This window comes from Streptomyces tagetis, from assembly GCF_018069565.1.
Classification (GTDB): domain Bacteria; phylum Actinomycetota; class Actinomycetes; order Streptomycetales; family Streptomycetaceae; genus Streptomyces; species Streptomyces tagetis.
In genome coordinates this window covers 1-112,675 of record NZ_JAGPNL010000007.1, presented here as the reverse complement: position 1 = coordinate 112,675, position 112,675 = coordinate 1, and the positions used below count along the sequence as shown (strand labels likewise).

102 protein-coding genes, 3 pseudogenes and 1 riboswitch (1 of these 106 cut by a window edge) are annotated in these 112,675 nt (G+C 74.3%); of the genes and pseudogenes, 46 read left to right on the top strand and 59 right to left on the bottom strand.

The genetic code is table 11. The features are described 5' to 3' along the window. Positions 1–153, bottom strand: the start of a protein-coding gene (locus tag J5Y05_RS23150; protein ID WP_210874984.1) for a serine/threonine-protein kinase. The gene continues 2,199 nt to the left of window position 1, outside the view; 153 of the gene's 2,352 nt are visible here — the first part of the coding sequence; it begins with the start codon at positions 151–153; the stop codon falls past the left edge of the window. 200 nt (positions 154–353) lie between these two features. After that, positions 354–1,334, bottom strand: a complete 981-nt coding sequence (locus J5Y05_RS31985) for a VOC family protein (RefSeq protein WP_247615183.1) — start codon at positions 1,332–1,334, stop codon at positions 354–356. Positions 1,335–1,468: 134 nt separating this feature from the next. Here J5Y05_RS31985 and J5Y05_RS23135 point away from each other — a divergent pair, with 134 nt between their 5' ends. The 3 genes from J5Y05_RS23135 (at position 1,469) to J5Y05_RS23125 (ending at position 3,433) form a co-directional block, all read left to right on the top strand. Beyond that, complete coding sequence (locus J5Y05_RS23135; RefSeq protein ID WP_210875205.1) at positions 1,469–2,104, top strand: TetR family transcriptional regulator; 636 nt, start codon at positions 1,469–1,471, stop codon at positions 2,102–2,104. Positions 2,105–2,280: 176 nt separating this feature from the next. Beyond that, on the top strand, positions 2,281–2,706 hold the full coding sequence (locus tag J5Y05_RS23130; RefSeq protein WP_210874983.1) for a pyridoxamine 5'-phosphate oxidase family protein: 426 nt from the start codon (positions 2,281–2,283) through the stop codon (positions 2,704–2,706). A gap of 58 nt (positions 2,707–2,764) precedes the next feature. Next, positions 2,765–3,433 (top strand): pyridoxine/pyridoxamine 5'-phosphate oxidase, encoded by a 669-nt coding sequence (locus J5Y05_RS23125; protein ID WP_210874982.1) that lies wholly within the window; start codon positions 2,765–2,767, stop codon positions 3,431–3,433. Between the two features lie 7 nt (positions 3,434–3,440). On the opposite strand, the gene J5Y05_RS23120 is transcribed toward J5Y05_RS23125, so the two are convergent. Continuing rightward, complete coding sequence (locus tag J5Y05_RS23120) at positions 3,441–4,052, bottom strand: GNAT family N-acetyltransferase (protein ID WP_210874981.1); 612 nt, start codon at positions 4,050–4,052, stop codon at positions 3,441–3,443. A 363-nt stretch (positions 4,053–4,415) separates the two neighbouring features. Between J5Y05_RS23120 and J5Y05_RS23115 the strand changes: the two genes are divergently transcribed. After that, the gene (locus J5Y05_RS23115) at positions 4,416–5,642 is read left to right on the top strand and encodes a flavin-containing monooxygenase (protein ID WP_210874980.1); all 1,227 of its coding nucleotides are present in this window, start codon (positions 4,416–4,418) and stop codon (positions 5,640–5,642) included. Between the two features lie 256 nt (positions 5,643–5,898). Here J5Y05_RS23115 and J5Y05_RS23110 read toward each other — a convergent pair whose 3' ends face one another. Then, complete coding sequence (locus J5Y05_RS23110) at positions 5,899–6,528, bottom strand: class I SAM-dependent methyltransferase (protein WP_210874979.1); 630 nt, start codon at positions 6,526–6,528, stop codon at positions 5,899–5,901. Positions 6,529–6,541: 13 nt separating this feature from the next. Between J5Y05_RS23110 and J5Y05_RS32665 the strand changes: the two are divergent. Next, positions 6,542–6,670 (top strand): annotated as a pseudogene (locus J5Y05_RS32665) (XRE family transcriptional regulator); the annotation flags it as partial. A gap of 549 nt (positions 6,671–7,219) precedes the next feature. Here J5Y05_RS32665 and J5Y05_RS23105 read toward each other — a convergent pair. The 3 genes from J5Y05_RS23105 to J5Y05_RS23095 all read right to left on the bottom strand — a co-directional run bounded on the left by J5Y05_RS23105 (position 7,220) and on the right by J5Y05_RS23095 (position 9,217). Next, the gene (locus J5Y05_RS23105; protein WP_210875204.1) at positions 7,220–7,678 is read right to left on the bottom strand and encodes an ATP-binding protein; all 459 of its coding nucleotides are present in this window, start codon (positions 7,676–7,678) and stop codon (positions 7,220–7,222) included. A gap of 511 nt (positions 7,679–8,189) precedes the next feature. Further along, complete coding sequence (locus tag J5Y05_RS23100; protein ID WP_210874978.1) at positions 8,190–8,702, bottom strand: EF-hand domain-containing protein; 513 nt, start codon at positions 8,700–8,702, stop codon at positions 8,190–8,192. A 134-nt stretch (positions 8,703–8,836) separates the two neighbouring features. Beyond that, complete coding sequence (locus J5Y05_RS23095) at positions 8,837–9,217, bottom strand: STAS domain-containing protein (protein WP_210875203.1); 381 nt, start codon at positions 9,215–9,217, stop codon at positions 8,837–8,839. 417 nt (positions 9,218–9,634) lie between these two features. Between J5Y05_RS23095 and J5Y05_RS23090 the strand changes: the two genes are divergently transcribed. Continuing rightward, the gene (locus J5Y05_RS23090) at positions 9,635–10,240 is read left to right on the top strand and encodes an RNA polymerase sigma factor (RefSeq protein WP_210874977.1); all 606 of its coding nucleotides are present in this window, start codon (positions 9,635–9,637) and stop codon (positions 10,238–10,240) included. Beyond that, complete coding sequence (locus tag J5Y05_RS23085; RefSeq protein ID WP_307854050.1) at positions 10,237–11,646, top strand: zf-HC2 domain-containing protein; 1,410 nt, start codon at positions 10,237–10,239, stop codon at positions 11,644–11,646. Before J5Y05_RS23090 ends, J5Y05_RS23085 begins: the two co-directional genes overlap by 4 nt. A gap of 55 nt (positions 11,647–11,701) precedes the next feature. Here J5Y05_RS23085 and purU read toward each other — a convergent pair whose 3' ends face one another. Together purU and J5Y05_RS23075 are read right to left on the bottom strand one after the other, a co-directional pair. Further along, the gene (purU, locus tag J5Y05_RS23080) at positions 11,702–12,583 is read right to left on the bottom strand and encodes a formyltetrahydrofolate deformylase (RefSeq protein WP_210874976.1); all 882 of its coding nucleotides are present in this window, start codon (positions 12,581–12,583) and stop codon (positions 11,702–11,704) included. An 86-nt stretch (positions 12,584–12,669) separates the two neighbouring features. After that, a complete protein-coding gene (locus tag J5Y05_RS23075) occupies positions 12,670–13,116 on the bottom strand; it encodes an SCO4402 family protein (RefSeq protein ID WP_210874975.1) in 447 nt (148 codons plus the stop codon). A 171-nt stretch (positions 13,117–13,287) separates the two neighbouring features. Between J5Y05_RS23075 and J5Y05_RS23070 the strand changes: the two genes are divergently transcribed. Beyond that, positions 13,288–14,616 (top strand): ABC transporter substrate-binding protein, encoded by a 1,329-nt coding sequence (locus tag J5Y05_RS23070; protein ID WP_210874974.1) that lies wholly within the window; start codon positions 13,288–13,290, stop codon positions 14,614–14,616. A 42-nt stretch (positions 14,617–14,658) separates the two neighbouring features. Here J5Y05_RS23070 and J5Y05_RS23065 read toward each other — a convergent pair whose 3' ends face one another. Further along, a complete protein-coding gene (locus tag J5Y05_RS23065) occupies positions 14,659–16,218 on the bottom strand; it encodes a hypothetical protein (RefSeq protein ID WP_210874973.1) in 1,560 nt (519 codons plus the stop codon). A gap of 200 nt (positions 16,219–16,418) precedes the next feature. Further along, complete coding sequence (locus tag J5Y05_RS23060) at positions 16,419–17,804, bottom strand: NsdA family TPR-like regulatory protein (RefSeq protein WP_210874972.1); 1,386 nt, start codon at positions 17,802–17,804, stop codon at positions 16,419–16,421. A 328-nt stretch (positions 17,805–18,132) separates the two neighbouring features. Here J5Y05_RS23060 and J5Y05_RS23055 point away from each other — a divergent pair, with 328 nt between their 5' ends. From J5Y05_RS23055 to J5Y05_RS23045, 3 genes are all read left to right on the top strand, one after another. After that, positions 18,133–18,786: a bifunctional DNA primase/polymerase gene (locus J5Y05_RS23055; RefSeq protein ID WP_210874971.1), complete on the top strand. Its 654-nt coding sequence runs from the start codon at positions 18,133–18,135 to the stop codon at positions 18,784–18,786. Between the two features lie 68 nt (positions 18,787–18,854). Beyond that, entirely contained in the window at positions 18,855–19,628 is a 774-nt protein-coding gene (locus tag J5Y05_RS23050; RefSeq protein ID WP_210874970.1) for an ABC transporter ATP-binding protein, read from the top strand. Then, positions 19,625–21,250, top strand: coding sequence for a transporter (locus tag J5Y05_RS23045; protein ID WP_210874969.1), 1,626 nt, complete (start codon positions 19,625–19,627; stop codon positions 21,248–21,250). The genes J5Y05_RS23050 and J5Y05_RS23045 overlap by 4 nt, the downstream gene beginning before the upstream one ends. A 529-nt stretch (positions 21,251–21,779) precedes the next feature. On the opposite strand, the gene J5Y05_RS23040 is transcribed toward J5Y05_RS23045, so the two are convergent. Together J5Y05_RS23040 and J5Y05_RS23035 are read right to left on the bottom strand one after the other, a co-directional pair. Further along, complete coding sequence (locus J5Y05_RS23040) at positions 21,780–22,658, bottom strand: alpha/beta fold hydrolase (protein WP_210874968.1); 879 nt, start codon at positions 22,656–22,658, stop codon at positions 21,780–21,782. Between the two features lie 558 nt (positions 22,659–23,216). Beyond that, positions 23,217–23,909 carry an iron-dependent transcriptional repressor DtxR gene (locus tag J5Y05_RS23035; RefSeq protein ID WP_210874967.1) on the bottom strand — a complete coding sequence of 231 codons (693 nt, stop codon included), beginning with the start codon at positions 23,907–23,909 and terminating at the stop codon, positions 23,217–23,219. Positions 23,910–24,107: 198 nt separating this feature from the next. Here J5Y05_RS23035 and J5Y05_RS23030 point away from each other — a divergent pair, with 198 nt between their 5' ends. Continuing rightward, a complete protein-coding gene (locus J5Y05_RS23030) occupies positions 24,108–24,863 on the top strand; it encodes an SIS domain-containing protein (RefSeq protein WP_210874966.1) in 756 nt (251 codons plus the stop codon). Positions 24,864–25,063: 200 nt separating this feature from the next. On the opposite strand, the gene J5Y05_RS23025 is transcribed toward J5Y05_RS23030, so the two are convergent. Next, positions 25,064–26,458, bottom strand: coding sequence for a PAS domain-containing protein (locus J5Y05_RS23025; RefSeq protein WP_210874965.1), 1,395 nt, complete (start codon positions 26,456–26,458; stop codon positions 25,064–25,066). 479 nt (positions 26,459–26,937) lie between these two features. Continuing rightward, positions 26,938–28,038 carry a citrate synthase 2 gene (locus J5Y05_RS23020; RefSeq protein ID WP_210874964.1) on the bottom strand — a complete coding sequence of 367 codons (1,101 nt, stop codon included), beginning with the start codon at positions 28,036–28,038 and terminating at the stop codon, positions 26,938–26,940. Positions 28,039–28,342: 304 nt separating this feature from the next. Between J5Y05_RS23020 and pdxH the strand changes: the two genes are divergently transcribed. Then, positions 28,343–29,029: a pyridoxamine 5'-phosphate oxidase gene (pdxH, locus tag J5Y05_RS23015; protein WP_210874963.1), complete on the top strand. Its 687-nt coding sequence runs from the start codon at positions 28,343–28,345 to the stop codon at positions 29,027–29,029. Positions 29,030–29,121: 92 nt separating this feature from the next. On the opposite strand, the gene J5Y05_RS23010 is transcribed toward pdxH, so the two are convergent. The 11 genes and pseudogenes from J5Y05_RS23010 to J5Y05_RS22960 all read right to left on the bottom strand — a co-directional run bounded on the left by J5Y05_RS23010 (position 29,122) and on the right by J5Y05_RS22960 (position 43,482). Beyond that, positions 29,122–29,754, bottom strand: a complete 633-nt coding sequence (locus J5Y05_RS23010) for a TetR/AcrR family transcriptional regulator (RefSeq protein ID WP_210874962.1) — start codon at positions 29,752–29,754, stop codon at positions 29,122–29,124. Beyond that, positions 29,742–30,473, bottom strand: a complete 732-nt coding sequence (locus J5Y05_RS23005) for an enoyl-CoA hydratase family protein (protein ID WP_210874961.1) — start codon at positions 30,471–30,473, stop codon at positions 29,742–29,744. Before J5Y05_RS23005 ends, J5Y05_RS23010 begins: the two co-directional genes overlap by 13 nt. Next, a complete protein-coding gene (locus J5Y05_RS23000; protein WP_210874960.1) occupies positions 30,470–30,712 on the bottom strand; it encodes a hypothetical protein in 243 nt (80 codons plus the stop codon). The genes J5Y05_RS23005 and J5Y05_RS23000 overlap by 4 nt, the downstream gene beginning before the upstream one ends. Positions 30,713–30,897: 185 nt before the next feature. Next, positions 30,898–32,079, bottom strand: a pseudogene (locus J5Y05_RS22995) (NsdA family TPR-like regulatory protein); the annotation flags it as partial. Further along, the gene (locus J5Y05_RS22990; RefSeq protein WP_210874958.1) at positions 32,007–33,140 is read right to left on the bottom strand and encodes an acyl-CoA dehydrogenase family protein; all 1,134 of its coding nucleotides are present in this window, start codon (positions 33,138–33,140) and stop codon (positions 32,007–32,009) included. The pseudogene J5Y05_RS22995 and the gene J5Y05_RS22990, both read right to left, overlap by 73 nt. Positions 33,141–33,194: 54 nt before the next feature. Continuing rightward, on the bottom strand, positions 33,195–35,048 hold the full coding sequence (locus tag J5Y05_RS22985; protein WP_210874957.1) for an acetyl/propionyl/methylcrotonyl-CoA carboxylase subunit alpha: 1,854 nt from the start codon (positions 35,046–35,048) through the stop codon (positions 33,195–33,197). Between the two features lie 8 nt (positions 35,049–35,056). Continuing rightward, positions 35,057–36,655: an acyl-CoA carboxylase subunit beta gene (locus J5Y05_RS22980; protein ID WP_210874956.1), complete on the bottom strand. Its 1,599-nt coding sequence runs from the start codon at positions 36,653–36,655 to the stop codon at positions 35,057–35,059. Then, positions 36,652–38,355, bottom strand: a complete 1,704-nt coding sequence (locus tag J5Y05_RS22975) for an acyclic terpene utilization AtuA family protein (protein WP_372450519.1) — start codon at positions 38,353–38,355, stop codon at positions 36,652–36,654. Before J5Y05_RS22975 ends, J5Y05_RS22980 begins: the two co-directional genes overlap by 4 nt. Before the next feature lie 44 nt (positions 38,356–38,399). Further along, positions 38,400–39,203: a TIGR03084 family metal-binding protein gene (locus J5Y05_RS22970; RefSeq protein WP_210874954.1), complete on the bottom strand. Its 804-nt coding sequence runs from the start codon at positions 39,201–39,203 to the stop codon at positions 38,400–38,402. A 185-nt stretch (positions 39,204–39,388) separates the two neighbouring features. After that, the gene (locus tag J5Y05_RS22965) at positions 39,389–40,363 is read right to left on the bottom strand and encodes an EamA family transporter (RefSeq protein ID WP_210874953.1); all 975 of its coding nucleotides are present in this window, start codon (positions 40,361–40,363) and stop codon (positions 39,389–39,391) included. A 215-nt stretch (positions 40,364–40,578) separates the two neighbouring features. After that, positions 40,579–43,482: an FAD-binding and (Fe-S)-binding domain-containing protein gene (locus J5Y05_RS22960; protein WP_210874952.1), complete on the bottom strand. Its 2,904-nt coding sequence runs from the start codon at positions 43,480–43,482 to the stop codon at positions 40,579–40,581. 121 nt (positions 43,483–43,603) lie between these two features. Here J5Y05_RS22960 and serC point away from each other — a divergent pair, with 121 nt between their 5' ends. Then, positions 43,604–44,722: a phosphoserine transaminase gene (serC, locus tag J5Y05_RS22955; RefSeq protein ID WP_210874951.1), complete on the top strand. Its 1,119-nt coding sequence runs from the start codon at positions 43,604–43,606 to the stop codon at positions 44,720–44,722. Between the two features lie 117 nt (positions 44,723–44,839). Continuing rightward, on the top strand, positions 44,840–46,072 hold the full coding sequence (locus tag J5Y05_RS22950) for an IS4 family transposase (protein WP_210874950.1): 1,233 nt from the start codon (positions 44,840–44,842) through the stop codon (positions 46,070–46,072). A 251-nt stretch (positions 46,073–46,323) separates the two neighbouring features. Here J5Y05_RS22950 and J5Y05_RS22945 read toward each other — a convergent pair whose 3' ends face one another. Next, positions 46,324–47,190 (bottom strand): AraC family transcriptional regulator, encoded by an 867-nt coding sequence (locus J5Y05_RS22945; RefSeq protein ID WP_210874949.1) that lies wholly within the window; start codon positions 47,188–47,190, stop codon positions 46,324–46,326. After that, positions 47,175–47,972: a phytanoyl-CoA dioxygenase family protein gene (locus J5Y05_RS22940; protein ID WP_210874948.1), complete on the bottom strand. Its 798-nt coding sequence runs from the start codon at positions 47,970–47,972 to the stop codon at positions 47,175–47,177. Before J5Y05_RS22940 ends, J5Y05_RS22945 begins: the two co-directional genes overlap by 16 nt. Before the next feature lie 319 nt (positions 47,973–48,291). On the opposite strand from J5Y05_RS22940, the gene J5Y05_RS22935 reads away from it, so the two are divergent. Next, positions 48,292–48,612, top strand: a complete 321-nt coding sequence (locus J5Y05_RS22935; protein WP_210874947.1) for a hypothetical protein — start codon at positions 48,292–48,294, stop codon at positions 48,610–48,612. Positions 48,613–48,823: 211 nt separating this feature from the next. Here J5Y05_RS22935 and J5Y05_RS22930 read toward each other — a convergent pair whose 3' ends face one another. The 5 genes and pseudogenes from J5Y05_RS22930 to J5Y05_RS22910 form a co-directional block, all read right to left on the bottom strand. Next, positions 48,824–49,591: a hypothetical protein gene (locus tag J5Y05_RS22930; RefSeq protein WP_210874946.1), complete on the bottom strand. Its 768-nt coding sequence runs from the start codon at positions 49,589–49,591 to the stop codon at positions 48,824–48,826. Then, the gene (locus tag J5Y05_RS22925; protein WP_210874945.1) at positions 49,588–49,842 is read right to left on the bottom strand and encodes a hypothetical protein; all 255 of its coding nucleotides are present in this window, start codon (positions 49,840–49,842) and stop codon (positions 49,588–49,590) included. The genes J5Y05_RS22930 and J5Y05_RS22925 overlap by 4 nt, the downstream gene beginning before the upstream one ends. Further along, positions 49,839–51,245: pseudogene (locus tag J5Y05_RS22920) on the bottom strand (glycoside hydrolase domain-containing protein); the annotation flags it as partial. The pseudogene J5Y05_RS22920 and the gene J5Y05_RS22925, both read right to left, overlap by 4 nt. A gap of 15 nt (positions 51,246–51,260) precedes the next feature. Beyond that, positions 51,261–51,458, bottom strand: a complete 198-nt coding sequence (locus J5Y05_RS22915; protein ID WP_247615180.1) for a DUF397 domain-containing protein — start codon at positions 51,456–51,458, stop codon at positions 51,261–51,263. Next, entirely contained in the window at positions 51,437–52,306 is an 870-nt protein-coding gene (locus tag J5Y05_RS22910; RefSeq protein ID WP_210874943.1) for a helix-turn-helix domain-containing protein, read from the bottom strand. Before J5Y05_RS22910 ends, J5Y05_RS22915 begins: the two co-directional genes overlap by 22 nt. A gap of 185 nt (positions 52,307–52,491) precedes the next feature. Between J5Y05_RS22910 and J5Y05_RS22905 the strand changes: the two genes are divergently transcribed. Continuing rightward, on the top strand, positions 52,492–52,992 hold the full coding sequence (locus J5Y05_RS22905) for an ATP-binding protein (protein ID WP_210874942.1): 501 nt from the start codon (positions 52,492–52,494) through the stop codon (positions 52,990–52,992). Between the two features lie 51 nt (positions 52,993–53,043). On the opposite strand, the gene J5Y05_RS22900 is transcribed toward J5Y05_RS22905, so the two are convergent. After that, positions 53,044–54,024, bottom strand: coding sequence for a WD40 repeat domain-containing protein (locus J5Y05_RS22900; RefSeq protein ID WP_210874941.1), 981 nt, complete (start codon positions 54,022–54,024; stop codon positions 53,044–53,046). 127 nt (positions 54,025–54,151) lie between these two features. Here J5Y05_RS22900 and J5Y05_RS22895 point away from each other — a divergent pair, with 127 nt between their 5' ends. Beyond that, the gene (locus tag J5Y05_RS22895; RefSeq protein ID WP_210874940.1) at positions 54,152–54,844 is read left to right on the top strand and encodes a GDSL-type esterase/lipase family protein; all 693 of its coding nucleotides are present in this window, start codon (positions 54,152–54,154) and stop codon (positions 54,842–54,844) included. 90 nt (positions 54,845–54,934) lie between these two features. Then, on the top strand, positions 54,935–55,927 hold the full coding sequence (locus J5Y05_RS22890; protein ID WP_210874939.1) for an aldo/keto reductase: 993 nt from the start codon (positions 54,935–54,937) through the stop codon (positions 55,925–55,927). 410 nt (positions 55,928–56,337) lie between these two features. Here the strand turns inward: J5Y05_RS22890 and thpR are convergent, their stop codons facing one another. From thpR to J5Y05_RS22875, 3 genes are all read right to left on the bottom strand, one after another. After that, positions 56,338–56,910, bottom strand: coding sequence for an RNA 2',3'-cyclic phosphodiesterase (thpR, locus tag J5Y05_RS22885; protein WP_210874938.1), 573 nt, complete (start codon positions 56,908–56,910; stop codon positions 56,338–56,340). Between the two features lie 302 nt (positions 56,911–57,212). Further along, positions 57,213–58,580 carry an MFS transporter gene (locus tag J5Y05_RS22880; RefSeq protein WP_210874937.1) on the bottom strand — a complete coding sequence of 456 codons (1,368 nt, stop codon included), beginning with the start codon at positions 58,578–58,580 and terminating at the stop codon, positions 57,213–57,215. Positions 58,581–58,604: 24 nt separating this feature from the next. Continuing rightward, the gene (locus tag J5Y05_RS22875) at positions 58,605–59,042 is read right to left on the bottom strand and encodes a MarR family winged helix-turn-helix transcriptional regulator (RefSeq protein ID WP_210874936.1); all 438 of its coding nucleotides are present in this window, start codon (positions 59,040–59,042) and stop codon (positions 58,605–58,607) included. A 156-nt stretch (positions 59,043–59,198) separates the two neighbouring features. Here J5Y05_RS22875 and J5Y05_RS22870 point away from each other — a divergent pair, with 156 nt between their 5' ends. Further along, entirely contained in the window at positions 59,199–59,381 is a 183-nt protein-coding gene (locus tag J5Y05_RS22870) for a ribbon-helix-helix protein, CopG family (protein ID WP_210874935.1), read from the top strand. A 43-nt stretch (positions 59,382–59,424) separates the two neighbouring features. Here the strand turns inward: J5Y05_RS22870 and J5Y05_RS22865 are convergent, their stop codons facing one another. Further along, positions 59,425–60,870, bottom strand: a complete 1,446-nt coding sequence (locus J5Y05_RS22865; RefSeq protein WP_210874934.1) for an NCS2 family permease — start codon at positions 60,868–60,870, stop codon at positions 59,425–59,427. A gap of 189 nt (positions 60,871–61,059) precedes the next feature. Between J5Y05_RS22865 and J5Y05_RS22860 the strand changes: the two genes are divergently transcribed. Then, positions 61,060–61,413 (top strand): DUF2530 domain-containing protein, encoded by a 354-nt coding sequence (locus J5Y05_RS22860; protein WP_210874933.1) that lies wholly within the window; start codon positions 61,060–61,062, stop codon positions 61,411–61,413. Between the two features lie 169 nt (positions 61,414–61,582). Continuing rightward, positions 61,583–63,979 (top strand): HAD-IC family P-type ATPase, encoded by a 2,397-nt coding sequence (locus J5Y05_RS22855; RefSeq protein WP_210874932.1) that lies wholly within the window; start codon positions 61,583–61,585, stop codon positions 63,977–63,979. Between the two features lie 31 nt (positions 63,980–64,010). Here J5Y05_RS22855 and J5Y05_RS22850 read toward each other — a convergent pair whose 3' ends face one another. After that, a complete protein-coding gene (locus J5Y05_RS22850; RefSeq protein ID WP_210874931.1) occupies positions 64,011–67,166 on the bottom strand; it encodes a sacsin N-terminal ATP-binding-like domain-containing protein in 3,156 nt (1,051 codons plus the stop codon). A 281-nt stretch (positions 67,167–67,447) separates the two neighbouring features. On the opposite strand from J5Y05_RS22850, the gene J5Y05_RS22845 reads away from it, so the two are divergent. Beyond that, complete coding sequence (locus tag J5Y05_RS22845) at positions 67,448–67,699, top strand: hypothetical protein (protein ID WP_307854047.1); 252 nt, start codon at positions 67,448–67,450, stop codon at positions 67,697–67,699. A 265-nt stretch (positions 67,700–67,964) separates the two neighbouring features. Here J5Y05_RS22845 and J5Y05_RS22840 read toward each other — a convergent pair whose 3' ends face one another. After that, positions 67,965–68,891: a DUF3027 domain-containing protein gene (locus J5Y05_RS22840; RefSeq protein WP_210874930.1), complete on the bottom strand. Its 927-nt coding sequence runs from the start codon at positions 68,889–68,891 to the stop codon at positions 67,965–67,967. 353 nt (positions 68,892–69,244) lie between these two features. On the opposite strand from J5Y05_RS22840, the gene J5Y05_RS22835 reads away from it, so the two are divergent. From J5Y05_RS22835 to J5Y05_RS22820, 4 genes are read left to right on the top strand one after another with little or no spacing between them, the layout of a single operon-like run. Continuing rightward, positions 69,245–70,633, top strand: coding sequence for an MFS transporter (locus J5Y05_RS22835; RefSeq protein WP_210874929.1), 1,389 nt, complete (start codon positions 69,245–69,247; stop codon positions 70,631–70,633). A 58-nt stretch (positions 70,634–70,691) separates the two neighbouring features. Beyond that, the gene (locus J5Y05_RS22830) at positions 70,692–71,180 is read left to right on the top strand and encodes a DUF2771 domain-containing protein (RefSeq protein ID WP_210874928.1); all 489 of its coding nucleotides are present in this window, start codon (positions 70,692–70,694) and stop codon (positions 71,178–71,180) included. Beyond that, entirely contained in the window at positions 71,150–71,908 is a 759-nt protein-coding gene (locus J5Y05_RS22825; protein WP_307854046.1) for a futalosine hydrolase, read from the top strand. Before J5Y05_RS22830 ends, J5Y05_RS22825 begins: the two co-directional genes overlap by 31 nt. After that, complete coding sequence (locus tag J5Y05_RS22820) at positions 71,889–72,764, top strand: 1,4-dihydroxy-6-naphtoate synthase (protein ID WP_210874927.1); 876 nt, start codon at positions 71,889–71,891, stop codon at positions 72,762–72,764. The genes J5Y05_RS22825 and J5Y05_RS22820 overlap by 20 nt, the downstream gene beginning before the upstream one ends. Before the next feature lie 34 nt (positions 72,765–72,798). On the opposite strand, the gene J5Y05_RS32315 is transcribed toward J5Y05_RS22820, so the two are convergent. Beyond that, positions 72,799–73,182: a cold-shock protein gene (locus tag J5Y05_RS32315; RefSeq protein WP_210874926.1), complete on the bottom strand. Its 384-nt coding sequence runs from the start codon at positions 73,180–73,182 to the stop codon at positions 72,799–72,801. Between the two features lie 173 nt (positions 73,183–73,355). On the opposite strand from J5Y05_RS32315, the gene J5Y05_RS22810 reads away from it, so the two are divergent. Next, positions 73,356–73,616, top strand: a complete 261-nt coding sequence (locus tag J5Y05_RS22810) for a hypothetical protein (protein WP_210874925.1) — start codon at positions 73,356–73,358, stop codon at positions 73,614–73,616. On the opposite strand, the gene J5Y05_RS22805 is transcribed toward J5Y05_RS22810, so the two are convergent. Further along, the gene (locus J5Y05_RS22805; RefSeq protein WP_210874924.1) at positions 73,583–74,227 is read right to left on the bottom strand and encodes an HAD family hydrolase; all 645 of its coding nucleotides are present in this window, start codon (positions 74,225–74,227) and stop codon (positions 73,583–73,585) included. The genes J5Y05_RS22810 and J5Y05_RS22805 overlap by 34 nt on opposite strands. Positions 74,228–74,431: 204 nt before the next feature. After that, a complete protein-coding gene (locus J5Y05_RS22800) occupies positions 74,432–75,472 on the bottom strand; it encodes a hypothetical protein (RefSeq protein WP_210874923.1) in 1,041 nt (346 codons plus the stop codon). A gap of 184 nt (positions 75,473–75,656) precedes the next feature. Here J5Y05_RS22800 and J5Y05_RS22795 point away from each other — a divergent pair, with 184 nt between their 5' ends. The 3 genes from J5Y05_RS22795 to J5Y05_RS22785 all read left to right on the top strand — a co-directional run bounded on the left by J5Y05_RS22795 (position 75,657) and on the right by J5Y05_RS22785 (position 80,372). Then, entirely contained in the window at positions 75,657–78,185 is a 2,529-nt protein-coding gene (locus tag J5Y05_RS22795; protein WP_210874922.1) for a helicase C-terminal domain-containing protein, read from the top strand. 252 nt (positions 78,186–78,437) lie between these two features. Then, positions 78,438–78,653, top strand: coding sequence for a hypothetical protein (locus J5Y05_RS22790; RefSeq protein WP_210874921.1), 216 nt, complete (start codon positions 78,438–78,440; stop codon positions 78,651–78,653). 75 nt (positions 78,654–78,728) lie between these two features. Continuing rightward, on the top strand, positions 78,729–80,372 hold the full coding sequence (locus J5Y05_RS22785) for a DNA repair helicase XPB (RefSeq protein ID WP_210874920.1): 1,644 nt from the start codon (positions 78,729–78,731) through the stop codon (positions 80,370–80,372). Between the two features lie 46 nt (positions 80,373–80,418). On the opposite strand, the gene J5Y05_RS22780 is transcribed toward J5Y05_RS22785, so the two are convergent. Then, the gene (locus J5Y05_RS22780) at positions 80,419–80,604 is read right to left on the bottom strand and encodes a hypothetical protein (RefSeq protein WP_210874919.1); all 186 of its coding nucleotides are present in this window, start codon (positions 80,602–80,604) and stop codon (positions 80,419–80,421) included. 452 nt (positions 80,605–81,056) lie between these two features. Here J5Y05_RS22780 and J5Y05_RS22775 point away from each other — a divergent pair, with 452 nt between their 5' ends. Then, on the top strand, positions 81,057–83,129 hold the full coding sequence (locus J5Y05_RS22775) for a HelD family protein (protein ID WP_372450516.1): 2,073 nt from the start codon (positions 81,057–81,059) through the stop codon (positions 83,127–83,129). Positions 83,130–83,175: 46 nt separating this feature from the next. Here the strand turns inward: J5Y05_RS22775 and J5Y05_RS22770 are convergent, their stop codons facing one another. Beyond that, positions 83,176–83,868, bottom strand: a complete 693-nt coding sequence (locus J5Y05_RS22770; RefSeq protein WP_210874917.1) for a copper homeostasis protein CutC — start codon at positions 83,866–83,868, stop codon at positions 83,176–83,178. A 171-nt stretch (positions 83,869–84,039) separates the two neighbouring features. Here J5Y05_RS22770 and J5Y05_RS22765 point away from each other — a divergent pair, with 171 nt between their 5' ends. After that, complete coding sequence (locus J5Y05_RS22765; RefSeq protein WP_210874916.1) at positions 84,040–84,699, top strand: HD domain-containing protein; 660 nt, start codon at positions 84,040–84,042, stop codon at positions 84,697–84,699. A 34-nt stretch (positions 84,700–84,733) separates the two neighbouring features. After that, positions 84,734–85,786, top strand: coding sequence for a GNAT family N-acetyltransferase (locus tag J5Y05_RS22760; protein ID WP_210875199.1), 1,053 nt, complete (start codon positions 84,734–84,736; stop codon positions 85,784–85,786). On the opposite strand, the gene J5Y05_RS22755 is transcribed toward J5Y05_RS22760, so the two are convergent. After that, positions 85,759–86,049 (bottom strand): DUF4031 domain-containing protein, encoded by a 291-nt coding sequence (locus J5Y05_RS22755; RefSeq protein ID WP_210874915.1) that lies wholly within the window; start codon positions 86,047–86,049, stop codon positions 85,759–85,761. The two genes, J5Y05_RS22760 and J5Y05_RS22755, sit on opposite strands and share 28 nt — an antisense overlap. Positions 86,050–86,057: 8 nt before the next feature. After that, on the bottom strand, positions 86,058–86,441 hold the full coding sequence (locus tag J5Y05_RS22750) for a DUF8819 family protein (protein WP_210874914.1): 384 nt from the start codon (positions 86,439–86,441) through the stop codon (positions 86,058–86,060). A gap of 56 nt (positions 86,442–86,497) precedes the next feature. Here J5Y05_RS22750 and J5Y05_RS22745 point away from each other — a divergent pair, with 56 nt between their 5' ends. The 4 genes from J5Y05_RS22745 (at position 86,498) to J5Y05_RS22730 (ending at position 90,550) form a co-directional block, all read left to right on the top strand. After that, positions 86,498–87,484 carry a MurR/RpiR family transcriptional regulator gene (locus J5Y05_RS22745; protein WP_372450515.1) on the top strand — a complete coding sequence of 329 codons (987 nt, stop codon included), beginning with the start codon at positions 86,498–86,500 and terminating at the stop codon, positions 87,482–87,484. Between the two features lie 71 nt (positions 87,485–87,555). Continuing rightward, positions 87,556–88,515: an N-acetylmuramic acid 6-phosphate etherase gene (murQ, locus tag J5Y05_RS22740; protein WP_210874912.1), complete on the top strand. Its 960-nt coding sequence runs from the start codon at positions 87,556–87,558 to the stop codon at positions 88,513–88,515. Between the two features lie 15 nt (positions 88,516–88,530). Next, complete coding sequence (locus tag J5Y05_RS22735; protein WP_210874911.1) at positions 88,531–90,033, top strand: PTS transporter subunit EIIC; 1,503 nt, start codon at positions 88,531–88,533, stop codon at positions 90,031–90,033. Then, entirely contained in the window at positions 89,981–90,550 is a 570-nt protein-coding gene (locus tag J5Y05_RS22730) for a hypothetical protein (RefSeq protein WP_210874910.1), read from the top strand. The genes J5Y05_RS22735 and J5Y05_RS22730 overlap by 53 nt, the downstream gene beginning before the upstream one ends. Before the next feature lie 24 nt (positions 90,551–90,574). Here J5Y05_RS22730 and J5Y05_RS22725 read toward each other — a convergent pair whose 3' ends face one another. The 5 genes from J5Y05_RS22725 to thrC all read right to left on the bottom strand — a co-directional run bounded on the left by J5Y05_RS22725 (position 90,575) and on the right by thrC (position 96,233). Then, on the bottom strand, positions 90,575–91,714 hold the full coding sequence (locus J5Y05_RS22725; RefSeq protein WP_210874909.1) for an NADH:flavin oxidoreductase: 1,140 nt from the start codon (positions 91,712–91,714) through the stop codon (positions 90,575–90,577). 258 nt (positions 91,715–91,972) lie between these two features. Continuing rightward, positions 91,973–93,595, bottom strand: coding sequence for a chaperonin GroEL (gene groL, locus J5Y05_RS22720; RefSeq protein WP_210874908.1), 1,623 nt, complete (start codon positions 93,593–93,595; stop codon positions 91,973–91,975). Positions 93,596–93,919: 324 nt separating this feature from the next. Continuing rightward, positions 93,920–94,123 (bottom strand): cold-shock protein, encoded by a 204-nt coding sequence (locus J5Y05_RS22715; RefSeq protein ID WP_004929928.1) that lies wholly within the window; start codon positions 94,121–94,123, stop codon positions 93,920–93,922. Between the two features lie 440 nt (positions 94,124–94,563). Next, complete coding sequence (locus J5Y05_RS22710; RefSeq protein WP_210874907.1) at positions 94,564–94,839, bottom strand: MoaD/ThiS family protein; 276 nt, start codon at positions 94,837–94,839, stop codon at positions 94,564–94,566. A gap of 95 nt (positions 94,840–94,934) precedes the next feature. After that, on the bottom strand, positions 94,935–96,233 hold the full coding sequence (thrC, locus tag J5Y05_RS22705) for a threonine synthase (protein ID WP_210874906.1): 1,299 nt from the start codon (positions 96,231–96,233) through the stop codon (positions 94,935–94,937). Positions 96,234–96,251: 18 nt separating this feature from the next. Beyond that, positions 96,252–96,399, bottom strand: a riboswitch (SAM riboswitch). A gap of 131 nt (positions 96,400–96,530) precedes the next feature. Between thrC and J5Y05_RS22700 the strand changes: the two genes are divergently transcribed. Continuing rightward, positions 96,531–97,475, top strand: coding sequence for a glucosyl-3-phosphoglycerate synthase (locus J5Y05_RS22700; protein ID WP_210874905.1), 945 nt, complete (start codon positions 96,531–96,533; stop codon positions 97,473–97,475). A gap of 21 nt (positions 97,476–97,496) precedes the next feature. On the opposite strand, the gene J5Y05_RS22695 is transcribed toward J5Y05_RS22700, so the two are convergent. Next, positions 97,497–98,282, bottom strand: coding sequence for a hypothetical protein (locus J5Y05_RS22695; RefSeq protein ID WP_210874904.1), 786 nt, complete (start codon positions 98,280–98,282; stop codon positions 97,497–97,499). A 143-nt stretch (positions 98,283–98,425) separates the two neighbouring features. Here J5Y05_RS22695 and J5Y05_RS22690 point away from each other — a divergent pair, with 143 nt between their 5' ends. Further along, on the top strand, positions 98,426–99,829 hold the full coding sequence (locus J5Y05_RS22690; protein WP_210874903.1) for an alpha,alpha-trehalose-phosphate synthase (UDP-forming): 1,404 nt from the start codon (positions 98,426–98,428) through the stop codon (positions 99,827–99,829). 98 nt (positions 99,830–99,927) lie between these two features. Here J5Y05_RS22690 and otsB read toward each other — a convergent pair whose 3' ends face one another. Genes otsB through J5Y05_RS22675 form a run of 3 tightly spaced genes read right to left on the bottom strand, consistent with a single transcriptional unit; the run spans position 99,928 to position 102,403 of the window. Then, positions 99,928–100,803 (bottom strand): trehalose-phosphatase, encoded by an 876-nt coding sequence (otsB, locus tag J5Y05_RS22685; protein ID WP_210874902.1) that lies wholly within the window; start codon positions 100,801–100,803, stop codon positions 99,928–99,930. Positions 100,804–100,838: 35 nt separating this feature from the next. Continuing rightward, positions 100,839–101,090 (bottom strand): DUF3263 domain-containing protein, encoded by a 252-nt coding sequence (locus tag J5Y05_RS22680; RefSeq protein ID WP_210874901.1) that lies wholly within the window; start codon positions 101,088–101,090, stop codon positions 100,839–100,841. Between the two features lie 47 nt (positions 101,091–101,137). Next, positions 101,138–102,403 carry an ABC transporter substrate-binding protein gene (locus J5Y05_RS22675; RefSeq protein WP_307854045.1) on the bottom strand — a complete coding sequence of 422 codons (1,266 nt, stop codon included), beginning with the start codon at positions 102,401–102,403 and terminating at the stop codon, positions 101,138–101,140. A 107-nt stretch (positions 102,404–102,510) separates the two neighbouring features. On the opposite strand from J5Y05_RS22675, the gene J5Y05_RS22670 reads away from it, so the two are divergent. From J5Y05_RS22670 to J5Y05_RS22660, 3 genes are all read left to right on the top strand, one after another. Further along, positions 102,511–103,482, top strand: coding sequence for an ROK family protein (locus tag J5Y05_RS22670; protein ID WP_210874900.1), 972 nt, complete (start codon positions 102,511–102,513; stop codon positions 103,480–103,482). Then, on the top strand, positions 103,482–104,627 hold the full coding sequence (nagA, locus tag J5Y05_RS22665; RefSeq protein WP_210874899.1) for an N-acetylglucosamine-6-phosphate deacetylase: 1,146 nt from the start codon (positions 103,482–103,484) through the stop codon (positions 104,625–104,627). The genes J5Y05_RS22670 and nagA overlap by 1 nt, the downstream gene beginning before the upstream one ends. Positions 104,628–104,767: 140 nt before the next feature. Then, entirely contained in the window at positions 104,768–105,694 is a 927-nt protein-coding gene (locus J5Y05_RS22660) for a 1-phosphofructokinase family hexose kinase (protein ID WP_210874898.1), read from the top strand. A gap of 13 nt (positions 105,695–105,707) precedes the next feature. Here the strand turns inward: J5Y05_RS22660 and J5Y05_RS22655 are convergent, their stop codons facing one another. Both J5Y05_RS22655 and cdgB read right to left on the bottom strand, forming a co-directional pair. Further along, on the bottom strand, positions 105,708–106,628 hold the full coding sequence (locus J5Y05_RS22655; protein ID WP_210874897.1) for a carbohydrate-binding protein: 921 nt from the start codon (positions 106,626–106,628) through the stop codon (positions 105,708–105,710). Positions 106,629–106,772: 144 nt separating this feature from the next. Continuing rightward, entirely contained in the window at positions 106,773–108,428 is a 1,656-nt protein-coding gene (gene cdgB / locus J5Y05_RS22650; RefSeq protein WP_210874896.1) for a diguanylate cyclase CdgB, read from the bottom strand. A gap of 302 nt (positions 108,429–108,730) precedes the next feature. On the opposite strand from cdgB, the gene J5Y05_RS22645 reads away from it, so the two are divergent. Continuing rightward, positions 108,731–109,321, top strand: coding sequence for a flavin reductase family protein (locus J5Y05_RS22645; RefSeq protein ID WP_210874895.1), 591 nt, complete (start codon positions 108,731–108,733; stop codon positions 109,319–109,321). Between the two features lie 13 nt (positions 109,322–109,334). Here J5Y05_RS22645 and arfB read toward each other — a convergent pair whose 3' ends face one another. Beyond that, complete coding sequence (gene arfB, locus J5Y05_RS22640) at positions 109,335–109,763, bottom strand: alternative ribosome rescue aminoacyl-tRNA hydrolase ArfB (RefSeq protein ID WP_210874894.1); 429 nt, start codon at positions 109,761–109,763, stop codon at positions 109,335–109,337. Between the two features lie 199 nt (positions 109,764–109,962). Between arfB and J5Y05_RS22635 the strand changes: the two genes are divergently transcribed. Together J5Y05_RS22635 and J5Y05_RS22630 are read left to right on the top strand one after the other, a co-directional pair. Beyond that, positions 109,963–110,538 carry a TerD family protein gene (locus tag J5Y05_RS22635; protein ID WP_210874893.1) on the top strand — a complete coding sequence of 192 codons (576 nt, stop codon included), beginning with the start codon at positions 109,963–109,965 and terminating at the stop codon, positions 110,536–110,538. Positions 110,539–110,721: 183 nt separating this feature from the next. Further along, positions 110,722–112,110 carry a M1 family metallopeptidase gene (locus J5Y05_RS22630; protein WP_210874892.1) on the top strand — a complete coding sequence of 463 codons (1,389 nt, stop codon included), beginning with the start codon at positions 110,722–110,724 and terminating at the stop codon, positions 112,108–112,110. Positions 112,111–112,675: the final 565 nt, after the last annotated feature.

Below are 112,675 nucleotides of genomic sequence, written 5' to 3'. Positions count from 1 at the left end.
GGCCAGCTCCGTCCGGACCGTCTTGATCGCCACGCGCCGGCCCGACGCCGAGCGCGCGAGGTAGACCAGCCCCATACCGCCGGCCCCTAGCCTCCCCAGCACCTCGAACGGCCCGATGCGCCGCGGATCGTGCTGCGTGAGCTGATCCACCACTTGCCTGCCACCTCCCCGTACGAGCCGCGTCACCCACATCTGGACGCGACCGAAGTGCAGCGTCTCACCACCCCGCCGCCATCGCGGCACGCCCCCCGATTGTTCCTGTCCCGGGCGCTGCTGGCGAACCCCGGGACAATCCGGGTGTCTCGCCAGAATCCCGGGCGAAGGCCGGCACGGGGCGGAGGCGCGGGGGCGCTTCAGCGTTGCAGTACGGCGAAGGAGGCGCCCTGCCCGTCGGAGACCACGGCCACCCGCCCGTAGGACGTCTCGAACGGGGGGACCTGTACCCGTCCGCCGAGCCGGGCCGCCTCGCCGAGCGCGGCCTCGCAGTCGCGGACCAGGAAGTGGACGAGGAAGTGCGGCGGCATCTCGGCGGGGAAGACGTCCAGGACCCGCGCGCGGCCGACGACCGGTTCGGCGCCGGGACCGAAGAGGGCGTCGTGGAAGAGGTCACCGTAGAAGGCGTTGGCGGCGCCGGTGTCCCGGGTGTACAGCTCGGCCCAGACGAACGCCCCGGGCACCCGGCGCCTGCCGAAACCGGGGAAGGGGCGCAGCTCGGTGGTACGGGGGCGGGGGGCGCCGGCACGGGAGGGGGCGGCCTCGGCCGGCCGGGAGGGGGCGCCCTCGGTGGAGTCGGCCGGCTCGCCCGGGGGGCCACCGTTCTCGCCGGACGGGGCGCCTTCCGGAGGGCCGGGCGGGGCGCCTTCCCGAGGGCCGGCCTCGTCGCCGGGACCCCGTACCCGCCCGCCGAGCGGGTCGGCCTCCGCCGCCGGGCCGGGGGCCGGTCCCGCCTCCCACAGGGCGAAGACCGCGTTCTGCGGGTCCGTGACCAGGGCGGCCGTGCCCAGGTCGGCCACCGGGTGGGGCGGGGCGACGACGGTGCCGCCCGCCGCCCTGATCCGCCCGGCCAGGGCCACCGCGTCGTCGGCGGCGAAGTACACCGTCCACACGCTGGGCAGCCGCCCGTCCGTCTTGGGGACGAGCGCGGCGACCGGTTCGCCGTCCAGCAGCGCCCACACCGAGCGGTCCTCGCGGCCCGTCTCCTCGAAGGTCCACCCGAACAGCCCGCCGTAGAAACGCTTGCCCGCCTCGACGTCGGAGAGCTGCGCGTCCACCCAGCAGGGGACGCCTTCCGTATACGCGGACACCCTCTCCGCGGATGCACCTTTTTCGGCCATGCCGCCAACGTAGCGGTCTCCCCGGCACGCCGCAGACCAGGAACACCCCCCACATATCGCCCCCGCACCCCATTTGCAGTCGGCCGAATCGCGCTCCCACCCCCCGTCGGTAAGCTGACGGCATGACAGGACAAGTGCGTACCGTCGACGGCCGCGTGGCCGGTCGGCGTGGGCAGGCGACCCGGCAGAAGCTGCTCGACTGCCTCAGCGAGATGCTCCGTTCCTCTCCCTACCGGGATGTCAAGGTCATCGACGTCGCGCGCAAGGCCGGCACCTCCCCCGCGACCTTCTACCAGTACTTCCCGGACGTCGAAGGTGCCGTGCTGGAGCTGGCCGACGGCATGGCCGCCGAGAGCTCCGACCTCTCCGCACTGGTGGCCGGCCGCTCCTGGGCGGGCAAGGCCGGCTGGCAGACCGCCCAGGAACTCGTCGACGGGTTCCTGGAGTTCTGGCGGCACCACGACGCGATCCTGCGGGTCGTGGACCTGGGCGCGGCCGAGGGCGACAAGCGGTTCGCCAAGATCCGGATGAAGGTCCTCAACGCGGTGAACTCCTCCCTGTCGGAGGCGGTCGCCGAACTCCAGGCCAAGGGCCGGGTCGACCCGGACGTGAACCCGGCCGCCGTCGCCGGTTCGCTGGTCGTCATGCTCGCCGCCGCGGCCTCGCACCAGAAGGGCTTCTCCTCCTGGGGCGTCAAGCAGGCCGAACTCAAGCCCACCCTGGCGCTGTTGACCTACCTCGGCGTGACCGGGAGGAAGCCCACCCGGTAGCCCCGTCCCGCACCCGAGCGACGCCGCGGCAGCCTGTCATCCCTGCCCCACCGCACCGTCCCGCTCCCACCCTCCACGTCCTGTCCCGCAGGCGGTGGTCCACCCCGAGTGGGCCGCCGCCTGTCGTGCTTCCGGGCCCCCGGGCCCTTCCTCCCCCACCACCGAAGGAGACCGTGATGGCCCTCACCCGCGAAGAGCGCGAGGCGTTCCTGGCCGAGCCCCACATCGCCGCGCTCTCGGTCCACGCCGGGGCGGACCGCGCCCCGCTCTCCGTGCCGATCTGGTACCAGTACGCGCCCGGCGGCGAGGTCTGGATCATGACCGGGGCGGACAGCCGCAAGAACCGGCTGATCCAGGCCGCGGGCCGGTTCACCCTCCTGGTCGACCGGGTGACGCCCACCGTCCGCTACGTCTCGGTGGAGGGCCCGGTCGTCGAGACCGCCCCCTCCAGCACCGAGCGGCTGCGGGAGCTGTCCGCCCGGTACCTGCCGGCGGACAAGGTCGACGCCTACGTCACCGCCGCCGCGGCCGACCACGGCGAGCAGGTCGTGCTGCGGATGCGGCCCGAGCACTGGGTCTCCTCCGACCTCGGCTCGCTGTGACCCGGCCGGCGCGCTGTGATCCCGCCCGCCGAACCCGCGTCCGCGTGACAATCGGGGCATGGGAACCGATCTTGACGAGCTGCTGAGGTCGCTGCGCGTGTGGGACCCGGCCGTCACCGACCTGCCGCCCTTCGACCCGGCCACGGCGCCCGGCGATCCGCTGGAGCTGTTCACCCGCTGGTTCGCGGAGGCCGTCGCGGCCGGGGAACGCGAGCCGCACACCATGACGCTGGCCACCTCCGACGCCGGGGGCCGGGCCGATGCCCGGATCGTGATGCTGCACGGCGCCGGCGCGGACGGCTGGGCCTTCGCCTCGCACGCCGACAGCCGCAAGGGCGGCCAGCTCGCCGCCCGCCCGTACGCCTCGCTGGTCTTCTACTGGCCGGTGCTCGGCCGCGAGGTGCGGGTGCGCGGACCGGTGGCCGTCGCCCCCGCCGAGGCGGCGCGGGCCGGGCTGGGCGCCCGTTCGACCGGTGCCCTCGCCGCCGCGCTCACCGGCCGGCAGAGCGCGCCGCTCGGCTCCGCGCGGGAGCTGGCGCGGGCCTCGGAGGCGGCGTGGGAGCGGGCGGCCCGGGAGCCGGACGCGCCGGTGCCGTCCTGGACGCTGTACCAACTGCGCCCGGAGGAGGTGGAGTTCTTCCAGGGCGAGGCCCGCCGCCGCCACGTGCGCCTCGCCTACCGGCGCACCGGCGAGGGCCCCTGGGAGCGCGGGCTGCTGTGGCCGTGACCGGCGCTCAGGGCAGGGCGGGCGCCTCGGGCTCCTCGTCCACCGCCAGGCGGGCGTGCAGGTGGGCGTCCCGGAAGGCGTCCTGGCGGCCGGACTCGAAGAGGGCGCCGCGCAACGTGCCCTCGTAGCGGTACCCGCAGCGCTCGGCGACCTTGCAGGAGATCTCGTGCCCCACCGCGTGGCCCAGTTCCACGCGGTGCAGGCCGAGTTCGGCGAAGGCCCAGCGGGAGGCGAGGAGCAGGGCGCGGGTGGCGACGCCCCGGCCGCGGGCCTCGGGGAGCACCCAGTAGCCGACCCGGGCGAGCTTCATGGGGCGGTTGATCTCGTTGACGCCGATGTGCCCGAGCGCCGTGCCGCTCTCCGCGTCGGTGATCCGGAACGAGGCGGACCGCCCCTCCCCCGCGTCGAGCGCCCGCGCGCGCAGCGAACGGCGGGCCGCGTCCGGCCCGGTCAGCACCGTCAACGGGGTGTTCCAGCGCAGGAACTCGGGGTCCTGGAGGCCGCGCAGCCAGGTCCGCACGTCGGTGTCGGAACCGGCGTCCCAGGCGCACAGGCGCAGTCCGTGTCCGCGTGGCTCGGTCAGGGAGGGGGCGAGGGTGCGCATCGGTGTGTGGGCCATCCGCCCATTCAATCCGACCGGCCCGGCCGGGGGCCTCCGATCCCGCCCCGGAGGCCGGATCGCCGGCCGGGTACGGCCGACGGGGCGGGCGCGGGGGGCCGGGGCGGGCGCGGGGCGGCACGGGGACGGGGGCGGGGTGGGCGCGGGAGCCGGGAGGGCACGGGGGCCGGGAGGACCGATGCGGGGCGGTGGCGGGAGGCCATACGCAGGGACCGCGTACCGGGGTGCGCCAAAGGCCGTAGGACGGCACGAAAGCCTCGTACGGCGGGTGTTGGAGGACCGGCGGGACAGTCGTAACCGATTCGCAACCGATTTCGGTCTTGACCGATACCCATCAAACCGGTGCGATATTACGCTCGGCGCATGGCCGACTCCCCCGCCTCCGCCGAGCCCCCCTCCGCCCCGCCGCGGACCCCGCCCGCCGCGGACCGCCCCGTGTACGTCATCGGCGCGGGACCCGGCGGTCTCGCCGTCGCCCACGAGCTGCGCGCCCGGGGGCTGCGCGCCGTCGTCCTGGAGCGGGCCGACCGCGTCGGCGCCTCCTGGCGGCGCCACTACGACCGGCTCCGGCTGCACACCACCCGCCGCCTCTCCTCACTGCCCGGACTGCCGATGCCGCGCCGCTTCGGCCGCTGGCCGGCCCGCGACGACGTCGTGCGCTACCTGGAGAAGTACGCCGAGCACCACCAGTTGGAGATCGTCACCGGCGTCGAGGTCTCCCGCGTCGAGCCGCTGCCCGACGGCGGCTGGCTGCTGCGCGGCTCCGGGGGCCGCGAGCTGACCGGCGCCGCGGTCGTCGTCGCCACCGGTCACAACCACACCCCGCGGCTGCCCGACTGGCCCGGCCGCGACACGTACACCGGCGAGTTCCTGCACGCCGGCGACTACCGCAACGCGGCTCCGTACACGGGCCGGGACGTCCTCGTCGTGGGCGTCGGCAACACCGGCGCCGAGATCGCCGTGGACCTGGTAGAGGGCGGCGCCGCGCGGGTCCGGCTCGCGGTGCGCACCGCGCCGCACCTGCTGCGCCGCTCCACGGCGGGCTGGCCCTCCCAGTACACCGGCGTCCTGGTGCGGCGGCTGCCGGTCGGCCTGGTGGACCGGCTCGCCCGGCCGGTGGCCCGGATCAGCGTGCCCGACCTGTCGGCGTACGGGCTGCCGCGCCCCCGTACCGGCCTCTACAGCCGGGTCGCCGAGGGCGCGATCCCGGTACAGGACGCCGGGCTGATCGCCGCGGTGCGCTCGGGCCGGGTCGAGGTGGTGGCGGCCGTCGAGGGGTTCGAGGACGGCAAGGTGCTCCTCGCCGACGGCGAGCACATCGCCCCCGACGTCGTCCTCGCGGCCACCGGCTACCGCCGCGGGCTGGAGCCCCTGGTGGGCCACCTCGGGGTGCTCGACGACCGGGGCCGCCCGGCCGTGCGCGGGGGCCGCGCCCCCGACGGCGCCCCCGGGCTGTACTTCACCGGCTTCACCAACCCGATCAGCGGCATGCTGCGCGAGCTGGCGCTCGACGCGGAACGGATCGCGCGGGCCGTCGCCCGGCACGACGCCAAGGGCGGCTCGGGCCCCGTCTCCCGCCTCCCCCGCTGAGCCGCGTACCGCCCGCGCGGGGCCGGCGTCAGGCCGGCACGACCGCCGGGCGGCGGCGGACGACCAGGGCCATCAGGGCCGCCACCACGCACAGGGCCCCGGAGGCGTACCAGACGACGTCGTACGAGCGGCGGGCACGAAGTGCGTCTGGACCAGGCCGTCGGTGGAGCGCCGCACTTGGCGAAGGTGCCGGTGAGCGGCCAGACGAACGGCACCGCCGCGAGGGCGGCCTCGGACGGGCCCTCAGCGGCGCGGTTCAGGCCGCCAAGGCACGGACGAGCATCGTGCCCACAGCCTTGCCCTCTGGCGGGTCGATCAGAGACACGCGCACGTCGGAGAAGCCGTGCCCCGTCAGGATGCGCCTCCACTCATCCGGCGTGCGGTCGTGCCGCAGTCCGGCTCTGGGGGGCTTCGGCCCCTGGCCGCCCGGGGGCAAGTGCGAGAAGGCCAGCATGCCGCCCGGTGCCATGCGCGAGCGGATCAGCGGGAGCAAGGTGTCCGGATCGACGAACCACACGGCGCCAAAGACCGAGAGCACGACGTCGAATGTCTCGCCCGTCTCCTTCAGGAAGGCCGTCGCCTCCGCCGTATGGAATTCAAGGCCCGGCAGATCGCCCCAGCGCTCCAGCGCGACCGCCTTCCGGGCGGGGGCGATGTCCACCCCTCGGCCTGTCGCGCCCAGCGTCACGAGGTGCGCGAGGTTACCGCCGCTCCCCGAGCCGAGTTCCAGAACCCGACGCCCCGCCACGGGCCCCAGCAGGCTCTCGTTCGGCCCGTGATCGGCGTACTGGGTCCAGTTCAGCCAGGTGGTGTCACCCTTGGCGTTCACGGGCCTGCGTCGCTTGCTCCCGACCGCGTACCTGTCCCAGGACTCGGCCAATGACATGCGGTGATCCTTCCACCGGCTGACGGCTCAGAGTCTGACCGGAGCATCGACCAACCCGGACAGCCCGTTGTCTTTGGCTCTCACCGTCGACCGGAGCGTCGTCACCGGTACGTGGACGGGGCAGACGGCGGCTGACGGGTACTAGCGAGCCGCCCGGGGCCTCGGGCACTACCCCCCGGCAGTCCGGCGGGTGCCGTTCGTTGGGCGGACCGGCCGGAGGCCCCCCCCGGGAGGCACCCCCCGGAGCCCCCCGGCCCCCGTGCCGGTCCGTGACGGTTGTCCACAGGCTGTGGACGGCGGGTCGCCGGCCACACCCCCCGTTCGCCGACGGCGGCGCGGCGATGTCCGCCCCGAGCATGGCACCGCCCGCCGCCACCCGACTCCGGCGCTCCCGCCCCGGCTTCTCCCCGACCCCCCCGAGTCGTCCCCCGGGAGAAGCGACGCCGAATCACGACCCACACTCGTCGAGGGCTCCCGTCACCGAACCCTCGTCGTCCCCTCACGGCGAATCGTTGCCTACAGCGTGAGGAAATGGTCACGATCCGTCAACAGGACCTGAGGGATTCATCCTGTATGCCCGGTTGGTGCCCTGCGCGCACGGAAGCACACCCCGGCGCACCACAGCATCTCGCCGCGACAGAACGGGAGTCCGTGCCCCCCGGCGCACCGAGGGCCCCCGGGCGCGGGGCGCCTAGACCGCCTCGTACGCCAGACCGCCGTACGGCACGATGCCGGCGCCGCACGACGGGGGCGCGGACGTGCCCGCGGCGCGGTCGAGTTCGCACCAGACGCGCTTGCCGGCGCCCTCGCGGACCCAGCCCCAGCGGTCGGCGAGGCCCTCGACGAGGGCGAGGCCCCGGCCGCCGGTCGCGTCGCCGTTGGGACAACGGGGCGCCGGGGCACGGCCGCTGATGTCGTCGACTTCGAGGCGGACGGTGGCCCCGTCGGCCGCCTCGGCCGGCAGGTACAGCCGCAGCACGGCCGGACGGCCGGTGTGCACCACGGCGTTGGTGACGAGCTCCGAGACGAGCAGGGCCATCGTCTCGGCGAGCGACTCGTCCGCCGCTATCGCGGACACGGCGAGCCGGGAGCACGCCCACCTCCTCGCGCGCCCCACCTCTGCGGGGTCGGGCCGGATCTCCAGTTGCACTTGAAGCACCTGCACCGCTCACACCATCCGAACCGGCGGACATGAAGGCTCTCGCCTCATGAGGGCCACGATCGTAGCCATTCTCTGCATGGCCAGAACAAAGGCCGAGTCGGGGATCACGGACCGTGATCCCCCTGTGGGACAGCATGGTTGACGTACAGTCACGCCAACAAGCGCTTCGGGCATATTCCCGCGCGAAGGAGTACCCGTGCGGCATACTGTGCGACGCTCGCCGCGGGGAGTCGAACAGGTGGCGGAGAACGGCCGCTCCGCCCTGCGGGACAAGGCGTGTACCGCCGGTTCCGAAGCCGTCGCCACGGCCGCTCCGGCAGGGCCGGCGCTCGGGACCACTCGCATCCCACCCAAGGTACCGGAGCACGGCGGCGACTCCGGGCGGTGACGGGTCACGCGCCGGACACAACCCGGTATCGACGCTCCGTGACATCCGGATGCCACGATCCGTGACATCCGGCGGCGGGGCCGCCGCCGGAATGCCACCTTCGGCGACGCGCTATTCGGGGAGGGTGAAGTAGCGGGCGAAGGCCGGGACGACCTCCGCCTCCCCGATCCGCCCGTCGCCGTCGGCGTCGAGCCCCGCGGCGGCCGTGCGGGCGGCGTCGCCGGGGACGCCGAGGACGGTGAGCATGCGGGCGGTGTCCGCGACGGTGGCGGTGGTGCCGCCGTCCTCGGCGGCGACGCGCAGGGCCGCGCGCAGGAAGGGACGGGCGATCTCGCCGAACCGCTCCGGGCTGTCCCGCAGCCGCTTGACCGCGCCGGTGACGAACTCCTGCCGGGTGATGCGCTGGTCGCCGTCCCGGTCCGCGATGCCCGCCATGCCCTGCCAGAACGCCTCGGCGCCCTCGTAGAGCGCCTGGCCCCGGTCGGAGCGGGCGGCGACGCCGAACTCGGCGAGCAGCGCCTTGGCCGCGGTGCTGAAGTCCTGCCGGTCGATGCAGCCGTTGCCATCCTGGTCGAAGGTGGCGAAGCGCGCGGCGATCCGGCGCTCGTGATCGTTGCTGACCATGTCTTCTCTGGCCGCCTTACGTCGAGGTCGAAGGGTGATCTCGATCGGAGCGTACGACGCCGGGACGCGGCCTGCCGCATGATCGCGTCCCGTCCACCCGTGAGGGGCGGGCCCGGTCACACGCGGGGGTGCCGTCAGGCGGAGAGGGGGCGCGGTTCGTCGCCGGTGGCGGAGTCGAGGTCGGGGTGGACGTCGAAGAGACGGCGGACGCCGAGCGCGGCGAGGACCCGGTTGACGTGGGAGCCGTCGGCCGCTCCCCGGGCGGGCAGGATCAGGCGCAGCCGGCCCTGGCAGGACCGGATCAGCCGCCGCGACGCGATGAGGACGCCGACCCCGCTGGAATCGCAGAAGAGGACCTCCGTGAGGTCCAGGACGAGGCTGTGACGGCCCTCCGCCACCTCGCCGTGCACCCGCTGCCGCAGCACCGGTGACGTCACCAGGTCCAGTTCGCCCGACACCTGGAGCACGGCCCACTCGCCCCGCTCGCCGCCGGTCACGTTGAACGCCACCACCATGCCCTTCATTCGCCGGAACGTCCGGATTCACCCGAAACGGAAGCCATGGCTACGCTTCTTGGCCGCGCACCTGCCCACCGGCCGTTCCCGCAAACCCGGGGCAGAAAACGGACCCTGATCGAATATGGCTTGTTTCGTATGCTTTCGATGCACTTCAATCGAATCCGGTCACACGAGGGAGCGTAAGCGACCGTGCGGGGGTACTGGCAAGCGCCCCTATCACGGGGAGACCGCCAGGGGCGCGCATTGACACAAAGGGGCGTGCGCCGTCCCGCTCGCCCACTACATTCGGCAGTCGGCGGGAATCGCACGCCGGCCGGACCGAGCGGCGCGAACGTGACGAGCGGCACGAGCGTGACGAGCGGCACGAGCGTGACGAGCGGCACGACCAGGACGAGCCGGGGGTGAAGGGGCAGCATGGCGAAGAAGGAGACGCCGCCGCGCTGGGACCGCACGATGCAGCGGCGCCTGGCCCGCGGCGAGGCCGCCGCCCTCGGCGAGCTGTACGACAGGTTCGCCTCGCTCGTGCACGGGCTCGCCCACCGCGTCCTCGGCGACGAGGGGGCCGCCGACCGCATCACCCGCGACGTCTTCGCCCACGTCTGGGAGCACCCCGACACCTACGACCCCGCCGAGGGGCCGCTGCGCACCTGGATCGCCGGGCTCACCCACCGCCTGGCCGTGCAGCGGCTGCGCGCCACCGAGACCGCCGCCCTCGCCCGCGGCGGGCCCGGCACCACCGAGGAACTGGAGCACAAGGTGCGCCACGCCTCCGTCGCCGCCCGCGCCGACTACATCGTCCAGTCCATGCCGGCCCCGCTGCGCGCCGCCCTGGAGCTGGCCTACTTCCAGCGCCGCGACTACCGGCAGACCGCCGCCGACCTCGGCGTCACCGAGGACGAGGCCCGCCGCCGGCTCCGCCTGGGCCTGCAACTGCTCGCCACCGCCCGCGAGGCGGGCACCCCCGGGCCGCCGCCCGGCTACCGGGGCACCACCCCGCCCGGTTACGGGGGCGCGGCGTGAGCGGCGCGCACCGCGAGCACGGGGAGTACTGGGACCACGCGGACCACCACGGGCACCACGCGGACCACGCGGACCACCACGGGCATCACGCGGACCACTGGGAGCACGGGGACCACGCGGGCCACGGGGAGCACTGGGACCACGCGGACCACGGGGAGCACTGGGAGCACGGGAAGCGCGACGGCGCGGGAGCGCCCGGTCCCGCGCCCCGCGTCCCCCTGCCGCGCGCCTCCGCCGAGGACGGCGCCCGCCCGCTGCCCGCCGCCCCGGCGCCCGCCGCGCCGCCCGTCCTGGAGCACCACGTGCTGACCTCCCTCCTCGGAGCCTGGGCCCTGGCCGCCTGCTCCCCCGAGGAGGCCGCCGCCGTCGACGCGCACCTCGGCGACTGCGAGGGCTGCGCCGAGGAGGCGCTGCGCCTGCGCGAGGCGGTCGGGCTGCTCCAGCGGCCGGAGAGCCTCGACCTGGACCCGGCCCTGCGCACCCGCGTCCTCGACGGCTGTCTGGAGCGCCGCCCGCCGCGCGTCCCGGTCCCGGAGTGGGCCACTCCCTACGACGCCGAGACGGCCCGGCTGGACGCGCTGCTCCAGGACATCGGGGACACCGAGTGGCACGCGCCGGTGCGGCTGCGCTGGTTCGAGGCGGACGACGAGGCGAGCCGGCGCACCACCGTCGCCGGGGTGATCGCGCACCTGCTCACCGTCGACGGGCTGGTCGCCCTCGCCCTCGGCCTGCCCGACCCGCTGGAGGGGATCACCGCCCCGGTGCCGGAGCCCGCGAGCCGCACCGAGGCGTACTGGCGGGCGTCGGGCCTGCCGCCCACCCGCGCGGTGCGCCGGCCCTGGCGGGAGCAGAGCCACGACATCGTGCGGACGGCGGCCTTCACCGGCGGCCGGGGCGGCGCCACGGGCGGCAGGCCGGTCTCCTACGGCGGTTTCGCGCTGCCGTTGCGCGACGCGATGCTGGACCGGGCCTTCGAGTGCTGGGTGCACGCGGAGGACATCGCCGAGGCCGTCGACTACCCGTACGCGCCGCCCGCCCCGCGCCATCTGCACGGCATGATCGACCTCGCCGCGCGGATGCTGCCGACCGTGCTCGCGGCCCGCCGCCGGGAGGGGCCGGCCGCCACCGCGGCCCGCCGCCACCTGGTCCCCGCGGGTGCTCCGGGGCGCAGCCTGCGGCTGGAGATCGAGGGCTCGGGCGGCGGCGAGTGGCTCATCCCGCTGGACTCCCCGGGCGCGGTGGGCTCCGCCGACCACGAGGTGGCCCATGTCGCGCTGGACGGCGTGGAGTTCTGCCGGCTCGCCGCGGGGCACGTACCGCCGGCGGACGCGGCGGCGGGGCAGCTCGGCGACCGGGAGGCGATCCGGGACGTGCTGTTCGCGGCGGCGAGCCTGAGCCGGATGTAGTGGCACCGGCCCGCCGGGCCCCGTGCCCGCCAAGCCCCGTACGGCGTACGGGACGTCAGCCGAAGACCACCGTGCGGTGGCCGTTGAGCAGGATGCGCCGCTCGGCGTGCCACTTCACCGCCCGCGCCAGCGCCTGGCACTCCACGTCCCGCCCGATGGCGACCAGTTGGTCCGGGGTGACGTCGTGGCCGACCCGCTCCACCTCCTGCTCGATGATCGGCCCCTCGTCCAGGTCGGCCGTCACGTAGTGCGCGGTCGCGCCGATCAGCTTGACCCCGCGGGCGTGCGCCTGGTGGTAGGGCTTGGCGCCCTTGAAGCTCGGCAGGAAGGAGTGGTGGATGTTGATGATCCGCCCGTTGAGCTGCTTGCACAGGTCGTCGGAGAGGACCTGCATGTAGCGGGCGAGGACGACCAGTTCGACGCGCTCCTCGCGGACGATCTCCAGGAGCCGCGCCTCCGCCTCCGCCTTGGTGTCCCGGGTCACCGGCACGTGGTGGAAGGGGATGCCGTAGGTGCCCACCAGCTCGGCGAAGTCGGTGTGGTTGGAGACGACGGCGGCGATGTCGACCGGCAGGGCGCCGGTCCGGGCGCGGAAGAGCAGGTCGTTGAGGCAGTGGCCGAAGCGGCTGACCATGAGGACGACGCGCATCCGCTCCTCGGCCCGGTGGATCTGCCAGTCCATCCGGAAGGCGTCGCCGATGGCGGTGAAGCTGGCCCGCAGCTTGTCGACGGTGACCGGGGCGTCCGCGGAGAAGTGGACCCGCATGAAGAACAGTCCCGTGTCGTGGTCGCCGAACTGCTGGCTGTCCTCGATGTTGCAGCCCGTCATGAACAGGTAGCTGGAGACGGCGTGCACGATGCCCTGCTTGTCGGGGCAGGACAAGGTGAGGACGTACTGGTCGGCCGGGGCGGCGGCGGGCGCGGACTGCTCGTTCATGCAGGACAGGGTCCCACACCCGGCCGCCGCGCCGGGGGGTGTCTCCCCAGCCGGACCGGGTCGGGCGGACCGCTCGGGCGGACCCGTCAGGCGGACCGGGTCATGATGTGGAGGACTTCCAGGGTGCGCGGCTCCGTCTCCGGGTCCTCGCCGTCCCCGGTGGCGAGCCGTACGTGCGCGTCCCGGGCCGCGCGGACCGCCTCGGGCCAGTCCGGGTGGTCGAGGTATGCCTGCACCGGGGCGTCGGGCCCCACCTGGTGCATGATCCGCAGCACCCGCAGCACGGCGGTGTCGACGAGCGCCGCCTCCTGGGAGTCGCGGAAGATGGTGCCCACGTACTTCTCCGCCGACCAGTGGTCCAGCCAGGTGTCCTCCACCAGCCGGTACACCGCGTCGGTGACGTCCCCGTAGCCGTCCACGCCGGCCAGCCAGACGTCCCGCTGGAAGGCGGGGGTGGAGAGCATGTGCAGCGCGGAGCGCACCTGGCTGCGCCAGCGCCACCAGGGCATGTCGTTGAGTGGCATACCGCCCATGGTGGAGGAGCGACGGCCGCGACGGGAAGAGTTATCCGAACCTTGCACGGTCACCGATCGTACGTAGCGGCGGCCGGGCGCCCGCGCCGCCCCCGCTCTTCACCTCCGTGTCACCACACGTCGACCCGGTGTCACCTGCCGGTTGGCCATGTGGGGGAATCGTGCGGGTCCATGACCGGTAGGCAGCGCTTCCGCAGCATGTTCCTCCCCGGCCCCCGCCGCGCCGGGGGCCCCTCCGGCCCGTCCCGCCGCCTCACCGCCGCGGGCGCGCTGGCGGCGAGCGCCGCGCTCACCGCCGGCTGCGGGGTCGTCCCCGGGACCACGGGGGGAGTCGGGGACACCCCGGTCACCGTGATGACCTGGGCTCCGCAGGAGACCAACGCGACCAACAAGCCCGGCATGCCCGCCCTCGCCCGTGCCTACGGCCGCTGGGTCAACGCCCACGGCGGCCTCGCCGGACGCCCGCTGAACGTGCTGACCTGCAACGTCCGCAACGACGGGGTCTCCGCCGCCCGGTGCGCCCGCGAGGCCGTCAAACAGGGCGCGGTCGCCGTGGTGGGCTCCTACAGCCAGCACGCCGACTCCTTCCTGCCGGTGCTGGAGGGCGCCGGCATCCCGTACATCGGCGGCTACGGCATCACCAACGCCGAGTTCACCAGCCCCCTGTCCTACCCGGTCAACGGCGGGCAGCCCGCGCTGCTCGCCGGTCTGGGCAGCGCGCTCGCCGAGTCCTGCGGGCCGGTCGCGCTGGTACGCCCCGACACCCTCGCGGGCGACCAACTGCCCCCGCTGCTCGACGCCGGGCTGACCGCGGGCGGGCACGCGGCGGCCCACGACCAGCTCGCGCGGGAGGACGCCACCGAGTACGAGGGCCAGTCCGGCGCGGCGCTGCGGGCGGCCTCGGCCGATCCGGCCTCCACCGGGTGCGTGGTGCCGGCGCTCGGGGACCGCACCGGCACCTTCATGGACTCCTTCCGGCGGGCCCGCCAGGACCACCCCAAGGTGCGGACGGCGACCGTGCTCGGCAGCGTCGACCAGTCGACGCTCAACACCTCGGGCGGCGCGTCGGGGCCCTACGAGGGCGCGTACGTCACCGGCTGGTACCCGGCGGTGGACGACCCGGGCTGGGACACGATGAAGGAGGTGATCCAGGAGGAGGCGTTCGGCGACAACACCGTCGACCCGGCGGACGCCGGGGTGCAGACCACGTGGATCGCCTACACCGTCCTGCGCGGCATCGTCGAGTCCCTCGGCTCCCCCGAGGACGGGGTGAGCGCCTCCGCCCTCACCCGCGCGCTCAACGGCGGTCTGACGGTGGGCACCGGCGGGCTGACGCCGAAGCTGCGGTGGCTGTTCCAGGACAAGCTGGCCTCGGTCGGCTTCCCGCGGCTGGTCAACGCCGAGGTCACCCTGCACGTCGTCCGCGAGGGCCGGCTGGTCTCGGCCCGGGAGGGCACCGTCGACACGACGCCGATCCTGCGCAACGCCCGGGTCCGCTGACCCCGGCGGGGGCCGGAGCCGGGCGGGCCGGAGCCGGGTGGGTCAGAGCTGGGTGGGCTGGCGCTCGGTGAGGCCGTACTGCTTGGCGATGGCGTTCCACAACGTGGCGGCCTTGGCCTTCTCGGCGGTGGCCGTGCCGCTCTCCCGGTTGCCCGCCTGCGTCTCGGAGGTGGTGCGGGCCTTGCCCTTCTTGCAGCCCTTCTTGCCGGCCGTCTGGTCGGCCCAGGCCGCGTAGTGGTTGTCGGCCGCCTCCGAGGCGTGCCACGCCTTGGTGAGCGCGTCGGTCAGCTCCGCGTGCCGGGGCAGCTTGTCCACCGAGAGCTCGGCGAGGCTGGTGATCAGCCCGGCCCGCTGCTCGGCGGCGTCGCGCAGGTCCTCGGCGGCCTGCTCCAGGTTGTCGCAGGACTTCACGTCGGCCACGGCCTGGATCACCGTGGCGCGGCTGCTGCCGCTGTCGGCGAGGAGCTTGTCCAGCGCCTCGGCCTGTTCCCGGGCCGGGTCGGCGGGCGGCTCGGACGGGGCGGGGCTCTCGGCTTCCTCGGTGACGGGCGCGGTGGCGGAGACCGGCCGGCCGTCGGCCCGGTCGTCGCCGCCCCCGGCCATCAGGGCGCCCGCGCCGACCCCGACGACGGCGAGGCCGACGCCGACGGCCGCGAAGAGCGGGACGCGCGAGCCGGTACGGCCACCGCCGCCCCGTCCGCCGTCGCCGCCTCCGCGTCTGCGGCTTCCTCCGCCGCCGCCGCGGCCCGGGGGACGGCCGGAGCGGCCGGCCGGCGGCACGGCGTGGGGCGCGTCCATGACCGGCATCTGCTGGGTGGAGGAGGAGACGCCGTCGGCGCCGGGAGCGCCGCGGAAGAGGTTGTCGAACTCGGCGGGCGGCTGCCGGTCCTCCTCGCCGTAGGCGGGGCCGCCGGGGACGGGCGGTATGTACTGCGTGGCCTCGGCGTCGGAGCCGCCCTGCGGGGCCGGTCCGGGCGGGACCGGCGGGATGTACTGGGTCGCGTCGGCGTCCGCTCCGGCGGGCTGCTCGGGGGGCAGCGCCCCCGGTCCGACGGGGGGTATGTACTGCGTCGCCCCCTCGTCGGACATCGGCACCGGCGGCAGGAACTGGGTGGCGCCCTCGTCGGCCGGGGGCGGCGGCGTGGCGGGCCCGCCGTGGTGACCGGGACCTCCGTGGTGACCGGGCCCGCCGTGCCGGCCGTGTGCGTCGTGCCGCGGGTACGAGGGCGGGGTGCCGTAGGCCGGTGCCCCGTAGCCGGGGGCGCCCGCGCTCTCCGGGGGCAGCGGGCCCGGGGACGCCTGGGGCGGCGGGGGCGCGGACCACGCCTGCGCGCCGATCTCGGGGGCTCCCCAGGGCTGGGCGTCGGGCGGGGTGGACCAGCCCTGGCCGGCGGGGGCCTGCTGGGGCTGCGCGGGCCCCCACGGCTGGTCCCAGGTCTGGCCGCCGGGCGGCGCCGAGGCGGGGGCGGGCGGGCCGGCCTGCGGACCGGCGGGCCCGCCGGCCGAGCCCGGCAGCAGGGGCTCGCCACCGTCCGAGGGCAGCACGATGCCTTCGTGCGCGTGCCGCGCCGAGGGCTCCTCGCCCTGTCCGCTCTGCGTCACCGGGACTCCTGTGCGTGGGGGACCGTTCGAAATCGTCGGCTCACGCTACCGGTACCCCGGGCCCCCTGGCACGCCGCACCGGGCCTCCTCCTCTTCCCTGTGACAGCAGTAACAAAACCGGGCCGCGGCACGCTGTTGTTCCCCCTTTCGGCCGCCCACCGCGCCGCGTGCCGCGCGTTCATCCGCCGTCCGCCCGAGGTTCACGCCGCCACGGGAAGATCGAGCCGGGCCCCGAACTCCCGTACCACCGCCTCCTCTCCGTACGGCTCCAGCCGCTGGCGGAAGTCCTCCAGGTACTCCACGCCGCGCTGCGAGCGCAGTCCCTCCAGGAGGTCCACCGCCTTCAGCGCGGTGTGGCACGCCTGCTCGATCTCGCGCTGCTGCACCTGCGCGGTGGCCAGCAGGACCTGCCCGATGGCCCGGCGCCGGGCCCGCGTGGCGGGGTGCCCGTCCAGGGCCTCCTGGGCACACCGGGCCGCCGCGTCGGCCTGCCCGAGGTCGCGGTGGCAGTGCGCCAACTCGTCGGCGAGGTAAGCCTCGTCGAAGTGGGCGATCCACGCCGGGTCGTCCCCGGAGCCCGCGTCGGCGGCCTCCAGCGCGTCGACGGCCCGGCCCGCGCAGGTCTGCGCCGCTCTCGCGTCGCCGAGCAGCGCGTGGCCGCGCGCCTCGGCGGCGTGGAACATCGACTCGGCCCGCGGGGTGACCCGCCCGCGCGCGCCCTCCTGCGCGGCCCGCGCCAACTGGGCGATCTCCCGCGGGTTCCCGAGCTGGGCGGCCAGGTGGCTCATGGACGCGGCGAGCACATAGCCGCCGTAGCCGCGGTCGCCGGCCGCCTGCGCGAGCCGCAGGGACTGGATGTAGTACCGCTGCGCCAGGCCCGGTTGGCCGGTGTCGACGGCCATGTACCCGGCCAGCTCGGTCAACCGGGCGACCCCGGCGAACAACTCCCGCCCGACGGCCTCCCGGTAGGAGCCCGCCAGTAACCCGGAGACGACGCTGTTGAGGTAGTGCACGACCACCGGGCGCACGTGCCCGCTGCCGTGCTCGTGGTCGAGGTCCACCAGCGCCTGGGTCATGGCGCGTACGGCGGCCACGTCGGAACGGCCCACGCGCGGCCCGGCCGACCGCGACACCTGCGGGTCGGGCGCGGAGATCAGCCAGTCGCGGCTGGGCTCGACCAGTGCCGAGGCGGCGACCGAGGAACCGGCGAGGAAGTCCCGCCGGCCCACGTCGCTGCGCCACAACTCGCAGACCTGCTCGATGGCTCCCAGTACCGTCGGCGAGAACTGGAGGCCGACGCCCGACGCGAGGTTCTTGCCGTTGGCCATGCCGATCTCGTCGATCGTGACCGTCCGGCCGAGCTTGCGTCCGAGCGCCTCGGCGATGATCGCCGGTGCCCTGCCGCGCGGTTGCTGTCCGCGCAGCCAGCGGGCCACCGACGTCTTGTCGTACCGCAGGTCGAGTCCGTGCTCGACCCCGCACATGTTGACGCGGCGGGCCAGGCCCGCGTTCGAGCAGCCCGCTTCCTGAATGAGCGCCTGCAGCCGTTCGTTGGGCTGCCGCGCGACGAGAGGCCTTGCGGCCATGGCGTACCCCCATGCTGTCTCGGCGGAACGAAAAGATCCGGCCGGGAAGATCAATGCCCCGTCGATGTGCCGACAATGCCAGACTTGCCAGGATTGCCGGGGTAACGGCCGGCGCCGGCCCCAGACCTGGCTACCCAGCTCCCACCACGGAACCTCCCGCGCGCCCCCGTGAATGCATCGGTGCGCCCTGGGACCGGGCCGGTGCTCCTCCCCCGCGCACCGGCCCCGACCTGCGACGACGGCCCTCGGAACGCCGGGCGGGTCCGGCCGCGCGGCCAGATCGGTGGGCGGGGCGTAACCCGGCGTGAACAAGGGAGTTGAGCTTCGCGTGGAAGAGACTCTCGCGTCGGCCGAGGCCGCCCAGATTCCGCAGCAGCGCGGGGCATCGCTGCTGGAGACCGCCGCTCGTTACGCCGAGGAACGCCACTGGGAGGTGGTCCCCGGCGCCTGGCTGGAGACCACCGACGGGGTGCCGCACTGCTCGTGCGGGGACCCGGCGTGCGCCGCCCCGGGCGCGCACCCGGCGCGCGAGGACTGGGCCGCGCAGGCGACCGGCAGCGTGAGCACCGTGCGCCGGATGTGGCAGGCGCGGCCGGCGGCCTCGATCCTGCTGCCGACGGGACGGGCCTTCGACGCGCTGGACGTGCCGGAGACGGCCGGGTTCCTCGCGCTCGCGCGGATGGAGCGGATGGAGCTGGCGCTCGGCCCGGTGACGCTGGCCCCCGACCGCCGGATGCGGTTCTTCGTCCTGCCGGGGGCCGCGGCGAAACTGGCCGACCTGGTGCGCGGGGTGGGCTGGTCGCCGTCCTCCCTGGACCTGACCGCGCTCGGCGAGGGCGGGTACGTCGCCGCCCCGCCCACCCGGTACGGGACGCGCGGCGCCGTGCTCTGGGCCCGCCGGCCCACCCCGGCCAACCGGTGGCTGCCGGACGCCGAGGAACTGGTCCCCTCGCTCGCCTACGCCTGCGGACGGGACCGGTAGCCGGACGCCCGCGCCCGGTCGGGGGCACCCGTGTCCGCGTAGGGTGCCTTTGACGGAGGGAGTTCACGGTGGGAGAGAGCGCCGTACGGGTACGGGGACTGTGGAAGCGGTTCGGCCGGCAGGTCGCGGTGGCCGGGGTCGATCTCGAACTGCCCGCGGGCAAGTTCATCGGCCTGGTCGGGCCGAACGGGGCCGGGAAGACGACGACGCTCTCCATGGTCACGGGGCTGCTCCGGCCCGACCAGGGGTCCGTCGAGGTGGTCGGGCACGACGTGTGGCGCGATCCGGTCGAGGTGAAGGCGCGGATCGGGGTGCTGCCGGAGGGGCTGCGGCTCTTCGAGCGGCTCTCCGGACGGGAACTGCTCGCCTACTCCGGCCGGTTGCGCGGGCTGCCCGGCGCCGAGGTCGACAAGCGGGCCACCCAGCTCCTGGACGTCCTCGACCTGGCCGGCTCCCAGCACAAGCTGGTGGTCGACTACTCGACCGGCATGCGCAAGAAGATCGGCCTGGCGGCGGCGCTGCTGCACAACCCCGAGGTGCTGTTCCTGGACGAGCCCTTCGAGGGCGTCGACCCGGTCTCCGCGCAGACCATCCGCGGCGTCCTGGAGCGCTACACCGCCTCCGGCGCCACCGTCGTCTTCTCCTCGCACGTCATGGAGCTGGTGGAGTCGCTGTGCGACTGGGTGGCGGTGATGGCCGCCGGCCGCATCCGCGCCACCGGACCGCTCGCCGAGGTGCGCGGCGACGCCCCCTCGCTCCAGCAGGCGTTCCTCGAACTCGTCGGCGCGGGCGGCCGGGACGCCGGGTCCGACCTCGACTGGCTGGGCGGCGGCGTCCGATGACCGCGGCGACCGCACCGGGCCCCGCGGCCCCCACCGCCGCGTCCCTCACCCCCGTCCTCGTCCGGCTGAAGCTGTCGCTGCTCCGCAACGGGCTGCGGCAGTCCGGCGGGCGCACGGCCGCCTGGATCGCCTCGGCGGTCGTCGTCCTGCTCTTCACCGTGCTCCAGACGCTCGGCCTGATCGCGCTGCGCGGGCACGCCCACGCGGACGCGCTGATCGTGCTGATGGCGGCGGTGCTCGGGCTGGGCTGGGCGGTGATGCCGCTCTTCTTCAACAGCGGCGACGAGACGCTGGACCCGACCCGGCTGGTGATGCTGCCGCTGCGGCCCCAGCCGCTGGTACGGGCGCTGCTGGTCTCCTCGCTGGTCGGCATCGGGCCGCTCTTCACGCTCTGCCTGTTCGCCGGGTCGGTGGTCGCGGTCGCGCACGGCGCCTTCGCGTTCGTCGTCGGCGTGATCGGCGCCGTCCTCGCGTTGCTGGTCTGCGTGACCCTGGCCCGTGCCGTGGCCGCCGCCAACACCCGGCTGCTGACCAGCCGCAAGGGCCGCGACCTCGCGGTGCTGAGCGGTCTGGTCGTCGCGGTCGGCGCGCAACTGGTCAACTTCGGGGCGCAGCGCCTGGGCACCGGCGGGCTGGCCCAGCTCGAACCGGCCGCCGACGTGCTGCGCTGGGTGCCGCCGGGCACCGCGGTCGGCGCGATGGCCGCGGCGAGCGACGGGGAGTACGGGATCGCCCTGGCCCAGCTCGCGCTGACCGCGGCGGCGCTGGTGGTACTGCTGTGGGTGTGGTCGCGCCACCTGACCCGGCTGATGACCTCGCCGGACGGCTCGACGCTCACCGCCGACGACCGGCCGGCCCGCGAACGCGGCTCGGCGGGGCTTTCCCGGTGGCTCCCGGCCGGGCGGACCGGCACCACCATGGAGCGCACCCTGCGCTACGTGTGGCGCGATCCGAAGACCAAGTCGGCCTGGGTGACGGCGCTGGCGATCGGCCTGATCCTGCCGGTCTTCAACGCCTGGCAGGGCACCGGCTCGGTGTACTTCTCCTGCTTCGCCGCGGGGATGCTCGGCATCCAGATGTACAACCAGTTCGGCCAGGACACGTCCGCCTTCTGGCTGGTGGCGATGACGATCTCCTCGCCCAGGGACGCGTACGTGGAACTGCGCGGCCGGGCGCTGGCGCTGCTGCTGGTCACCCTGCCGTACGCCACCCTGGTCACCGTCGTGACGACGGCGATGCTGGGCGACTGGGCCGCGCTGCCGCCCGCGCTGGGGCTCTCCTTCGCGCTGCTCGGCGCGATGCTGGCGACCGGCGCGTGGACCTCGGCGCGCTTCCCGTACTCCATCCCGCAGGAGGGGTTCAAGAACGTCGCCCCCGGCCAGGTGGGGCTGGCCTGGATCTCCATCGTGGGCGGCATGGCCGGCGCGGCCCTGCTCTGCGCTCCGGTGATCGCGGCCACGATCTGGCTGAACGTGAGCGCGGGCGGCGAGGGCTGGCGCTGGCTGCTGCTCCCGGTGGGCGCGGCCTACGGCGCCGCGCTGACCCTGCTCGGCCTCCGCATGGCGGCCCCGCGCACGGCGGAACGCCTCCCGGAGATCCTCGCGGCGGTCAGCAAGGGCTGACGGGGCCTGCCGGCCGGGGGCGGGGGGCCTTCCGGCCGGGACGGGTGGCCTTCTGGCCGAGTACGGGGTGACCTACGGCCGGGGCGGGGGTGGCCTGTCGTGCCGGGTGGCCTGTCGGCCGGAGCGGGGCCCCCGGCGGCCAGCCGAACCAGAGCGACGGACAGACCGGCAACGCCAGAGCGAGGCACGGCTCCGCCCGCCGCGACCGCACGGACCGGGACACCGGGCGGACTTCCCCCAGCCTGCACGCCCGGCGGGCAGGCCGGAGCGGGGTGTCGACGAGCCGGCTCGCGGACCTGTCGGGCCTGGATACCGGCGTGGCCGCTCGGGCCAGGGCGCCGGGCGGGATGCCGACCCCGACGCCCGGGTCGCTGCCGAACCCGGCGCCCGGCGGGCGGGCCCGGACAAGGTGCCGGGCCGGGGCCGGCTCTGCCCGGCTGGGTGCCGGTGTGGCTGCGCGGGCCGGGGCGAGGTGCCGGGCGGCCTTTCAGGCCCGGGGCGGTCCGGGGCTCGGCGGCCTGCCCGGTGGTCAGGGGTGGCGGAGGCCGTCCAGGAAGGGGGCTATGGCCGAGCGCCAGGCCGCCGGCTGGTCGTAGTGGACGAAGTGACCGGCGTCGGCCACCTCCGCGTACCGGCCGTGCGGCAGGACCCGGACCATCTCCTGCGCCTCGGCCCGGCCCAGCTCGCCGTCGAGGCCGCGCACGACGAGGGTCGGGCAGCGCACCTGGGCCAGCTCCTCCCAGTGGGCGTCGTAGACCCAGGTCTCCCGGGACCTGAGCATCTGCTCCGGCTCGAAGACGGGCCGCCAGCCGTCGGGGGACTCGGCCATCACCTCGGCGAAGAACTCGCCCCGGGCCGGGTTGGGCCGCTCCACCCTCGGGTCGTCCTCGCCGAACCACTTGCGCACGTCGGCGAGGGTCGCGAAGGGCACCGGCCAGGTGCCGAACCACTCGGTCCACTCCCGCTGGGAGGCCGCGCCGAGCGCGGAGGCCCGCATATCGCAGACGACCAGCCCGCGGACGAGATCGGGCCGCTTGGCGGCGAGCTGCCAGGCGGTCAGCGCGCCCATGGCGTGCCCGATGAGGACGGCCGGGCCGAGGCGGAGCTGCTCCAGGGCGGCCTCCACGTCCCCGACGTACGCCTCACGGGTGTACGCGGCCCGGGGCGGCTTGTCGCTGCGGCCGTGGCCGCGCTGGTCGAGGGCGACGGCCCGGTGCCGCGCGGAGAGCCAGCGCGCGGTGGGGGCCCAGTGCGAGGCCCGCCCCATCAGCCCGTGCAGTAACAGCACCCCCGGAAGGCCGCCGGGCCCGTCCTGCGGCGGGTCCGCGTCGGCCTTGGGCGGGTCCCCGAACTCCCAGGCGGCGAGGCGTACGCCGCCCGCGCCGGTCACGTCGATACGCCGCGCCATCCGTCCTGGCACCCCCAAGCTCCGCTCGCACCGGACCCGCCCCACCCGGGCCGGCCGGTCCTGTGAACCGTGTCCTGCCTGCCGTGCCGTGCCTGCCGGCCCGACGGCCGACCGACCTCCGCAGAGTATCGAATATCCATTCGAAAATGCCGTCCCGTCGGCCAACACCCCTCAATCGAGTGACGCCGTCAGGGATTGATCGCCGTCACCGAGGGGAGATCTCCACCGGGAGGCGGACCGCTCGGGGAAAACGGTCCGAGGGGAACGACCCTGAGAGCTCGGGGCTCCGGGTCGACACAGGGGAGGACAGGCCCCGGCGCCACACGGCGCCGGGGCCCTCTCCGTCTCTCCGGCACGTCCCGCCCCCTTCTCGGACCGCCCGGCGGCACCGCCGGGGGCCCGGCCCCGAGCCCTCATGTCATATGCCTCATGCGACAGCGTGGCACGCGAACGGGCCGGGCGCTGCCGTTCGGACACGGGAATCCGGGATTCGACGCGATCCGTCCGGTGCCGCGGACCGGCCACCGCGACGGCGCGGGTGCCGCGGGACCGGCCGGATCAGCGCTTGGCGACGAACACGTGCGAGGCGACGTCCGCCTCCAGCTCGGCCGCCTCGCCGCCGCTGCCCACCAGCACCCCGCCGGCCGACTCGGTCACGCTCACCACCGAACCGGGCTGCACGCCCGCCCGGCGCAGCGTGTACATGAGCTGCGCGTCCGTCTGGATCGGCTCGCCGATCCGGCGCACGACGACCGTCTTGCCGTCGGCCCCGGGGTCGAGGTCGGCCAGCGAGACCATGCCCTCGTCCAGGAACGGGTCGGCGCCGTCCGGCTCGCCCAGCTCCTCCAGGCCCGGGATCGGGTTGCCGTAGGGAGACTCGGTGGGGTGGCGCAGCAGCTCCAGCACGCGGCGCTCCACGGCCTCGCTCATCACGTGCTCCCAGCGACACGCCTCGGCGTGCACCTGCTCCCACTCCAGGCCGATCACGTCGACGAGCAGGCACTCCGCGAGCCGGTGCTTGCGCATCACGCGCGTGGCCAGCCGGCGGCCCTCCTCCGTCAGCTCCAGGTGCCGGTCGGCGGCGACGGACACCAGCCCGTCCCGCTCCATCCGCGCCACCGTCTGGCTCACCGTCGGGCCGCTCTGGTCGAGCCGCTCGGCGATCCGGGCGCGCATGGGGACCACACCTTCCTCCTCCAGCTCCAGAATGGTGCGGAGGTACATCTCCGTGGTGTCGATCAGTCCGGACATACGTACCCCTTGATGAGATCTTCCGGAGCCGCGGCCCCGGCGTGTGCGCTGGCCCTGGAATCAATTCTGACGCATACCACCGACAACCGGGCCGTGCTGTGAAAAGCCGCGGACCGGCAGGGCCGGCGGCCGTGTTGACACCGTACTGGCCCAGACCGCACGGTGATCCGCGACGCAGGCACACCGAAGGGGCTCCGCATGAGCGACCGCAAGCCGGCCGGCCAGTTCCTCGACGCGGCGATCACACTGCTGCAACGGGTACGCGAGGAGGAGGCGGACGGCGTCGAGGCGGCCGGCACGCTGCTCGCCGACACCGTCTGCGCAGGTGGCAGGCTCTTCGCCTTCGGCGCCGGGCACTCCTCCCTCGCCGCCCAGGACGTGGTCTACCGCGCCGGGGGGCTCGCCCTGATGAACCTGCTCGCCGTGCCCGGCGCCGTCGGCGTCGACGTGATGCCCGCCACGCTCGGCTCCGCCCTGGAGCGGGTCGACGGGCTGGCCGCCGCGGTCCTGGACGCCTCCCCGGTCCGCGCGGGCGACGCCCTGGTGATCGTCTCCCTCTCCGGGCGCAACGCGCTGCCCGTGGAGATGGCGCTCGCCGCCCGTGCGGCGGGGGCCCGGGTGATCGGCGTGACCTCGGTGGCGTACGCCTCCGAGACGGCGTCGCGGCACTCCTCCGGCACGTTCCTCAAGGACCACTGCGACGTGGTCCTGGACTCCAAGATCGCCGTCGGGGACGCGGAGCTGAGCCTCGACACCGTCCCGGCGCCGTTCGCACCCGCGTCCACCGTCGTGACCTCGGCCCTGATGCAGGCGGTGATGGCGACTACGGCCGCCGTCCTCGCCGAGCGCGGCGTCGAACCCCCGCTGCTGCGCTCGGGCAACGTCGACGGCGGCCACGAGTGGAACGACCGCGTACTGGAGCAGTACGGCGACCGGATCTTCTACCGCCGGTAAGCCACGGGGGGGCGCCCCGCGCGCCCGCCAGTCCGTCGTCGCCGCCGGTGGTGGCGTACGCCGGGCAGCCTCGGGTACACCGTGGGCCCGACCCCCACGGCATCCGCGCCGCCGCCTGCCGGGGCAGCCCCCGTACGCCGGCCGGCCGGAACCGCCCTGCCCCCGGAGACTGGCCGCGAACCGCCCCCGCGGCGGGGCCGTCAGGTTCCCGACAGGTCCAGGAGGGCGGCTATGCGGACGGCGACGTCCTCGGCGTAGACCGCGTCGGGGCGTTCGAAGGCGCTGCGGCCGGCGCCGCGCAGGAACGTCACGACGCCGAGGGTGCGGCCCCGGCTGCGCAGCACCACGCACAGGGCGTGCACCGCGTCCACGGGCCACTGCCGGGCCCCCGCCCACTCCCGGGCCCGCTCCGCCGACACCGCCCCCGTACCGCCGCCGGAGCCTGCGCTCGCCCGCACCGAACCGGACCGTTCCACGCACTGGAGCGCCGGGTGTCCGTCGGGATAGCGGACCGGGAGCCCGGCCGCCGCCGACGGCACGCTGGGGGCCGGGGTGCCGGAGGGGGTGGTGACCACCCGGACCAGCCGCACCGGACGGTCCTGCTCGCCCTCGGGCAGGGCCCCGCCGGCCACCCGGTCGATCAGGGCGTGGTCGGCGAATCCGGCCAGCGCGAAGTCGAGGTGGACGGTGGCCGCCTCCGCCGGGTCCTCGCACTCGGCCGCGGCCCGGCCCGCCCGGTGGAGCTGGTTGGCGCGAAAGCGCAGCAGCGCCGCGTCCTGCTCGGCCCGCTTGGTGTCGGTGACGTCCTGGAACAGCCAGCCCACGCCGAGCGGCACCGGCTCCTCGGCGAGCGGCGAGGCGAGCCTGACGAAGCCGCTGCGCCAGCACCGGCGCCGGTCGCCCTCGGGGCCGCGCACGGTCACCCACATCTCGGCGGGGGCGGGCGGGGCGCCTTCGGCGAGGACGTGGGTGAGCGCGTTCTCCAGCTCCTCCACGCCCTGGGAGAGCAGGTCGCCGAGGGGGCGGCCGAGGACGGAGGTGCGGCCGGCGCCGAGCGCGCGGGCGGCGTGCGCGTTGACCACGGCGGGGCGCAGGTCGACGTCGACGAGGACGACGCCCCAGCTCGCACCCTCCAGCAGCGCCTCGCTCAGCGCGATCGAACGCTCCAGGTCGATCTGGGCGTGGACCTCGCTGAAAGCGCAGTACACACCCGCGGGCCGGCCGTCGGGGCCGCGTACGGCGGCGGACTGCGTACGGACCAGCACCCGCCCGCCATCCTTGGTGAGCAGCGCGAACTCGTGCACCTGGCGGCCGGGCGACCGCATCGCGGAGAGCAGCCGCTCCTCCACCTCGCCCGCGTCGGCGCTGCGCACCGCCCAGCCGGCGAACCCCTGCCGTCCCACGGCCTCGTCGGCGCTCCAGCCGAGGATGCGCTCGGCCTCGCGGTTCCAGTGGGTGACGACGCCGTCCGCGTCGAAGGCGCACAGCGCCGCGTCCATGCCGTCGAGGAGCGCCGCGAGCAGATCCGCGCCGACCCGCTCCGGCTCGTCCGGACCCAGCTCGTCGGTGGTCCCACTACGCCGGGAAGCACTCACCTGGACCCCCTGCAGGCTGCGTCCGCCGCGCGGTACGTCGTCTCGTCACTGGCTTTAGTTCACCGCTTGCTGGCCTTACTGGCCCTTATTCAACTCGAACGTGATGCAGCACACATCCTGTTCCCGCAAGAAGGCGGAAATCGTTGCCCCGCGGAAACCCCGCATACGCCACCGGAATGCGGCGCCGGCGGCGGGCTCCGGAAAAAGGCGTTGATGGACGGCCGAACGGTTCCTAGGGTGTGAGGTACACGAGAAGGGAGGTGGTTCGGCAGATGTATGACAACCGGACGCGTGAGGTGGCTGCGGGCTAGCGGTCCGCCACCGACACGCTGCGGTGCCGGACCAGCGCGCGAACGAGGCGCGCGGCCGGCCCAGTCTCCAGCAGTCACCCGACCCGCGAGTCGCCGGTACGTCCGGCCGGCTCCTCCTCCGGGAGGAACCAGGCTCGCGGGTCGCTCGCGTTCCCGGGGGGCGCGCGGTCAGTCGGCGATGTCGGCGTAGCCCTCGACGTCGCGCGGGTCGCGGGGGCCGGGGCCGACGTAGCGGGCCGAGGGGCGGACCAGGCGCCCGGTGCGTTTCTGCTCCAGGATGTGGGCCGACCAGCCGGCCGTACGGGCGCAGGTGAACATGGACGTGAACATGTGCGCCGGGACCTCGGCGAAGTCCAGCACGATCGCGGCCCAGAACTCCACGTTGGTGGCGAGGACCCGGTCGGGGCGGCGGTGGTGCAGCTCGGCCAGGGCCGCCTTCTCCAGGGCCTCGGCGACCTCGAAGCGGGGGGCGCCCAGCTCGCGGGCGGTGCGCCGCAGCACGCGGGCGCGGGGGTCCTCGGCGCGGTAGACGCGGTGGCCGAAGCCCATGAGCCGCTCGCCGGCGTCCAGGGTCCTGCGGACGTATCCCTCGGCGTCCCCGGTGCGCTCGATCTCCTCGATCATGTGCAGGACGCGGGAGGGGGCGCCGCCGTGCAGCGGGCCGGACATGGCGCCGACCGCCCCGGAGAGGGCCGCGGCGACGTCGGCGCCGGTGGAGGCGATGACGCGGCCGGTGAAGGTGGAGGCGTTCATGCCGTGCTCGGCGGCGGAGGTCCAGTAGGCGTCCACCGCGGCCACGTGCCGGGGGTCGGGCTCGCCGCGCCAGCGGATCATGAAGCGCTCGGTGATGGTGCGGGCCTTGTCGATCTCGGCCTGCGGGACCATCGGCAGGCCCTGACCGCGGGCCGACTGGGCGACGTACGACAGGGCCATCACGGCGGCGCGGGAGAGGTCGCCGCGGGCCTGCTCGGCGTCGATGTCCAGGAGCGGTTTCAGGCCCCAGACCGGTGCCAGCATGGCGAGCGCCGCCTGGACGTCGACCCGGATGTCGCCGGAGTGGACGGGGAGGGGGAAGGGCTCGGCGGGCGGCAGGCCGGGGTTGAAGGCGCCGTCGACGAGCAGGCCCCATACGTTGCCGAAGGAGACGTGGCCGACGAGGTCCTCGATGTCGACGCCGCGGTAGCGCAGGGCGCCGCCTTCCTTGTCGGGTTCGGCGATCTCCGTCTCGAACGCGACGACTCCCTCAAGCCCGGGTATGAAGTCGGACATCAGGCGGCTCCTTCGATCGTGTTCGTGAGGGGAGAGGCGTGGCGTGAGCGGACGGTGGGTGTGACCGGCGCTCGGTGGGTCCGCTGTCACTCCAGGCGACTCACGGCTCCCTCGTCACTCCTGTGATGCCCCGTTCGGTCGGCGGTCATCCAACGCGAACGGCACCAGCACGATATCCCTGAGTGCCACTTTTGGGGAGGGGGTGCGGCACTCAGTGCCACATCAATGACTCTCCGCAGGAAGATGAACACACAGGGTGATCGAGAGTTCCGTCCCGGACGGACGGCCTCCGGGGCGCCTCGGGATGGGGCAGGATGACGGCGTGACCGACCGCGACGCCGTCCCCTTCGATCTCGCCTCGATGCGCAAGCAGTACCGGGCGGAGGGGCTCTCCGAGACCGAGCTGGCCGCCACCCCCGTCGAGCAGTTCGCGCGCTGGTTCCGCCAGGCCGCGACCGAGGGCGGGCTGTTCGAGCCGAACGCCATGGTGGTCTCGACGGCGGACGCCGGGGGCCGCCCCAGCTCCCGCACGGTGCTGCTGAAACACTTCGACGAGCGCGGCTTCGTCTTCTACACCAACTACGGCTCCCGCAAGGGCCGGGACCTGGCCGAGAACCCGCACGTCTCGCTGCTCTTCCCCTGGCACCCGATGGCCCGGCAGGTCATCGTCACGGGGGTGGCCCGGCGTACCGGGCGGGACGAGACCGCCGCCTACTTCCGGACCCGGCCGCACGGCTCCCAGCTCGGGGCGTGGGCGAGCGCCCAGTCCTCGGTGGTGGCGGGGCGGACGACGCTGGACGGCGCCTACGACGAGCTGGCCGCCCGGTATCCGGAGGGCGAGCAGGTGCCGGTGCCGCCGCACTGGGGCGGGTTCCGGGTGGTGCCGTGGACGGTGGAGTTCTGGCAGGGCCGGGAGAACCGGCTGCACGACCGGCTGCGCTACGTGGCCGCGGCGGCCGGCGCCTGGCGCGTGGAGCGGCTGGCCCCCTGAGCGGGCCCGCGGAGGCCGACCCCCTGGAGCCGGGCCTCGTCGGGGTTTCCCGGCCCGCCGCTCTGCCCTCGTCGGGCTTCCCGGCCCGCCGCTCAGCCCTCGTCCGGCGCCTGCCCCAGGGCGTCGTCCAGGAGGCGGGCCCACTGGTCGACCACCCGGCGGCGCCGGGGGCCGTCGTCGGTGAGGAGGGTGGCGAGCCCGAGGCCGCGGGCCATGTCCAGCAGCCCCTGCACGCTCTCGCGGACGCCGGGGCGGGACTCGTCGGCGCCGAGCAGCTCCACCGCGATCCGGTGGCTCTCGCGGCCCACCCGGGCCTCCAGCTCGGTCACCCGCGCCCGCAACTGCTCCTCGTTGGAGGCGGCCACCCACAGGTGCAGCGCCGCCCGGAAGAGCGGCCCGGTGTAGAGGTCGACCAGGGCGGCGACCACCGCGCGCCGGTCCCCCGCGGCGGCCCCGTCGGGGAAGAGCGCCCTGAGCGCCCCGGAGCGTTCCTCGGCGACGTACTCGACGGCCGCGGTGAACAGGTCCTCGCGGGTCGGGAAGTGGTGCTGGGCGGCGCCCCGCGAGACCCCGGCGCGCTCGGCGACGACCAGGACCGTGGAGCCGGCCCAGCCGTGCTCCGCGAGACAGGCCACGGCGGCCTCCAGCAGCCGTTGCCGGGTGGCCCGGCTGCGGTCCTGCTTGGGGACTCGTTCCGCACGGTCGGCCGTGCTCACACCACCCATTCCGGTTCCCGTCGTTCGAGGAAGGCCGTCATCCCCTCGCGGGCCTGCGGGGAGGCGAACAGCCGGGCCGAGAGTGCGGTCAGTTCGGCCGCGTCCCGGTCGAATGCCTCCAGCACCCTAGCCGTGAGCAGCCGTTTCGTCGCGGCCAGGGCCTCGGGTGAGGCACGGCGCACACCGTCGAGCATCGGCGCGAGTACGGCGTCCACGTCGTCGCCGGCCGCCGTGACCAGGCCGGTACGGGTGGCCTCGGCGGCGTCGAAGCGCTCGCCGGTGAGGCAGTGACGGGCGAGGGCGCGGGGCTCGGCGCGGGGCAGCAGGGGCAGGGAGATGAGGGCGGGGGCCACGCCGACGTGGACCTCGGTGAAGGCGAACGTCGACGCGGTGGAGGCGGCGGCGATGTCGCAGGCGCCGAGCAGGCCGAGGCCGCCCGCGCGGACGTGGCCGTCGACGCGGGCGAGGACCGGCCGGGGCAGCTCGACGATCCGGCGGAGCAGGGCGGTCAGCGCCTCGGGGGCGGGCGGGTCGCGCAGGTCGGCGCCGGCACTGAAGACGGGCCCGGTGTGGGTGAGGACGACGGCCCGCACGTCCGGGTCGGCGGCGGCGTCGGCCAGGGCGCCGGACAGCGCGGCGACGAGCGCCCCGGAAAGCGCGTTGCGCCGCCGCGGCACGTCGAGCGTGAGGGTCTCGACCCCCCGGTCACGCCCACGGACGACACTCACGGGCCCTCCCGCGGGGCCTGGCGGAGGAGCTTGCCGCGCTCGCCGGTGGCGAGGTCCCGTCGTCCGGGGTCGTCGTGGGAGACGACGTGCGTCTCGGTGCCGGTGCCCGGGAGGAGTTCGGTCGTGCCGTACGCCTGGCCGACGGGCGGCGGGCCGAGCCGCCGGGAGCGGACGACGGCGAGTTCGGCGGCGAGGAACCGCCGCGTGTGGGTCAGCGGCCCCCAAGGACACACGGGCATGCGGCCCCCTCCATGCACTGAGGTGTGACGCTCCGAGGGTGACAGCGGCCACGGAAACAAGCAAGCACGCCTGCATGGTTCTCGCTTTTGGGGGACGTTCGACCCGGCACCACGGATTGACGCCCGACGCCCCCGCTACGGCCGACCACGGCTGTAGCGGGGGGGCGTTGCGTCGGTGCTGCGGACTACGCGGCGGCGACCAGCTCGCGGGCGCGTTCGTCGAAGTCGGCGACCAGGCGGTGGCTGCCGAACGGCCGCATGCGGCGCTGCAAGTCCTGCACGGCCTCGACCGCCCGCGACGACTTCACCCGACCCGTCAGGCGCAGCGTGCGCAGGCCGACGGAGTACGCCGCGTCGAGGTCCCGCCGTTGCAGGTGGGACACCGCGAGGGCGGCGTGCGACATGGCGCCGCGGCGGGCCCGCCGCTGCATCCTGGCGTGCTCGATCGAGCGGGCCGCGTGCTCCTCGGCCGCCTCGGAGTCGCCCAGGTCCCGCATCGTGTTCGCGTGCTCACCGTGCAGGTACGCGGGGTCGATGAACGCGGCCCACTCGGGCTCGGTGTCGAGGTCAACCCGCTCATACGCCCGCTCCGACCGCACGACCGCGCGGGTCGCGGCGGTCTTGTCTCCGAGCAGGGCGAGTGCCCGCGCCTCCAGGCACCACAGATCCGCCTCACAGGCCGGCGAGGTCGCCTTCGCCAGCCCCTGTCGGCCCGCTTGCGCCAGCCGCCGCCCCTCGTCGGGGTGGCCGAGCAGCGTCGCCTGGTCGGCCATTCCGGCCAGGACGTGCGCGCCCAGGGCCGCGTTACGCGACTCCTCGGCGAGGCGTAGCGACTGGATCAGGTACCGCTGGGCGACGCTGTTCTCGCCGTTGTCGTACGCCATCCAGCCGAGCAGGTAGGTCTGTTCGGCCGACGCCTCGCACAACGCGCGCCGCACCACGTCCTCATGCGAGCGCCGAAGCAGCGGATACACGTGCTGGTTCATGTACTCGGCGAGCACCAGGCGTCCGGACCCGCCGCCCTGGAGCACATCCATCCGCTGGAACGTGCCGAACATGTTCCTGACGGCGGTCACGTCTTCCAGCCGGACCCGGGGGCCCGGTTCCGGAGTCTGGTCGAGGGTGTTGAGAAGCCAGTCCCGCGACGGGCCCACCCCGGCCACGGCCGCGAAGGGTGCGGCGGCGAGGAACTTCCTACGGTCCACGTCAGTTCTCCCCAGGTCGGCGACGACTTCCACGGTAGCCACGAACGAGGCGTCACAGGTGTACGGCTCATGCCGGGCCTGGGCTGGGGTCAGTACGACTTGGGCAGGCCCAGGGTTTGGTGGGAGATGTAGTTGAGGATCATTTCCCGGCTGACCGGGGCGATGCGGGCCACGCGGGAGGCGGTGATCAGGGAGGCGAGCCCGAACTCGCGGGTCAGGCCGTTGCCGCCGAGGGTGTGCACGGCCTGGTCGACGGCGCGGACGCACGCCTCGCCTGCCGCGTACTTGGCCATGTTGGCCGCCTCGCCGGCCCCGGTGTCGTCCCCGGCGTCGTAGAGATGCGCCGCCCTCTGCATCATCAGGCGGGCCAGTTCGAGGTCGATGTGGGCCTGGGCGAGGGGGTGGGCGATGGCCTGGTGGGCGCCGATGGGGGTGTCCCAGACGGTGCGTTCGCGGGCGTAGGCGACGGCGCGGGCGAGGGCGTGGCGGCCCATGCCGATGGCGAAGGCGGCGGTCATGATCCGCTCGGGGTTGAGCCCGGCGAAGAGCTGGAGCAGCCCGGCGTCCTCCTGCTCGCCGACCAACGCCGACGCGGGCAGCCGGACTTCGTCGAGGACGAGTTCGAACTGCTTCTCGGCGGCGCGCAGTTCCATGTCGATCGGGTGGCGGGCGAAGCCTGGGGTGTCGCGGGGGACGATGAACAGGCAGGGTTTGAGCCGCCCCGTACGGGCGTCCTCGGTGCGGCCGACGACGAGGGTGGCGTCGGCGATGTCGACGCCGGAGACGAAGACCTTGCGGCCGGTGAGCACCCAGTCGTCGCCGTCGCGGCGGGCGGTGGTGGTGATGCGGTGGGAGTTGGAGCCGGCGTCGGGCTCGGTGATGCCGAAGGCCATGACGCGGCTGCCGTCGGCGAGGCCCGGGAGCCAGGCGCGCTTCTGCTCGTCGGTGCCGAAGCGGGCGATGACGGTGCCGCAGATCGCCGGGGAGACGATCAACATGAGCAACGGGCAGCCGGCGGCGCCCAGTTCCTCCAGGACGATGGAGAGGTCGGCGATGCCGCCGCCCCCGCCGCCGTACTCCTCGGGGAGGTTGACGCCGAGGTAGCCGAGCTTGCCGGCCTCGGCCCACAGGCCGGTGCGGTGGTCGCGGCCGTGGCGCTCGCCGAGGGCGGCGACCGCGGCGCGCAGGGCCTGGTGCTCGTCGGATTCGATGAGGGTGGTCATGCGTCTCCTTCGGCTGCGGGTGCGGGCTGGGCGGTGCGGGTCCGGCGGGACCGGCTAGCGGTCGTCCTCCTCGATGACCGCCAGCAGGTGGCCGACCTCCACGCGGGTGCCGGGCGCGGCGTGCAGGGCGGTGAGGGTGCCGTCGGCCGGGGCGGTGACGCGGTGCTCCATCTTCATCGCCTCCAGCCACAGCAGCGGCTGCCCGGCCCGTACGGGCGCCCCCTCGGCGACGCCCTCCGCGAGCCGGACGACCGTGCCCGGCATGGGGGCGAGCAGGGAGCCCGGCGCGTGCTGCCGGCCGGGGTCGGGGAAGCGGGGCAGGGCGGTGAGGACGTCGGCGCCGACGTGGACCCGCTCGCCGTGGCGGGCGACGCGGTAGGTGCGCCGGACGCCGTCGGCTTCGAGGACGACGCGGGTGGGGTCGGCGTGCAGTACGCGGACGCCGTCGGCGGCGAGGCCGGTGCGGGTGTGGACGTAGCGGACCTCGTGCTCCTCCCCGGCGAGGGCGTACCGCTTGATCTGCGGTTGGGAGGGCAGGTTGCGCCAGCCGCCGAAGCGGGAGCGGGCCGGGTCGCGGGCGTCGGCGAGGGCGGCGGCCAGCGGGGCGAGCGGGTCGGGGGCGGGCGTGGTGAGGGCGGCGAGGTGGCGGCCGTAGAAGCCGGTGTCCATCCGGCCGCCGGTGAACTCCTCGTGGCGCAGGGAGCGGACGAGCAGGTCGCGGTTGGTGACCGGGCCGTGGATCTCGGCGCGTTCCAGGGCGCCGGCCAGCCGGCGGACGGCCTCCGCGCGGGTGGGGGCGTGGGCGACGGCCTTGGCGAGCAGCGGGTCGTAGTGGACGCCGACCGTGTCACCGTCGGTGTAGCCGGTGTCCAGGCGGACGCCGTCCGGGACGGCGAGGCGGTGCAGCCGGCCGGTCCGCGGGGCCCAGCTCGCCGCCGGGTCCTCGGCGTACAGGCGGGCCTCGACGGCGTGGCCGCGTGGGGCCGGCGGGGCGGGCTCCAGGGCGTGGCCCTCGGCGACGCGGAGCTGGAGGGCGACCAGGTCGATGCCGAACACGGCCTCGGTGACGGGGTGTTCGACCTGGAGCCGGGTGTTCATCTCCAGGAAGTGCGCCCGGCCGTCCGCGACCAGGAACTCGACGGTGCCGGCACCCGTGTAGCCGACGGCGCGGGCGGCCTCCACCGCCCGGCGGCACAGCTCCCGTTCCAGCTCCCCGGGCAGGCCCGGTGCCGGGGCCTCCTCGATGACCTTCTGGTGGCGCCGCTGGAGGGAGCAGTCGCGGGTGCCCAGCGTCCACACGGTGCCGTGGGTGTCGGCGAGGAGCTGCACCTCGACATGGCGGCCGTTCTCGACGTACGGCTCGACGAAGACCTCGCCGTCGCCGAAGGCGCCCCTCGCCTCGGCGCGGGCGGCGTCGAGGGCCGCGCCGAGGTCGGCAAGGCGCCGTACGACGCGCATGCCGCGTCCGCCGCCGCCGGCCGCCGCCTTCACCAGCACCGGCAGGTCGGCGTCGGTGACGTGGTCCAGGGGCGCGATGCCGAGCAGCCGCTTGGCGCGGGTCTTGGACGCCATCGCCTCGATCGCCGCCGGGGGCGGTCCGATCCAGGTCAGGCCGGCGTCGCGGACGGCCCGCGCGAAACCGGCGTTCTCGGAGAGGAAGCCGTAGCCGGGGTGGACCGCGTCGGCGCCCGCGGCGAGGGCGGCCTTCACGACCAGGTCGCCGCGCAGGTACGTCTCCGCGGGCGACGCGCCCGGCAGCCGTACGGCGGTGTCGGCCAGTTGGGTGTGCAGGGCGTCCTCGTCGGCGTCCGAGTACACCGCGACCGTACGGATGCCCAGGTCGTGGCAGGTGCGGACGATACGGCAGGCGATCTCGCCCCGGTTGGCGACGAGCAGGGAAGCGATCATGGGGCCCCTCACATCCGGAAGACGCCGAAGCCGCCGCGCACGCCCTCGTAGGGGGCGGTGTGCACGGCCGACAGGCACAGGCCGAGGACGGTACGGGTGTCGCGCGGGTCGATGACGCCGTCGTCGTGGAGCCGCCCGGACAGGAACATCGGCAGCGACTCGGACTCGATCTGCCGCTCCACCATGGCGCGCAGCGCCGCGTCCGCGTCCTCGTCGTACGGGCGGCCCTTCGCGGCGGCCGACTGGCGGGCGACGAGGGAGAGCACCCCGGCGAGCTGCCGCGGGCCCATCACGGCGGACTTGGCGCTGGGCCAGGCGAAGAGGAAGCGGGGGTCGTAGGCCCGGCCGCACATGCCGTAGTGGCCGGCGCCGTAGGAGGCGCCGAGGAGCACGGAGAGGTGCGGGACCCGGGAGTTGCTCACCGCGTTGATCATCATGGCGCCGTGTTTGACGATGCCGCCCCGCTCGTACTCCCTGCCCACCATGTAGCCGGTGGTGTTGTGGAGGAAGAGGAGCGGGATGTCGCGCTGGTTGGCGAGCTGGATGAACTGGGCGGCCTTCTGCGACTCCTCGCTGAACAGCACCCCCCGGGCGTTGGCGAGGATGCCCACCGGATAGCCGTGCAGGCTCGCCCACCCGGTCGTCAGGCTGCTCCCGTACAGCGGCTTGAACTCGTCGAAGTCGGAGGCGTCGACGATCCGGGCGATGACCTCGCGCGGGTCGAAGGGGGTCCGCAGGTCCTCGGGGACGATCCCGAGCAGCTCCTCCGGATCGTGCCTCGGCTCCTCGGCGGGGCCCGGATCGGGGTACGCCTTGCGGTGGTTGAGGCGGGCGACGATCCGCCGGGCCTGGCGCAGCGCGTCGAGTTCGTCGACGGCGAAGTGGTCGGCGAGGCCCGACACGCGCGCGTGCATCGCGGCGCCGCCCAGCGACTCGTCGTCGCTCTCCTCGCCGGTCGCCATCCGCACCAGCGGCGGTCCGCCGAGGAAGACCTTCGCCCGCTCCTTGACCATGATCACGTGGTCGGACATGCCGGGTACGTACGCGCCGCCGGCCGTGGAGTTGCCGAAGACGACGGCGACGGTGGGGATGCCGGCCGCCGACAGCCGGGTCAGGTCGCGGAAGACCGCCCCGCCGGGGATGAAGATCTCCTTCTGGGAGGGCAGGTCGGCGCCGCCGGACTCGACCAGGCTGACGCAGGGCAGCCGGTTGGCGAAGGCGATGTCGTGGGCGCGCAGCGCCTTCTTCAGGCCCCACGGGTTGGTGGCGCCGCCGCGCACGGTCGGGTCGTTGGCGGTGATCAGGCACTCCACGCCCGCGACGACGCCGATGCCGGTGACGAGGGAGGCGCCGACGGTGTACTCGCTGCCCCAGCCGGCCAGCGGCGACAGCTCCAGGAAGGGCGCGTCGGGGTCGAGGAGCAGTTCGACGCGTTCGCGGGCGAGGAGCTTGCCGCGCCCGCGGTGCCGGGCGGCGTACTTCTCGCCGCCGCCGGCGAGGGCCTTGGCGTGCTCGGCGTCCAGGTCGGCGAGGCGGGCGAGCATGGCCTCCCGGTGGGCGCGGTACTCCGGGCCGGCCGGGTCCAGGGCGGAGGACAGGACCGTCACAGCAGGACCTCCGGGATGTCGAGGTGGCGGGAGCGGAGCCATTCGCCGAGCGCCTTGGCCTGCGGGTCGAAGCGGGCCCGCGCGGCGGCGCCCTCGCCGAGCAGCCCCTCGACGACGAAGTTCAGGGCGCGCAGTTGGGGCAGGGCGTGCCGGGTGACAGGCAGGTCGCGGGCCTCGGGTATCAGGTCGCGGAACCGGTCGGCGGTCAGTTCGTGCGCCAGCCACCGCCAGGCGTCCTCGGTGCGGGCCCAGACGCCGACGTTGGCGTCGCCGCCCTTGTCGCCGCTGCGCGCCCCGGCGATCCGGCCGAGCGGGGCCCGCCGCACCGGCCCGGCGGGCAGCGGCGCGGGCGGCTCCGGCTCGGGAAGCGGCCCGGGTACGGCGGTGACGGGGGCCGGGGGCACGCGCACGCGGCTCCCGTCGGGCAGGACGGCGGTGTGCGCCACGGCGTCCTGCGGGACGTACGCGGCCTCGAAGACGCCGTAGGGCGCGGCCCTGCCGGGCGGCGCGGTGACGTGGAAGCCGGGGTAGCTGGCGAGGGCGAGTTCGACCGCGGCGCCGGTCAGCGCCCGGCCGACGACGTCCTGGTCGGCGTCGCGGACCACGAGGCGCAGCAGGGCGCCGGCCGTCTCCTCGGTGGGGGCGTCGGGGCGGTCGGTGCGGACCAGTTCCCAGCGGACCTCGGCGGGCGGCGATCCGGCGAGCGCGTCGGTCATCTGTTCGCGGACCAGGGCGGCCTTGGCCTCGATGGCGAGGCCGGTGAGGACGAAGACGACCTCGCCCCGGAAGCCGCCGAGCCGGTTGCGGCCGACCTTGAGGGTGGGCGGCGGGGCCTCGCCGCGTACGCCGTCGATCCGCACCCGGTCGGGGCCGTCCCGGGTGAGGCGGACGGTGTCGAGCCGGGCGGTGACGTCGGGCCCGGCGTACCGGGCGCCGGCCGTCTCGTACAGCAGTTGGGCGGTGACGGTGCCGATGTCGACGTAGCCGCCGGTGCCCTCGTGCTTGGTGATGACCGAGGTGCCGTCGGCGTGCACCTCGGCGAGCGGGAAGCCGGGGCGGCGCAGGGCGCCGGGGCGTTCCTCGAAGAAGGGGTGGTTGCCGCCGGTCGCCTGGGTGCCGCACTCCAGTACGTGTCCGGCGACGACCGCGCCGGCGAGCCGGTCGTGGTCGTGCGCGCTCCAGCCGAAGTGGGCGGCGGCGGGCCCGGTGACCAGGGCGGCGTCGGTGACCCGCCCGGTGACCACGACGTCGGCGCCCGCGCGCAGGCAGGCGGCGATGCCGAAGCCGCCGAGGTAGGCGTGGGCGGCGAGGCTGCCGGGGTGGGCGGCGGTGAGGTCGTCGCCCTCGACGTGGGCGACACGGACCGGGACGCCGAGCCGCCCGGCCAGCTCCCGTACGGCACCGGCGAGTCCGGCCGGGTTGAGCCCGCCGGCGTTGGTGACGATCCGCACCCCGCGCTCGTGGGCGAGGCCGAGGCACTCCTCCAGTTGGCGCAGGAAGGTGCGGGCGTACCCGGCGTCCGGGTGCCTGAGCCGGTCGCGGCCGAGGATGAGCATGGTCAGCTCGGCGAGGTAGTCGCCGGTGAGCACGTCCAGGGGGCCGCCGGTGAGCATCTCGCGCATCGCGGCGAAGCGGTCGCCGTAGAAGCCGGAGGCGTTGCCGATGCGCAGGGGGGCGGGGCCCTGCAGGGCGGGGCCCAGCGGGGTGGGTTCCCTCCGGGCGGGTCCCTGCGGGGCGGCGGCGGTCACCGCTGCTCCCCCGTGGTCCCCCGGGGCGGGCGGCCGGCGCCGGGCGGTCCGGCGAATGCCTGCGCCAGGTCCAGCCAGCGGTCGGCGTCCGGGCCGGTGGCGGTGAGGGCGAGGTCGGCGCGGTGGGCGCGCTGGGTGGTCAGCAGGCAGAAGTCCAGCGCGGGCCCGGTGACGCGCTGGGCGGCGTCCTCGGGGCCGTGGACCCACGACTCGCCGTCGGGGGCGGTGAGTTCGACGCGGAACGGCTCGGCGGGCGGGGTGAGTCCGTGCGCCGCGAAGGCGTGGTCGCGGGTGCGGACGCCGAGGCGGGCCACGTGCCGCAGCCGTCCGGTGGGCGGGCGTACGACACCGAGGGCGTCCGCGATGTCCAGGCCGTGCGCCCAGGTCTCCATGAGCCGGGCGGTGGCCATGGTCGGGGCGGCCATCGGCGGCCCGTACCAGGGGACACGCGTGCCCGGCGGCACCTCGCGCAACGCCCGCGCCAGTGCCACGCGCCCCTCGCGCCACCCGGCGAGCAGTTCGGCGGGCGGCAGCGCGGCGCCCTCCGCGGCGCCCTCGTCGACGAAGCTCCCCGGGGCTGCGAGGGCCTTGTCGACCAGCGTCCGGAAGGCCGCCTCGTCGGTGACGGCCACCAGGGCGGACCGGTCGGTCCAGGCCAGGTGCGCGATCTGGTGGGCGACGGTCCAGCCCGGCGCGGGCGTGGCGAGGGCCCACCCCTCCGGACCCAGCGACGCGACCAGCGCGTCGGCCTCCCCGCTCTCCTCGTCCAGGTCGTCGAAGACAGACGTCGGATCGGCCACGGGACGCTCCCCTCGAACACGGCGCGGCGTGCGAGGAGCATGGCAGGGGGTCAGGAAACAATCAAGCGTGCTTGCATGAATTGATACCGGGGGCCTCCGGCCCGGATTGTCGCCGGCGGGGCGGAGGCCACGCGGTGGGCCGGGCCCGGTCCCTCACGGCGTCGGACGGACCGGCGTCGTCGTGCTCAGGGCTCGATTGGGAGTGGCTGGGGCTCGCGCTTGGCGCGGCCGATCTGGGTACGGACGGCGCCCATGCTCGCGGCGATGACCAGGGCGATGGCGGCGGCCTGGGTGGCGGAGAGGGTCTGGTCCAGGATGAGGAAGCCGGCCGTCGCGGCGAGGGCGGGCTCCAGGCTCATCAGGATGGCGAAGGTGGGCGCGGGCAGCCGGCGCAGGGCGAGCAGTTCGAGGGTGTAGGGCAGGACGGAGGAGAGCAGCGCCACCGCGCCGCCGAGGACGAGGGTCGTCGGCTCGATCAGCTTGCTCCCCGACTCCACGATGCCCAGCGGCAGGAAGAGCACCGCCCCGACGGCCATGGCGAGGGCGAGCCCGTCGGCCTGCGGGAAGCGGCGTCCGGTGCGGGCGCTGAAGACGATGTACCCGGCCCACATCGCGCCCGCCGCCAGCGCGAAGGCCGCGCCGACCGGGTCGAGGCTGTCGAAGCCGCCGCCGCCCAGCAGGAACACGCCGCCCAGCGCGAGCGCGGCCCAGAGCAGGTTGACCGCCCGCCGGGAGGTGAGGACGGAGAGGGCGAGGGGGCCCAGCACCTCCAGGGTGACCGCGGGGCCCAGCGGGATGCGGGCGACGGACTGGTAGAAGAGGCCATTCATGCCGGCCATGGTGATGCCGAAGACGATCACCGTGCCCCAGTCGGCGCGGGAGTGGCCGCGCAGCTTGGGGCGGCAGACCAGCAGGAGCACGACGGCCGCGACGGCCAGCCGCAGGGTGACGATGCCGAGCGCGCCGGCCCGGGGCATCAGGGTCACCGCGAGCGCGCCGCCGAACTGCACCGAGATCCCGCCGGCCAGGACCAGGCCCACGGGGCCGAGGGCCGCCAGCCCGCCCGGGGCGGGACCCCGGCCGGTGGGCCGCGCGGCCGGCGCGCTCGTCGCGGGGGCGGCCGGAGCCGGGGTGCCGGGGGTGGTGCTGGGCGTACTCACGGGACCTTCCGGAAGGGCGGGCGGGGCGGACGGGGAGCGGGGGGCCGGGGAGCCGATCATGGTTCAGCTCACTGCACGGCCTGGTCCAGGGTAATGGACCGGGTCAGGTGTATGGCCCCGTGACGCAACTGTCCTGGCCCGGGGTTCCGCTGTCAATCGACATCCACCGCGCCGGGCCGCGCCCGCCCCGGGACCAGGAGCCGCCGCCACCCCTGTCACCGCTCCCCCGCTTCCCCCGCCCCCGCCTCTTCTCCCGGCCTCCCCTCCAGTGCGTCCGCCAGGACCTCCGCCAGATGCCGCCCCCGCACCCCGGCCAACTGCTCCAGTTGGGTACGGCAGGAGAAGCCGTCCGCCAGGACCACCGCGCCGGGCCCGGCCTCCCGTACGGAGGGCAGCAGCCGTTCCTCCGCGCAGGCCACCGAGACCTCGTGGTGGCCGCGTTCGAAGCCGAAGTCGCCCGCGAGCCCGCAGCAGCCGCCGCTCAGCTCGCCGGTGAGCCCGGCGGCCTCCCGCAGCCGCCGCTCGGCCGCGTCACCGAGCACCGCGTGCTGGTGGCAGTGGGTCTGCCCGGCCACCGGCCGGTCCACGGCGGGCGGCGTCCAGCCCGGCGCGTACCGCTCCAGCGCCTCCGCGAAGGTGACGACCTGCCCGGCGAGGCGCCGCGCCCGGGGGTCCTCGTGGAGCAGCTCGGGCAGGTCGGTGCGGAGGGCGGCGGCGCAGCTCGGCTCCAGCACCACCAGCGGGGCGCCGGACTCCAGCACCGGGGCGAGCAGGCCGAGGGTGCGGCGCAGCACCGCGCGGGCCCGGTCGAGCTGGCCGGTGGAGACGTAGGTGAGCCCGCAGCAGACCCGGCCCCGGCGGGCCGGCAGCAGCGCGGCCGGGGTCCGGGAGCGGCCGTCCCCGAGGGCGCCGCGCCACCGTCGCGTCGGCGGCAGCGCCACCCGCAGCCCGGCGGCCTCCAGCACCCGTACGGCGGCCCGCCCGACGGACGGCGACAGGTGCTCGGTGAAGGTGTCGGGCCACAGCACGACCAGCTCGCCCCCCTCCCCGGCCGGGCGGGCGGGCCGGCGCCCGTGCCACCAGCGGCTGAACGGACGCGCGGCGAGCCTCGGCACCTCCCGTTCGGCGGCGATCCCGCCGAGCCGTTTCGCCGCCGCGGCGACCGGGCCGACCCGGGCGAGGGCGTTGACGAGCGGGGCGGCGCGCAGGCGGGAGGCCCAGCGCAGCCACACCGGCAGCCACCCCATGGCGTAGTGGGCGGCGGGACGGCGGCGCCCGGCGTAGTGGTGGTGCAGGAACTCCGCCTTGTACGTGGCCATGTCGACCTCGACCGGGCAGTCGGACCGGCACCCCTTGCAGGACAGGCAGAGGTCGAGCGCGTCGCGGACCTCGGTGGAGCGCCAGCCGTCGGTCACCAGCTCACCGGCGAGCATCTCGTGCAGCAGCCGGGCCCGGCCCCGGGTGGAGTGCTCCTCCTCGCCGGTCACGCGGAAGGAGGGGCACATCACGCCCGCGCCCGTCGCCTCGGTCGTACGGCACTTGGCGATGCCGACGCAGCGCCGGACCGCGGCGGAGAAGTCGCCCCCGTCGGCCGGGTAGCCGAAGGCGACGTCCACCGGGCGGCGGGGCAGGGCGGCGAAGCGCAGGTTGGCGTCGAGCGGCGCCGGGCGGACCAGGACGCCGGGGTTGAGCAGGTCGTCCGGGTCCCAGACGGCCTTGGCCCGTGCGAAGAGGGCCACCGTTTCGGCGCCGTACATGCGCGGCAGCAGCTCGGCCCGCGCCTGCCCGTCGCCGTGCTCCCCGGAGAGCGAGCCGCCGTGCGCGACGACGAGGTCGGCCAGGTCCTCGGAGAAGCGGCGGAAGCGGGCGATCCCGGGCCCGGTCAGCAGGTCGAAGTCGATACGGACGTGGATGCAGCCGTCGCCGAAGTGCCCGTACGGCGTGCCGCGCAGCCCGTGGGAGGCGAGCAGGGCGCGGAAGTCGCGCAGGTAGTCGCCGAGCCGGGCCGGGGGCACCGCGCAGTCCTCCCAGCCCGGCCACGCCTCCGTGCCGTCCGGCATGCGGGTCGCGGTGCCGGAGGCGTCCTCCCTGATCCGCCACAGCACCCGCCGGGCCGCCGGGTCGGTCACCACCCGCGCGTCGACGACGTCCGCCGCCCGCACCACCGCGTGCGCCCGCGCGCGGGCCTCTTCCTCCGTGTCCCCGCCGGTCTCCACGAAGAGCCAGGCGCCGCCGCGGGGCAGTCCGGCGGTGGCCGGCACCAGATCGGCCGCCATGCCCTCCACGGTGAGCGGGCCGAGCGGCAGCAGCCCGGCCGCCGCCTCGGCCGCGGCGCTCTCGTCGGCGTAGCCGAGGACGGCCAGGGCGGCGGCCCGGGGCGCCTCGACCAGGCGGACGGTGGCCTCGGTGACCACGCCGAGGGTGCCCTCGGAGCCGCAGAAGGAGCGGGCCACGTCGGCGCCGCGCTCGGGCAGCAGGGCGTCCAGGGCGTAGCCGGAGATACGGCGGGGCAGATCGGGGAAGCCGGTGCGCAGCCGGGCCAGTTCGCCGTCGGCCAGCTCCCGCAGCCCCTCGGGGGCGCCCGCCCAGCCGGGCCCGAGCCGGAGCGTGCGCCCGCGCACGGTGCGGACGGTCAGCTCGCGCACGTTGTCCGCGGTGGTGCCCCAGGCGACGGAGTGCGAGCCGCAGGCGTTGTTGCCGATCATGCCGCCGAGGGTGCAGCGGCCGTGCGTGGAGGGGTCGGGCCCGAAGCGCAGCCCGTGCGGGGCGGCGGCGTCCTGGAGCCGGTCGAGGACGAGGCCCGGCTGGACGACGGCGGTGCGCGCGTCCGGGTCGAGGGAGAGCACCCGGTTCATGTGCCGGGTGAAGTCCAGGACGACGCCGGTGCCGGTCGCCTGACCGGCGATCGAGGTGCCCCCGCCGCGCGCCACGACCGGCACCCCGCGCGTCCGGCACACCTCCAGTACGGCGGCCACGTCGTCGGCGTCGCGGGGCGCGACCACGCCGAGCGGCACCCGCCGGTAGTTGGACGCGTCCATGGTCGTCAGGGCGCGGGACGTGGTGTCGAAGCCGACCTCGCCCCGGACCGCGGCGCTCAGTGCCGCTTCCAGATCGCTCATGGCACCAGGATGCGCCCGCGCGTGCCGGGGGGCGTGCGGCCGGTGTTCACAGACCGGAGATCGTGTCTCATCGGACGGACATGGCGCCGTGCGGTTTCCCCGAGGCAGTACGCTCCGGATCGTGGCTGAGATCCGGATTCCCGCTGACATCAAGCCCGCCGACGGACGTTTCGGCGCGGGCCCCTCCAAGGTACGGACGGAGGCGCTGGACGCCCTCGCCGCGACCGGCACGTCCCTCATGGGCACCTCGCACCGCCAGGCCCCGGTCAAGAACCTGGTCGGCAGCGTCCGCGAGGGCATCCGCGAGCTGTTCTCGCTCCCCGACGGCTACGAGGTCGTCCTCGGCAACGGCGGCTCCACCGCGTTCTGGGACGTGGCGACGCACGGCCTGATCGAGAACAGGTCCCAGCACCTCAGCTTCGGCGAGTTCAGCTCGAAGTTCGCCAAGGCCGCCAAGCTCGCCCCCTGGCTCGGCGACCCCACCGTGGTCTCCGCCGATCCGGGCACGCACCCGGAGGCGGTCGCGGAGGCGGGCGTGGACGTGTACGCGCTCACCCACAACGAGACCTCGACCGGCGTGGCGATGCCCATCAAGCGGGTCGCGGGCGCGGACGACGGCGCCCTGGTGCTGGTCGACGCCACCTCCGGCGCGGGCGGCCTGCCGGTCGACATCGCCGAGACCGACGTCTACTACTTCGCCCCGCAGAAGTCCTTCGCCGCCGACGGCGGCCTGTGGATCGGCGTCTTCTCCCCGGCCGCGATCGAGCGCGCCGAGCGCGTCCACGCGAGCGGCCGGCACGTCCCCGAGTTCTTCTCGCTGCCGACGGCGATCGACAACTCCCGCAAGAACCAGACGTACAACACCCCGGCGCTCGCCACCCTCTTCCTCCTCGACGAGCAGCTCAAGTGGATGAACGGCCAGGGCGGCCTGGACTTCGCCGTGCGCCGCACCGCGACCTCGGCCCGGACGCTGTACGGCTGGGCGGAGGACGTGAAGTTCGCGGAGCCCTTCGTCACCGACCCGGCGCAGCGCTCGCTGGTCATCGGCACGATCGACTTCACCGACGACGTGGACGCGGCGGCCGTCGCCAAGGTGCTGCGCGCCAACGGCATCGTCGACACCGAGCCGTACCGCAAGCTCGGCCGCAACCAGCTCCGCGTGGCGATGTTCCCGGCCATCGACCCCGCCGACGTCGAGGCCCTCACCAAGTGCGTCGACTACGTGGTCGAGAACCTGTAGCCACCAGCCACCGAAGGGCGCCCGGCGAGCTTCTCCGCCGGGCGCCCTTCGCCGTCCGTTCACGGTGCCTAGGCGCAATACCGGTAACTTAGGGCCAATCTGGTCGTTGTTGTTGATGTGCCGAGAGCGGGTCAACTGAAGTCATCTGGTGAGCGACTGTCGGATCGGGTCGCGGTCGGGGTGCTGACACAGGCGTTTCCTCAGTCGCTGGTGGATGAGGTGCTGGCGGAGACGGGGCGGGTGCAGCAGCGGAACCGACTGTTGCCAGCCCGGCTGGTGGTCTACTTCGTCCTGGCGATGTGTCTGTTCTCCGGGCAGAGCTATGAGGAAGTCGCCCGACTGCTGGCTGCGGGGTTGCAGGGTGCGCGGCGTTGGCGTGCATCCTGGGCGGTGCCGAGTACGGCGGCGATCTGGAAAGCCAGGTCTCGGCTGGGGGTGGCGCCGCTGCGGCAGCTGTTCGCGCGGGTGTGCCGTCCGGTCGCATCGCCGGACACGATGGGCGCTTTCTACCGCGGCTGGCGGCTGACCGCGATCGACGGCACCACGTTCGACCTGCCCGACACGAAGGCGAACGCCGAGGCGTTCGGCCGTCCGCCCCGCTCCGGGCGGGGCGAACAGGACGTCGGCTACCCGCAGATCCGCATGGTCGGCCTGGTGGAGTGCGGCACCCACGCCGTCTTCGACGCTGCGCTCGCAGCTCTTCGCACCGGAGAGCAGACTCTGGCCCGGGCGGTCCTGGGGTCCCTGCGGCCGGGGATGCTGCTGCTGGCCGACCGCGGCTTCTATGGCGTGGACTTGTGGCGCGAGGCCGCGGCGACTGGGGCAGACCTGCTGTGGCGGGTCCGCAAAGACCTTGTGCTGTCTGTGGTCGAGCAACTGCCGGACGGCTCCTACCTCACCGAGATCTTCGACCGTAGCGACATCCACCACACCCGTCGCGGAGTGCCGGTACGCGCGGTGGAGTACACCATCGCCGGCCGCGAGGGCGTCTACCGGCTCATCACCACGATCCTCGACCCGGACAAGGCCCCGGCCGCGGAACTGGCCATCCTCTACGCCCAGCGATGGGAGTTCGAGTCCACCCTCGATGAAATCAAGACCCACCTCGGCGGGCCACACCTGGTACTGCGTTCGCAACACCCCGAGGGAGCCGAGCAGGAACTCTACGGATTCCTGCTCGTCCACCACGCGATCCGACACCTGATGCACCAGGCCGCACGACAAGCCGACCAAGACCCCGACCGGATCTCCTTCACCCGCTCACTGCGCGTCGCGCGCCGCCAGGTCACCGACCAGGCGGCGTTTTCCCCCCGGCAGACTCGCCCGCGCGGTCAAAGCCACCCACGCTGAAGTCCTCCAACGACTCCTGCCACCACGACGTCACCGGACCAACCCCCGCGTCATCAAACGCAAAGTCGCCAGCTGGCCCCTCAAACGCGCCGTCCACCGCACTGGAGACCGCCCACCCACCGTGGCTATTACCCTCGTTGGCGCCACCAAACCGAAACGGGTCAAACGCACACCAAAGCACTAAGTTACCGGTATTGAGGTTAGGCCCTGGAGTGGGCTCCAGGGCAAGCCGTACCGGGTGCGAGCGGTGCTCAGCCGCGCTCCGGCTCCACGGGGAGCCAGAGTTCGGCGTCGGCCGTGGTCCCGTCGGGCGACAGGCGGGTGCGCAGGATCTCGGGGCCGGTGCGGGTGCGGTACGGGTTCGACGGGAACCACTCGGTGAACACGTCCCGCCACAGCTCCTGGAGGGCCTGCGGCACCGGCCCGGAGGTGGTGAAGACGGCCCAGGTGCCGGCCGGGACGACCAGGGCGGTCGTGCCCTCCGGAGCGGCCGCGGAAGTGATCACGCCGTGGTGGTAGTCGAGTTCGGTGCCCTCGGCGCGGCTGGGATCCAGGTCGTCGCAGACGGCGACGATGCCGTGCGGTTCCTGGTCCGACAGTTTCTCCAGGCGCTCCAGGGCCCGTGGGTCGATGCCGCGGACAAAGGCCATGATCGCCCGGTTCGGGCCCGCGTGCACCAGTGGTACCCGGGTCCTGAACCCGGCGACGGTGAAGTCCGCCTTGTCCACGACGCGGTAGCGCATGCCGCTGCTTCCTTCGACGGTGAGGCGGAAGGCCATCCGGGACTGTGAGTTGAGGGCGGCGCCGGTGCGCCGGGCCTCGCCCGGTCCGATGCCGTGCATGGCGCGAAACGCCCGCGCGAACGCCTCACCGGAGCCGTAGCCGTAGCGCACCGCGATCTCCAGCAGCGTCTCGCGGCCCGCGAGTACGGCGGCGCCCGCGAGGGTGAGCCGACGGCGCCGTACGTACTCCGACAGCGGCATGCCCGCGAGCGCGGAGAACATCCGGCGCAGGTGGTGCTCCGAGGTGGCCGCGACGGCTGCCAGCTCCGCCACGTCGACGGTCTGGTCGAGATGGTGCTCGATGTGCTCCATGGCCTGGTTCAGCCGCTCCAGCATGCCTGGCTTCCCTCCTCTTCCCCCAGGCCCCGGCGGATCGCGATCTCCACGGGTGAGTACGCGCCGTCGGCCCGCTCCAGTTCGTACGGCGCGGCCGGCATCAGCGGCGGCTGGGCCATGAAACGCGGCCGCACCCCATGATGCGGCTGCGCCGCGTGCACCAGGAACGGATGGCACAGGAACACGTCGCCCGGGGACCCGGTGGCGAGGGCGAGCGGCCGGTGGTCGGACGCCGCGACCAGATCGGGAGCGAGGGCCCGCCCGCTCGCCCCGTCCTCCCCGTACTTCGCCAGCACCTTCGGCACATCGAGGTGTGAGCCGACCCGGATCCGGGTCGGGGCGTCCTCCTCACCCACCTCGCTGAACAGGAACAGCATCAGCAGCGCCCGGCCCCGGGAACGCAGATTCGTGAAGTACCAGCTCTCGCCCTCCGGCAGATAGCTCCCCTCGACGTGCCAGCCCGCGTCGTCCGGCTCCTCCTCGTGCGGGAAGCGCAGCGGGAACGTGCCCAGCGAGTAGCGCGGCTCCCAGCGTCCCGCGCCGACGAGCAGGTCGTACGCGTGGTGCAGGGACGGGGAGTTGGGCGCGGCGGCGAACGGTCCCCGCGCCATGCCGCCCACCCAGTGCACGGGCCGCGTCCACGTCGACGGGTCCTCCGGGTCGCAGCCCGTCTCCCGCCACAGCAGCCGCGCGCAGTCCGCCGCCACACGCGGTGCCACGGCGCCCGCCAACTTCACGAAGCCGTCGCGGAGGAAACGGGATACCAGGGTCGTGTCGTCCATACCCCCATCGTGCGGCGCCGTCGGCCCCGCCCACCCGACATTTCCCGCACCGCTTCGGTCGGGTACGAGGACGGGGCAGGAGTACGGGCCTGCGGCCCCCGGAAAAGGACACAGTTCCTCATATGATTTGTCAGTTGGGTGGCCTCTACATGTACGCGAAGTCGTGCCACGGCCGCCCTGGGGCGAAATCTCCTACGACAGCACGGTCGCGGTATGTTCTTTTCTCTCCCACCGTTGCCGCGGGCAGCTCGGGTACGGGCCTGTAAACGTTGAGCCACGAGGGGTTCGCGGTTGTGGCACCGCCGAGTAGGCTCCGGTCATGACAGCATCTGCGACGAGTTCCGAAGCACCTCACCGCCCGACCATGTTGCGGGGCGTCTCCCTCGCCTCGCTGGGCGTGTTTCTCGTCTGCTGGGCGCTGTGCTGGGTGAACGCACACGTCGTCAACGACGATCTGCCCAACACGTGTGGACATGTGCGTCGGCAGAGCTTCCCGCCGGAGACGGCTTGTGTGTCTCCGGACGGTACCCTCACCGGCGCGAACGCCGGCTGGATCGAGGCCTTGTTCTTCGCCGCGCTCGTGGTCTTCGTGTTGGTGACGAGCATGATGCTGGCTCTCGCGGCCATACGCCGGAAATGAGACACACGACTTCAGTCTGCCGTTGAGCCTCATCGCTGCCGCAGAGCGCCGAGGCACGGAGGGGGCGGCCCGCCGGAGTGTCCGCGGGCTCGGCCGCCCGATCCGCCGCGCGGCATGCGGCTCCGGACTGATCGCCGTCGATCAGCCGAGAGCCGGATGCCGGATGCCGGACGCCGGGTGATGTGCCGTGCTGTGCTGTTCGAGCAGGGGCTCAGGCGCTGCGCCGCTGCCGGCTCTCCAGAGCGCGTGCCGCTTCGCGCCTGATGGGTGACGTGATGTCGACCGGGGTTCCGGCGCCGCGGCCCGGCGTGGCGCGCCAGGTGCGGATCTTCTGGGCTGCCTTGGCCAGCCGCGGGTCCTCGGGCTTGACCGTGAGGTAGAAGAGCGACTCGTCCGGGGTGCGGTCGTCGCCGCCCCAGCGGACGACGCCGTTCAGTTCGGCGAGGATGTCCCGGACGACTGTGACCTGCTGCGGGAAGAACCCACCTGTCACGCCGACCGGATAGAAGTTCGGACGGATCTGTACGGCCGTGCCGGATGCCTGGTTGGATTCCGGGCGGTTCTTACGGATCTGACCCGGGGCGCGCCAACCGATGACATCGCCGTCCCGCAGAGCGTCGATCTCGTAGTGATAGCGCTGGACGACGTGGACGAGAACCTCTTCGGGGTCACCGAGACGCACCTGGACTCCGGAGAGCGGGACGCCGGGAACGGGGCGCGTGTAGATGGTTCCGTCCTGGTCGACGGTGTTCTCGATCTCCCAGCCGTTGGCCGACCGTGAGTCGGTGAGGATGCGCTTGTTGCGCGCGTTGGCTCTTCTCACCGCTCGGCGGATCGCTTCCGAGAACGGGTCCTGATCGGCGGCGTAGGCGGGTGAGGCCAGGAACTGCGAGCCTGGCAGTGACACCGTCGCCGCGGCCGCGGCGACGGCCGCCGCGCGGACCAGGATGGTGCGACGTGACACGGGTGACGTGGTCACAGCTTCTTCTCCCTGCGTGCTCGGTGACGGGTGTGATGTTCGGCGGCCCATACGTACAAGCCGGCGCATGCCGCGGCGCTCAGCGCGGCCGCCGCCCCGGCGGGGCCGGACACACCCGGTGTGCGTCCGGCCCCGGCCAGGTGACCGAATCCGTGGTCGGCGAGGCCGAAGGCGGTCAGCGCGCCGACCAGGACGCGGAGACCCAGTGGCGGCGCCGCCGGGTACTCCGAGGCCGCGGACGGGCTTGTCATCCTGCGAGCTGCCTCATGATCGCGTTGTACTTCTCGAATATCTGGTAGATCGCCATGCGCTTGGTGGCGTCGGCCTCGGCCTGGTCGCCCCAGCCCTGGTAGCGCCGCAGGATCTGGAAGACTTCGCGCTCGGTGTAGTCGAGGCGCATGGACCGCAGAGTGGTCTCCCCGCTCGGGGGGTTCTTACCGCCCGGCTTGCCGTCGGCGCCCCAGAGGTGGATCAGTGGCACCGTGCGCATGGTGAAGCCGTTGTCTTTGTTGACCTTCTGCCACATCTCCCAGATATCGGCGTCTTTGGTCGGGTCGGTGGTCGTCCCGGTGACGAACCCCTTGTTGATGCAGTGATTCCATGCCCGGATGCCCACCTCCCCGCTGATCTGGCCGATCCCGGTGGAGGAATCCTTGATCGTTCCGATCCCCTCCAGGTGGTACAAGGCCACCGCGTGATCGACGCCCTGGTCGATGAGGTCGTAGTGGCGCATCTCCCAGTACGCGGAGGTCTGTATCAGCGCCTTGCGCATGTCGTACTTGTTCGAGAGGTCAGTGGTCTGCTGATCGAAGGACATGATGGTCTCGAAGCACTCGGTGTGCGTGAACAGACGTGCGTCCGCGCCCGTGCCGCCGTCGTCGGCGAAGCCGATCGACCTCATGTACTTGCTGAGGTCGTCGTGCAGGGCGTTCAGGAAACCTCCGTCGTAACGGACGTCGGGCAGCGCCGCGCGAGGCGCGTCGAACGATGCCTGGCCCTTGTCCCGCCCCGATGCGACATCGATGTCAATGTTGATGGCCCCGGACCCTGAGCCGACTGTACGGGTGACGATCTGGTCGTAGGCCCAGTTGTCGGGCAGCGCGTAGCCGAAGTTGCCCGAGAAGCCCGAGGACATGTCGGAGACGAAGGAAGCCGTGGCGTGCCCGGCCTCACTCACACGTGTGCACACATTGCGTGGTCCGTACACGCCGATCTCGAACCGGCCGCCGTCGTCGGAGAGCGCGTCCTGGATGCCCTTGAAGTGCGGCACTACGTTGTCCGTGACCTGGTAGTCGAGCGCGTCGAAGTCGACGGCGAAGAAGATGCGCGTACCGGACTTGAATCCGTGATCGAGCGCGGCGTTCACCGCTGCCTGTCCCGCTGCCCGGCCCGCCGCGTAGTGGAAGCCGGATGCGTCCCGGCCGAAGGTCTGGTAGATCGGGAAGCAGCGCAGTCCGTTGCTCGCGATCGTCTGCAGCTCGCCCGGCTGAATCGTCTTCTCGGGCAGGTCCGGGTCGTCCGGGATCGGGTTGGTGAGGTAGCGGCCCACGTAGATGATGCCCTGAGCCTTGAGAGTCTGGGCGCGCGCGTCGGTGATCTTCGTGACGCCGTCGCATGCCTGGCCGTTGCGATCCTGGTCGCCGTAAGCACTAAGTTACCGGTATTGAGGTTAGGCGAACTGCCGCAGAAAGGCCCGCCAGCCGTCACGGGAGACGCTGAGCGCGGGACCGTTCTCCCGCTTGCTGTCCCGGACGACCCGGCGGCCGGAAGGCGTGTGGGCAACCTCGACGCACTCGCCCATTTGCGCGGAGTAGGAGGACCTTCCGAAAGGGCCTGCCGTATCGGTCACGATGCTTCTTCTTCCCATCTCCGCAGCTTGCCGGCGATGAGCTCGGCGCTCGCCTCGGGTGTGAGTGCCGCCGAGCTCAGCAGATCGTACGAGCTGGCATAAACGGCGAGGTCGTTCGCGGACTCCATGACCGACGAGCTCATCAGGTCATCCATGGTCACGGCCTCGACTGCCGACTCGGAGTCGAAGCTGAAGGCCGAGAATCCTGAGACGGCTGCCGCCAGCGCTCCGACGCTGAACGGCAGCACCTGGACACTGATGTTGTCCCTCTTGCCGATCTCAAGGATCGCCGACAACTGTTCCCGATGGGTTTGCGCGCCTGCCAGCGGGTGCTCGATGGCCGCTTCCCAGAGGATGGCGGAGTACGGGACACCGTCTTCCAGGATTCTCGCCTGCCGCCGCTGCCTCACCTTCACCAACCGGGAAACCTGCTCGGGATCAAGAGTTTTGGGCCCGCCTGCGATGACCGCCTCGGCATAAGCCGTGGTCTGGAGAAGCCCGGGGACCAGGACCGGCTGCCATTGACGGATACGGATAGCGTCGTCTTCCAGCGCGATGTGATCGAGGTAGTCCGGCCGCAGGTACGCCGCGTACTCCAGCCACCAGCCCCGCTTCTTGGAGTGTTTGGCCAAGTCCTCCAGTTTGCCCCGCACTTGCGGATCAGTGACGCCGTAGGCGTCGAGCAACAGCCGGACCTCGATGACACGCGGTGTGGCCTGTCCGCTCTCCATGCGGCTGATTCGGGCCTGACTTGACGCGATCACCTCGGCGGCCTGCGGCTGATCGAGCTTGGCGTCCTGACGGTATCTCCTGAGCGCCGTACCCAACCGCCTGCTGCGCACCGTCGGTCGTCCGCCTGCGGGCATGGAACCTCCCCTTTCTCGACCGAACCCTGCCACATCAGAGACCCCCATGCCGACGCATGACACGATCGAGGGAGACCTCTGCATGTATTCATTGATTCTGCTTGCGTTCGTTGGAAATCCGGCCCTAGCTTCACAGGGCGTCGAACCGAGGCGAATTGACGTCCCGTCAGGAGGTAGGCCGACCCATGGCTTCAACCGAAACCTTCCGCGTCCCCAGGCGCAGGAGCCACGTGCCCGTGGCACGGCAACGCGTTCGCAAGACCCTGGCCGACTGGGGGGTCACCGGCGAACCGGCCGAGTCCGTCGCCCTGTTGGCGAGTGAACTCGTCACGAACGCCGTGCTCCACTGCCGGGTCTCCCACGCTCAGGTCAGGGTCGCGCTCTTCCTCGACGGAACGGAACTCGTCCTGGAGGTCTCCGATCCGGACCGGGACAGGCTTCCCCGGCTCCACGACCCGGACCTCGACGAGGAGGGCGGGCGCGGACTGGCGCTCGTGGCGGCGCTGTCCGATGCGTGGGGCTGTCGGCAGGGTCCGTACACGAAGTGCGTCTGGGCGCGCTTCACGCTGCCGCGGACGGGAACGGCCGGCGGGGCCCCGCCCGACCCTGAAAGCGCCGTCTCCCGGCAGAAGGAACTGCCACGGAGGGCGGTGGTCCCGGGAGGCGGCGCAGCACCGGGCGGGTGACCGCTCGCCCCGGCCCCTCACCGGTGCCTCGGCGCTGCGCGGTCGGCTCGGTCAGCGGCGGCGGAAAAGGCGGCGGAGGCCGTAGAAGGCGGCGCACACTGCGATCAGGCCGACCGCGCCGATCCTGAGCGTGCCCTCGTCCGTGCCCCCGGCTCCCGAGGCGGCGGCGCCGTCGCCGCCCGAGGGGGCGCGGGGACCGTCGGAGGGAGCGCCGCCGGGCGCGTCCTGGGCGCGCACCGGGCTGTTCACCCCCTCCATGCCGAGCAGGATCTTCGTGCCGTCGGTGGTGTAGGTGACGGACTCGCCCTGCCCGAGGGGGACGCCGATGCGGTCCTTGCGCCGGATGTCGCCGCCGTTCCACTCGTACCAGAGGCCGCCGAAGTAGCCCCGGACCACGAACCGTTCGCCGTCCGGCGAGAACGCCGCGTCGGTGGCCCACAGGTCGACGGCGGGGCCGCGCCGGAAGACGTTGGCGCCGGAGGCCGACAGCTCGGCGGGGCCCTCGTAGAGGTGGCCGCCGTCCTCCTTCTTGTCGATGATGTAGACGCGCCCGGTGCGCGGGTGGACCAGGAGCGACTCGGCGTCGCGGGGGCCGTCCTCGTAGGTCACGACGTACTGCGTGGCCCGGACCGTCTGGTCCTTCAGCTCCTTCGGCTCGGGCAGTTCGTAGATCCACACGTGCGGCCAGGTGCCGCCGAGGTTGTCCCCGATGTCGCCGACGAAGATCCGGTCGTCCGGACCGATGGAGATCGCCTCGACGTCCCGGGGCGAGCCGATGCCGGAGAGGGTGACGGTGGCGACCGTCTCGCCGGTGGAGCCGTCCACGGCGTAGAGGTAGGGCCCGTCGTCGCTGTCGTTGTGCGTCCAGTAGATCCCGGGGTGGAGCCGGGAGGCGGCGAGGCCGCTGGACTCGGTGATGCGCGGGTCCCGGATCGTGAACCCGTCACTGCCGTCTCCCCCGTCGGCGGCGGCGGGGGCGGCGAGGGCGCCCACGAGGAGGACCGGGGCGAGCAGGGCGAGGGGTCGGCGCATGGGGCCAAGCCTGCCATCCCGCCCGCCCGCACACCGCCCGTCCCAAGAGCGGCCTGCCACACGGGGGTTCGCCGCGGGTGTCGGGGCTCACATCGCGCGGGCCCGGGTGATCGTCCATCATGAGCGGATGCTCAGGTTCATGCCCGTCGGGGACTCCATGACGATCGGGAGCGCGGGCGAGCACACCTGGCGCTACCGGCTGTGGCAGCACCTGTGCGCCGCGTACGGCGGCCCCTTCACCCTCGTCGGCCCGCGCGAGGCCCTGCACGACCGGATCACCGGCGAACCGACCTCCCACGCCTACGCCGACCCCGGCTTCCCCCGGTCCCACCTGGCCGGCTGGGGCGAGGGCTGGTACCACATGGCCCCGCTCGTCCGGGAGACGGTGCGCTCCTGCCGCGCCGACGTCCTCCTGGTCTCCCTCGGCCTGATCGACCTCGGCTTCTACACCAACGCCGAGCAGACCGCCGAGAACGTCCACGCCTTCGTCGCCGAGGCCCGCGCCGCCAACCCGCGCGTCGCCGTCGCCGTCCTGCCGGTGCTGCCCAACATCCGCGTCGACGCCGACCCGGAGTTCGCCTCCCAGGTCACCCGCTTCAACGGCCTCCTCGCCGAGGCCCTGCACACCCTGGACGAGCCCCGCTCCCCGCTCCTGCTCGTCCTGCCGCCGCCCTCGTACGACTTCCACGCCGACACCTACGACGGCACGCACCCCAACGAACGCGGCGAGCACAAGATCGCGGAGGCGTTCGCGCAGGCGATGTGGGAGGACTGGGAGCTGGGCGCCCCCTACGCCCTGCACCGCGACGCCGGGCGCTGACGGCCGGCCGCCGCGCGCCGGCGCCGATCCGCCTGCGTCGAGCGCCGGTCCGCTTGCGTCGAGCGCACTCCAGGACGTTGGCTGGAAGCCATGGAGTACACGCAGCTCGGACGCACCGGACTCACCGTCGGCCGGCTGGTCCTCGGGACCATGAACTTCGGCCCGCAGACCGACGAACCCGACAGCCACGCGATCATGGACGCGGCGCTGGACGCCGGTATCAACCTCTTCGACACCGCCAACGTGTACGGCTGGGGCGAGAACAAGGGCCGCACCGAGGAGATCCTCGGCAGTTGGTTCGCCCAGGGCGGCGGACGGCGCGACAAGGTCGTCCTCGCCACCAAGGTGTACGGGAACATGGGCCCGGACGGCGAGGTCTGGCCCAACCACGACAAGCTCTCCGCCCTGAACATCCGCCGGGCCGTCGACGCCAGCCTCCAGCGGCTGCGCACCGACCACATCGACCTCTACCAGTTCCACCACATCGACCGCGCCACCCCCTTCGAGGAGATCTGGCAGGCCGTCGACGTACTCGTCCGGCAGGGCAAGATCCTCTACGTCGGCTCCAGCAACTTCCCCGGATACAAGATCGCCCAGGCCAACGAGCTGGCCGCCCGGCGCGGCGGCACCATCGGCCTGGTCAGCGAGCAGTGCCTGTACAACCTGGCCGAGCGGCGGGCCGAGATGGAGATCATCCCGGCCGCCCGCGACTACGGCCTGGGCGTCATCGCCTGGTCGCCGCTGCACGGCGGACTGCTGGGCGGCGTCCTGAAGAAGCAGGCCGAGAGCGGGCGGCGGGCCTCCGGCCGGGCCGTCGAGGCCCTGTCCGACCCGGCCCTGCGCGCCCGCGTGCAGGCGTACGAGGACCTGTGCGACAAGCACGGCGTGGAGCCCGGGGAGACGGCGCTGGCCTGGCTGCTCACCCGGCCCGGCGTGACCGGCCCCATCGTCGGCCCGCGCACCGCGGACCAGCTCGCCTCGGCGCTGCGCGCGGTGGAGACGGAGCTGTCGCCGGAGCTGCTGTCCGGACTGGACGAGATCTTCCCGGGCCCGGGACCGTCCCCGGAGGCATTCGCCTGGTGAGGGGGCTCCGCCGGGTGGGGCGGGTCCGCCCGGTGAGGCGGGTCCGCCCGCCGGGTGAGGCCAGCTCGCCCGGTGAGGCGGCGGCCCGGGGTATCCGGTGCCCCGGTGAAGTCACGTTCCCGGTTCTGGTGATCCGCCCGGTGATCCGGGAGCGCGTGAGGTCACGCCGGTGACAGGGTGAGCGGGGCAGGGCCGCGGTCCGGGGCGTTGGCATCGGGTGACCGCTACGGTCCCCGGAGTCCGGCGATCCGCCGGAGGCGATGACGCGGTGAGTGGGGTCGGCGGCGGTCCGGCGGCCGGCCCCAGGGGGCTACCGTCCGAGGGCCGCCGCCAGTGCCACCACGGCGAGCATCAGCACGAGCACACCGGCCATGATCCGGTTCCGGGTCTTCGGGTCCACGGCCCCGAGCCTATCCGGCGTCGCCGAGCGCCGAGCGGGCGACCGTCTCGTACCGGGGGCGCTCCCCCGGCACCCCGGAACGGGGCAGCTCGCTGCGCATCAGCACCAGCTCCGTGACGGTCCAGGCGGGCCCGTCGAACCCCGCCAGCGCCTCGGTGTAGGGCCCCACGTCGTACGGGCCCGGGGCGCGGGCCAGGGTCAGGTGGGCCCGGTAGGGCCGGTGCTCGCCCGGCGGCAGCCCCGCCCGGCGCCCGGCCGCCTCGGCCCGTCCGGCCAGCAGGCGCAGCGCCCGGACGTCCCCGCGCACCCCGGTCCACAGGGTCCGGCCCCGCCCGAAGTGGCCGCCGCCGCCCAGTGCCAGCGCGAAGGGCGCGGTGCGGTGGGCGGCGCGGTCCAGCCGCTCGGTGAGCCGCCCAGCCGTGTCCTCGTCGGCCTCCCCGTAGAAGGCGAGGGTGAGGTGCCAGGAGGGGCGGTCGGTCCAGCGCAGCGCGTTCGCGCCGGGCAGCGCGCGCAGGGCGGCCTCCTCGGCGGCGAGGGCCCGCAGCGCCCCCTCGGAGGGCAGCACGGCGGCGAACAGTCTCATACGGGCCAGTCTGCCCGGCCCTACAGGAGTACGGCGGGCTCTGCCCGGCCCTGCGGGGGCGGGCAGAGCCCTTGCCCGGCCCTACGGAAGCGCGGCTGACACACCTGTCCCATCCGCCCGGAACACGACCGGGTCACACCCCACCGGGAACGCGTCCGGGATCGCACGCCCCACCGGGAACGCGCCCGGGACCACCGGCCCCATCAGGAAGGACGGCAGGGGCCATCCCGCCCCGCACAGAGGGCCGCCGGGGTCTCCCCCGGCCTACAGAGTCGGCCCGCACCGCCCGGCAGGGCCCCCGCTCACAGCGCCGCCGCCAGCTCCTCGTCCCGTTCCCTGGGCACGAACCGGACCTGGGGGTGGCCCCGGTGCCAGCCGACCGACAACCGCAGGTTGCCGACGCGGGCCAGGATCAGGCCGACGACCGCCGCGGCACAGGCCGCCACCGCGCCGCCGGCCGCCAGGCCGACCCGCGCGCCGTAGGCGTCGGTGACGTAGCCGACGAGCGGGGCGCCGACCGGGGAGCCGCCGAGGAAGACCATCATGTACAGGGCCATGACGCGGCCCCGCATGGCCGGGTCGGTGGACATCTGGATGCTGGTGTTGGCGGTGACGTTGAACGTCATGCTGAACATGCCGAGCGGCACCATGAGCAGGGCGAACAGCCACAGGCTGGGCGCGAGGGAGGCGATCACCTCCAGGGTGCCGAAACCGATGGCCGCCGCGATCAGCACGCGCAGCCGGGCCGTGCCGCGCCGGGCGGCGAGCAGCGCGCCGGCCAGGCAGCCGACGGCCATCAGGGTGTTGAAGAGGCTGTAGGAGCCGGCGCCGGCGTGGAAGACGTCGTCGGCGAAGGCGGAGAGGAAGACCGGGAAGTTGAAGCCGAAGGTGCCGATGAAGCCGACCAGGACGATGGTCCAGGTCAGCTCGGGGCGCCCGGCGACGTAGCGCAGTCCCTCGCGGAGCTGCCCCTTGCCGCGCGGGGCGCGCTCGACCGCGTGCAGTTCGCGGGAGCGCATCAGCACCAGGCAGGTCAGCGGCGCGATGAAGGAGAGGCCGTTGGCGAGGAAGGCCCACCCCGTGCCCACGCCGGTGATCATGAGGCCGGCGACGGCGGGGCCGACCAGCCGGGCGGACTGGAAGTTGGCCGAGTTGAGGCTGACGGCGTTCTGCAACTGGTCGCGTCCGACCAGCTCGGCGACGAAGGACTGGCGGGCGGGGTTGTCGACGACGGTGGCGAGGCCCATGGCGAAGGCGGCGACGTAGACGTGCCAGACCTGGACCTGGCCGGTCAGGGTGAGGACGGCGAGGGCGAGCGCGGTCACGCCCATCGCGGACTGGGTGACCAGCAGCGTGGGGCGCTTGCGCAGCCGGTCGACGAGGACACCGCCGTACAGGCCGAACAGGAGCATCGGCAGGAATTGCAGGGCGGTGGTGATGCCGACCGCCGCGGAGGAGCCGGTGAGGCTCAGCACCAGCCAGTCCTGGGCGATGCGCTGCATCCAGGTGCCGATGTTGGAGACGACCTGCCCGACGAAGAAGAGCCGGTAGTTGCGGACCTTCAGGGAGGCGAACATCGACCGCTTGGCGGGCGTCTTGGAAAGGGTCGGGGAAAGGGGTTCGTCGGGGTCAGGTGCGGGGGCGGAATCTGCTCCGGTTCCCGTACTCAAAGGCTTCGCCTCCTCGTGGACGGCCTACAGGTGTGCGAGCTTCTCCAGCACGGGGGCGGCGGCCCGCAGGGTCGCCCACTCGTCCTCGTCGAGTCCTTCGACCAGCGTCGCCAGGAAGGCGCTCCGCCTGCGGCGGCTCTCGTCCAGCATGACCACGGCCTGCTCGGTCTGCGTGACGACCTTCTGACGCCGGTCCTCGGGATGCGGCTCCAGGCGGACCAGCCCCTTGGACTCCAGGAGCGCGACGATGCGGGTCATCGACGGCGGCTGGACGTGTTCCTTGCGGGCGAGTTCTCCCGGGGTCGCGCTGCCACAGGTGGCGAGGGTGCCGAGCACCGACATCTCGGTGGGGCTCAGGGACTCGTCGACCCTCTGGTGCTTGAGCCGACGGGACAGTCGCATCACGGCGGAACGCAGGGAGTTCACGGCGGCGGCGTCGTCGCCATGGGTGAGGTCCGGCATGGTCCTTAGCTTAACTCATTAGTCTGGCGAAATACCACCGCTCACCAGCCCGCGTGCCCGTGATGCCCGACACGGAAACCTTGGCATCACCCTTACGGGTGAGCTGAATCCGGAAACACTCGCGCGGGCGGCCCGGCGGGGGTGACCCTCGACGCCATGGGGACCAACGTGCTCAGCCTGCGCATCGACGGGGAGCTGCTCGAACGGCTCCGGGACCATGCCGCCAAAAGAGGGATGAGCGTCCAGGACTATGTCGTCCAGACGCTCATCCGTGATGACTTCGACCAGCGCTTCCACTCCGCCGTCGAGGAGACGGAACGGTTCTACGGGGTCACCTGACCGGTCCGCGGGGGTCCGGTCGGGTGACCCCGGCCGGGTCAGGTCAGGTCAGGCCCAGGGCCGGCATCAGGTAGTAGAAGGCGAAGACGCCCGCCACCACGTACATCGCCACCGGGACCTCCCGGCCGCGGCCGGTCGCCAGGCGCAGCAGGGCGAAGGTGATGAAGCCCATGCCGATGCCGTTGGTGATCGAGTAGGTGAACGGCATCATCACCATCGTCACGAAGGCCGGGACGGCGATCGTGAAGTCGGCCCAGTCGATCTCCTTGACCGAGCCGGCCAGGATCAGGAAGCCGACCGCGACCAGCGCCGGGGTGGCCGCCTGGGACGGGACCATGGTGGCGACCGGGGAGAGGAAGAGCGCCACGGCGAAGAGGCTGCCGGTGACGATGTTGGCGAAGCCGGTCCTGGCCCCCTCGCCGACACCGGCCGTGGACTCCACGAAGCAGGTGGTGGCCGACGAGGAGCTGGCACCGCCCGCGGCGACGGCGATGCCGTCGACGAACAGGACCTTGTTGATGCCCGGCATCTGGCCCTCGGCGTCGGTCAGCTTCGCCTCGTCGCTGACGCCCATGATCGTGCCCATGGCGTCGAAGAAGCAGGACAGCAGGACCGTGAAGACGAAGAGCACCCCGGTCAGGATGCCGACCTTCTGGAAGCCGCCGAACAGGCTGACCTCGCCGATCAGGCCGAAGTCGGGCGCGGCGACCGGGTTGCCGGGCCACTTCGGGGTGGTCAGGCCCCAGGAAGGGACGTCGGCGACCAGCTCGATGATCACCGCGACGACCGTCATCACGATGATGGAGATCAGGATCGCGCCGGGCGCCTTGCGGACGATCAGCGCCAGCGTGAGCAGCACGCCGAGCACGAAGACCAGCACCGGCCAGCCGAGCAGGTGACCGCCCGTGCCGAGCTGGAGCGGGACCGTGGTCTGCGCGACGTCCGGGATACGGGTGACGAAACCGGAGTCGACGAGACCGATGAGCATGATGAACAGGCCGATACCGATGGCGATCGCCTTGCGCAGCCCGTAGGGCACGGCGTTCATCACGCGCTCGCGCAGACCGGTGGCGACCAGCAGCATCACCACGAAACCGGCGAGCACCACCATGCCCATGGCGTCCGGCCAGGACATCCGCGGGGCGAGCTGGAGGGCGACGACCGAGTTCACGCCGAGACCGGCGGCGAGCGCGATCGGGACGTTGCCGATGACGCCCATGAGCAGCGTGGTGAAGGCCGCGGTCAGCGCGGTCGCGGTGACCAGTTGGCCGTTGTCGAGCTGGTGGCCGTAGATGTCCTTCGCGCTGCCCAGGATGATCGGGTTCAGCACGATGATGTAGGCCATCGCGAAGAAGGTGGCGAGACCGCCCCGGATCTCACGGGGCAGCGTGCTGCCGCGCTCGGAGATCTTGAAGAAACGGTCGAGGGAACCCTGCGGGGACTGTTGCCCGGGGGCCGGGGGAACCTTGGCGGACGCCGAGGTGGACATGCGAGACCTCATCACCCAAGGGTTCCCCCACGGCCCTTTTGGTGTTTCCTACGAATGAAAGCGGTCAGAGACAAACGGGTTCAGTATGAACGTATGAGCCCGAGATCGCTATCTCCGCGCGTAGAATCGGCCGATGCGGTCGCCGGACGCGCCGCCGCCCGCGCCGGGGCCCCCTCGTAAGCTGTACGCATGGCGAAGTGGACACCCAGGCACGAGGCGCCGGAGCCCCTGGAGGGGCCCGTGGTCGCGACCATCACCGGCGGCACCGTCCTCTGGTTCGCCCTCTTCGTGGCACAGCTCCCCTTCTACGGATGGTTCGACGACCGCGGGCACGCCTGGTGGGTGTGGACCTGCCTGGCCGGCGGGGGCCTCGGACTCATCGGCATCTGGTACGTGCGCAAGCGGGACGCGGCGATCCGCCGGGACGCGGCGCGGGTGGCCTCCGGCTCCGCCGATTCCGAATCCGGACCCGGCTCCGACTCCGACTCCGGCCCCGGACCCGGTCCCGGCCCCGGCCCCGGCTCCGGCTCCGCCGCCGACTGACGGCAGGCGGCCGGCCGCTCACGGCGCACGCCTCCTCCCCGGCCCGGGGCCGGCCCTTCCGGGGCGGGTCGTCCTCACGCAGCACGCGCGGCGCCGCCCCCTCGTCCCCAGGTCGGATCTTCGGCACCCTCGGGGGGTGCGGCCGGGTCGGCGCACGTACCGTCGTTGCATGACGCACACCGACGCGGACGCGGGTCCAGGCGCCGTGCCCCCCGTCCCACCCGCCCCGCCGGCGACCGGCCTGACCGCGGCCGAGGTCGCCGAACGGGTCGCGCGCGGTCAGGTCAACGACGTACCGGTGCGCAGCAGCCGGTCGCTGACCGAGATCGTCCGCGCCAACGTCTTCACCCGGTTCAACGCGATCATCGGCGTGCTCTGGGGCATCATGCTCTTCGTCGCGCCGATCCAGGACAGCCTCTTCGGCTTCGTGATCGTGGCCAACACCGGCATCGGCATCGTCCAGGAGTGGCGGGCGAAGAAGACCCTGGACTCCCTCGCGGTGATCGGCGAGGTCCGCCCCACCGTGCGGCGCGACGGACGGGCCGCCGAGGTCGCCACCTCCGGCATCGTGCTCGACGACCTCATCGAGATCGGCCCCGGCGACAAGGTGGCCGTCGACGGCACCTGCGTCGAGGCGGACGGGCTGGAGATCGACGAGTCGCTGCTGACCGGCGAGGCCGACCCGGTCCTCAAGCAACCCGGCGACCCGGTGCTCTCCGGCAGCTTCGTCGTCGCGGGCGGCGGCGCCTTCCAGGCGACCCGGGTGGGCCGCGAGGCGTACGCCGCCCAGCTCGCCGAGGAGGCGTCCCGTTTCACCCTCGTCCAGTCCGAGCTGCGCTCCGGGATCTCCACCATCCTCAAGTACGTCACCTGGATGATGGTCCCGACCGCGATCGCCCTGATCATCAGCCAGCTCGTGGTCAAGGAGAACGCCCTCAAGGGCTCCCTCGCCCGGACGGTCGGCGGCATCGTGCCGATGGTCCCGGAGGGGCTGGTGCTGCTCACCTCGGTCGCCTTCGCCCTCGGCGTGATCCGGCTCGGCCGCAAGCAGTGCCTGGTGCAGGAGCTGCCCGCCATCGAGGGGCTGGCCCGGGTCGACACCGTCTGCCTGGACAAGACCGGCACCCTCACCGAGGGCGGCATGGACATGAGCGCGCTGCACCCCCTCGACGGCGCCGACGAGGACCACGTCCGCGCGGTGCTCGGCGCCCTGGGCTCCTCCGACCCCCGCCCCAACGCCTCCCTCCAGGCCATCGTCGACGCCTGCCCCGTCCCCGGTGACTGGCGGTGCACCGGCTCCCTGCCCTTCTCCTCCGCCCGCAAGTACAGCGGCGCCGCCGTCCGCGAGGGCGACGCCGCCGCCCCCCGTACGTGGCTGCTGGGGGCGCCGGACGTGCTGCTCGCCGAGGACGATCCGGCGCTCGCCGAGACCGGCCGGCTCAACGAACAGGGCCTGCGGGTGCTGCTGCTGGCCCGCTCGGGCCGGGAGCTGGACGACCCCGCCGTGGCCGAGGACGTCACGCCCACCGCCCTGGTCGTCCTGGAGCAGCGGCTGCGCCCGGACGCCGCCGACACCCTGCGGTACTTCGCCGCGCAGGACGTGCGGGCCAAGGTGATCTCCGGCGACAACGCGGTCTCCGTCGGCGCGGTCGCCGCCAAGCTGGGGCTGTCCGGCGGGGCCGTGGACGCACGCCGGCTGCCCGCCGGGCGGGAGGACATGGCGGCGGCGCTGGACGAGAACACCGTGTTCGGGCGGGTCACCCCGCAGCAGAAACGGGAGATGGTCGGCGCCCTCCAGTCGCGCGGGCACACGGTCGCCATGACCGGCGACGGGGTCAACGACGTCCTGGCGCTCAAGGACGCCGACATCGGCGTGGCGATGGGCTCCGGCTCGGAGGCCACCCGGGCGGTCGCCCAGATCGTGCTGCTCGACAACAGCTTCGCCACGCTGCCCTCGGTGGTGGCCGAGGGGCGCCGGGTGATCGGCAACATCACCCGGGTCGCCACGCTGTTCCTGGTCAAGACGGTCTACTCGGTGCTGCTGGCCGCCCTGGTGGTGTGCTGGCAGGTCGAGTACCCCTTCCTGCCGCGGCACCTGACCCTGCTCTCCACGCTGACCATCGGCGTCCCGGCCTTCTTCCTCGCCCTCGCCCCCAACACCGAACGGGCCCGGCCGTACTTCGTCCGACGCGTGATGCGGTACGCGATACCGGGCGGGGTGGTGGCCGCGCTGGCGACCTTCGCCACGTACCTGCTGGCCCGGCACCACTACACGGGCGCGGGGGCACTGGAGGCGGAGACCAGCGCGGCGACGCTGACGCTGTTCCTGGTCTCGATGTGGGTGCTGGCCATCATCGCCCGGCCCTACACCTGGTGGCGGCTGACCCTGGTGACGGCGATGGGCGGCATCTTCCTGCTGGTGCTGGTGGTGCCGTGGCTCCAGCACTTCTTCGCACTGAGGCTGGTGGGCGTGACGATGCCGTGGACGGCGGTCGCGGTGGCCGGCGCGGCGGCGGCCCTCCTGGAGATCGTGTGGCGCTGGGTGGGCCGCCGCTTCCCGGTGTGAGGGGCCGGGGCGCTCCCCGGGCATCCCCGGGTCAGTCGAACCAGCGGTCCCGGGCCAGCTCCTCCGTACGCGAGGGGTCCTCCAGCAGCGCCGCCACCTCGAACCGCCGCGGCCACTGCCCGGCCGCCCAGGCGAGGGCGGCGGCGACGCCCTCCAGGGTCGCGGCGTGCACGGCCCCGTCGGAGGTACGCCGCCAGTCGATCTCCACCCCGTCCACGACCAGCTCGTCGTGCTCGACGTACGAGGCGGGGGTACGGGCGCCGAGCAGCACCCGCACCGGCTCCGGCACCTCGTGCTCGGTGCCCTCGGAGTGCACCTCGCCCGTGACCGACTCGCTCAGCCGCCGCACCTGGAACAGCTCCGCCAGCTCCGCCGCCCGCGCCGGGCGCACCGGCAGCAGCGGGACGCCCGCGGTGAAGGGCAGCAGATCGGGCGAGTCGACGACCACGGCGTCGGCGGCGTCCACCACCTCGACGCGGCCGTCGACCACGGCCCGCACCTCGTCCGGGAGCGTGACCCGCTCCGGGTCCAGGTCGGCCAGCGCGCCGTACAGGGCGTGCAACTGGCCCGCCGTGACCGGACGGTCCGGGTCGGCGAGGCGGTCCAGCAGCTCGGCCGCGCCGCCCGGCTCGTCGAGCAGCGCGGCGACGGAGGTCCGTACGCCGAGGGCGCGCAGCACCTGCTCGTCGTCGAAACCGGCCGCGTCGGCCTCGTCGTACAGGCCGCGCAGCAGCGGGTCTCCGCCTGCCGCGCGCAGTCCGGCGGGGCGGCGTCCGCCGAGCACCGGGTGCCCGCGCAGCCACCAGGCGGTGTAGGGGCGTACGACCTCGTGGGTGCCGTCGGGAAGCAGGACGCGGACCGGCTGGACCAGGGCGTCGCGCAGCGGGGGGCGGGAGAGCAGGGCGAGGGCCTCGGGCCACTTGCCGTCGTCGACGAGGTCCAGGTCGCGGACGGCGACGATCTCGGTGGCGACCGGCGGGACGGGGCTGTCCGGGAAGCGGTCGAGGATGTCCTCGCTCCACACGTCCACGGCGTCCAGCAGCCCGGCGTCGTCCGGCTCGGCGAAGTCCCCGTCGCGGGGCTCCAGTTCGTCGGGGTCGAGGACGACGTCGGTGGCGCGGACCAGGGCGAAGTCCACCAGGACGCCGCAGGCGGCGAGCGGGTCGGGACCCCAGCGCCCGGCCAGTTCGGTGTCGACGGCGGCGAGTTCGTCCTCGCGCATCACCCGGGCGAAGGGGCCGCCGGGGAAGACCAGCTCGCCGGCCGGGGAGAGTTCGCCGTCCTCGTCGGTGAGGGCGAGCGCGCCGAGCCAGGGTTCGTCGCCGGGGGCGAGGCCCGCGTCGCGGACCAGGCCGAGGACGGTGTCGGCCAGTTCCTCGGCGTCGAGGGTGTCCTCGTCCCAGTGGGCGCCGGTGTCGTCGTCCAGGGAGGCGGCGACGGCGGCCCGTACCTGCGGGGTGGTGAGCACGGCGCGGGGTGTGGCGGGCAGGGCGCCGAGCTTTTCGAGGAGCGGATGGGCGGCGTCCGGGTGGGCGACGCGCAGCCCGAGCCGGGACAGGGTCTCCGGGGTGAGGGAGGCCGCCTCCGCGGAGGGCAGCAGCACCTGCCGGGGGCCGATCACCGTCCGCGCTCCCCCGCCGCCGAAGGCGGTCTCCGGCGCCGCCCCCGCCAGCGGTACGGGCAGCCCCGAGAGGCGGTCCGGGTCGACCCCGGCGAGGCTGTCGTAGAGCCGCCGCCACCACGCGGGGGTCTTCTCCAGTCCGGCCAGCCGGTCGATCGCGTCGGTCAGCGGCACCCGGGCCACGCCCAGCGCGCGCAGTTCGGCGCGGCGCTCCAGTCCGGCGGGGAGCAGCGTGGGCAGCACCTCGGCGAGGACGCGCACCGTGTCGGCGCCGGCGCCCTCGACGACCTCGGCGTCGCGGGGCCTGAGGGTCTCGGGCAGGTCGTCGGCGTCGTGCTCGGGCACGGCGGCGGGCGGCAGGAAGGAGGTGCGGGGCAGCCGCTCCAGGACCGCCGCGCGCAGGGCGCCGTCCAGGGCGCCGGTGCCGAGCGGTCCGGGCACGAGGTCGATGATCCCGGCGGTGACGGGGCGCCAGTCGGCGAGGAGACCGGCGTAGGCGTCGGCGGCACGCCGCACCAGGAAGTCGGTGAGCGGGCCGGGCGCGGCGTGCCGGCGGGTGGAGTCCAGCGGGAAGGTGGCGATGAGCAGGGCGGGGAGGCCGAGGGGTTCGTCGCTGGGGGTGGGGGCGTGCACGACGGGGCTGGTTCGGGGGCGGGCCGGGGCGCCGTCCGCGTCGACGGGCACGGCCCAGGTGAGCGACCAGTGGGGGCGCAGCCGCTCCTCCAGGGGCCGGTCGGCGAGCAGCTCGGGGGTGAGGGGGCCGTGCGCGGCGGAGGTGCGCCAGCGGGTGGTGCCCTCGCGGGAGTCCTCGACGACGGTCAGGTCGCCGTCGGCGCGGCGGCTCAGGGTGCGGGTCCCCTCCGGCGTCTCGACGACGACCTCGGCGAGTCCGGGCAGGGCGAGCAGCAGGGCGTCGTCCACGGCGTCCAGCAGCCGTTCGGCGAGGCCGGCGGCGGCCGGGTCGCGCAACGGCAGGATCACGGCCGTGTCGTACGGGTCGGGTGCGCTGCCCTCGGCGGGGAACGGCAGCCGCAGCAGCGGTACGTGGCCGTCGCGGCGGCGGATCTCGTCGGCGAGCCCGGCGCTGTCCCCGGCGGTGCCGGCGGCGAGGTCGCGGGCCTCGGCGAGGGACCAGCGCACGCCGCCCTGGCGTCCGACGACGGCGGGCTCGTCGGTGACCGACAGCACGGCGGCGAAGCCGACGCCGAAGCGGCCGACGGCGGCGTCCCCGGCGTCCCGCTTCGCGGAGGCCCGCAGCGTGGCCAGCGACTCGACGCCGGCGGCGTCCAGGGGGGCGCCGGTGTTGGCGGCGACCAGGACGTCGTCGCGCAGGGTGAGGCGGAGCCGGCCGGGCACGCCGGCGCGGGCGGCGGCGTCGGCGGCGTTCTGGGCCAGCTCGACGACCAGCCGGTCGCGGTAGCCGCCGAGGACGAGGTCCTCCTCGGCGTTGGCGTCCTCCCGGAACCGGGCGGGGCTCGCCGCCCAGGCGTCCAGCACCCCGCGCCGCAGCCGTGCCGTACCGAACGGGTCCGCGCCCTCGACGGCCGGCCGAACGAACTTGCTCACGTTGACTCTCCTCATCGGCCCTCATCGGCGTGAGCTCGAAGGTACCGCTCCGGACAGAGCGGACAGCACAGCCCTCCACCCACCCCCGCGGCCCCACGGGTCACCGGCGTTCACTCGTCCGGGCGAACGCACGGCGTCGGCACCCGGGCGGTTCCGGCCCGGCCGCCGTTCCGGGCCCCACGGGCCCGCCGCCACCGCGTCATGCTCCGTACCAGCCGCACTGCCGCGGCCCGGGGCCGGGTGACGGCCTCGTCCGGCCACCTCTGGAGGAACCCGGCGCCGTGGACCTCTCCTTCTACAAGTCCTACCTCTCCGAAGAGATCCGCGACGAGGGCCGGGCCCAAGGCCGTGAGCAGGGCCGGGCCCAGGGGCGGGCCGAGGATCTGCTGCTGGTGCTCGAACAGCGTGGGCTCGACGTGTCCGTCGAGGTCCGGCGGCGGATCGAGGAGTGCGGTGATCCCGAGGTGCTGCGGGAGTGGCTCGTGCGGGCCGTCACCGTCGGCCGGGCCGAGGACGTCTTCGGCGAGGAATGACCACCCCGGCGCCCGGCTCACCCGCCGGGCGCCCCCATCACCGGCCCGGGGGGCGTACGAGTACCGGCCCGGGGGCGTACGAGCACCGGCCTGGGCCTGCAAGCACCGGCCCGGGGTCCACGAGTACCGGCGGCCCGGGGTCTAGGAGCATCCGGCCGGAGCCGGACGTACCAGCACCGGCCCGGAGCCTGCGTACAAGCGCCGCCCCCCGGAGCCGGACGTACCAGCGCCGGCCCGCGGCCTGCCTACGGGCACCCGCCCCCGCCTACGAGTGGCCCAAATCCGTCGTCGTGTCGTCCTCCGCCGCCGGGACCGAGCCCGAGTCGGGGGACGGGCGGAGCGGGAAGGGGTCGACGCGGGTCTCGTCGATCACCGGCGGGGCCGGCTGGGGCGGCTTCGGCATGACCGCGGCCTCGGAGTGGCCGCCGCAGCCGTAGGCCAGCGAGACGACACGCCCGTCGGCCGGGGAGAACTCGTTGGCGCAGATGCCGAACGCCTGGCCCAGGGAGCCGCCGACCGGCACCAGGAAGCCGCAGGAGTCGCAGGCGGCGGGCGCCGACTGGGCCATCGGAGTGCGCGGGCCGTAAGCCTCCTCCCAGCGCTCGGCGGCCAGCCGCAGCCCGTGGCGGGAGAGGACCCGGGCGCGGCGCAGGCCCAGCTCCTCGGCGATCGCGGCGACCGTGCCGCGCGCCGGGACGAGGGGCAGCTCGGCCGGCGGGGCCGCCGTGACCTCGGCGTCCTCGGCCTCCGCCAGGTCGGCCAGCTCGGCGGAGACGGCGGAGTTCGGCGGCGGCTCGTCCTCGCCGGACCAGCCCGGCTCCAGCCGGGGGTCCTCCGCGTCCGTGGGCAGCAGGTCGCCGGGGCCCATGTCGCCGGGGCGCAGCCGCTCGCTCCACGGCACCCACTCCGGCGCGAGCAGCGCGTCCGGGCCGGGCATGAGGACCGCCTCGTCCACCGTGACGATCCGGGCGCGGGAGGCGCGGGCCACGGTGACGGCCCAGCGCCAGCCTCGGTACCCCAGCTCCTTGCAGGCGAAGAAGTGGGTGACGACGCGGTCGCCCTCCGACACCATCCCGGTGTGCTCGCCGACCACTCCCGGTGCGGCGGCCTCCTCGGCCGCGCTCCGCGCGAGGTCGATCGCCTCGGCGCACAGGCGGTCAGGGGTGCGGCTTCGCGTTGTCGCTGCGCTCACAGGTATCGCTTCTCTCCATACGCCGTCTCACGAGTGCGCCGCTGCCTGCGTGGGGCGGACGGAGCGGACCCGTGGACCGCGTCGACGTCCGCGCCCGATCGCGCTCGGGCGCACCTACGTCATCCATTCTGCGGGATGCACGTGAGGCGCGCGGCCGAGAACGATGCGACGGCGCGCTAGGCACGCTACCTGCTCAGGTGCGCTGGGCCTACACCGACGGGAGTTTCGGCGCGAGCCCGCCCCGTCTTCGGGCGCGGCGCGGGGCCGGCGTCCCGGGTGCGTCACGCGACCCGATCAGCGCCATCCGCGGCACAACGGCGCAAGAGGACCGCCTCTCGGGGCACTATGACGGGGTGGCAGCCGCGCGGACGGAGTCCAGGGGCGGGAGCCGGGGACGCGGTCCCGGGCTGTTCCGCGCCGTCGGCCGTGCCCTGCGCCGGCCGGTGAGCGCCGCCGGCCGCGTCATCCGCCGGGCCACCCACGCGCACGGCGCCGGCGAGTCGGGCCTCGGCAAGCTGATCGAGCTGCACGGGGTGAACGGCGCCGGCGACGTCATGATCACCGTCGCCCTCGCCTCCACCGTCTTCTTCTCGGTGCCCACCGACGAGGCGCGCGGCCGGGTCGCCCTCTACCTCGCCATCACCATGGCCCCCTTCACCCTGCTCGCGCCGGTCATCGGCCCGCTCCTGGACCGGATTCCGCACGGCCGCCGCGCCGCCATGGCCACCGCGATGGGCGCCCGCGCGCTGCTCGCGCTGGTGCTCTCGGCGGCGGTCGCCGGCGGCGGACTGGAGATGTACCCGGCCGCGCTCGGCGTGCTGGTCGCCTCGAAGGCGTACGGCGTGGTGCGCAGCGCGGTGGTGCCCCGGCTGCTGCCGCCCGGCTTCTCCCTGGTGAAGGCGAACTCGCGGGTCACGCTCTGCGGGCTGCTCGCCACCGGCGCCGCCGCCCCCGTCGCCGCCCTGCTCCAGCAGGTCGGCCCGCGCTGGCCGCTCTACGGCGCCTTCGTGATCTTCGTGGCGGGGATGGTGCTGTCCTTCTCGCTGCCCGGGAAGGTGGACTCGGCGCGCGGCGAGGCGCGGGCGCTGCTCGCCGCCGACGAGCACCGGCTGCACGTACCGCGCCGGGTCGCGGGCAAGCGCCCCGGGCTGCGTACGGTCGGCACCGCGGTCACCCACGCGCTGGCCGCCAACGCCGCCATCCGCGGCCTCTCCGGCTTCCTGATCTTCTTCCTCGCCTTCCTGCTGCGCGAGCACCCCATGACCGGGCAGAGCGCGGCGGTCTCCCTCGGCATCGTGGGCGTGGCGGCCGGGGCGGGCAACGCGCTGGGCACGGCGGTCGGGGCCTGGCTGCGCTCGCGGGCGCCGGAGATCATCATCGTGACGGTGGTCGCGGTGGTGCTGGGCACGGCGGTCACCTCCGCGGTCTTGTTCGGCGCGGTGCTGGTGGCGTGTCTGGCGGCGGTCGCCGGGTTCGCGCAGGCGCTGGCCAAGCTCTCGCTGGACGCGCTGATCCAGCGGGACGTGCCCGAGCTGGTGCGCACCTCGGCCTTCGCCCGCTCGGAGACGCTGCTCCAGGTCTCCTGGGTGCTCGGCGGGGCGATCGGCATCGCGCTGCCCCTCAACGGCACCCTCGGGCTGTCGGTCGCCTCGGCGATCGTCGCCGCCGGATGGCTGACCACCGTACGGGGGCTGATCGGCTCGGCGCGGCACGGGGGAACGGCCCGGCCGCGGGTGGCGTGAGCACGGCACGCCGCCCCCAGGTGGGAACCGGGCCCGAGTCGGCATATAGCCTTCGCCCATGACCACGTTGCAATCCGTTGTGCGACGCCGCCGCGCCGTCGCCACCGCCGGCGCCGTATCCGCCGGACTGCTCGTCCTGTCCGCCTGTGAGAAGCCGACCGCGATGTCGACGATCACGGTGGGCACCTCCTCCGTCAGCTCGGAGGCCGCCTGTGGCGGTCACGACAAGGCACTCTCCGACAACGAGATCACGAAGTGCCTCCAGGACAAGAACGCCAAGGCCGTCAAGGTCGACGAGGACGAGACCGTACGCTTCGGCGTCGATCCGGGCATCGCCGACAAGCACTGGACGATCCTGATGAACGGTCAGCAGCTCGTCGACGACAGCTCGAAGACCTACCGCACCATCCCCGGCAGCGTCTTCTTCAACGCCCAGTACGGCGCCCAGGGCAACTCGACCAACGTCGCCATCGCCGCCCGTGACGGCAAGGACGGCAGCGAGAAGATCACCGGCGTGTGGGTCTTCAAGCTGGAGAAGGGCGACTGACCACGTCCCCCGCGCGCATCCTCGTGGCCACCGCGGTCCCCGCCGAGCGGGACGCGGTGGCACGGGCGTTCCCGGGAACGCCCGCGGAGGTGCTCCTCCCCGGCGCGCTGCTGCACCGCTCGCCGGACGGCCCGGCGCTGCTGGCCGCCGGCGTCGGCCCCGCCCTCGCCGCCGCCGGGGTCGCCGCCGCGCTGACCGCCGCGGCCCTCGACGGCGCCCCCTTCGCCCTGGTCGTCTCGGCCGGCATCGCCGGCGGCTTCGCGCCCCTGGCGCCGGTCGGCTCGCTCGTCGTCGCCGACGAGATCACCGCCGCCGACCTCGGCGCCGAGACCGCCGACGGCTTCGCGCCGGTCACCGCGCTCGGCTTCGGCACCGTCACCCACCGCCCGCCCGCCGCGCTGGTGCGCCGGGCCGCCGACGCGACCGGGGCCCGCCCCGGGACCGTACTGACCGTCTCCACCGTGACCGGCACCGCCGAACGCGCCGCGCTGCTGCGCGCCCGCCACCCCCGCGCCCTCGCCGAGGCCATGGAGGGCTTCGGCGTCGCCGAGGCCGCCGCCGCGCACGGGGTGCCCGTGCTGGAGGTGCGCGCGGTCTCCAACCCGGTCGGCCCGCGCGACCGCGCAGCCTGGCGGATCGGCGACGCCCTCGCGGCCCTGACGGACGCCTTCGGGAAGCTCGCACCCGTCCTCACCAGTTGGAGGCCAGATGACCCAGACGCCGGCTGAGCCCCTGCGGATCGCCTACTCGCCCTGCCCGAACGACACCTTCGTCTTCGACGCCCTCGCCCACGGCCGGGTCCCCGGCGCCCCCGCGCTCGACGTGACCTTCGCCGACATCGACCTCACCAACGGCATGGCCGCGCGCGGCGAGTTCGACGTGCTGAAGGTGTCGTACGCGGTGCTGCCGTACGTGCTCGGGCCCTACGCGCTGCTGCCCTGCGGCGGTGCGCTGGGGCGGGGCTGCGGGCCGCTGGTGCTGAGCCGGGACGGCCGGGGCACGCACGCGGACGGGAGCGGGCTGAGCGGCCGGACGGTCGCGGTGCCGAGCGAGACGTCGACGGCGTACCTGCTGTTCCGGCTCTGGGCGGCGGAAGCGGTGCCCGGCGGGGTCGGGGAGATCGTCGTGATGCCGTTCCACGAGATCATGCCGGCGGTGCGGGACGGGAAGGTCGACGCGGGGCTCGTCATCCACGAGGCGCGCTTCACCTACGGGGAGTACGGGCTGTCGCAACTCGCCGACCTGGGCGAGTTCTGGGAGCGGACCACGGGGCTGCCGATCCCGCTCGGCGCGATCATCGCCCGCCGCTCGCTGGGGGCACCCGCGCTGACCGGGCTCGCCGACGCGATCCGGAGTTCGGTGCGGGCCGCCTGGGACGACCCCGAGGTGTCCCGGCCCTACGTCATGGAGCACGCGCAGGAGATGGACCCGGCCGTCGCCGACCGGCACATCGGGCTGTACGTCAACAAGTTCACCGCCGACCTCGGCGAGGACGGCTACGCGGCCGTGCGGGGACTGCTGACACGCGCGGCGGCCGAGGGCCTCGTACCGGCCCTCGGCCCCGACGCGCTGGAATTCCCCTGAGGGACCCTGGGAAAACGCCGCGGAACGCCGGCCGTCACACGTCCAACTGGTCGGCGACCGCGCGGAGCAGACCGGCGATTTGCTTGCCGGAGTTCTTCTCCGGATAACGGCCCTTCTCCAGCATCGGCGTGATGTTCTCCAGGAGGGTCGTCAGGTCCTGGACGATCGAGGCCAGTTCGTCGGGCTTCCTGCGCTGGGCGGCGGCGACCGAGGGTGCCGGCTCCAGCAGGGTCAGGGACAGCGCCTGGTCACCGCGCTGTCCGGCGACCACCCCGAACTCCACGCGCTGCCCCGGCTTCAGGGTCTCGACTCCGGCGGGGAGGACCGAGGAATGGACGAAGACGTCACCGCCGTCGTCCCGGGAGAGAAAGCCGAAGCCCTTCTCACTGTTGAACCACTTGACCTTGCCGGTAGGCACGTCTGTCCTCGTCCTCGTACTCGTCGGAAAACTGCTGCTGACCACCGCGGAAACGGCTCTTGATAGCACTCGGGCGGGTCGTGGGACCCGCCGGTACCCAGGCTAATGGTCTTCCCGCCCGTGACAAGACGTCCCCCGGGTTGTTCCTTCGGGCTGGGAACTACCCTGGTGGGGTGCGTGACAAAACCCAAACGAATTCCGCCGCGCCCGGCGACCGGCTGATCCTCGCCGGTGCGATCGTCTTCTTCATCGGAACCGTGGCCACTCTGGTCACGGTGGCCCCGCTGTTTCTGGGCACCACGCCCTTTCCCACCTACATGTTCGGATTGAGCATGCTCATGGGGGTCGGTTTTCTGATCTCCGGCGCGGGCGTGCTGCGTTCGGTGGCGGCGGGGCGGCGTCAGGCGCGGGGGGTGTCGAGTCCTTCGCGGTAGGCCGCGAACCATTCCGGGAATTGAGTGAGTCCGCCGAGGACCACGTCGGCGCCGGCCGCGCGGAGCTGCTCCGCGTCGCAGGGCCCGCTCACGACGGCCACGGCGTGCGCGCCGGCGGCCCGCGCGCCGCGCACGTCGCCCGTGTGGTCCCCGACGTACACCGATGCGCCGTGCTCGCGCAACGCGTCCGCCTTCCGTTCGGCCCACAGGTCGCCGACCACGGCGTCCGGTTCCAGGCCGAGGTGTTCCAGGTGGAGCTTGGCGTTGGGCTCGTACTTGGCGGTGACGACGACGGTGCGTCCGCCGGCGGCGCGCACGGCGGCGAGCGCCTCGCGCGCGCCGGGCAGCGCGGGCGTGGCGGTGACGGCGTACGCCGGGTACATCTCCCGGTACAGCTCGGCGACGTCCGCGACGCGCTCCGCCGGGAACCAGTGCGCCAACTCCTCCGCGAGCGGCGGGCCGAGCCGGGTGACGGCCAGGTCGGCGTCGACGTACGTCCCGGTCCGCTCGGCCAGCGCCAGGTAGCAGGCGCGGATGCCGGGGCGGGAGTCGATCAGCGTCATGTCCAGATCGAAACCGACGGTGGGGGCGGGGCGGGACGTCCGGTTCATACCACCCATTGTGCCGGGCAAACGCCGGACGACGGCAGGGGGCACCCGTCCTGACCGGACCGGACCGGGGGTCCCAGCCGGACCGGGGGTCCCGCCGGACCGGGGGTCCCGCCGGACCGGGGGTCCCAGCCGGACCGGGGGTCCCAGCCGGACCGGGGGTCCCAGCCGGACTGGGGGCCCTGCTGGGCCAAGCGCTCCGGTCCCTCAGGGGGCCCGGCGGGACTGCCAGAGGAGGTAGAGGGCGGAGGCGAGGGCGGCGCCGCGCAGGACCCAGGGCCAGGTGCCCGCGACGGCGTCGCTCATCTGGCCCTGGAGGACGGGGTCGCCCCAGCGGCCGTCGGCGCGGCCCCACAGCCAGACGACACCCGCGACGGCGACCGTGCCGGGCAGTCCGAGGACCGCCCACTTGGTCTGCGCGGGGGTCAGCCGCCGGGAGAGGTAGACGATCAGCCAGCCCAGGCCCAGCGGGAGCAGGCTGCCGAGCACGGCGCCGGCGATCAGCAGCGCGGCGGCGCACAGAAGCAGGGGGCTGTTCCAGCCGCCCCGCGGCCACAGGCGGAGCAGCCGGCGGCGCAGCCCGGCCGGTCCGGCCGCCGCCGCCTCCTCCTCCGCCGCCGCCACGACGGCCTCCCCCGGCACCCCCGGCGGCACCCGCTCCTCGGCGCCGGGGGGCCGCTGCGGCGGCCGGAGCAGTTCGGGCAGTTCCACCCCGCCGACGAAGCCGGGCACGCCGTCCCCGACACCGCCGAAGGGCCCGTCGTCCACCCGCCACCAGTCGGGCTCGCGGGCGCCCTCCCCCAGGTCCCCCAGTTCGTGCGCGCCCGCCGTGTGCGGCGGGGAGGGCGGCGGCGGTCCGGCCTCGGGCTCGGTGGCCCGGGGGCGCGGCACGGGCCACCGCAAACCCTTGCGCCGGCCCCCGTTCTCCGCGGCCCTCGGCGGCTTCGGCGCCCCGGGCGGACCGTCCGGCTGGAGCGGCACGGCGGCGGGCGTGTGCCGGGGCGCGGCCGGTGCGGCGGAGGTGCCGCCGGCCGCCTCCACGATGTCGTCGGGGCTGCCGAGCCGGTCCAGGATGCGGCGGACGGCGGCCGGACTGTCGACGGTGGTCCGGGCGCGGTGCCGGTCGATCTCGTCGCGCAGCTCGGCGACGAGCCGCATGCGGGTGGCCGACGGCAGTTGCCGTTGCTGAGCCACGTCGCCGACGCGGCTCAGATACTCGTAGACGACCTGGTCGCTCTCGATCCCCACGAACCCCTCCGGGGCGCTGCGGTGTGATACCCCGTCGGACGAAGGTACCGAATCTTCCCCGGCCGGGCGGAACCGCACGGCCGCCGGCCCGCCCGTGACCGACCGGGCCCCGCACGTGCCCGGTGTGGGCCCGGGGGGCGCGCGTGATGCCCCGGTGACGGACGTACCGGCTACCGTTGGCCGGATGAGCACCGAGGAGAAGTCCGCGGCCCCCCGGTCCCTCGCGGAGGCGCTCCGCGGGAGGGACGACGCGTCCCTCGCCGCCCTTCTGCGCGGCCGGCCGGACCTCATCACACCCGTGCCCACCGACCTCACGCAGCTCGCCACCCGGGCCGGCACCCGGGCCTCCGTGGTGCGGGCGCTGGAACGGCTGGACCGGTTCGCGCTCCAGAGCGCCGAGGCCCTCGCGGTGGCCCCGGACCCGGCGTCCTACGGGGACCTGCTCGGGCTCATGGCCGGGGACCCCGGCGACACGGCCGACCCGGTGGTCGCCGCCGCCCTGCCCCGGGCCCTCGGGCTCCTGCGCGACCAGGCCCTGGTCTGGGGCGACGAGGACCGGCTGCGCCTGGTGCGCACCGCCCGCGAACTGCTCGCGCCCTCCCCGCAGCACCCCTCGCCGACCGGGCTCGGCCCGACCGTGCGGGAGGCGACGGCGGGCATGTCACCCGGCCGGGTGCAGGAGATCCTGGCCGCCGCCGGGCTGCCGTCGACCCACGACTCGGTCTCCGCCGTGGCCGCGCTCGGCGACCTCTTCGGCGACCGGGAGCAGATGGCCGCCCTGCTCCGCACGGTCCCCGAGGAGTCCCGCGCGGTGCTGTCCCGGCTGGTCTGGGGCCCTCCGTACGGGCAGATCACCCACGATCCGGCGCCCCACCTGCGCCGGCTGCTCGACCTCGGCCTGCTGCTGCCCACCTCGCCCGGCACGGTGGTGCTGCCCCGCGAGGTCGCCCTGCACCTGCGCGGCGGCCGGGCCCACCGGGCGACCGAGCCGGTGCCGCCGCCCGTGACCGCCGCCGCGGACCACCGCCCCGAGGTGGTCGACGCCACCGCGGCCGGCGCGGCGCTCACCGCCCTCGCCACCGTCGAGGAACTGCTCAAGGACTGGAACGAGGGCGGGCCCCCGGTGCTGCGGGCCGGCGGACTGAGCGTGCGCGACCTCAAGCGGACCGCCGTCGCCCTGGACGTCTCCGAACCGGTCGCCGCCTTCTGGACCGAGCTGGCCTACGCGGCCGGCCTGCTGGCCCCGGACGGCGAGCCGGACGAGCGGTACGCGGCGACCCCGGCGTACGACGAGTGGCGCGAGCTGCCCGACGCCGAACGCTGGGCCCTGCTCGCCGAGGCGTGGCTGCTCGCCACCCGCACCCCCGGCCTGATCGGCGGACGGGACGCCAAGGACCGCACGCTGTCCGCCCTCGGCCCCGACCTGGACCGCTCGGCGGCGCCCGAGGTACGGCAGCGGGTGCTGGCCCTGCTCGCCGGGTTGCCGGAGGGCTCCGCGCCGGACGAGGAGTCGGTGCTCGCCCGGCTGCGCTGGGAACGCCCGCTGCGCTCACCGCGCCGCGACGGGCGGGACACGGGCGGCGCGGGCGGCGGAACCGAGGACGACCTGCGCACCCGGCTCGCCCGCTGGACGCTCTCCGAGGCGGAACTGCTCGGCGTCACCGGCCGAGGCGCCCTCGCCGCACCCGCCCGCGCCCTGATCGGGGCGCCCGCGGGCGCCGACGGCGCACGGACCGCGCCCCTCGCCCCCGCCGAGCAGGTCGCCGCCGGGGCCGCCGCCGCCCGGCTGCTCGCCCCGCTGCTCCCCGAGCCGCTGGACCACGTCCTGCTCCAGGCCGACCTGACGGCCGTCGCCCCGGGGCCGCTGGAACGCCCGCTCGCCGAGGTGCTGGGCGTCCTCGCCGACGTGGAGTCCAAGGGCGGGGCGACCGTCTACCGGTTCACGCCCGGCTCGGTACGCCGCGCGCTGGACGCCGGGCGGACCGCCGCCGACCTGCACGCCTTCCTCGCCACCCACTCCCGCACCCCGGTCCCGCAACCGCTGACGTACCTGATCGACGACGTGGCCCGGCGGCACGGGCGGCTGCGGGTCGGGGCGGCCTCGGCGTACGTGCGCTGCGACGACGACGCGCTGCTCAGCGAGATCCTGGCCGACAAGCGGGCCCCGGGCATGGGCCTGCGCCGACTCGCGCCGACCGTGCTGGCCGCCGAGGCGGACCCGGCCGCGCTGCTGGAGGGGCTGCGCGCGATGGGCTTCGCGCCGGCCGCCGAGACCGCGGCGGGCGATGTGCTGATCGCCCGCGCGGACGCCCACCGCACCCCGCCGCGCACCCCGCCCGAGCCGGTCCCGGACGGGCCGCCGGTGCCGGACGACGCGCTGCTCGCCGCCGCGATCCGCGCCGTACGCGCCGGCGACCTGGCCTCCACGGCACCGCGCAAACCGGCCCCCGGCGCCGCCTCCGCCGCCGAGGGCACACCGCCGCGCACCGGGCCCGCCGAGACCCTCGCCACCCTCCAGGCCGCCGTGCTGACCGGCGAGGCGCTGTGGATCGGCTACGTGAACGCCGACGGCGCCGCCAGCCAGCGCGTCATCGCCCCGATCCGGGTCGAGGGCGGATTCGTGACGGCGTACGACCACACGGCGGACGAGGTGCGCACGTACCCGGTGCACCGGATCACGGGCGTGGCGGAACTGGCCGACGACGCGGGCTGAGCCGCCCCGGCGACCCTTCACCATCCGGTTCCGCTTGGCTCCGTGCGTTCGGGCGTACGCGGGCGTTCATGCACGCCACGCCGGTCCTGTCCCACCGACGAGGGAGCTTCGGGGGCATTCCGCATCGGAGCGGTACGGCGCGGGCAGCCACCCGGTGTCCCGAGCGGGACCGCCCCCGGCGGGACCGCCGCGCTCCCGCAGCGCGCCCCCACCCGTGACCCGCGCGCCCAGCGCCAGGAAGGCCGGACCCCCATGCGCCGCCCCCCTCTCCCCGCCTCCGTCCGTCCCGCCTCCCTCCGTCCCGCCGTCGCCGTCCTGATCGCCGCCCTGATCACCGCGGCGGCGCTCCTCGGCTCCCTCGTCCCCCGCGCCTCGGCCCAGCCCCCCGCGTACCTCGCGCCCCACCCGTACCTCACGGCCACCGCGTTCCCGGCCCCCGCGCCGGCCTCCGTCCCCGCGCACCGCTGAGCCGCCGCCCCGATCAGGCACACTGGACGTTTGGCCGAGCCGTCCGGCCCGACCGCACGCGAAGGGGTGCCGCCCGTGAATGGTCCGCTGATCGTCCAGTCCGACAAGACCCTGCTCCTGGAAGTCGACCACGAGCGGGCCGACGACTGCCGCCGGGCCATCGCGCCGTTCGCCGAGCTGGAGCGGGCGCCGGAGCACATCCACACCTACCGGGTGACCCCGCTCGGCCTGTGGAACGCCCGCGCGGCCGGCCACGACGCCGAGCAGGTCGTGGACGCGCTCGTGCAGTACAGCCGTTACCCGGTGCCGCACGCGCTGCTCGTCGACGTCGCCGAGACCATGGACCGCTACGGCCGCCTCACCCTCTCCAAGGACCCGGCCCACGGGCTGGTCCTGACCACCACCGACCGGCCGGTGCTGGAGGAGGTGCTGAAGTCGAAGCGGATCGCGCCGCTGGTCGGCGCCCGCATCGACCCCGACACGGTGGCCGTGCACCCCTCCGAGCGCGGGCAGATCAAGCAGACCCTGCTCAAGCTGGGCTGGCCCGCCGAGGACCTGGCCGGGTACGTCGACGGCGAGGCGCACCCGATCGAGCTGGCCGAGGACGGCTGGGCGCTGCGGCCCTACCAGAAGCAGGCGGTGGAGAACTTCTGGCACGGCGGCAGCGGGGTCGTCGTCCTGCCCTGCGGCGCCGGGAAGACCCTGGTCGGCGCCGGGTCGATGGCGCAGGCCAAGTCGACGACGCTGATCCTGGTCACCAACACCGTCTCCGCCCGCCAGTGGAAGCACGAGCTGGTGCGGCGCACCTCGCTGACCGAGGACGAGATCGGCGAGTACAGCGGCACGCGGAAGGAGATCCGGCCCGTCACCATCGCCACGTACCAGGTGCTCACGACCCGCCGCAAGGGCGTCTACCCGCACCTGGAGCTGTTCGACTCCCGCGACTGGGGCCTGATCGTCTACGACGAGGTGCACCTGCTGCCCGCGCCCGTCTTCAAGTTCACGGCGGACCTCCAGGCCCGGCGGCGGCTGGGGCTGACGGCGACCCTGGTCCGGGAGGACGGCCGCGAGTCGGACGTGTTCTCGCTGATCGGGCCGAAGCGGTTCGACGCCCCGTGGAAGGAGATCGAGGCGCAGGGGTACATCGCGCCCGCCGACTGCGTGGAGGTCCGGGTCAACCTCACCGACTCCGAGCGGCTCGCGTACGCCACCGCCGAGACGGAGGAGAAGTACCGGTTCTGCGCCACGACCGCGACGAAGCGGAAGGTGACGGAGGCGATCGTGCGCCGCTTCGCCGGGCAGCAGATCCTCGTCATCGGCCAGTACATCGACCAGCTCGACGAACTGGGCGAGCACCTGAACGCGCCGGTGATCAAGGGCGAGACCTCCAACCTCCAGCGGGAGAAGCTCTTCGAGGCGTTCCGGCAGGGCGAGATCAGCGTGCTGGTCGTCTCCAAGGTGGCGAACTTCTCCGTCGACCTGCCGGAGGCGACGGTCGCGGTCCAGGTCTCCGGCACCTTCGGCTCCCGGCAGGAGGAGGCCCAGCGGCTCGGCCGGGTGCTGCGGCCCAAGGCCGACGGCCACCAGGCGCACTTCTACTCGGTGGTCGCCCGCGACACGATCGACCAGGACTTCGCCGCCCACCGCCAGCGCTTCCTGGCGGAGCAGGGGTACGCGTACCGCATCGTGGACGCGGACGACCTGCTCGCCGCGGAGTGAGGCGGCCGGGGGCTCCCGGGCGGTACGGACAGGCGGCGGGCCGGGGTCAGCGGTGGCGGACTCCGGCCTCCTCGCCGTACTCGCCGAGGACGACCACGTCGAAGGCGGCGCCCGCGAAGACCCGGACCGCGCGCAGGGCGTCGCCGATCCGGTGCCGGCGGGCGCCGGTCACGGGGGTGGCGCCGGACGCGCGGTGCGGGGCCGGGGCGGGGGACACGGTTGCTGCGCTCATGTCTCCATGGTGGTGTTCCGTCCCCCCGTACGGCATCGGTCCGAGGACCGAACTCCCGGCCGTGCGGCATACGCCCGCGGAGGGACCTCGGCCCTCCCGGGTGCGGGGGACGGTCCCCTAGGGGACGGCCGGGGGCGGGGGAAACGGGTACGGGCCGCGGGTGCCGGGACATTCCCGTACGGGCCCACGGTGCCGGGAACCCGTGCGGCCCCCCGGATGCCGGGAAATCCCGTACGGGCCCGCGATGCCGGGAAACCGTGCGGCCCACGGTGCCGAGAAATTCCGTACGGGCCCGCGGTGCCGGGAAACCGTTTGACCCGTGGTGCCCCTCCTCCCCTAGGATGCCGCTTCTGCCCGCCTCCCCTCGGAGTGCCGCCGCCCGGACGGAAACCGGCCGGCCCCGCGCGTCCCCCGCGCCCGTCCGTCCCGCAGGTCCCTCCGGAGGCATCCCCTTGACCACGTCCGTCCACGACGACTCCCCGTCCGCCGCCGCCGACGCCCCCCTCGCCCGGGAACGCGCCCACCTCGCCGCCGCGCGCCGCGCCCTGCGGGCGATGCGGGAGGACGTCGAGGCCCTCGACCTCACCGACGTCGCCGCGAACTGGGTCAACGCGGCCGTCCTGGAGCGCCAGATCGAGGACCGCGTCAAGGCCCTCGCCGACCTCGCCGGCACCCCGCTCTTCTTCGGCCGGCTCGACTACCTGCACGCCCCCGGCGGAAGCGGGGCCGAGGGCGCCGACGGCCCGCGCTTCCACATCGGGCGCCGGCACGTGCACGACGCGGACGGCGACCCGATGGTGATCGACTGGCGGGCGCCCGTCTCACAGCCCTTCTACCGGGCCTCCGCCAAGGACCCGATGGGCGTCGCGCTGCGCCGCCGCTTCGGCTACACCGGCGGCGACCTCACGGCCTACGAGGACGAGCACCTGTCCGACCCGGCCCAGGCATCGGCGACCAGCGCCCTGCTCCAGCGGGAGATCGAGCGGCCCCGCGTCGGCCCGATGCGCGACATCGTCGCCACCATCCAGCCCGAGCAGGACGAGATCGTGCGCGCCGGGCTCGGCGGCACGGTCTGCGTGCAGGGCGGCCCCGGCACCGGCAAGACCGCGGTCGGCCTGCACCGGGTCGCCTACCTCCTCTACGCCCACCGCGAGCGGCTGGCCCGCACCGGCACCCTCGTCATCGGGCCCAACCGGTCCTTCCTGCACTACATCGAGCAGGTGCTGCCCGCCCTCGGCGAGCTGACGGTACGGCAGTCCACGGTGGACGACCTGGTGGCCCGGGTCGAGGTGCGCGGCACGGACGAGGCGCCGGCGGCGGTGGTCAAGGGCGACGCCCGGATGGCCGAGGTGCTGCGCCGGGCGCTGTACGCGCACGTCACCCTGCCCACCGAACCGGTGGTCGTGGTGCGCGGCTCCCGCCGCTGGCGCGTCCCGGCGTACGAGCTGGAGGAGATGGTCCGCGAGCTGCTGGACCGCTCCATCCGCTACGGCGCCGCCCGCGAGGCCCTGCCGCAGCGCATCGCGCACGCCGTACTGGTGCGCATGGAGCGCTCCGGGGAGGCGCCGGACGACCGGGTGCAGGACGCGGTGGCCCGCAACCCCGCGGTGAAGGCGGCGGTGAAGGCCCTCTGGCCGCCGGTCGACCCGGCCAGGCTGGTCCTGCGGCTGCTGTCGGACCCCGATTTCCTGGCCGAGCACGCCGAGGGCGTCCTCACCGAGGAGGAGCGGGCGGCGGTGCTGTGGGCCCGGCCGGCCCGCTCGGTGCGGTCGGCGCGCTGGTCGGCGGCGGACGCGGTGCTGATCGACGAGGCCGCCGACCTGATCGAGCGCACGCCCTCCCTCGGGCACGTGGTGCTCGACGAGGCGCAGGACCTCTCCCCGATGCAGTACCGGGCGGTGGGCCGGCGCTGCTCCACCGGCTCGGCGACGGTCCTCGGCGATCTGGCGCAGGGCACCACGCCCTGGGCGACGAGGAGCTGGCGGGAGGCGCTGGCGCACCTGGGCAAGGAGGGCGCGGTGGTGGAGGAGCTGACGGCCGGTTTCCGGGTGCCGACGGACGTCATCGCGTACGCCTCCCGGCTGCTGCCGCACATCGCGCCGGGGCTGGCGCCGGTGGCGTCGGTCCGGGAGAACCCGGGCTTCTTCGAGGTCCGCCCGGTGCCCGCCGGGCCGGCCGGGGTGGTGGCGGCCTGCCGGGAGCTGCTGGGCCGGGAGGGGTCGGTGGGCCTGATCGCCGCCGACGCCCGGGTCCCGGAGCTGGCCGCGGCGCTGACGGAGGCGGGCCTTCGCCCTCTGGGCCCCGGCGAGGAGACCACCGGCGAGGCCCGCCTGACGCTGGTCCCGGCCTCGCTGGCCAAGGGCCTGGAGTACGACCACGTGGTGCTGGACGAACCGGCGGCGGTGGTCGGTGCCGAGCCCGACGAGCGGACGGGGCTGCGCCGCCTCTACGTCTGTCTGACCCGGGCGGTCTCGGGCCTGATCGTGACCCACGCGGCGCCGCTGCCGGGCCACCTGGCGGAGTGACGGGGCCGAGGCGGGGGCAGCCCCCGCCTCCCCCCGCCCTCCCGGCTCACCCCGCGTCCAGCACCGTCCGCCACCGGGCGACCTCGTCCGCCGAGACGGGCCCCGCCCACCCGTCGGGCCGGGCCGCGCCGCCGATGTGGAAGGCGTCGGCCCCGGCCTCCCTGAGCACCGGCAGGTGGTCCAGCCGCAGGCCGCCCCCGACCAGGAGCTGCTGGCGGTAGCCCGGCTCGTCCCGGCGCCGCGCCTCGGCGAGCAGCACGGGCAGGCCCTCGTCCACGCCGCCGGCCGCCCCGGCGGTCAGGTAGGTGTCCAGGCCGGGGAAGTCGGCGAGGCGCTTGCGCAGCGCGGCCCGGTCCACGCAGCGGTCGATGGCGCGGTGGAAGGTCCACGGGCAGCCGTCCAGTTCCCCGGCGACCCGCTCCACCGCCGCGACGTCCAGGTCGCCGTCGGCGTCGAGGAAGCCGAGGACGAACTGCGTGGCCCCCGCGTCCCGCAGCTCCCCGGCGAGCCGCGCCAGCCGCTCGACGTCCCCGGCGGCGAACCCGGCGGCCAGCCGCAGCATGACCCGCAGGTCGATGTCGACGGCGGCCCGGATCGCGGCGACGGTCGCGGTCGGCGGGGTGAGCCCGTCGGCCGCCATGTCGGTGACCAGTTCGAGGCGATCGGCGCCTCCGGCCTGGGCGGCGACCGCGTCCCTGGCGTCGAGGGCGATCACCTCCAGGACTGCACGCTTGCTCATGGGACCCCATTCATTCGGCCTATAGGTCTAGTCCAATCAAGACTATGCCCCACGGAGGCCCCGCGTACGGCCCGGGTCCGGACCCGGTCCGGGCGGAGCGGGAGGAGCGGGAGGGCCGGCGGGGCAGGGCGGGGGAGGGCGGAGGGGAGGGGCGGCGTGGAGAATGGGGACATGGCCGACCTCGACGCGTTGCGGTACCGGTTCTCCCGGGCCCTGGAGGGGGCACGGGGCACGGACGGACCCGACCCCGGTCCGTACGCCGAGCGGCTGCTCGCCCGGTGGAGCGAGCCCCAGCGGCACTACCACACCGCCACCCACCTCGCGGCGGTCCTGCGCCACGTCGACACGCTGAGCGCCCATGCCGACGACCCGGACGTGGTCCGGCTGGCCGCCTGGTTCCACGACGCCGTCTACCTGCCCGAGCGCTCCGAGAACGAGGAGCGCTCGGCCCGGCTGGCGGAGCGGGCGCTCGCCGAGGCCGGGGTGCCGCGGGCGAAGACCGCCGAGGTGGCCCGGCTGGTCCGGCTCACCGTCGGCCACGACCCGGCCGGCGACGACCGCGACGGACAGGTGCTCTGCGACGCCGACCTGGCGATCCTGGCCTCGCCGCCCTCCGCGTACGCCGCCTACGCCGCCGCCGTGCGCGAGGAGTACCACTTCGTGCCGAACGACGCCTTCCGTGAGGGCCGCTCCGCGGTGCTCCGGCACCTCCTGGACCGCCCCGCGCTCTACGCCACCCCGCACGGCCGGCGGGAGTGGGAGGCGACCGCCCGCTACAACCTCGCCGGGGAGCTGGAAATGCTGTCGCCCGGCGGTGACCGGGCACCGTAGCCTGCCCGGCATGGGACACGAGGGCGCGCAACGGGTGGAGGAGGCCGTCGCGGACGCCGTGGCGCTGCTGCGGACGGCGACGGACCGGGACTGGGAGGCCGTGCCGGCCGGCGCCCTGGAGTGGAGCTGCCGGCGCACCGCGCAGCACGTCGCCAGCGATCTCCTCGCCTACGCGGGCCAGTTGGCGGGCCGCGCCACCGACGCCTACGTGCCCTTCCGGATCACCCTCGACGCGGACGCCGACGCCGCGGACGCCCTCCACGTGATCGAGACGGCCGGCACCCTGTTCGCCGCCACGCTCCGCGCCACCCCGCCCGGGGTGCGCGCCTTCCACCCGTACCCCTTCGGCAGCGCGGACCGCGACGGCTTCGCCGCGATGGGCGTCGCCGAGGTCCTGGCCCACACGTACGACATGGCCGAGGGCCTGGGGCTCGCCTACGAGCCGCCCGCCGAGCTGTGCGCGTACGTGCTGACGCTGATCTTCCCGCACGTGCGGCCCGGCGAGGCCCCGTGGCCCACGCTGCTGTGGGCGACCGGCCGCGGCGAGCTGCCCGGCCGGGCCCGGCTCACCGAGTGGCGCTGGCGCAACGACCTGGTGCTGCCGGCCGGGCGGCTCGTCCTGCGGGGCGTCAGGCCGGCCGCCGCGGCCGGTCTGGCGGTGGGCGGCGACGGCGGTTTCGCCTGGGTGGAGGGCGGTCCCGGCGACGGCACTCGCGACGCGGCGGGGGCGCTGCTGAAGGCGTACGAGGCGGGCACGCACCGGCCCGAGTGGGGCATGTTCGTCATCGTCCGCGCCGAGGACGGCCGGGCGGTCGGCGGTATCGGCTTCCACGGTCCGCCGGACGCCGAGGGCCGCGTCGAGGTCGGCTACGACCTCTCGGCCGCCGCCCGCGGCCGGGGCCACGCCACCGAGGCGCTGCGTGCCCTGTCGGCGTGGGCGCTGGGCCGGGACGAGGTGACGTGCGTGACCGCCACCACCGAGCCCGGCAACCTCGCCTCCCAGGCCGTCCTGGGCCGCGCCGGCTTCACCCGGACCGGCGGGGAGGCGCAGGAGTACGCCTACGAGCTGAGCGGTCCGCGCGGCTGATCCCCGGCCCGCCTGCGGCGGCGCAGCCCGGCCTCGTGCAGCAGCCGCACCACCTCGCGGCTGCGGACCTCCAGCGCGCCGGCGGCGACGACGTCGGCGTACCGCTGGGCGGGGATGTCGTAGTGGTCGCGCTCGAAGGCGCGGCGGTCCACGCCGAGGCGGTCGGCGAAGGCGTGGAGTTCGGCGTAGGAGACGTCGCTGACCAGATGGGACCAGAGGCGGCCGTGGCCCGGCCAGGACGGCGGGTCGATGTAGAGGGCCACCGGCGCCCCTACGCGGACGCGGGGCCGCCGGTGACGGCGCCCAGCGAGCCGACCGGTGCCACCCGTACGCCCGCCTCGGAGCAGACCCAGTGCGGGTCCGGGCCGAGTTCCGGGTCGACGTCCAGGGCGTGCGGGTCACCGGAGGCGCACACCGGGCACAGCGGCCAGCGCCCGTACCGCTCCAGGAGGGCGTCCTGCACGTCCTGGGCGACCAGTCCGGCGACGAACTCGGCGCCCTCGGGCCACTGTTCGACCCACCAGCGCCGGTGGGCGACCGCCTCCTCGACGAGCGAGACGACGTCCGCCTCGGCGACCCGGCCGGCCATCAGGTCGGCGAGGACGAGAGCGCGGGCGGCGTGCAGGGCCTGCTCCAGGGGGCTGACGGGGTCCATGTCCCCCATTGTGCGCACTCTTGACCCCCGAACCGAAACGAAAATATCTTTCAAGGGTGACCGATGACGTGAAGGAAACTTCCGGCCGCCCCGGGGGCGGGCGGTCCGCCGCGCCGGAGGGCCGGAGCGCGCCCGCGTCCCCCACGCTCCCGGCGCCACCGGCCCCCGGCGCCCTCACCGCGAAGGTGCGCACGCTGGCGCCGTCGATGACCCGGTCCATGCAGCGGGTCGCCGTGGCCGTCGCGGACGATCCGGCGGGCTGCGCCGCCCTCACCGTCACCGGCCTCGCCGAACGCACCGGCACCAGCGAGGCGACCGTCGTGCGCACCGCCCGGCTGCTCGGCTACCCCGGCTACCGGGACCTGCGCCTCGCGCTCGCCGGCCTCGCCGCCCAGCAGCACTCCGGCCGCGCGCCCGCCCTCACCACCGACATCACGGTCGACGACCCGATCGCCGACGTGGTCGCCAAGCTCGCCCACGACGAGCGGCGCACCCTCGCCGACACCGCCGCCGGCCTCGACACCGCACAGCTCGACGCGGCCGTCACCGCGCTCGCCGCCGCCCGGCGCACCGACGTCTACGGGATCGGCGCCTCCGGGCTGGTCGCCCAGGACCTCACCCAGAAGCTGCTGCGGATCGGGCTGCTGGCCCACGCCCCCGGCGACCCCCACCTCGCCGTCACCAACGCGGTGCAACTGCGCCCCGGGGACGTCGCCCTCGCCGTCACGCACTCCGGCTCCACGGCGGACGTCATCGAGCCGCTGCGGGTCGCCTTCGAACGCGGGGCCACGACCATCGCCGTCACCGGCCGCCCCGACAGTCCCGTCACGCAGTACGCCGACCATCTGCTGACCACCGCCACCTGCCGGGAGAGCGAGCTGCGGCCCGCCGCGATGTCCTCCCGGACCAGTCAGCTCCTCGTCGTGGACTGCCTGTTCGTGGGGGTCGCGCAGCGCACCTACGCGACGGCGGCGCCCGCGCTGGCGGCCTCGTACGAGGCCCTGGCGCACCGGCGCGACCCGCGCGGCGCCCGCCCCCGCTGAGCACCGCGCCACAGCACCACGCAGGGCCCGGCCACACCGCACCCGCACCCGCACCGAAGAGAGCCGCCGCCATGAACTCCCCCTCCCCCGCGCCCGGCACCCCCGTCCCTCCCGGCCCCGGCCCGCGGTCCGAGCTGGAGACCCTGGCCACCGAGGCGTTCCGGCCCGAGCTGGCCGAGATCGACGAGCTGCCCACCCTGGAGATCGCGCGGCTGATGAACGGCGAGGACCGCACCGTGCCCGCCGCCGTCGCCGGGAAGCTGCCGGAGATCGCCGCCGCCGTCGACGCCGTGGCCGCCCGCATGGCCCGCGGCGGCCGGCTGGTCTACGCGGGCGCGGGCACCGCCGGCCGGCTCGGCGTGCTGGACGCCTCCGAGTGCCCGCCCACCTTCGACACCGCCCCCGGCCAGGTCACCGGCGTGATCGCGGGCGGACCCGACGCCCTGGTCACCGCCGTCGAGGGCGCCGAGGACTCCGCCGAGGCGGCCCGCGCCGACCTCGACGCGCTCGCGCTCACCCCCGAGGACACGGTGGTCGGCGTCTCGGCCTCCGGCCGCACCCCGTACGCCGTGGGCGCCGTCGCGCACGCCCGCGCGCTGGGCGCGCTGACCGTCGGACTGTCCTGCAACCCGGACAGCCCCCTCGCCGCCGCCGCCGAACACGGCATCGAGATCGTCACCGGCCCCGAGCTGATCACCGGCTCGACCCGGCTGAAGGCGGGCACGGCGCAGAAGCTCGTCCTCAACATGCTGTCGACGATCACGATGATCCGGCTCGGCAAGACCTACGGGAACCTGATGGTCGACGTCCGCGCCTCCAACGAGAAGCTGCGCGCCCGCTCCCGGCGGATCGTCGCCCACGCCACCGGCGCCGGGGACGCCGAGGTCGAACGCGCCCTGGCCGCGACCGGCGGCGAGGTCAAGCACGCCGTCCTCGTCCTGCTGGCCGACGTGGACGGCCCGACGGCTGCCCGCCTTCTGGAGGACTCCGGCGGCCGGCTGCGCGCCGCGCTGGCGGCGGCGGGCGGCTGACCGCAGGCTCGGGGGGTGCACAAGGACCCCCACTCCACCGCCGCCGCGCTGCTCCCCCTGGTCGGCGGCGCCGCGAACATCACCTCCGTCGCCCACTGCATGACCCGGCTGCGCCTCGGCCTCGCCGACCGCTCCCGGGTGGACGACGCCGCCCTGCGGGCGCTGCCCGGCGTGCTCGGCGTGGTCGAGGGCGACGGGGCGTACCAGATCGTGCTGGGCCCGGGGACGGTCGCCCGGGTGACCGGCGCCTTCGAGGAACTGCTCGCGGCCGGGCCGCCGGGCACCGCCGTCCCCGAGGACACGGCGGGCGAACTTGCCCGGCGCGGCGCCGCGTTGAAAGACCGGCGGCGACAGCGCAACGCGACCCCGGTGAAGACCGCCCTGCGCCGCCTGGCCGGGGTCTTCGTCCCGCTGGTCCCCGCCCTCATCGGCTGCGGCATCGTCGCGGGCCTCGGCGGACTCCTCGCCAACCTGGGCTGGGCGGCGGGCCTCACCCCGGCCCTGACCGCCGTCTCCTCCGCCTTCCTCGCGCTGATCGCGGTCTTCGTCGGCCACAACACGGCCCGCGAGTTCGGCGGCACCCCGGTCCTCGGCGGCGCCGTCGCGGCCGTCGTCGTCTATCCGGGCGTGGCGAAGGTGACCGTCTTCGGCGCCGCGCTCGCCCCCGGACAGGGCGGGGTGCTCGGCGCGCTGGCGGCGGCACTGCTCGGCTGCCGCGTCGAGAAGTGGTGCCGGGCCCGCCTCCCCGGCACGCTGGACGTCCTGCTGACGCCCACCCTGACCGTCCTGGTCTCGGGCCTCGCCACGCTCTACCTGCTCATGTACACGGCCGGCGCGGTCGCCTCCGCCATCGGCACCGCGGCGACCTGGCTGCTCGGCACCACCGGGGCGCTCGCCGGACTGGTCCTCGGCGGGCTCTTCCTCCCGCTGGTCATGCTGGGCCTGCACCAGGCGCTGATCCCCCTGCACACCACCCTCATCGAACAGCAGGGCCACACCGTGCTGCTCCCCCTGCTGGCCATGGCCGGCGCCGGGCAGGTCGGCGCCGCGGCGGCCGTCTACGTCCGGATGCGGCACGACGCCTCGCTGCGCACCACGATCCGCTCGGCGCTCCCCGCCGGACTGCTCGGCGTCGGCGAGCCGCTCATCTACGGCGTCTGCCTGCCGCTGGGCCGCCCCTTCCTCACCGCCTGCGCGGGCGGCGCGGCCGGCGGCGCCTTCGTCGGGCTCTTCGCCATGCTCGGCCGGGACGTCGGGGCGAGTGCGATCGGCCCCTCCGGCTGGGCCCTGTTCCCGCTGCTCGCGGGCGACGGCGGCTGGGCCTCGGCGGCGGCGGTCTACGGCGGCGGACTGCTCACGGCGTACGTCACCGGTTTCGCGGCGACCCTCCTGTTCGGCCTCGGCGGCCTCCCCCGCCCCGCGCCGCCGGACGGCCCGGCCGGAGCGGTATGCGATTCTGAGGGACATGAACCACGCCCAGTCGACCGCCCTGGGCCGAGCCCTGCGTCTCCTCGGTGAGCACGGCGAGGCCCTGGGCTCCGACACCCCGGACGCCAGGCTGCACGAGGTCAGGGCGGATCTGAAGCGCGCGCTGGACCTGCTGGAGGAGGGCGTCACCACGGCCGTCCCCACCACCCGCTGCCCCGAGCACCCCACCGGGCCGGTCGACCAGGGCGCCCCCGACCTCTGTCTGCTCTGCGAGACCCGCCGCCGCTCCGCGCGCCGCGCCGAGTACCACGGCGGGCCCCTGCCGGCCCGGCCCGCCGAGCCGGTGCCGTCCCGGTACGGGGTGCGGGGCGACCGCCCGCAGCCGCAGCAGCGCTGGCTGCCGGAGCGGTGGAACGGCCAGGTGTGGGAGTTGTGCGGCACCCCGCGCCGCGACCGCCGCGAAGCCGAGCTGTACATCGCCGCCCAGCTCCGCGGCCCCCGCCCGGCCCCGGCCTACCGCCTGGTCCACGAGTTCACCGACTACGAGGTGCTGCGGGTGTGGGGCACCGCGGTCCGGACGGACACCGAACCCCTCGGCGGCGTCTGACCGGCCCCGCCCCGCTCACCGCGCTCAGCTCAGGGTCTTCAGCGACGCCGCCTCGAACGGGGCCAGGTCGCCGAAGCGCCCGGTGAGGACCTTCTCGGCCCACTGCGGGTCCTGGAGCAGCGCGCGGCCGACCGCGACGAGGTCGAACTCGTCGTTCTCCAGCCGGTCCAGGAGGTTGTCGAGGCTGCCGAGCGCGGCGCCCTCCCCCCGGAACGCCCTGCCGAACTCGCCGTCGAGCCCGACCGAGCCGACGGTGATGACGGGCTTGCCGGTGAGCTTCCGGGTCCAGCCGGCGAGGTTGAGGTCGGAGCCGTCGAACTCGGGGCGCCAGTAGCGGCGGGTGGAGGCGTGGAAGACGTCGACGCCGGCGGCGGCGAGCGGGGCGAGGAGGGCGTCCAGTTCCTCGGGCGTCTCGGCGAGGCGGGCGTCGTAGGCGTCCTGCTTCCACTGCGAGTAGCGGAAGATCACCGGGAAGGCGGGCGAGACCCGCTCGCGGACGGCGGCCACGATCTCCGCGGCGAACCGGGTGCGGGCCACCGGGTCGCCGCCGTAGGCGTCGGTGCGGCGGTTGGTGCCCGCCCACAGGAACTGGTCGACGAGGTAGCCGTGGGCGCCGTGGATCTCCACGCCGTCGAAGCCGATGCGTTCGGCGGCCTCGGCGGCCTCGGCGAAGGCGCCGACGACGTCGTCGACGTCCCGCTGGGTCATCTCCCGGCCGGTGGGCACGGTCGCGCCGATGCGCAGGCCGGAGGGGCCGACGGCGGGGGCGTCGGGGAAGGGCTGGTCGCCCTGGTCGCGGACCATGCCGATGTGCCAGAGCTGCGGCACGATCGTGCCGCCGGCCGCGTGCACGGCCTCGGCGACCTTCGCCCAGCCGGCGAGCTGCTCCTCGCCGTGGAAGCGGGGCACCCGGTCGCTCTGCCCGGCGGAGGGGTGGCCGACGTAGGTGCCCTCGGTGACGATCAGTCCGACGCCGGCGGCGGCGCGGCGCGCGTAGTACGAGACCACGTCCTCGCCGGGGATGCCGCCCGGGGAGAACATGCGGGTCATCGGCGCCATGGCGATGCGGTTGGGGACGGTCAGTCCGTTGAGGGTGACGGGGCGGGCGAGCAGCCGGGCGGCGCGGGCGGCGGCTTCGGACGCCTCGGAGGCGGTGACGGTCACGTGGGGGCTCCTCGGTCGAGGGAGTACCGGCGGGTATGTGCGCGCGCATGCATCGCACGCGTCCAGGACAACCGGCCGCCCCGCGCGGGCATTCCGTGCTCCGCCCCTGCCTTCTGTGATCCCCGGCACACCCAACTCCCCTGCCCCACAGGCCCGTTGGGCCGCAACCCGGCCCCGAAGACGCCGCAAGGGCGGCACCCCCTGCCGGAACAGGGGATGCCGCCCTCGGGTGCGCGGGACGCGACCGGACGGGTCCGGTCAGAAGTCCATGTCACCGCCCGGCATGCCGCCGCCGGCCGGGGCCGCCGACTTCTCCGGCTTGTCGGCGATGACGGCCTCGGTGGTGAGGAACAGCGCGGCGATGGAGGCGGCGTTCTGCAGCGCGGAACGGGTCACCTTCGCCGGGTCGATGATGCCTTCGGCGATCATGTCGACGTACTCACCGGTCGCGGCGTTCAGGCCGTGGCCGACCTGGAGGTTGCGGACCTTCTCCACGACGACGCCGCCCTCGAGACCGCCGTTGACGGCGATCTGCTTCAGCGGGGCCTCCAGCGCGAGCTTCACGGCGTTGGCGCCGGTCGCCTCGTCGTCCTGGAGCTCCAGCTTCTCGAAGACCTGGGAGGCCTGGAGCAGGGCCACGCCGCCACCGGCGACGATGCCCTCCTCGACGGCCGCCTTCGCGTTGCGGACGGCGTCCTCGATGCGGTGCTTGCGCTCCTTGAGCTCCACCTCGGTGGCGGCACCGGCCTTGATGACGGCCACGCCGCCGGCCAGCTTCGCCAGGCGCTCCTGGAGCTTCTCGCGGTCGTAGTCCGAGTCGCTGTTCTCGATCTCGGCGCGGATCTGGTTCACGCGGCCCTGGACCTGGTCGGCCGAGCCGGCACCGTCGACGATGGTGGTCTCGTCCTTGGTGATGACGACCTTGCGGGCCTTGCCCAGCAGGTCCAGCGTGGCGTTCTCCAGCTTGAGGCCGACCTCCTCGGAGATGACCTCGCCGCCGGTGAGGATGGCGATGTCGCCGAGCATGGCCTTGCGGCGGTCGCCGAAGCCCGGGGCCTTGACGGCGACGGACTTGAAGGTGCCGCGGATCTTGTTGACCACCAGGGTCGACAGGGCCTCGCCCTCGACGTCCTCGGCGATGATCAGCAGCGGCTTGCCCGACTGCATGACCTTCTCCAGGAGCGGCAGCAGGTCCTTGACGTTGCCGACCTTGGAGTTGGCGATCAGGATGTACGGGTCGTCGAGGACGGCCTCCATACGCTCCATGTCGGTGGCGAAGTACGCCGAGATGTAGCCCTTGTCGAAGCGCATACCCTCGGTGAGCTCCAGCTCCAGACCGAAGGTCTGGGACTCCTCGACGGTGATGACGCCTTCCTTGCCGACCTTGTCCATGGCCTCGGCGATCAGCTCGCCGATCTGGGTGTCGGCGGCGGAGATGGAGGCGGTGGAGGCGATCTGCTCCTTGGTCTCCACGTCCTTGGCCTGCTCCAGCAGGGCGGCGGAGACGGCCTCGACGGCCTTCTCGATACCGCGCTTGAGGGCCATCGGGTTGGCACCCGCGGCGACGTTGCGCAGGCCCTCCTTGACCAGGGCCTGGGCGAGAACGGTGGCGGTGGTCGTACCGTCGCCGGCGACGTCGTCCGTCTTCTTGGCGACTTCCTTGACCAGCTCGGCGCCGATCTTCTCGTACGGGTCCTCGAGCTCGATCTCCTTGGCGATGGACACACCATCGTTGGTGATCGTGGGGGCGCCCCACTTCTTCTCGAGGACGACGTTGCGGCCCTTGGGGCCGAGCGTCACCTTGACGGCGTCCGCGAGCTGGTTCATGCCGCGCTCGAGGCCGCGCCGCGCCTCCTCGTCGAACGCGATGATCTTGGCCATGTGAAGTGGTCCCTCCAGGACTGGGGGTGATTCCTTCGGACCGCGCCCGCGCCCGCGACGGACGGCTCGCGTGCCTCGTGGTTCCTTCCCCACCCGGCCCGCGGGCCTCACCGACCCGGTCCTCGTTGTCACTCTCACCTTCAGAGTGCTAACGCAATGATTAGCACTCGACCCTGCCGAGTGCAAGCGCCCGCGGGCGATCCGCGGCCCCGCTCCGCCGCCCGCGAACACCGCGGAGCGCCCGTCCGGACAGCCCGAAGGGCCCGCACCCACGGGGTGCGGGCCCTTCGGAGAAGAACCGTTCGCTTTCGGTGGCCGTACGTCTCAGGCGCTGAGGCGGACCATGTCGGCCTGCGGGCCCTTCTGACCCTGCGAGATCTCGAACTCGACCCGCTGGCCTTCTTCGAGGGTGCGGTAGCCGTCCATCTGAATCGCGCTGTAGTGGACGAAAACATCCGCACCACCGTCGACCGCGATGAAGCCGTACCCCTTCTCCGCGTTGAACCACTTGACGGTGCCCTGAGCCATGCCTAACTCCCCTATTACTGGCCCTTGCACAGATCCGCACTTCGCGGACCCGGGTCAGACCTCACCCCCCGAGTTCGGGGGCGTGCGCCGGAACGCGTCGACCGCGGCCGAATGTATCTGTCCAACTGCCGTCTGCAACAGGTCAATCGGACGAGAAATCTGGACGCACCGGGCCAGGAAAGTGGCGAGAATTCGCCTGAATTCAGGTCAAGTCGGGCCACGCAAAGGCCACAAAAGCCGCGAATGCCGCCCACACTTTGGCTGCTTCTTGTCGGGCGTACGGCAGGAATTCAGGGTCCCCGATCCGTCGGACGGGACCGCGTTCCCCAACTCTACCGTGCTCAACCCCATGGAATTGCCCCCTCCGCTTCTCTTACGGAGGGGGCAGGTCCCGCACACGCCGGGTCACGGCCATTACCTTGGGTAACGGCGGTGACCGGTCAGCCGCCGGCGACCGCCGGGATGATGGAGACGCCCGCGCCGTCCGGGGTCGCCGTCTCCAGCCCCTGCTCGAAGCGGACGTCGTCGTCGTTGACGTAGACGTTGACGAAGCGGCGCAGCTTGCCCTGGTCGTCCAGGACGCGGGCGGCGATGCCGGTGTGGTTCTTCTCCAGGTCGGAGATGACCTCGCCGAGGGTCGCGCCCTCGGCGTCGACCTCGGCACGGCCCCCGGTGTAGGGGCGCAGGATGGTGGGGATGCGGACGGTGACACTCACGGGGGAACCTCCGGAAGGGATGACGTACCGACGGGCGCGGGAGCTGCGCGTCCAGCCCCCGCCGCCCGACGACGAGGGGACGGCGGGGCGGCTGCTCAGCCGAGACCGGCCGCGCGGAACGACTCCAGGCTGGGGCGGATCGTGGCGGTCAGGCCGGTGCCGGCCACGGCGTCCAGGGTCTTGAGCCCGTCGCCGGTGTTGAGCACGACGGTGGTCAGGGCGGGGTCGAGCGCGCCGCTCTCGACCAGCTTGCGGGTCACGCCGACGGTCACGCCGCCGGCGGTCTCCGCGAAGACGCCCTCGGTACGGGCGAGCAGCCGGATCGCGTCCACGATCTGCTCGTCGGTCACGTCCTCCACGGCGCCGCCGGTGCGGCGGGCGATGTCGAGGACGTAGGGGCCGTCGGCCGGGTTGCCGATGGCGAGGGACTTGGCGATGGTGTCCGGCTTCTGCGGGCGGACCACGTCGTGCCCGGCCTTGAAGGCCGCGGCCACCGGCGAGCAGCCCTCGGCCTGCGCCCCGAAGATCTTGTACGGCCGGTCCTCGACCAGGCCGAGGGAGATCAGCTCGCGCAGCCCCTTGTCGATCTTCGTGAGCTGGGAGCCGGAGGCGATCGGGACGACGATCTGGTCCGGGACGCGCCAGCCGAGCTGCTCGCAGATCTCGTACGCGAGGGTCTTGGAGCCCTCGGCGTAGTAGGGCCGCAGGTTGACGTTGACGAAGCCCCAGTCCTCGCCGGCCGGGTCGCCGATCAGCTCGGAACAGAAGCGGTTCACGTCGTCGTAGGTGCCCTCGATGCCGACGAGGTCGCCGCCGTAGACCGCGGCCATGACGACCTTGCCCTGCTCCAGGTCGTGCGGGATGAAGACGCACGAGCGCAGTCCGGCGCGGGCGGCGGCGGCGCCGACGGCGCCGGCCAGGTTGCCGGTGGAGGAGCAGGACAGGGTGGTGAAGCCGAAGGCGCGGGCGGCCTCCAGGGCCTGGGCGACGACGCGGTCCTTGAAGGAGTGCGTCGGGTTGCCGGAGTCGTCCTTGACGAACAGGCCGCCGGTGACGCCGAGTTCGGCGGCGAGGCGGTCGGCCCGCACCAGCGGGGTCCACCCCGGGTTGAGGTTGGGCTTGTCGGCCACGTCGGCGGGGACGGGCAGCAGCGGGGCGTAGCGCCAGATGCTGGCGGGGCCGGACTCGATGCGCCGGCGCAGTTCCCCGGCGTCGAGGCCGGCGAAGTCGTAGGCGATCTCCAGCGGGCCGAAACACTCCTCGCAGGCGAAGACCGGGCCGAGCGGGACGCGGTGGCCGCATTCGCGGCAGGAGAGCGCGGCGGCGGGACCGAGGTCGACCGAACCGGCGGCAGGGGTGGAGGCGTTGGCGCTTTCGACGGTCTGCACAGCCATGTGAGGCGAGGCCCTTTCTCCTCATCTTCCCCACGACGCGTTTCGCCGTGAGACGGAATTGGCACCTTCCCGAGCCGGGAGCCTCGCCACGTCTGCGTGACAAGAACCGACCGGAGGGTTGCCGGGGCTTCATCGGGCCGTATCCCTCTGCCCCTCTGGATGAGCGGTATGTGGTTGTCAGCGGTGGCTACCCCGGCATGCGGGGGCCGTCCGCGTTGTTCAAGACTGTAACCGAAGGCCATGACGGCCGAGACAGTCGTCCGTACCGCGAGATGGATCACAAAGGAGCCACCGACCGTGCTGGAAGAAGTCGAGCGCTGGCTGAGCGCCCGCTCGTGGTCCGTCGCCGACCGCCCGCTCCGGCAGCTCGTGGCCGCCAAACGCGCCGGGGGCCAGTCGGTCAGCGTGGTGCTCCCCGCGCTGGACGAGGAGGCGACGGTCGGCGAGATCGTGCGGGTGATCCGCCGCGAACTGGTGGAACGCGTCCCGCTCGTCGACGAGGTGGTGGTCGTCGACTCCGGCTCCCGCGACCGGACGTCGGCGGTGGCCGCGGCGGCGGGCGCGCGGGTCGTGCACCGCGACACCATCCTGCCGCGCATCCCCGCGGTGCCCGGCAAGGGCGAGGTGCTGTGGCGCTCGCTGCTGGTGACCGGCGGCGACATCGTGTGCTTCGTCGACGCCGATCTGCGCGAGTTCTCCGCCGACTTCGTCACCGGCATCGTGGGCCCGCTGCTGACCGACCCGGACGTGCACCTGGTCAAGGCGATGTACGACCGTCCGCTCGGCACCGCCGCCGGTCAGGGCGGCCGGGTGACCGAGCTGGTGGCCCGTCCGCTGCTCAACCTGCACTGGCCGCTGCTGGCCGGCTTCGTGCAGCCGCTGGGCGGTGAGTACGCGGCCCGCCGCTCGCTGCTGGAGAAGCTGCCCTTCCCGGTCGGCTACGGCGTCGAGCTGGGCATGCTCGTCGACGCGCTGCACCTGGTGGGGCTGGACGCGCTCGCGCAGGTCGACGTCGGGGTGCGCCACCACCGCCACCAGGACGGGCAGGCGCTCGGCCGGATGTCCGCCGCGATCTACCGCACCGCCCAGTTGCGGCTGGCCCGCGGCCCGCTGGTGCGGCCGTCCCTCACCCAGTTCGAGCGGGGTGAGGGCGGCTTCGAGCCGCGCACCCACGCCGTGGACACCGAGGAACGGCCGCCGATGGAGCAGATCGCGGAGTACGCGGCCCGGAGAGTGGCCTGAGGGCCCGGCGGGGCCCGCGGATCAGCCGGGGACCCCGTCCGACCAGCGCCAGCGCCCGGCACCGTCGCGCTGACAGGTCAGGTACTCGCCGCCGCGCCCGTAGGTGCTCATGCCGTGATGCCGGTTGGCGCAGAACTGGCCGTCGGCGTAGCAGTTGCCCGCGGGGCTGGTGATGGCGCAGTTCCGGGTGGTGCCGGAGCCGCCGCCGGTCGTCCCGCCCGTGGAACCGCCGGTGCCGCCGCCCGTGGAACCGCCCGTGCCGCCGCCGGTCGAGCCTCCCGTGGTGCCGCCGGTGCCCGCGGGCTTGGCCGGCGGGGGCGTGTACAGCGCCTTCCCGGCGCAGTCGCGGCCGTCGCGCGGGACGGTGAAGGCCACGTCGTAGGCGGGGTTGGCGTCCTCGGGGTCGTCGACCTGGCCGCAGACCTTCTCGCCGGCACCCCAGGACGAGGCCCGCGTGCCGCCGCCGTCCAGGGAGAGGCCGGTGCCCTGGAGGTAGACGGCGTAGTCGAGGCCGGCGGAGCGGGCGGCGGCCGTGGCGGTGCCGACGGTGGCGCCGGTCTGGTCCGTGAGCCGCTCCACGGTCGGCGTCGGCGTGGGCGTCGGCGTCTCGGTGGTCTCCTCCGGCTCCGGCTCCGGTGTCTCGATCACCGGCGTCGCGGACACGGTGGCGTCGGCCGGGCGGGCGTCCGCCGCCGGGACCCCGCCGCTCCCGCCCCCGCAGCCGGCCAGGGCCAGTGCGGAGGCCGCCATCAGGGCCGCCGCCGTGACGGCCCCCCGGCCGCCTCGGACTCGTCTGTGCACGGGCATGCTGCCCACCCCCCACGGTGTTGAAATACGCACCGCATATCCTCATTCTTTTCACAGTGCTCACACAAGTCGCGTGACGGAATCGATGCGGAGAGTTGTCCGGCCACGTTTGAGGCCCCTGGGACCGGGCTAGGTTGACTCGTATGGCTTCACGCTTCGGTGCTGCTCAGGTGCTGGTGGCCTCCAACCGGGGGCCGGTCTCCTACCAGGTGCGCGAAGACGGCTCACTGCACGCCCGGCGCGGCGGCGGCGGACTGGTCTCCGGGCTGTCGGCCATCGGCCCGGACGCCGGGGCGCTGTGGGTGTGTTCGGCGCTCGGCGACGGCGACCGCGAGGCGGTCCGGCGCGGGGTGGGCGAGGACGGCGTACGGATGCTGGACGTACCGGCCGACGTGCACGCCGACGCGTACAACGGGATCGCCAACTCGGTGCTCTGGTTCGTCCACCACATGCTGTACCAGACACCGCTGGAGCCGGCCTTCGACGCGGAGTTCCGCCGCCAGTGGGCCTCGTACGAGACGTACAACCGGGCCTTCGCCGAGGCGCTGGCCGCGGAGGCCGCCGAGGGCGCGGCCGTGCTCGTCCAGGACTACCACCTGACGCTGGTGCCGGGGATGCTCCGCGCGCTCCGGCCCGACCTGCGCATCGGCCACTTCTCGCACACCCCGTGGGCGCCGGTCGACTACTTCCGGCTGCTCCCCGACGACATCGCCGAGCAGGTGGTGCGCGGGATGCTGGGCGCCGACCGGCTGGGCTTCCTCACCCGGCGCTGGGCGGACGCGTTCACCGCCTGCTGCGACGCGGTGGCGGGCGGGACCGGGAGGGTCCGGATCGGTGTGCACGGGCTCGGCGCGGACGCCGGGTTCCTGCGCGAGCGCGCGCACCGGGCCGACGTCGGCGAGCGGATGGCGGCGCTGCGGGCGGAGATCGGCACGGACCCGGGGGGCCGGCCGCGGCGGACCGTGGTGCGGGTGGACCGGACCGAGCTGTCCAAGAACATCGTGCGGGGCCTGCTCGCCTACCGCCGGCTGCTGACCGACCGTCCCGAGTGGCGCGAGCGGGTCGTGCACGTGGCCTTCGCCTACCCCTCGCGGCAGGACCTCGCGGTGTACCGGGAGTACACGGCCGAGGTGGAGCGGGTCGCGCGGGAGATCAACGGCACCTTCGGAACGCCGGGGTGGACGCCGGTCCTGCTGCACGTCGAGGACGACTTCGCGCGGTCGCTGGCGGCCTACCGGCTGGCCGACGTGGCGCTGGTCAACCCGATCCGGGACGGCATGAACCTGGTCGCCAAGGAGGTGCCGGTCGTCTCCGACGAGGGCTGTGTGCTGGTCCTGTCCCGGGAGGCGGGCGCCTTCGAGGAGCTGGGCCCGGACGCGCTCGCCGTCAATCCGTACGACGTGACGGGGACGGCCGCCGCGCTGCACGAGGCGCTGACGACGGACCCGGCGGAGCGGGCCGCGCGGACCGGGCGGCTGGCCGCCGCGGCGACTGCGCTGCCCCCGGAGCGGTGGTTCATGGAGCAGTTGGAGGCGCTGCGCGGCTGACGGGGGCGCGGCGGCCGTCGTGCGTGCGGCGGTGCGTGCGGTCGTCGTGCGGCGGTGCGTGCGGGGGTGCGCGCAGTGCCGGGGCGTGCGCCCGCGGGTCAGGGCGCGAGGCGGTCCGCGAGGGCCCGCAGGAGGGCGACCACGCCCGCCGGTCCGTCCACCACGAGGTCGGCGCGCTCGCTCAGCCGCGTGACCTCGTCGCTGCCGCTGCACACCAGCAGGCCCGGGGTGCCGGCGGCGCGCAGCTCGTCGACGGCGGCGTAGGCGGGCAGGTCGCCGAGGTCGTCGCCGGCGTAGAGGACGCAGGCGGCGCCGGTGGCGCGGACGTGGTCGCGCAGGGCGACGCCCTTGTCCATGCCGGGCGGGCGCAGCTCCAGGACCATCCGGCCGGGTTCGACGATCAGTCCGTGGCGGGCGGCGAGGGCGTCGAGGGGGCCGCTCAGGGCGTCGAAGGCGGCCTGCGGGTCGGGGGCGCGGCGGGTGTGGACGGCGACCGCGTGGCCCTTCTCCTCGATCCAGGTGCCCTCGGCGGCCCCGGCGCGTTCCAGTTCGCCGGGGAGCGCGGCGCGGACGGCGGCGACGCCGGGGTGGGGGTCGGGGGCGGTGAGGGTGCCGGTGGCGGCGTCCCAGCGTTCGGCGCCGTAATGGCCGAGGACGACGAGGTGTTCCAGTCCGGGCGCGTCCGCGAAGCCGCCGTGGGCGACGGCGACCCCGGCCGGGCGGCCGGTGATCACCGCGACGGAGGCCACCCGGGGGGCGAGGGCCGCGAGCGCGGGCACCGTGTCCGGGTGGGCGCGGGCCCGGTCGGGGTCGGGGACGATCGGGGCGAGGGTGCCGTCGAAGTCGAGGGCGATCACCGCGTGGCCGGGGTCGGCGAGGAGCGCGGCGAGGCCCGCGCGCCCGGCGTCCGTCGCGGGCTCCGGCAGCGCGCCGGGGCCGGGGTGGTCGGGGGTGGAGTCCGTGTGGCTGCCCATACGGCGAACCTATCCCGCCGGGCGCCCCGGCAACCTCAGCGTTCCCCCCGGCGGGCCTCGCGCACCCGGCGCAGCCGGTTGACCGTCACCGGGTCCGCGGCGAGGGCGCGGGGGTCGTCCAGGAGGGCGTTGAGGAGCTGGTAGTAGCGGACGGGGGCGAGGCCCAGCTCCTCGCGGATCGCGCGTTCCTTGGCGCCGGGGCCGGGGAAGCCCCGGCGCTCCAGGGCGAGGATGTCCCGTTCGCGCCGGCCGGGCTCCCCCGCCCGCTCGTGCTGCTCGTGCTCCATGTCCGGCACGGTATCCCCCGCCGCCGACAGCGGCCGAAGCCCGGCGGCTAGTGGCCGCTCTCCGCCCGCGCCGCCGTCGTCTGGACGCCGGCGAGGACCTCCACCGGGTCGCCGCCGGGGGCGACCGCCCGGCCTATCCGCTTCTTGACCTCCGCGCTGACCGCGGCCCAGGAGGACTTGCCGACCGGGTACAGCTCGGAGAGGAGCAGTTCGTCCAGGAAGGGCCGCAGCTCCTTGTCCTCCTCGGCCTCGCTCATGATCTCGGAGGCGGAGCCGGTGACCGGGAGGAGGTCGTACTCGCGGGAGAAGGCGAGGACGTTCTCGCTGCTGTAGACGTAGTCGAGGAAGTCGCCGATCTCCTCCTGGTGACCGTTCTGCTTGAAGGCGGTCATCCAGTCGCTGACGCCGAGGGTGCTGCGGCTCTCGCCCTCGATGCCGGGGGTCGGCACCATGCCGAACTCCACCTTCTTCCTGGCCGCCGCCTTCATCAGCGAGGGGTGGCCGTTGAGCATGCCGACCTGGCCGTCGGCGAACGCGGCGAAGGCGTCGGCCCGGTTGAGCTTGCCGGGGGCGACCGGGCCGGTCAGCCCCTTGCCGACCAGTTCCTCCTTGAGCCAGGTGAAGGTGGAGACGTTCTCCGGGGAGGCGAGGGCGTACGTCCCGTTCAGGTCGGTGTAGCCGCCCTTGCCGCTGAGCATCCACTGCATGGTCTCGGCCTGCGCCTCCTCGGGGCCGAGCGGCAGGGCGTACGGGTAGGTGACGCCCTCCGCCTTCAGCGCCTCGGCGGCCCGCGCCAGGTCGTCCCAGGACTTCGGCGGGGTGATGCCGGCCTTCTCGAAGTGGGTCTTGTTGTAGAAGAGCACGCGCGTGGAGGCCGCGAACGGCATGCCGTACTGCACCCCGCGGACCTGGCCCGCGCCCGCCAACTGGGAGACGAAGTCGGCCTGGACCGGGATGGAGAGCACGTCGTCGGCCCGGTAGAGCAGGTCCTTGGCGGCGTAGTCCGAGTAGGCGCCGATCTGCGCCATGTCGGGGGCCTGTCCGGCGTCGACCAGCTCGCGGACCTTGCGGTCGACGTCGTTCCAGGAGTGGACCGACACCTCGATCCGGACGCCGGGGTGCTCGGCCTCGTAGGCGCGGACCAGCTTCTGCCAGTAGATCCGGGAACTGTTCGACTCGCTGTCGCCGTAGTCGGCGGCGACCAGCTTCAGGGTCACGTCGGCGGAGTCTCCGGAGAGGCCGCAGCCGCCGAGGAGCGCCGTCATGCCCAGCGCGGACACCACCGCGATCGTTCCAGTCCTACGCCGCTGCACCGTACCTGCCCCAACCTGCCGACCATCAGTGTTCGTTTAACGGATTAAGGTCTACACCACGCAAGTGGACTAGACCTCTCGCGGGTCAACGGGTCACACTGTCCCCCGTGAGACATGTCATCGCCCTCGATGTGGGCGGCACCGGGATGAAGGCCGCCCTGGCCGGGCCGGGAGGCGAACTGCTCCACGAGGCCCGCCGCGCCACCGGCCGCGACCGCGGACCCGAGGCGGTCGTCGCCGGCATCCTGGACTTCGCCGCCGAGCTGCGCGCCCACGGCGCCGACCGCTTCGGCGAACCGGCCCGCGCGGCCGGCGTCGCCGTCCCCGGGATCGTCGACGAGGAGAGCGGCACCGCCGTCTTCGCCGCCAACCTCGGCTGGCACGACGTCCCGCTGCGGGCGCTCGTCGCCGAACGGCTCGGCGGCATCCCGGTCGCCCTCGGCCACGACGTGCGCACCGGCGGCCTCGCCGAGGGGCGGATCGGGGCCGGCCGGGGCGCCGACCGGTTCCTCTTCGTGCCGCTGGGCACCGGCATCGCCGGGGCGATCGGCCTCGACGGCCGGGTCGAGGCGGGCGCGCACGGCTTCGCGGGCGAGATCGGCCACATCGTGGTCCGCCCCGGCGGCGCCCCCTGCCCCTGCGGCCAGCGCGGCTGCCTGGAGCGGTACGCCTCCGCCTCGGCGGTCAGCCAGGCGTGGGCCGAGGCCGGCGGCGGCCCGGACGCGGACGCCGCCGACTGCGCGAAGGCCGTCGCGGCCGGCGACGAGCGCGCCCGGCGCGTCTGGCAGGACGCCGTGGACGCCCTCGCCGACGGACTGGTCACCGCGCTCACCCTGCTGGACCCGCGTGTCCTGATCATCGGTGGCGGCCTCGCGGAGGCGGGGGAAACGTTGTTCACGCCGCTGCGGGACGCCGTCCGGCGCCGCGTCACCTTCCAGCGCCTGCCCGAACTCGTCCCCGCGGCCCTCGGCGACAACGCCGGCTGCCTCGGGGCCGGGCTCATGGCCTGGGACCTGCTCCACGGCACCCCCGCCCCGTCCGCCACCCCCACCCTGACGTCCCCGGAGGTAACCACCTGATGGCCCCCAGCAAGGTTCTCGCCGGCGCCCGGGTGGTGCTCCCCACCGGGACCGTGGACGACGGCCGCGTCGTCGTCCACGGCACGCGGATCGCGGACACGGCCCCCGCCGGCGCGCAGACCCTCGACGCCGGCGGCCACTGGGTGGTCCCCGGCTTCGTCGACCTGCACAACCACGGCGGCGGCGGAGCCTCCTTCGCCGGCGGGTCCGCCGAGGAGATCCTCCGGGGCGTCCACACCCACCGCCTGCACGGCACCACCACCCTGGTCGCCTCCGCCGTCACCAGCGACCTGGACTTCCTCACCCGGCACGCCGGGGTGCTCGCCGAACTGGCCCAGCAGGGCGACATCGCCGGCATCCACTTCGAGGGGCCGTTCATCTCCCCGTGCCGCAAGGGCGCCCACGAGGAGCGGCTGCTGCGCGACCCCGACCCGGCCGAGGTCCGCAAGCTGATCGACGCGGCGCACGGCCACGCCCGGATGATGACCCTCGCCCCCGAACTCCCCGGCGGCCTCGACTCCGTCCGGCTCCTCGCCGAGCACGGCGTCATCGCGGCGGTCGGCCACACCGACGCGAGCTACGAGCAGACGCTCCAGGCCGTCGACGCCGGCGCCACCGTCGCCACCCACCTCTTCAACGCCATGCCGCCGCTCGGCCACCGCGCCCCGGGCCCCGTCACCGCCCTGCTGGAGGACGAGCGGGTCACCGTCGAGCTGATCAACGACGGCACCCACCTGCACCCGGCCTCGCTCCGGCTCGCCTTCCACCACGCGGGGGCCGACCGGGTCGCCTTCATCACCGACGCGATGGACGCGGCCGGCTTCGGCGACGGCCGCTACATGCTCGGCCCGCTGGAGGTCGAGGTCGCCGACGGCGTCGCCCGGCTGGTGGAGGGCGGCACGATCGCCGGCTCCACGCTCACCCTGGACCGCGCCTTCAAACGGGCGGTGACGGTCGACCGGCTGCCGGTCGGCGAGGTGGTCGCCGCGATCTCCGCCACCCCGGCCCGGCTGCTCGGCCTCTCCGACCGGATCGGCTCGCTGGAGCCCGGCAAGGACGCCGACCTGGTGGTGCTGGACGAGGACTTCGACCTGGTCGGCGTCATGCGCCGGGGCGCCTGGGTGGTCGATCCCCAACTGGGCTGATCCGTCCGCGACTCCGCCCCCGAAGGGCGTACGGCACCCGCCCGCGGGGTGGGCCGCCCGGCGTGCGTTTGGCATGATCGTGTCCGGCGTACGCACCGGGCGGGCGCCGCGTACCCAGCGGACGGGGGAGGTCGGCACAGGTGATCCTCACCGTCACCCTGAACACCGCGCTGGACCTCACCTACCGGGTCCCCGACCTGCGCCCGCACGCCTCCCACCGGGTCACCGAGGTGACCGAGCGCCCCGGCGGCAAAGGGCTGAACGTGGCCCGCGTGCTCGCCGCCCTCGGCCACGAGACGACCGTCACCGGCTTCGCGGGCGGCACCACCGGCCACCTCGTACGGGAAGGGCTCGCCGCCGTGCCGGGGGTCGTGGACGCGCTGGTGCCCACCGAGGGCGCCAGCCGCCGCACCATCGCCGTGGTGGACCGGCGCACCGGCGACACCACCCAGCTCAACGAACCCGGTCCGGCCATCACGCCCGCCGAGTGGGACGACTTCCAGAGCGCCTACGAACGGCTGCTCGGCGCCGCGGACGCCGTCGCCCTCTGCGGCAGCCTGCCGCCGGGTCTGCCGGTCGGCGCCTACGCCGGCCTGGTGCGCACCGCCCGCGCGGCCGGGGTGCCGGTCCTGCTGGACACCAGCGGGGAGCCGCTGCGCCGGGGCGTCGCCGCCCGGCCCGACCTGATCAAGCCGAACGCCGAGGAACTGGCCGAGCTGACCGGCTCGCACGAGCCGCTGCGGGCCACCCAGTCCGCCCGGCGGCGCGGCGCCCACGCGGTCGTCGCCTCGCTGGGCGCCGACGGGCTGCTCGCGGTGACCCCGAAGGGCCGCTGGCGGGCCGCACCGCCCGCCCCGCTGGCCGGCAACCCGACCGGCGCCGGCGACTCCGCCGTCGCGGGCCTCCTGTCCGGCCTGGTGGAACGCCTGCCCTGGCCGGACCGGCTGGCCCGCGCGGTCGCCCTCTCCGCGGCGACGGTCCTCGCCCCGGCCGCCGGCGAGTTCGACCGGGCGGCCTACGAGGACCTGCTCGCCTCCGGCGTCACGGTGACGTCGGAGGTGGGCTGAGTCGGTTCTTGGCCTAGCCCGGCTTCAGCCAGACCTGGTCGAGGTTGACGTCGCACTGGTTGCCCTCGTTGCACGCGAGCTCGATCGTGTTCGTGCCCTGGTTCAGGTTCACGTTGGCCCAGGTGTTCTGCCAGCCCTTTTCCCAGTCGCCCTCGGGTGACTTGGCGAAGTTCCGCATGTTGAGCGGGCGGGAGTCGGCCTTGCCGTTGACCACGAGCGTCGCGTTGGCGTCCACACCGGGGATGCCGTACTGCACGTACAGCCGGTAGGAGCCCTTGTCCTTGATGCCGTCGACGGTCCAGGTGACCTTGGCGCCGACCTGGTTGAAACCGGCGACGTAGACCCCGCCCTCGGCCTGGGCGCCCGGGGTGTCCGAGGAGGTCGAGAGGCCGGGCGAGAGGCGCAGCGCCTTGGCGTCCGAAGCCGGCAGCTCCGCCTCCTTCTCGTCCTTCTCCCCCTCCTCCTCGGCGGTGGCCGACGGCTCGCCGCTCTCCGGCTGGGCGGGCGCGCTGGCCCCGGCCTCGTTGCCGCCCTTGTCGTCGTCCTTGTCGCCGCTGCTCGCCATGGCGACCGCGATGCCGACGACGACCGCCGCGACCACGGCGATGGCGCCGATCAGCAGGCCCTTGGTGTTGGGCCCCCGACCGCGACCTCCGCCGGCCGCGCGGCCCTGCTGCGGGCCGGGGGCGCCGGGCGCGGTCTCGGGCGCGGCGTAGTGGGCGTTGGGCTGGCCGTAGACACCCTGCTGCTGAGGGGCCTGGGCCTGGGGTGCCCCGTACTGCCGTGTGCCGACGGGGCGCACCCGGTTGACGGAGTTCGGGTAGCCGTAGCCACCGGACGGCGGCTGGGCCCCGTTGGCCTGCCCGTCGGCGTAGAGGTAGCCGAACGGGTCGTCGTCCTCGGGCGTGCTCGCGCCGTTGTTGCCGGGCGTCATCCCTAGGTCTCCTAACCAGGTGCGGTGCGTGCGGTGAGAGGCCGAGCCTACCTTCCCCGGTGGCATCATTCGCTCGAACGGGGGTACCCCTCCGGGCTGGTACGGAGGGGTGAATCGGGCCGTATCAGCCCACTGTCCTGGGGATCACCCGGCTCGCCGGTGCTGTTTGGGACGAGATCGTTTCTCGACGTACATCCGTTCGTCAGCGGACTTCAGCACTTCGTCCGCCGTCATCCCGCAGTGGGCCCATCCGATGCCGAAACTGGCGCCCACGCGGACGGCCCGTCCCTCGGCCCGGATCGGCTGGATGATCTCGCTGCGGAGGCGGACCGCGAGGTCCTCGGCGTCGGCCTGGCCGAGCCCGTCGGCGAGGATCACGAACTCGTCGCCGCCGAGCCGGGCGACCGTGTCGCCGTCGCGGACCCCGCAGCCGAGCCGGCGGGCGACCTCGATGAGGACCGCGTCGCCCGCGTTGTGCCCGAACCGGTCGTTGATCGACTTGAACCCGTCGAGGTCGCAGAAGAGGACCGCGAGCCCCTTGGCGCCGTCGTCCCCCTCGGGGGCGGCGACGTGCACGTGGTGGTCGTAGGCGGCGTACGGCCCCGGGTCCTCCCGGTGGCCGGGGTCCTCGTCGTCGGCCCGGCGACTCGGACGCGCGTAGGCGGCGTCCAGCATGTCGGCCACGCTCGCGTGCGGGGAGCTGGGGCGGCGGCACAGCCGGGCGGAGAGGCGGGCGCGCAGCTCGGCGGAGTTGGGCAGTCCGGTCAGCGAGTCGTGGGAGGCGCGGTGGGCGAGTTGCAGCTCGCGGCGCTTGCGCTCCTCTATGTCCTCGACGTGGGTGAGCAGGAAGCGCGGCCCGTCGGCGGCGTCGGCGACGACGCTGTTGCGCAGCGAGACCCAGACGTAGGTGCCGTCGCGGCGGCCGAGGCGCAGCTCGGCCCGGCCGCCCTCGGCGGAGGTGCGCAGCAGGGTGCCGATGTCCTCGGGGTGGACCAGGTCGGAGAAGGCGTAGCGGCGCATCGCGGAGGCGGGGCGGCCGAGCAGCCGGCACAGCGCGTCGTTGGTGCGCAGGATGCGGCCGTGCTGGTCGCCGCCCATCTCGGCGATGGCCATGCCGGAGGGGGCGTATTCGAAGGCCTGCCGGAAGCTCTCCTCGCTCGCCCGCAGCGCCTGCTGGTCGCGTTCGAGGCGGATGAGGGCGCGCTGCATGTTGGAGCGCAGGTGGGCGTTGCTGATGGCGATGGCGGCCTGGAAGGCGTACATCTGGAGCGCCTCGCGGCCCCAGGCGCCGGGGTGGCGGCCGTTGCGCGGGCGGTCCACGGACAGGACGCCGACGAGGTCGCCGCTGGTGCCGCCGCCCTGCGGGCCGGGCGCGTACATGGGGGCGAAGAGGCGGTCCGAGGGGTGCCACTCGTCCTCGAAGCGCGGTTCGGGCCCGTCGGTGTACCACTGGGGGACGTCGTCGTCGTCGAGGACCCAGCCCTCGGTGTGCGGGATGAAGACCAGGTCGCCCCAGCGCTCGCCCATCATCAGGCGGCGGTCCCAGGAGGCGCGGGAGCCGACCCGGCCGGTGATGAGGGCCTCGGCGGCCTGGTCGCCGGCGAAGGCGGCGACGACGAGGTCGCCGTCGGGACGGACGAGGTTGACGCACGCCAGCGCGTACCCGAGGGCGTCGATCACGCCGTCGGCGACGGTCTGAAGGGTGTCGGCCAGGCTGCGGGCCGTGTTCATGTCTGCCATGGCGCGGTGCAGTTGCCGCAGGGACTCAAGACGGACGTAGGGCTCCGACTCGGTCTCCATCCTCGCCCTCCCCCCGAGACCTCGCAGTGAATCAAGGGTTCTCTTCGGCGTATCGTCCTACCAGCTTCCGCCACTGAATCACAGCGCGCTCCCCACTCGGTACACAGGGTCAACAATTACCGCCCCTTGTGACTCAAGTCACAACGAAACCTGAACAATTGGGTGGTGTTTCCGCGTTTTCGACGCATCACGGCCAACCAATCAGACGACCGGCGGAGGGCGGGGCTCCGGCCGCGGTCCTAGGACCGGCCTGGTCCCGGGGCCCGATGCGGGGCGCGCACGGCGCCGATTAGCGTGATGGTGTGCCGAACACTCCCCCTGCCACCGTCGCCGCCTCCTCGTTGCCCTCCCCCGCCTCCGGGCATGCTGGCGGAGTGAGCAACGACGAGTTCCGTGCCGCCATGTCCCGGCTCTCCTCGGGCGTGGTCCTCGTGACCGCCCAGGAGCCGCCGCTGGACCCCGACGACCCCCGGGCGCCGCTCGGCGAGGACGCCGGGATGACGGCCACGGCGTTCATGTCGGTGTCCCTGGACCCGCCGCTGGTCCTGGTGAGCCTGCGCTCGGGCTCCCGCATGGACGACCTGCTCACCGAGCAGCCGCTGTGGGCGGTCTCCGTGCTCTCCCAGAGCCAGCGGCACATCGCCGGCCGCTTCGCCATGCGGGGCCGGATCAGCGACCGGCTCCTCTTCGAGGACATCCCCTACACCCGGGGCGAGGCGTCCGGGGCGCCGCTGGTGGGCGGGGCACTGGCGACCCTGGAGTGCAGCACCGAGCAGCGCGTCGAGGCCGGGGACCACACGCTGGTCATCGGCCGGGTGCTGACGGCCCGGGTACCGAGCGCGGACGGCGGCCCGCTGATGTACTTCCGGGGCCGCTACCGGCACCTGGGCTGAGCGGCCGGCGCCCTCAGTCCCAGCTCTTCGGGGAACGGCCCCGCTTGGTCTGCGAGCGCTGCTTCTTCTCGCGCAGCCGGCGCTCGTTGATACCGCGCGGGACGCGGGTGGGGCGGCGGGGCCGGGGCGGCGGCGCGGTGGCCTCCGCCAGCAGCGCGGCGAGGCGCAGGGCGGCGGCCTCCCGGTTGCGCCACTGCGAACGGTGCGCGGAGGAGCGCACGGTGACGACCCCGTCGGTGAGCCGCCCCGCCAGCCGCTCCAGCGCCCGCGCCTTCCACACCTCGGGCAGGGCCTCGGTGCGGGCCAGGTCGAAGCGCAGCTCCACCTGTGTGTCCGTGGTGTTGACGTGCTGTCCGCCGGGCCCCGAGGAACGCGAGAAACGCCACATCAGCTCGGCCTCGGGCAGCGAGACGGAGCCACGGACGACATAGGGACCGGACATGCCTCCATGGTCCCGCGCCACCGGCCCCGCGTCACCCCGATATCCGGATCGTCTCCGTCACCCCCGCACCGCCGCGCCCCCGCGGCGGTGCCCGCCGAAGAAGGCCGAAAGAGCCGGAACCTTGCGGGCCCCTCACGTCGTTCATGGGGGTGGCTGTAGCTTTCGTGCCGTAAGCAAACGAGGGAAGGGACTCCCAACAATGGCTGTAAGCCTGTCCAAGGGTGGCAACGTCTCGCTCACCAAGGAGGCTCCGGGCCTGACCGAGGTCACCGTGGGCCTCGGCTGGGACGTCCGCACCACCACCGGCACCGACTTCGACCTCGACGCGTCCGCCATCGCGGTCAACGCGGAGGGCAAGGTCTACTCGGACGCCCACTTCGTCTTCTTCAACAACAAGCAGACGCCGGACAACACCATCGTCCACACCGGTGACAACCGCACCGGCGAGGGCGCCGGCGACGACGAGGCGATCAAGGTCAACCTGGCGGCTCTGCCGGCCGACATCGACAAGATCGTCTTCCCGGTCTCCATCTACGACGCCGAGTCCCGTTCGCAGAACTTCGGCCAGGTGCGCAACGCCTACATCCGCGTGGTCAACCAGTCCGGCGGCAGCGAGATCGCCCGCTACGACCTGTCGGAGGACGCCGCCACCGAGACCGCGATGGTCTTCGGCGAGCTGTACCGCAACGGCGCCGAGTGGAAGTTCCGCGCGGTCGGCCAGGGGTACGCCTCGGGCCTGGTCGGCATCGCCCAGGACTTCGGCGTCAACGTCTGACGTCCCGTCCGCCGCGCGGGCTCCCGGCACGTCCGACGGGGCCCGCGCGGGGCGCGTCCGCCCGTAGCGAGTGACGCGGGGCGTGGGCGGCCCGTACGCCGGTGGCGGGGAGACGCGCGCGGCCCGTACGGGGTCCGCGCGGCGGGGTGCGGCGGCCCGGACCGGGGGCCCTAGGATCACGGCGTGCGCCCTCGCCGTCCGTTCGCCCTCGCCGTGGCGCTCGCCGCGCTGGCTGCGCCGGCCGCCGGATGCGGCGGCAGCGGCGTCCACGGCACGCCCGGCGGCTCGGGGCTGCGCGACCCGTACTTCCCGAAGGCGGGCAACGGCGGTTACGACGTACGCCATTACGGCCTCGTCCTCGACTACGACCCGGCCGGCCGGCGCCTGTCGGGCACGGCGACCGTCACCGCCCGCGCCACCAAGGCGCTCTCCGCGTTCGACCTCGACCTCGACGGCCTCACCGTCGAGGAGGTCACCGTCGACGGCCGGGCGGCCCGCTGGAACCGCGCGGGCCAGGAACTGACCGTCCGTCCGCCCGACGACCTCCACCGCGGCGCGACCTTCCGGGTGACCGTCCGCTACTCCGGCGAGCCGGTGACGATCACCGACCACGACGGCTCCGAGGAAGGCTGGCTGCACACCGCCGACGGCGCCGTCGGACTCGGCGAACCGACCGGCTCGATGGCCTGGTTCCCCGGCAACCACCACCCGTCCGACAAGGCCGCCTACGACCTCACGATCACCGTGCCGAAGGGCCTGCGGGCCGTCTCCAACGGGGAGTTGACCGGCGAACGCACCGAGGGCGGCCGGACGACGTCCACCTGGCACAGCGCCGAGCCGATGCCGAGCCACGCCGCCACCGTCGCCATCGGCCGCTTCGACGTCACCCGCGCCACCACCCGCGACGGGCTGCCCGTGCTCACCGCCGTCGACCCGGAACAGGCCGGGGCGAGCAAGGCCGTCCTCGCCCGCATCCCCGAGATCGTGGAGTGGGCGCGGGACCTCTTCGGGCCGTACCCGTTCTCCTCCACCGGCGCGATCGTGGACCGGCCCGGCGACGCCGGGTACGCGCTGGAGACGCAGACCCGGCCCTACTTCGCCGGCGCCCCCGACCTCAGCACCCTCGTCCACGAACTCGCCCACCAGTGGTACGGGAACTCCGTCACGCCGAAGACCTGGGCGGACGTGTGGCTCGCGGAGGGCTTCGCCACCTACGCGGAGTGGCTGTGGGAGGAGGACCACGGCGGCGACAGCGCGCAGCACACCTTCGACACGTTCTACGCGACCGGCGAGGACCTGTGGGCCTTCCCGCCCGCCGAACCGCCGGACGCGGCCCACCTCTTCGAGAGCCCGGTCTACCAGGGCGGCGCCATGGTCCTGCACCGCGTCCGGCAGACCGTCGGCGACGACGCCTTCCGCGCCCTGCTGCGCGGCTGGTCGGCGGCCCACCGCCACGGCACGGCGGACACCGCCGACTTCACGGCGTACGTCGAGAAGTCCGCCCCGGGCAAGGACTTCACGCCCCTGTGGAAGGAATGGCTGTACGGCTCGGGGAAACCGCCACGCCCTTGACGGGCGGCGGCACGGCGGCATCGGGGAAGCGCGGGGCGCGACAGCGGCCGGCGGTACGACAGCGACAGCGGCCCGCTACGGCGGCAACTCGCCGCGCGACACCGGCCGACAGCGCCCCGGCACGGCAGCAACCCCCCGCATTCCACCGCCCCCGGCACCGGCTCCGGAACGCCCGGCAGCAGCCCCGGGCCCGGCGGGAGCCCGCAGCGCGGCAGCGGCCGGCACTCCACCGGCGGCAACTCGCAGCACGCCACCGGCGCCCCCGCACGGCAGCAGCCCCACGGCGCGGGCTCCGGGGACGCCCGGCAGCGGTCCCGGGCCCGGCCGCAGCCCGGCGGCGCGGCAGCGGCCCCCCGGCACTCCACCGGCCGCTACAGCGGCAACCCGCAACGCGGCACCGGCCGGCAGCACGCCACCGGCGCCCCGCACGGCAGCGGCCCCGCGGCGCGGGCTCCGGGGACGCCCGGCAGCGGTCCCGGGCCCGGCCGCAGCCCGGCGGCGCGGCAGCGGCCCCCGGCACTCCACCGGCCGCTACAGCGGCAACCCGCAACGCGGCACCGGCCGG

Bases quoted from the DNA above. Each gene is read 5' to 3' on its own strand.
- thrC (WP_210874906.1), bottom strand. From the start codon at position 96,233: ATGGCTGTGCAGACCGTCGAAAGCGCCAACGCCTCCACCCCTGCCGCC.
- J5Y05_RS22805 (WP_210874924.1), bottom strand. From the start codon at position 74,227: ATGAACCGGACGTCCCGCCCCGCCCCCACCGTCGGTTTCGATCTGGAC.
- J5Y05_RS23130 (WP_210874983.1), top strand. From the start codon at position 2,281: ATGGCCCTCACCCGCGAAGAGCGCGAGGCGTTCCTGGCCGAGCCCCAC.
- J5Y05_RS31985 (WP_247615183.1), bottom strand. From the start codon at position 1,334: ATGGCCGAAAAAGGTGCATCCGCGGAGAGGGTGTCCGCGTATACGGAA.
- J5Y05_RS23115 (WP_210874980.1), top strand. From the start codon at position 4,416: ATGGCCGACTCCCCCGCCTCCGCCGAGCCCCCCTCCGCCCCGCCGCGG.
- J5Y05_RS22655 (WP_210874897.1), bottom strand. From the start codon at position 106,628: ATGACGCCCGGCAACAACGGCGCGAGCACGCCCGAGGACGACGACCCG.
- J5Y05_RS22635 (WP_210874893.1), top strand. From the start codon at position 109,963: ATGGCTGTAAGCCTGTCCAAGGGTGGCAACGTCTCGCTCACCAAGGAG.
- J5Y05_RS23020 (WP_210874964.1), bottom strand. From the start codon at position 28,038: ATGTCCGACTTCATACCCGGGCTTGAGGGAGTCGTCGCGTTCGAGACG.
- J5Y05_RS22910 (WP_210874943.1), bottom strand. From the start codon at position 52,306: ATGCCCGCAGGCGGACGACCGACGGTGCGCAGCAGGCGGTTGGGTACG.
- J5Y05_RS23125 (WP_210874982.1), top strand. From the start codon at position 2,765: ATGGGAACCGATCTTGACGAGCTGCTGAGGTCGCTGCGCGTGTGGGAC.
- J5Y05_RS22790 (WP_210874921.1), top strand. From the start codon at position 78,438: ATGCGCCGCCCCCCTCTCCCCGCCTCCGTCCGTCCCGCCTCCCTCCGT.
- J5Y05_RS22795 (WP_210874922.1), top strand. From the start codon at position 75,657: ATGAGCACCGAGGAGAAGTCCGCGGCCCCCCGGTCCCTCGCGGAGGCG.
- J5Y05_RS22770 (WP_210874917.1), bottom strand. From the start codon at position 83,868: ATGAGCAAGCGTGCAGTCCTGGAGGTGATCGCCCTCGACGCCAGGGAC.
- J5Y05_RS22765 (WP_210874916.1), top strand. From the start codon at position 84,040: ATGGCCGACCTCGACGCGTTGCGGTACCGGTTCTCCCGGGCCCTGGAG.
- J5Y05_RS22940 (WP_210874948.1), bottom strand. From the start codon at position 47,972: ATGGACGACACGACCCTGGTATCCCGTTTCCTCCGCGACGGCTTCGTG.
- J5Y05_RS22935 (WP_210874947.1), top strand. From the start codon at position 48,292: ATGACAGCATCTGCGACGAGTTCCGAAGCACCTCACCGCCCGACCATG.
- J5Y05_RS22695 (WP_210874904.1), bottom strand. From the start codon at position 98,282: ATGCCCGTGCACAGACGAGTCCGAGGCGGCCGGGGGGCCGTCACGGCG.
- J5Y05_RS23030 (WP_210874966.1), top strand. From the start codon at position 24,108: ATGAGCGACCGCAAGCCGGCCGGCCAGTTCCTCGACGCGGCGATCACA.
- arfB (WP_210874894.1), bottom strand. From the start codon at position 109,763: ATGTCCGGTCCCTATGTCGTCCGTGGCTCCGTCTCGCTGCCCGAGGCC.
- J5Y05_RS23035 (WP_210874967.1), bottom strand. From the start codon at position 23,909: ATGTCCGGACTGATCGACACCACGGAGATGTACCTCCGCACCATTCTG.
- J5Y05_RS22680 (WP_210874901.1), bottom strand. From the start codon at position 101,090: ATGGAGCACGAGCAGCACGAGCGGGCGGGGGAGCCCGGCCGGCGCGAA.
- J5Y05_RS23000 (WP_210874960.1), bottom strand. From the start codon at position 30,712: ATGCCCGTGTGTCCTTGGGGGCCGCTGACCCACACGCGGCGGTTCCTC.
- J5Y05_RS22905 (WP_210874942.1), top strand. From the start codon at position 52,492: ATGGCTTCAACCGAAACCTTCCGCGTCCCCAGGCGCAGGAGCCACGTG.
- J5Y05_RS22895 (WP_210874940.1), top strand. From the start codon at position 54,152: ATGCTCAGGTTCATGCCCGTCGGGGACTCCATGACGATCGGGAGCGCG.
- J5Y05_RS22715 (WP_004929928.1), bottom strand. From the start codon at position 94,123: ATGGCTCAGGGCACCGTCAAGTGGTTCAACGCGGAGAAGGGGTACGGC.
- J5Y05_RS22900 (WP_210874941.1), bottom strand. From the start codon at position 54,024: ATGCGCCGACCCCTCGCCCTGCTCGCCCCGGTCCTCCTCGTGGGCGCC.
- J5Y05_RS23040 (WP_210874968.1), bottom strand. From the start codon at position 22,658: ATGGCGCGGCGTATCGACGTGACCGGCGCGGGCGGCGTACGCCTCGCC.
- J5Y05_RS23070 (WP_210874974.1), top strand. From the start codon at position 13,288: ATGACCGGTAGGCAGCGCTTCCGCAGCATGTTCCTCCCCGGCCCCCGC.
- J5Y05_RS22990 (WP_210874958.1), bottom strand. From the start codon at position 33,140: ATGACCACCCTCATCGAATCCGACGAGCACCAGGCCCTGCGCGCCGCG.
- J5Y05_RS22925 (WP_210874945.1), bottom strand. From the start codon at position 49,842: ATGACAAGCCCGTCCGCGGCCTCGGAGTACCCGGCGGCGCCGCCACTG.
- J5Y05_RS22985 (WP_210874957.1), bottom strand. From the start codon at position 35,048: ATGATCGCTTCCCTGCTCGTCGCCAACCGGGGCGAGATCGCCTGCCGT.
- J5Y05_RS22890 (WP_210874939.1), top strand. From the start codon at position 54,935: ATGGAGTACACGCAGCTCGGACGCACCGGACTCACCGTCGGCCGGCTG.
- J5Y05_RS23100 (WP_210874978.1), bottom strand. From the start codon at position 8,702: ATGGTCAGCAACGATCACGAGCGCCGGATCGCCGCGCGCTTCGCCACC.
- J5Y05_RS22870 (WP_210874935.1), top strand. From the start codon at position 59,199: ATGGGGACCAACGTGCTCAGCCTGCGCATCGACGGGGAGCTGCTCGAA.
- J5Y05_RS22855 (WP_210874932.1), top strand. From the start codon at position 61,583: ATGACGCACACCGACGCGGACGCGGGTCCAGGCGCCGTGCCCCCCGTC.
- J5Y05_RS23010 (WP_210874962.1), bottom strand. From the start codon at position 29,754: ATGGGTGGTGTGAGCACGGCCGACCGTGCGGAACGAGTCCCCAAGCAG.
- J5Y05_RS23110 (WP_210874979.1), bottom strand. From the start codon at position 6,528: ATGTCATTGGCCGAGTCCTGGGACAGGTACGCGGTCGGGAGCAAGCGA.
- nagA (WP_210874899.1), top strand. From the start codon at position 103,482: ATGGCCCCCAGCAAGGTTCTCGCCGGCGCCCGGGTGGTGCTCCCCACC.
- J5Y05_RS22690 (WP_210874903.1), top strand. From the start codon at position 98,426: ATGGCTTCACGCTTCGGTGCTGCTCAGGTGCTGGTGGCCTCCAACCGG.
- groL (WP_210874908.1), bottom strand. From the start codon at position 93,595: ATGGCCAAGATCATCGCGTTCGACGAGGAGGCGCGGCGCGGCCTCGAG.
- J5Y05_RS23075 (WP_210874975.1), bottom strand. From the start codon at position 13,116: ATGGGCGGTATGCCACTCAACGACATGCCCTGGTGGCGCTGGCGCAGC.
- J5Y05_RS23120 (WP_210874981.1), bottom strand. From the start codon at position 4,052: ATGGCCCACACACCGATGCGCACCCTCGCCCCCTCCCTGACCGAGCCA.
- J5Y05_RS23060 (WP_210874972.1), bottom strand. From the start codon at position 17,804: ATGGCCGCAAGGCCTCTCGTCGCGCGGCAGCCCAACGAACGGCTGCAG.
- thpR (WP_210874938.1), bottom strand. From the start codon at position 56,910: ATGAGACTGTTCGCCGCCGTGCTGCCCTCCGAGGGGGCGCTGCGGGCC.
- J5Y05_RS22945 (WP_210874949.1), bottom strand. From the start codon at position 47,190: ATGCTGGAGCGGCTGAACCAGGCCATGGAGCACATCGAGCACCATCTC.
- otsB (WP_210874902.1), bottom strand. From the start codon at position 100,803: ATGGGCAGCCACACGGACTCCACCCCCGACCACCCCGGCCCCGGCGCG.
- J5Y05_RS22865 (WP_210874934.1), bottom strand. From the start codon at position 60,870: ATGTCCACCTCGGCGTCCGCCAAGGTTCCCCCGGCCCCCGGGCAACAG.
- J5Y05_RS22780 (WP_210874919.1), bottom strand. From the start codon at position 80,604: ATGAGCGCAGCAACCGTGTCCCCCGCCCCGGCCCCGCACCGCGCGTCC.
- J5Y05_RS22830 (WP_210874928.1), top strand. From the start codon at position 70,692: ATGACCACGTTGCAATCCGTTGTGCGACGCCGCCGCGCCGTCGCCACC.
- J5Y05_RS22960 (WP_210874952.1), bottom strand. From the start codon at position 43,482: ATGAGCGATCTGGAAGCGGCACTGAGCGCCGCGGTCCGGGGCGAGGTC.
- J5Y05_RS23045 (WP_210874969.1), top strand. From the start codon at position 19,625: ATGACCGCGGCGACCGCACCGGGCCCCGCGGCCCCCACCGCCGCGTCC.
- murQ (WP_210874912.1), top strand. From the start codon at position 87,556: ATGAACTCCCCCTCCCCCGCGCCCGGCACCCCCGTCCCTCCCGGCCCC.
- J5Y05_RS22750 (WP_210874914.1), bottom strand. From the start codon at position 86,441: ATGGACCCCGTCAGCCCCCTGGAGCAGGCCCTGCACGCCGCCCGCGCT.
- cdgB (WP_210874896.1), bottom strand. From the start codon at position 108,428: ATGGAGACCGAGTCGGAGCCCTACGTCCGTCTTGAGTCCCTGCGGCAA.
- J5Y05_RS23090 (WP_210874977.1), top strand. From the start codon at position 9,635: ATGGCGAAGAAGGAGACGCCGCCGCGCTGGGACCGCACGATGCAGCGG.
- J5Y05_RS22915 (WP_247615180.1), bottom strand. From the start codon at position 51,458: ATGGGAAGAAGAAGCATCGTGACCGATACGGCAGGCCCTTTCGGAAGG.
- J5Y05_RS22820 (WP_210874927.1), top strand. From the start codon at position 71,889: ATGACCCAGACGCCGGCTGAGCCCCTGCGGATCGCCTACTCGCCCTGC.
- pdxH (WP_210874963.1), top strand. From the start codon at position 28,343: ATGGGGCAGGATGACGGCGTGACCGACCGCGACGCCGTCCCCTTCGAT.
- purU (WP_210874976.1), bottom strand. From the start codon at position 12,583: ATGAACGAGCAGTCCGCGCCCGCCGCCGCCCCGGCCGACCAGTACGTC.
- J5Y05_RS23095 (WP_210875203.1), bottom strand. From the start codon at position 9,217: ATGGTGGTGGCGTTCAACGTGACCGGCGGCGAGCGGGGCGAGTGGGCC.
- J5Y05_RS22860 (WP_210874933.1), top strand. From the start codon at position 61,060: ATGGCGAAGTGGACACCCAGGCACGAGGCGCCGGAGCCCCTGGAGGGG.
- J5Y05_RS22730 (WP_210874910.1), top strand. From the start codon at position 89,981: ATGAACCACGCCCAGTCGACCGCCCTGGGCCGAGCCCTGCGTCTCCTC.
- J5Y05_RS22875 (WP_210874936.1), bottom strand. From the start codon at position 59,042: ATGCCGGACCTCACCCATGGCGACGACGCCGCCGCCGTGAACTCCCTG.